Source organism: Blastopirellula sp. SH421 (assembly GCF_057808535.1).
Genome location: NZ_CM173712.1, coordinates 2191520 through 2306862, shown reverse-complemented (window position 1 = coordinate 2306862; position 115343 = coordinate 2191520). Strand labels below are relative to the sequence as shown.

Sequence of the window (115343 nt, the reverse complement as noted above, 5' to 3'; positions counted from 1 at the left end):
TTCTTTGATGATCGTTTCTTTTTTCTTCTTCAGCTTGTCGGCTTGATCACGCAGAGCGGCAGCTTTTTCGAAGTCTTGATCGGCGACCGCTTGTTCTTTTTTGCGGTTTAGCGTTTCGACTTCTTCGTCAATTTCTTTCAGATCCGGCGGTCGGGTCATCACGCGTAGACGGACGCGGGCGCCTGCCTCGTCGATCACATCGATCGCTTTGTCCGGCAAGCAACGTCCGGTGATGTAACGATCTGAGTACTCAGCGGCGGCCACAATCGCGTCGTCGGTGATTTGCACGTTATGGTGCTCTTCATACCGATCACGCAGCCCCTTGAGGATCTCAACCGTTTCGTCTTTCGAGGCCGGATCGACCTGAATCTCTTGGAAGCGGCGAGCCAAAGCGCTATCTTTTTCGATGTACTTGCGGTACTCGTCCAGCGTCGTGGCGCCGATGCACTGAATTTCGCCACGCGCTAAAGCAGGCTTCAATACATTCGCCGCGTCGATCGCGCCTTCTGCGCCACCGGCTCCGACCAACGTATGAAGTTCGTCGATGAACAAGATCGTGTTCTTGGCCCGACGGACTTCGTTCATGACCGCTTTAATGCGTTCTTCAAACTGACCGCGATACTTGGTGCCGGCGACCATCATCGCCAGGTCCAATACGACGATCCGCTTTTCGGCCAGTAGTTCGGGGATGTCGCCGTCGATGACGCGTTGGGCGAAACCTTCGACGATCGCCGTCTTACCGACGCCTGCTTCACCCAGCAAAACTGGGTTGTTTTTGGTGCGGCGGCAAAGAACCTGGATGGCGCGTTCGATTTCTCGTTCGCGACCGATCACCGGGTCAAGCTTGCCTTGCTTGGCGAGTTCGGTCAGATCGCGACCAAAGCTGTCCAATGCCGGCGTTTTCGATTTGCTGCCTTTGGCGGCAGCCGGGTCCGAGCTGCTCTCGGGTTGGCCGCGACCTTCACGTCCGCCGTCACCTTCCATGCCGTGACCCAGCAGGTTGAGGACTTCTTCGCGAACGTCTTCTAGTTTCAGACCCAGGTTCATCAAAACCTGAGCGGCGACTCCTTCTTGCTCACGCAGAAGGCCCAGCAAGATATGCTCGGTGCCGACGTAGTTGTGGTTCAGATTACGAGCCTCTTCCATCGAGTACTCGATTACCTTTTTGGCCCGCGGGGTCTGAGGAAGTTTCCCCATGGTGACCATGTCGGGTCCGCTTTGGACGAGTTTCTCGACTTCGAGTCGAATTTTGCGGAGATCGACTTCCAACGTCTTGAGTACGTTGGCGGCGACTCCGCTGCCTTCTTTGATCAGCCCCAGCAAGATATGCTCGGTGCCGATGTACTCGTGGTTGAACCGCTGCGCTTCCTGGTTCGCCAGCTGCATCACCTTGCGAGCGCGATCGGTAAATCTTTCGTACATGGAGTTCAACCTCGCGATGAGTAATAGCGGGTAGTCTGCTTCTCGTATTCTATCGCACTGGGCAAATTGGGCTATGCCGCCTTGGGTGACGTCGCCGCTTTGCTGTGCTCACTTACTTCTGCTTCTGTCTTGGATGCTGCTGGTGACTCGGTCGGTTCGTCACTAACTGCTTGCTCGTCGCTGTCGGCCATTCGATCGGCCAGCAGGCGACGTTCTCTTTGAATCTCTGACCACCAGCGTCCGGCTGCATCCAACTTGGTCAACTTGGCGATCGAATCGAGCGCCGCGTCATATTGTTGCGTATGTCGGTACAAGGTCGCCAGCATCAGACGTGCTTCTGCGTCGCGCGGATCCCGCGCCAGCAGACGAAGCAAAGTTGCTTCGGCCTGATGCCACTGCCCTTGTAAGTATTCGTTTTGGGCCGCGTGAAACAAGGCCTCGACCGACTCGTCGAGCGGTCGAAAACCGCCGCGAGCGACACGATAGATGCTCCATCCGGTCGAAGTCACCCATACAGCAGTGACCACATACCAAATACTGTTACGTATCGTTTCGCCCACGAGCTCTGGCCAAACGCCGTGCAGGATCAACGCTGTATTCAACAACAGCGCGAAACCGGCGGACCACACAAGCCCTTGCCAACGACCAAGCACCCACGTTTCCGTAAGACCTGGCCATAGACAATATATCCATGGCGAATTTAGCATCCCTACCTCTCCAGAAGCGATCGATCTCCACAAGGAGTGACCGGTTGGAATCGCCGTGGAATTCTAACTCGCAAATTAAGCACAAGCAAGGCAACTAAAGAAACGCCATGAACTTACGCACTCTAGGCGAGCCACATCGTTATCTCTCGTGGTGATGATGTTACCGATGCTTCTAGCCTGTGGCTGACCGCACATCACAGCAAACCATGACCCTGGCGCAGGTTACGCAAAATAGTAGCCCTGCTGATGCGATCGCTGGAAGACTTTACAATCGTGATAGCTAATACCCCAGGAAAAACCGATGCAGCACGAACAACAGCCAACCGATGCACATTCGATTGTCGCCGCTTGGCGAGCAATCGACGCCGCCGCCAACCGAGCGGCCGAAGGACTACGGGTTGTCGAAGATTTCGTCCGCTTTGGTTTGGATGATCGTCACTTAACCTCGATCGTGAAAAACCTGCGCCACGATCTAACAACCGCTCTGCACCAGTTTTCGCCCGAAACACTGCACAGCGCAAGAGATACGCAAGCCGATGTCGGCGTCTCCGTCAAAACCGATGCAGAGCTAGCTCGCACCAATCTTACCCAAATTGCCATTTCTAATCTCAAACGGGCGCAGCAGTCGCTGCGAACGCTGGAGGAGTTCAGCAAGCTGGTCCAACCAGCCGTCAGTCCCTCCTTCGAGCAACTCCGCTATCGCAGCTACACGCTAGAAAAAGCGATTACGACCACGCACCAAAACAGCGATCGCCTCGCCGCTGCGCGACTGTATGTGCTAATCGATGGCTGTCAAAACAGCGATATCTTTTCCCAACTTATCCCCCAATTGATCGCCGGCGGAGTCGATATCGTGCAGCTGCGCGACAAGCGACTCGACGATCGAACTTTACTATTGCGAGCACGACAGTTGCGCGAAATGACACGCGAAAGTTCCACTTTTTGCATTGTGAACGACCGTCCCGACATCGCTGCGCTCGCCGATGCCGACGGTGTCCACGTCGGCCAAGACGAGCTCTCGGTGAAAGAAGCCAGGATGATTGTCGGTGTTGGCAGACTGGTCGGCGTCTCAACCCACAGCATCGATCAGGCTCGCCGCGCGGTTCTCGACGGAGCAGATTACATCGGAGTTGGACCGACATTTCCCTCGCAGACCAAGTCGTTTGATCAGTTCCCAGGGCTCGATCTGGTTCGAGAAGTCGCCACAGAGATCCGCTTGCCAGCTTACGCGATCGGGGGAATCACGCTTGAAAATGTTGGACAAGTGGTAGAAGCAGGGCTGTCCCGGGTTGCGGTGAGCGGAGCGGTGGTTGGCTCCCAAGATCCACAAAAAACCGCCAAAGCGATACGCACTCAACTAATGACGACTGGCTAAATCGGTCCAGCTAGAGGACAAGAACGCCGAATGTGCCGCCTTCTAGAGGGCGGCACATTGGTGCAGTTTTCAATATTTTAACCGACGCTTACGGCAGCGCGATCGACTTCAGCGTCCAACTGTTATCAGCGCCTTGCATCACAACCACAGCATCTGCGTCGTTTAGCTTGGCTAGTTGGACCACGCCTTCCCAGTCGGCGATCGTTTCAAACGATTGGCCAGCGGTACCGCCCCCTTTTACCGGTTCAGTCAGACCTTCTTCACGTTCTAGATCTGCGGTGCTGATCTTCATCACGCCGCGCGCGGTGTTGGCCGATAGGAGGTAGGTTTTGCCCTCTTTTTCGTAGACGATCATGTCGATCGGCTGGTTATGGTTGCCCAGTTCTGCGACGGTCGTCCCTTTCACTTTTTCCTGCGATTGCAATTGCTTGACCGGGAATTTCACCAGCGGCGTGCAGGTAAAGCCGGCCAACACGTGAGGTTCGCCGCCGATGGTGAACGGCACGAACGTCCGGATCGCGGCGTAATCTTCGTCACGACCATGTGCGGCGTGGAAGATTTCGATCCGCGACAATTGATCGCCGGTAGTGAAGGGGAAGGGCACGCTGCGAACCGCCGAAGCCCCTTCGCCGGCAGCCAAACCGGTAACAATCACCTGACCATCGGCATAGGCCAGGTCGGTAATCGACTCGTTACGCAGGTTGCGACGACGGCGGCCTTCGCCGCTTAACTCGTCGGCCGGAGCGTCCGATAACTCGACTTGGGCGAACGCGACATCTTTCAATTTCAGTGGCGTAATATTTTGCTCGGCGTCGATTTTGACCAGTGCCGGCTTGTCGCCGGAGATGACCGACAGATAAACGGTACCGGTTTCTGGATTTACCGTGAGATCCGTGATATTCAGTTTATCCGGAGCTCCGCCGATCACTTTCGCCAATTTTTCACGCAACGAGGTGATCTCAAACTTCGCTTTTTCCGGAGCGCCAGGCTTTTCGCCTGTCGCGATGGCGAAAACCGCAGCCGACTTTGGATCACCTACCAACAACACCCCGTCTGGTGCAAAAGCTAGTGGTCCAGAAGATTTTATTTCCGGCGTTCCTTTTTTCAGGCCGTACATTTCGGTGTCGGCAGCATGTAAACCAGCTACCATCATGATGCTGAGCACCATGGCTCCGAGCGCTATTCGCATGTCGAGATCCTTGTTCGAGGCTGCAGGGGGAATTCAAAAAAGTGCCAACCGCGCATGGTTTTGATTATCCCGAATTTGCAGCCCGCTTCAAGGAATTCTAGAAATAGCGACAATGAAAGCCCCGAATTCACCAGTGGAGAACCTGCATGAAGGGCGATACGCATCGAGTTGTGATCATCGGTGGCGGCTTCGGCGGCCTGTATGCGGCGCGCAGTTTGGCGTCGTCACCGGTCAAAGTCCAGCTTGTCGACCGACGAAATTTTCACCTGTTTCAACCGTTGCTGTATCAGGTCGCGACCGGCGGTCTCTCTCCGGCCAATATCGCGGCGCCGCTGCGGCGCATCTTGGTCCGCCAACGCAACACCGAAGTCGTGATGGCCGATGTCGCCGACTTTGATCCCCAAAATCGCAAAGTAATCTTGCACGATGGCGAACTCGAATACGATTCGCTGATTGTCGCAGCCGGCGCCGAAACCGGCTACTTTGGTCATAGCCAATGGGCGAGGCTGGCGCCTGGGCTGAAGTCGATCGAAGACGCGACCGAAATCCGTCGCCGCGTCCTTAGCGCTTTTGAACTTGCCGAACGGACCACCGACCCCACCCTGCGCACCGAACTGTTGACGTTTGTAATCGTAGGCGGCGGACCGACCGGCGTCGAACTTGCGGGAGCGTTGGCTGAGATCTCGCGGCAAACGATGAAGTATGACTTTCGCAACATCAATCCTGCCGACGCAAAAATTATCTTGGTCGATGCCGGCGCACGCGTCCTCTCGCCGTTTCCTGAAGAGCTTTCGGCCAACGCGCTGAAAGAACTGACCAAGCTGGGCGTCGAAGTCCATAACCATCACATGGTGAAGCAGGTCGAAGCCGACGCGGTGATCGTCTCGCATGACGATCAGGACACGACGATCCGCGCCAAAACCATCATCTGGGCGGCAGGCGTTCAAGCATCTCCCCTTGGTCACAAACTAGCCGCACGAACCGGCGCCAAAACCGATCGCGGCGGACGCGTGATTGTGGAGCCTGACTGCACGCTGGCCGAGTATCCCGAGATCTTTGTGATCGGCGATATGGCCAACTTTCCCCACCAAGGCGAGCACCCGCTTCCCGGGGTTGCACCGGTCGCGATGCAACAAGGCAAACACGCCGCCAAAACAATTGTAAACCGCATTCAGGAAAAGCCGACCGATCCGTTTAAATACAGCGATCCCGGCAGCCTGGCGACGATCGGCCGCTCCAAAGCAGTCGCCGTGCTTGGCAAATGGAAATTCACCGGCTTCGTCGCGTGGGTCTTGTGGCTGCTTGTGCACTTGATGCAACTGATTCAATTCGAGAGTCGGCTGCTGGTGCTGATGCAATGGAGCTGGGCCTACTCAACGATGAATCGCTCGGCCCGGCTGATCACCGGAGAAGATTATCGCCAAGAAGAGCTGGACGATATTTTGGGGTCGTGATGCTTTAACAACGAGACAAGCTTCGATCGAAGCCTCACGAGCCCAATCAGTCGCGTCAGCGAATTGAACTCGATTCGAATGGGAGATCGGCGATGGAGAAACGAGAGGCAAATAGGAGATCGATTGCTTTTTTCAATGGCTGGATGCTCATCATCGCATCGCCGATATTCTTCATGATCGCAGCTGGCCGAGGCGCCGAAGAATATGGCGCCCTCGGCATGTTGCTCGGCGTGCCGCTTGGCCTGATTTTTCTCGTCAGCGGCTGGCTCGGCGTCGCCTGGTCGCGACGCTGGCGTCCTTTTCGATAACACGATGCTTGTTCAATTCCCATGCCGTCTCTGCCAGCACGCGATTCCGCTAGACCGGACTGGATCGTAGCGTTTCTCTGAGTGGTCGAGCGAACTGGGCGGCGACGCCTTTTACTGGAGACGCGATCCTAGTGAGTTCTCACAATACGGATGCGGGCTCCCTCCTCCGTATTAGATGAACGAGTGCGCCAGCGCACAGAGATTTCTCGTCTTGTGATTGCAGAGGAAGAAAAAAAAGGGGGGGCAAACCGCCAGCCGATGCCCTGAAGCTGCTAGTGACAAAAGAGAGGAGTGAACGCCGTCGCCTGAAGCAGATCGAACAAACCTGAACCTATTAGTATTTAAAAAGTCGACCAGTCAGGCAACAGGCAAGGCGTCGCAAGATAATCCCTCTGCACTGTGCCCCAGTCGTGATGGGGCCCCAGTCGTGATGGGCAGCAAAGCAGGGCTCTTGCTCGCACGAGATCCCTAGAACCGTCAGGTCATGACAGACTTTAGCGTGAGTCGCTCCGCCGTCTACATGCCTCATCACCGGAGCGATTGGCGATATGCCCTGCAATGCATATCAAGGAACAACCAAGAGGATCGATGAAAGAGTCGTTACCTCAACAAATTCTTAAGAGCATCCAATTTTTGTCAGCACCGGACGTCCTAACATAAATGTTGTGATTTCTAAAGTTGCAGGAATACAGGGATTTAAGATCTTCAAATCGTTGATAACGAAATCTCATTGCGACTTCTCGGCGAAATCTTGATCGAATTGAGCCAAGCGAAAGGCTCTCACATTCATCGATACCCGAATTCTGAAACAACTCCTCCTAGACATCTTGCCTAACAATGTTCGCTTTACGATCTCAAACCTAAAAGAGTCGCCTCCTCCGAAATCAACTTCGCTGCCTCCAGACTGGGCGAAGGACAGTATTAGCGGCGACCGTTGGCTTGAACGGATGCGAACGGTAGAGGCCGGCCTTGGCGCGTTCAAAGAACACTGGATCGAAGCGCTATGGGAGCAAAACAATTTGATACGGCAGCTTGAGATTCGGACTTGCCCCAAACCGGGACTAACAAACACCCCAAACATTACCACCTTATCTCATAAAAGAAGACTATCGCAATAAAGCCCATTTGTTACAATGACCATAAACAACTATACAACTATCTTCTACCCAAATAAGATTAACGTGATACGCTACAATTTAGTTGCCGGGGGAATATTTGGTCTTATCGCAATTCTGGCAGGGGCCATCTTTAGCGATCAAGTAAAACTGCAGCTGGATGAGGCGCTACAGGAGAAAGCGGTCGCGGCTCCGGCCCTATTCAATCCGGACGGAACGATGTCGCGCGACGCTTCGACCCAAATCAGCATTATCGACCGACGCGAAAGTGAAGAAGCCTGGCTGCGATATTTAACTGGCAATTTCTATTTGATGTTCAACGGCCTGGCGATGATCGCGATGGGATTAATCGGCGGACAGTCAAACGGCTCCAAAATCAACTTGGCTGGAGGCGCCTTTTTTACGGCGGGAAATATTCTTTTCGCTCTCTGTATGAGCGCCGCCGCAGCCTTGTCGCTGCCGATGCTCCGAATTCCGATGCCTGTGGGCGCCATTCTATTGGCGGCGGGCTGGGTTTGCCTGATCGTGGTCGCTGTAAAGGCCAAACTTCAGAAGTAGAAACAGCGGTAGGGGAAGCGATCGCAGAACCGCTTCCCCTGGCCACAATTACTTGCTTCGACGCTGGGGCTTTTCTGAAAGCTCGAAGTCAATGACGACGTTGTCGGCAGAGACGTTAACGGTTAAATCACTGTTGTCGATATAGCGCACCGGCACAGGCTTTTCCGCCGTCGCCATGCCGATGATCAGCACGCGCATCTCTCCACCGATACACTCCAGTGAATATTTCCCTTGCGAGACATCACCAAAGACCGTGTATTCTGGCGATGCATCAACCGGGATAAACGTAACATTCGCGGTTTCCACAGGTTTGCCATCTAAGGTAACCATTCCCGAGATCGCATAGACGTCCGGCCCACGCGAGCACCCCGATACTCCCGCGATGACAATCGCCAGTAACGCCAGCAAAACGGTTGATTTTTTCGTCAATTCTAACATGCAATTTATGCGGCATGATGCGAGATCGCACCCTTGGTCCGCCCTCTGAGTGAAAATGAAAGGTCATGTTTCCTGCAACGAAATCTGCTGCGAATCGCTCTTTTGCGGTGAAAACTACAGGGGAACAGCCTGGACAGGCTGCTCGCTAATCGTCAAAGCAACGATTCTAGAACTGCGTGATAACGTTTCCATCGCGGCGATTCGCCAAGTCTTGCAGGGTCGTGTTGCTGATGTTTTTTTGAATGAAAGAAACCGATGCGTCCGCTCGCGAGACCATGACGCCGCCTGGATGCATACTGCGTAGTACGAAGTACCCGCCGTACAGAGTACCGTTGCTACAAGGCTTGTCTTTCGTACTCACGCAATGCGCCGCGGCGTTGATATCTGGCTGATAAAGATTCCAGTTCCCACAGTGGAACATCCCTTCGGCGGCTTGCGAATTCCAATAGTTGGCGGTCGTGTCGTAGACCGTTGCGGTTGGGCCGTCAGGCTCTCCCTGAACGCATTCTCCCATCATGAGCGTATTGCTGGTTCCGTCCACAATATCGCGAAATTTAATCCCCGACTTCGTATAAAACAGCCCGGTTATTCCGCTGCCCACGTGGTTGTTAATCCCGGCGATAGAAGTGTTCGAATTCCCTAGATAATTTCCCTGAAAACCATCGTGACCAATCTTCCCACCGTTGGGATCGGACGGACAAACAAATCCGCTGACGACCGTGTTACGCACCGTCGCATCGATGCTGGTTGTCGGCATGCTCAGCATGTCAGTTTTGATCGCATCGTACATCGCCGATTGTTCGACAAAAGGCAAAATGCACTGGAACCAACTTGTTCCATTGGGATAGACGCCAGCGTCAGACAGTCCGTAGTAGGGAAAGTTGAAAATGCCATAGCTAAATTGTCCGTACGGCAACGACTGATGCGTGTCGTGATAGTTGTGCATCGCCAGACTAATCTGCTTTAGATTGTTGGTGCAGCTAATGCGACGAGCAGCTTCGCGAGCCTGCTGGACTGCAGGCAAAAGCAGGGCAATTAAAACGCCAATGATTGCGATCACCACCAACAACTCAACCAACGTAAAGGCGAAACGGCGGCGACCGCCGACACTACTGGTCTGCATAAGAGCTTGTCCCTGAGTACGTGAGGAAGAAATAGCTGAACGCCAAATGCGTACAGCGATAGCTGCGGAAACGTGGGGACATGATGGAGAATTGCACTGCTTCAGTGGGGCAGTTGCCAAGATACGAACGGGACCAATCAGCATCCATACCTCTGGCTGGGGTCCGACTGCAGCAATCACTGGAATAGCAAACTTTTATTTACTTGCAAATTATCTACTAAGTCGTGCGAGAACGATTTACTCTGACGTTATTTGTCAAAAAGACGCGGAGAATATCCGATTAATTCATCATTTTGCTAGGTACGGCGGTGTTCTGCGCGGCTTCAGCAAATTGAAATCGGCGCAAGATATTACGCGCAACATCGTCGCAACACCTGGAATTTGGCGACATATATTTTGACTTTTTCAATATCTGGGAAAAAGAAGAAGCCAGCGACCCAACTTTTCACGTCAGAACGTGTAATGGCCCCTTCAAGCGCACCAGGAAAAAAGAGAGTGCGATAGAGGACCGCCCCAAACGCCTTGTCACACCGCGCAACACCAGCTACTCGATCACCACATCCAACAGCGGCGCCAACTGCAACCAACCCGCCGCGTCGATCTTCAGCTTGCGGAGATCTTCCGCCGCGGCGCCGAGGTCGGTGAGATCGCAGCGGGCGATTTTGGTTTCGGTGAAGCGAGCGCCGTAGAAGCGGCTGCGGCGTAGGCGGCTGTCGGCCCACTCGACGGCCTCAAATTGAACCAGATCAAACTCGGCGTCGCTCAGTTCGCAATCCTCAAACCGGCAGTTCTTGAGCCGAGCGCCGCGCCAGGTGCAAAACGAGAGATTGCACTTGGTCAGCATCACGTTGCGCCAGGTCGATTCGCTAAAATCGACGCCGACTAGCTTAGCGCCGATCAGCTCGACTTGCTGAAAATCACTGCCTGGCATTCGGGCGTTGGAAAAATCACAAGTCGACGCTTTCACGTCGCGGAGCGCGAGCTCAGGCAACTTGGCCTGAGGCCAGCTGACTTGGTCGAGTCGTGATTCGGAAATCGTCAGCCGATCCAGCAGCGCAGCCGGGCGATCTCCGCGAATCCAGAGCCGGTCATGGTCTTGATCAGCCTGGATCGTAACGAGAGAGCAGGGGACTAGCTGGTCATCGTCAGGCAAATCAGGAGCGAGCAGCCCATTTCCACTGGTCCTGCTACGTATTTTCGCCACTATTCGTCTTCGTCGTTGGATGAAAAAGTCCCGATCAGATCACCTTTGACGACGGTGAACGACAAGTTCTTTTCGTCCAAGCTGACGGCTGGCAACAGCTCTTCGTCAATCTTGTGCAGCAACTTTTCGACACTGTCCGAGTCGGTCAGCGAGGGCTCGAGCAAAACCAGCGATCCAATCACGCTGCCGCTGGTCAAGAAATGAAGATCAAACATGCCGACTTCGGCATTGTCGACGCCCAACAATACAAACCGCTCGGAACTATCGGTACGCACCATGCGAACAAATTGAATATCCATGTTCTTTACCTAATCGTTGGTTTGCGTTTGTACGTTCTAGTTTTCTTTTTCGCAGGCTGACTGAAATCGATCAGCGACATCAACGTCTTGCCCGACTTTTGATAGCGAAATCCAGTCCCCGGCAGACCGGCCGAAATATATTTGCGACCGCTGGCGCTCATGCCGCCGCGAAACCCGGGGAATCCCAGCGAAAAACCGACGCCGCTTTTGCTGAAATTAATCCGCAGCGGCCCCAACGAGATGGATTTGCGATAGGACCAACCCAAGACAGATCTCCGCGCAAAGTGACGACGACCAATGTTTTACCGTCGTTTTCGCTTTGTCGCCAGCATTACTCCGGCGCCAATCCCCAAACTCGAAGCAATCACCGCGAATATCAGCACCCAGACGGCAATCGAATTCACCTCCGCCTCGGTGGCGCCCTCGATCTCGATCGGGCGATTGACCATCAGAAGTGGGCTGATTTGCCGACGATCAGGATCGTCCGTCGACATAAATGGAGTTCGATAGGCCCAGTCTTTGTAAAAGATGCAATCGGCCGTTAATTGCAGATGCAAATCGTCGCTCACGCTGGCGCCGACCGGCAACTCACGCGAACATAGGACGACCGGGTACGAGTCTCGAAATTCTTTTCGCGTTGTCGTGTCGGCATGAGCCTGCGAAACAATCGGCGCATCGAGCGGGACAAACAGATTGATCTCGTAATAGTGGTCAAAGCCGCGGCGGCGAGCCGTTTCTTCATCGACAACAATCTTGGTGATCCGCGGGACCGAGCCGGTTACTCGGACCGCTGCGCCGCGATACTTCTCAGGCTCCGTCAACAGTTGCGGCAACGAGATCGGAGTCACCGCTTGAGCGAGTTGCTCGGCTGGGATCGTCCCAATCGCAGCCATACATTGATAGAACGATTCGTTTTCGCGTCCGGTAAACGAGCTGCGATCGCGAACCGCGTCAAACTCCCCGATATCCACTCCTTGCGCGGCCAACAACACTTGACCGGCGTTGACGCCGAGCGCCGGATTCAGCTGATCGGGATGCCAGGAAACTCGCTGCGTCACTGCGGCAATCGTTACCTCGGGGGCATCGATCGGCGTGGTTCGTTTCAAAAAGTAAGCCGCCGCGCTGATCGGCTGATCAATCGAGCCGGCCGGCTTGTCGACTAAAGCTTGAAACCGCGCCGGAATCGTCAGCGAGTATAAGATCACTCGCTTCACGGCAAGCGTATCATTGCCGCTGGGAATCACCTCTAACGCATAAAAATCTTCCAGATCATAGGCGGCGCCCAATTCGGGCAGTAGCGGCCGACTCTCGATGCTGACGACTCGTCCGACCAGCAAAAAGCTATCCAACCGCGACTCAGCGGGCTGCTCGGCAAAGGCCTGCCAAGCAGGTTGGATCTGCAACCAGCCTTCGATCTGCTTTGGCTTGGGGCGACGAATCCGCGAAAGAAGACGAATCAGCGGCTCTTGCTCGGCGTCGTCAATCGGCTCGCCATCGTCAAACATTTTGTAATAGCTTTCGTCGAAACCGATTCCGGCCATGAACCCCTGCGGAGTCGACAAATCAATCTCGGCTACCTCCGGCACATCAGCGCGACTGTTGGCCGGCAGCGCACTCAACAGTGCCACAAGGATGAACAGGCTTGAGAAGATTCGAGCAGGGCTATTCATGATCTGTTCCCTCACTTTCGGACTTGCCTGACCGCTTCGCCAGATTTTCAGCGACGATCCGCAATTGATCGCGCACCGAGACCCCGGGATCTAACTCGTCTGCTTCGGCCCGAAACTTGTCAGCCTTGCGCTCGCGAATCTTTTGCTCGACCGCCGAATCCGAGTCGTTGCTTTTGCGAAAGATCAACGTCGCAATGATTAGCGCTGCAATCACGGACGCCGTCACGCCGAGCATCATATTCCCGATCGAAAAGGGACGAACCGGCGGGGGAGGAGTCCAAATGATCCCTTGGGTCAGCAGCAGTGGAGCCGTGAAAATGCCCCCTTTGCCGGCATACAACCAACGTTTGAAGAAGATGCCCACAATCGTGACACGCTCACTCACCTCCAGGTGGGTCGGAAACTGATCGGGCAATCCCAACGCATAGATGACCATCGGATTAGCGTCAGCTCCCGAGAAGAGCCAGATCTGCCAAAGGTGATCGACTCCCAAGTCTTTGACCTCGGCATCGACGCGGACAACGCGCTTCACAACGCCGGAGACCGCGACTAGCTTGCCCCGATACTCATCGGGCTGACGATACAACTGGGCAAACTGAACCGGTTCAGCCTGAGATGGCGTTAGCAACTCTGGGGGCGTTTTCCGCAGTGCGAAAAAGATATCGCGCCACGGTTCAAACTCTGTTTGACGAAAGAAAGTATCGTCTTGAATCTTGGCAAGCTGCTCTGCGCTGATCGCCGGCTTACTTGGATCAAGTTTTGCGCCGGTGCGATTCATCGTAAACGGCGTAGGGGGAACAACCCGAAACGCGTCTTCGTCTGGCTGATCCTCCACCGCTCTGCGGGGAACGCGCGTGTCGATCGGTTCGACTTCCACTGCCGCTTGTGGGACTCCGCCAAAAAATTTCCGCCAGGTTTCGGGTTGAGCCGCCTGATAAATCAGGGCAATCGTCAGCGTCAACGCCCCCGAGATCAAGAGGAGGCGCACCTGCTCTCGGCGAGCGAAATAATTGCGGGGAGGGCGTTTAGGGGGAGAATCCGAGTCGTTCATACTCTCTATCTTATCGTCCTCCACAGCGGGAAAAGCGACTTTGGCGTAAATTCAGCGGCAAAAAACCACCATTATGATATGATAAAGGTTTCCTTTCTGAACCATGGGCCGTCGGAGTTTTCCGCGTTGCCGATCTCCTCTGAGCAGTTTGAGCGACTCATTCACGAGCACAGCCCGGCGCTATATCGCGTCGCGTTTCGGATGCTTGGTGATCGCCAATTGGCGGAGGATGTCCTGCAGGATGCGTTTCGCTCAGTCTGGACCGGGCGCGCCAAACTTGATCCCGAGCGGAGCGAGCGTGCGTGGCTCGCTTCGATCTTACGCCGTCGAATCATCGATCGCTGGCGAAAAAAGAGTGAAGTCAAATGCGTCGGCGACTCCGAAACGCTTGATCGAGCCTCGTTTGATTCCGATCCCTTTGGAGACGAACTAAGCGTCGAAATGCAACTGGCCCTCGATCGTTTGCCGACGGAGCTTCGAGAAACGCTCCTGCTGGTGGTGGTTGGTGAGTTAACTCACCGCGAAGCGGCGGAGACGCTGGGAGTGCCGCTCGGAACCGTTCTTTCACGCGTGAATCGAGCTCGTGGGCGACTACGGGAATATCTTTCGGCTCGTCAATCGAAGTGACAGATAGCAAAACTTCTCCTTTAATGCGGAGCATTCCCCCCTGGTGGATACCCCGAATCCACAATTTGACGATTTTGACGACGTCCTCCGCCGTACGCCGACGCCGCCCGATTTGGCTGCGCGCATTCAGGCGGCGGCTCAGCTCCCGTTAAGCGATACCGAATTTGACGACGCACTGCGTGATGTGGCCGTTCCTCTGGGTCTGCAGCAGCGAATCTTGCAGGGTTCGCTGATTGACTTACAGGTTTCGCAGGTAGAGCGGGCCGATCGCGACCCCCAAAACCGGCCGGCCGGTTCACGTTCGGCTTGGCCCCGAGTCCTCGCTTGGGGAACTGCGGCTTGCTTGTTGCTATCGTTCTCGGTGGCGCGTTGGTATCCAGCGGACTTGTCGACGAGGAACTTTTCGACGGACCAGTCGCCGCAACTGACCTCGACCGTCCCGGACGGTTCTGGCGATTCGCGCCAACAGCTCGGTTGGCTCGGTCCGCAACCGCTCGAAATCGCCAAAGCAGAACTGCCGCTGGGGGAATGGCCTGATTCGTCTCTCGCAACCACCCAGATGATTGCGTCGAGGATTGATTTTCAGAGGCCGCCAGCTCCTCTGGATGAGAAACTGGTTCATTTAGCTTCGGACCTACCTGACAATTTAATGGCCGACGCGTTTCTGATGCGTTGGAAACCGCTTGGCGCCCGGCCGCTGATAGACGCTGCGCCGCGTGAAATTCATCGTGCCCCGTCTACCGATCAACAAGCCGAATATTTTTCGCTCGCAGCTGGCTTCGATCGTCAATTCCTATTGCGAGAAGAAGAACAGCCCTTCGTTTCGCTTCCCAATCCAAAACTTAATTCGATCACGCCTCCCCTGGTCGCAGCCGACAGCTGGCGCGAAGTGATCCATCGGGTGACCAGCGACAGCGGCGTGAGCCAACCAATTCGCTTGGAAGAGCTTGCCGCCCTGGGAGGTAGTCTATTTATCGAAGCGGATCGCAGTAAGATTGCGCTGCGCACCGCCGCTGGCCCGGCGGTGTTCGCCAATTCTAGCGTGCAAATGTTGCAAGTTGGCATGGTCGCCGGCAGCGCCGACATCGTCGATCGTCCGCCAAGCCATCTAACAATCGCAGTCGATTTGACTGCCGACATGCTGCACAGTGGGCGCTGGGAAAGTGTGAAAGAGGCGTTGGGCGAGTTGATTGAGCGCATGTCGCCGTACGATACGGTTTCGCTCGTCTGCATCGACGAATTTAGTCATACGCTGGTTGAAGATGCGACGGTGGTCGATGCAGACGCTTGGCGCGTGACGCTGCAGCAATTGAAACCGAATGATAGCGATTGCCTCGCGGAAGGAATTCGCTTTTCGTCGGCCGTTGCGCTGCGAACTTCGTCGTTTGGTGACATCCGCCGTCCTTTGATTGTGATCTCGGACCGGTTTGATCGTCTGGGTGAGGCTGACCGTAGCGAATTAAAACCGTTGATTGACGACGCCAACTCGCAACAAGTCGACTACCACTGGTTTGCGATTGACGCCAACGAACAATATCAACCGGTCGCGAAGTTCTGGAGCGAAAACGGCTCGTGCTTCACCGGCGACCACCAGCGCCCTATCCTGCACAAGCTAGAACAAGTCATCTACGGGCAGTCAACCTGCTTGGCCACTGACATTCGCTTGACGGTTCACTGGAATCCCAAGAGCGTTGCGTCGTACCGACTGGTTGGTTGCCAGGTCGAAGCGGCTGCGATGGGCGCAGGCCAGGCTCCTGTAGAACTGCATGGCGACGATGCGGCCGCCACCCTGTTTGAATTAGTTTTGACGCCGGAAGGTCCGAACGAAGTTGCTCGGATTGAAGCGACCTGGCGCGATCCAGCGACCAGCCAAGTCAAAACCGAGATCCAGGTCGTCAGCCGCTTACAATTTGCCCCCTCGTGGGAGGCGTCACCACTTTCGCTACAAGCGGCTCAACTAGCGGTTCAGGCTGGCGGGCTCATGCGTGAATCCTATTTTGTGCGTCAGCGAGGAGGTGATTCAGGAGAATTAGCTTCGCTGTTACAGCGGGCCAACCGTCAATTGGCCCGGCGTCCGGAGTTTGCTTACCTGGAACAATTGGTGCGAGCGACGGAAAGACGCCGAACAAATGGATTTTAGATGACAGATGCAGTTGAATGATCGGCTGCGCAGGTATAAGTTAAAAATAGACACCAAACTGGCCATGTTGCGGTACAGTTTTTGCCAATATCAGACGCTTTTCGCTTTTCACTGGTAAGTTAGACAAGCCTCGCGATCGAGTCGGTTCCTCCTCTTCGCTCGTTTCGCTTCGCATTTCGCGACCAGCAAGGATTCTATCAATGCCTCTGTGGGTTCAACGTTTTAGCTTGACGTTCGCGCTGGCGATGCTTTTTTTGGCTCCCTTATCCGCCGAAGAACAGCGTGAAGCGTTCTTGGATGGATTGATCGAGCGGGGATATTACGATCCAGCGATGTGGTACATCGAACAGCTTGAGCAATCACCCAAGACTCCAGCCGCGATGAAAGCAACGCTTTCTTATCGTAAAGCGACTGCTGAGTTGGAAGTGTCGCGAACGCATCGTAATCCCACGACGCGCAAACAGCTGCTTGATCAGGCCGACGCCAACTATGCGGCCTTCGTAAAAGCCCAGCCCAACCATGACAAGACGATCGACGCTCGGATGCAGCGCGGCGCCATCATGCTGGAACATGCGAAGCTGGATGAGCTATTGGCCGATCGTGAAAAAGAAGAGGCGGCGAAAAAACCACTGCTGGATGATGCGACCAAGCAATACGATGCCGCCCGCAAGGTCTATCAAGACGCGATCCAACAAATCAAAGACGCACTCGCCGCGATACCTAACACACTCGATCCGAAAAGTGACGCCAGCAAGATCGACCATCGCAATGATCTGCGCGCCGCTTACGTTCGCGCCCATCTGCTGGCGGCGACTTCGCTGTATGAAAAAGCGAAAGTTACGCCCGATGCGAAAAAGAAGAAAGAGATCCTGACAACCGCCGCCAAGGAATTTGACGAAATTTTTGGCAAGTATCGGCAGTTTCTCTCGGGTCTCTATGCTCGGCTGTATCAAGCCGAATCCGAATTGGCTTTGGGTGATTCTAAAAAAGCGGCGACGACAATTCAAAACGACTTGATGATCATCGGCGATCAACCTGCCGACATTCGCTTGCTTAAACTCAAATCGGTCAAGCTGCTGACCAAATGCTGGCTGACGGATAAACCGCCCAAATACGAGCAAATCATCAAAGTAACCGGTGAGTGGTACGACGCCCAGCAATTACGCATCAACGAAGACCGTGATCCAGAATGGATCGAATTGAAGCTAATGCTGGCTCAAACCTACCAGGGGGTCGCGCCGAAACTGGAGAAGAAAGAAGACAAAGCGGAAGCATTGAAGCGCGCCGTCAAACTGGCCGTTGACGCCAGCAAATATCCGAGCTCGTTCCAGAAAGACGCACTGGCGCTGCGGACCGAGTTGCAAGGCGCCGACGCCGCACTGGCCGTGAATGACAAGCCGCCGGAGACCTTCCAAGAAGCCAGCGAAGCTGGTCGTGCTGCGATGCAAGAAATCGCGGCGCAAAACTTTGTAATTACCAAACTGAAAGAGCAGCTCGCCGCCGCCAAAACGCCAGCCGAAAAAACAGACCTAACAGGACAAATCGAAACCGCCGAAGCGAGCCTTACCAAATCATTTGAAGCGGCAGGCAATTACTTTCGTATGGCCTTGGGCAAAGCGGATATTGATGCGTCCAGCGACGAGCTAAACGTGATTCGCTATAACTTGGCGTTTCTCGATTTCCAAAAGAAGGACTACTACCGCACTTTGGTTCAGGCCTCCTTTGTCGCCAAACGCTATCCGACCAGCGCCAGCGCCAAGGCCTGTTCTAAATTGGCGCTCGCATCAGCTTTGTTGAATTACCAGGAATCGAAGAGCGAAAAGAAAGATTTTGAAGTCTCTCAGGTTCAGAAGATTGTGAACTTTATCGCCAGCCAATGGGCCGGCGATCCAGAATCCAACGATGCGTTGGCGACGCTGGTCGGATTTGAAGTCACGCAAGGCCAAATTGACGCGGCCGAAAAAACGTTGGCCAAAATTCCGGAAGACGCGCCGGTTCGCTCTGAAGCTGAGCTGAAGCTGGGGCAAACCCTCTGGGCCAACTACCTACGCGGCATGAACGCACGACGCCAAGCGACTGCCGATGGAGACGCGAGCAACGCCCCATCCGAAGCCGAACTCAACACGCTGAAAGAGAAGGCGCAAAAAATCTTGTCCGACGGAGTTGCGAAGTTCGCCGGCAAAGCGGCCGACTACAGCTACGTGATCGCCGCGTTGTCACTGGCGCAAATATATACCGACATCGGCGAGCCAGCCAAGGCGTTTCCGCTGCTTGAAAAAAAGGACGTCGGCTTGCTGACTCTGGTGGAAGCAAACTCGGACGCTGTCTCACGTCCCGGTTTATCCGAACTCGTTTACAAAGCGGCTGTGCGGGCCTACATCTCGGCCTTACCGAATGTCAAAAGCCAAGCCGAAACCGATGCGTTGATGACCAAAGCAGAAGCAGCCATGACGCAGTTGAAGTCGCTGGTCGGCGAAGATGAAGCTGGCCAGAAGCGTCTTGTAGCGGTCTACATCTCGCTGGCTCGCGACCTGCAAACCCAGCTTGAGAATGCTCCGCCGGCGCAGAAGAAGGCGTTATCGAGCGGTTTCGAGGCCTTTTTGAATCGTGTTGGCGAGTCGACCAACGACCCCATGGTTTTGAACTGGGTCGGCGAAACCTTCTATGGCCTGGGCGCAAGCATGAAGGATGATCCCGCCGCAAAATCCGACGCCAATGGGTTCTTCAACAAAGCGATCACCATTTACGAACGCGTACTAAAAGAAGGCGCCTCGGCCAATCCGCAATTGCTACTGCAAGTCAAAGTCCGTCTGGCCGCCGCGCGAGCCGGCTTGGGCGAATTTGAACCTGCGCTGCAAACCTACGCCGAAGTCCTGCGTGAAAATCCAATGATGGTCAACGTGCAAGTCGATGCCGCGAAAATGCTGTACGACTGGGGGATCGCCAAAAATGAAGCACGTAAATTTGGCGAAGCAATCCAAGGCGCCGAACCCAACGACAAAAAACAAAACGTCATCTGGGGTTGGGGCCGCATCCAATCGGTACTGACCAAATACGCCTCGAAAGACGCCAACCAGCCAACCTATCGCGAAGCCTTCTTCGAGGCGCGATACAACATGGCTTTGGCTCGTTTTCAGTATGCGACACGGCAGACGACCGATGACGCCAAGCAAAAGTTCACTGCGATGGCCGAGAAAGACATTCTCGCCACCGAGTTCGCCTATCCTGACATGGGCGGCGACGCTTGGCGCCCTCGCTTTGACGCGCTGCTTAAGAAAATCCAAGCTGCTTTGAGAAAGCCCACGGTTGGTCTCGCCAAACAAGCAGCAGCCGATTCCTAAACTACTCTCATCACCTAATTCTCACCTACTAAGAGCCGAATTTCAGCTCAAAAATATCTGGAGCGACAAGATGCGAACTACCCGTCGATTCCTTTGCCTCACGCTGATTGCAGCGTTGACCGGCAGCCTGTTGACCAGCTTTGCTGCCGCCGATCAAATCCGTACCGAATCAGGCGGACAATCGGGCATGATTGTTAGCAGCACCAAAGACGCGTTGGTCATGAACAAGTCAGGTTCACCGGTGGAAGTCCCGGTTGAAACCATCGTATCCGTCTCGTTTGACGACGAGCCTTTCCCCCTGAAACAAGCACGGCAAGATGCGGCCAATGGACAATTGCAAGACGCCCTGGATCGCTTGAACAAACTCGAACCCTCAGGCACCGAACTGGTGAAACAAGAAAGCGAATTCTTGAAAGCCTATTGCACCGCTCGCTTGGCGCTAGCTGGCTCAGCCGATCAAAAAGAAGCGACCAATTTGTTGTTCAAGTTCGCGCAAAGCGCACCGAATAGCTGGCACTTTTATGAAACGGCCGAACTGCTTGGCGACTTGGCCGTCGCCCAACAACAGTATGACCGTGCGACCCAATACTACGGCAGTATCGCCAGCGCCAAATCGGCCGACTTTCGGGCTCGCGCTCGCGTGTTGGCCGCTCGGGCCTTGATCGCCCAAGGAAAGTTCGACGAAGCAAGCAAGATGTATGACGAAGTCCTCGCAATTCAAGCCCCATCGAGCGGCGTCGCTCGCCAAAAGGATTTCGCCATCGTCGGCAAAGCGATTTGCTTGGCCGAACTAGGCAAACCGGCGGAAGGCGTAAAGATGATTGAACCAGTCCTTGAGCGGGCCAACCCGAAAGACGTCGATCTTTTCTCGGCCGCATACAATGCTCTCGGCCGCTGCCACCAGAAAGCAGGGCAACCCAAGGACGCGTTGTTAGCCTATCTCCACACCGACATTCTGTTTTATGGCAATCCAGAGATGCATGCCGAGGCCCTCTATTACCTGAGCAAGCTTTGGAAAGAAGTGAACGACCCCGACAAAGGAGTCGCCGCCTACGATCTGCTCCGTTCGCGTTACGCTGGCAGTCGCTGGGCCAGCATGAATTAAGCCGGGAATAAATTTCCTCCAATTGCACGAAAACAACGTAACCACACTCACTGGACCTGATTGTCGGTCTGGCTCCAGTGATTAGACTGAGAAGTTCGCCGTCACGGCATTTGCCGACAAAGCATGACACCTATCGCTGGTCACCCTTTCGGCCGGCAGATTTCTTTTCGCCCACACATCCCACATATTCGATCTAACTCGAACGGAGCGTCCGATGATCGCAGGGTCGTCCCTAGTTTCTCGCTGGCTATTTCCTGTGATTGCGGCTTTGGCCGTAATTTGCGTGACGGCCGGTCCGCTGCTATCCACTTCGTGGGCCCAAGATGCAGCGGCTGAACCCGCTGCAGAACCTGCCGCCGCCGCTCCAGCGGCAGACGCGCCTGCCGCAGGTGCTCCCGCCGCCGAGCCGGCGCCTAAAAAGATGGACGCACTGACCTGGACCATGACCGCGCTCAGTTACTACTTCTTCATCTTCCTCGCGATCTCGGTGATCTTCGTTGCGTTGTTCGTGATGAACTTGCTGAATGCACGTCGCGACAATGTCGTGCCGTTGCATCTGGTCGAAAGCTTTGAAGCCTGCCTCGAAGAGAACAAAGTGCAAGAAGCCTACGACCTGGCCAAAGAAGATGACACGTTCCTGGGCAAAGTGCTCTCGGCCGGTCTCGAGAAAGTCTCGCTGGGCTATGACAAAGCGATCGAAGCGATGCAGGAAGTGGGCGAAGAAGAAAACATGAAACTCGATCATCGTCTCAGCTACTTGGCGCTGATTGGTTCGCTCAGCCCGATGATTGGCCTGTTTGGTACGGTCGACGGGATGATTCGCGCGTTTAGCGTGATCGCACTCGGCGGCTCTACCCCGGATCCGGCGGACTTGGCCAATGGTATTTCGACCGCGCTCATGACAACGCTGGTCGGTCTGGCGATCGCAATTCCGGCAATCGCCGCCTATAGCATTCTGCGCAATCGGGTTGATCGCTTGGCGCTAGAAGTTGGCATCACCAGCGAAGGTCTGATGAGCCGCTTTCAAACGGCTGGTCGCAAGTAAGTCCTGCTGAAACCGATCACCTCAAAAGCGGAGTCATTACATGCGAATCAAAAAGTCGCGTCGTGAGTTGGCCGAAGGGGATATGACCCCGATGATCGACATGACGTTTCAGTTGATCGCCTTTTTCATGGTGCTGATTAACTTCAGCCAGGCGGAACAAGATAAAGAAGTCAAGCTGCCCGATAGCGAACTTGCCCGCCCGCCTGATGCGCCGCTACTCGACGCACTGACGCTGCATGTTCGCGAGAGCGGGCTCGTGGTGATTTCCAACGATGAGCATGACATGGAGCAACTGCGCAAGCGGATGATCCTCGAAAAGCAATATGCGGAAGATCCCAAAAAGGTCACGATCGTGATTCGCGGCGACTATCGAGTTGCAACCGGCAAGGTGCAGGAGGTAATCCGGCTCTGCCAAGACGTCGGCTTTGAACTGTATGCCCTAAGAGCCAAAGAACGGTTAAATCGTTAGGAAATCCCGCACTCATGAAGTTACGAAATTCGGCCCGCCACGCCGGCGGGAACAAGATCGAATTGCAGATGACGCCGATGATCGACATCGTGTTTCAGCTGCTTGTCTTCTTCGTCATGACCTTTAAGGTCGCGGCGATGGAAGGAGATTTTGATATCAAAATGCCGGCCGCAGCGCAAGGTTCGCCCAGCTTTGATGACCTGCCGCTGAAGCTCACCTTGCGAGCTTCGCCGACCGGCATGCTGGACGAAGTCCGGCTAGGTGACCGTACGTTCAGCGGCTTGTCCTACAAAGAGAAGTTCAAAAAGCTGCAAGATCAAATCGTGGAGCAAATCGGAACTTCCGCTACCCCTAGTCCAGGGCGTGAAGCGGCCGAGATCGAAATCGACGCAGACTATAACTTGCAATATGAATTTGTCATCGAAGCAATGTCTGCCGTTACCGGTCGAGTTGATAAAGAGGGGAAGATCCAGCGACTGATCGAAAAGGTCAAATTCTCCCCTTCCTCCGGCGGCCGATAAAGAAGGGCAGCCTGCAAATGAGGGCAGGCCGACGCGAGACACGCAATCAAAAACTTCCCCCTGGAGCCATTGCATACGATTCCTATGCAATGGCTCCTTTTCTGTTGGATGTACGTGATTCGGCAGGCACGGCAAGTCCTACGCTCGCGGATGAAATTGTGCGTGCACTTTCTTCAACCGCGACTGATCGACATGCGTGTAGATTTGTGTTGTGGCGATGCTTGCGTGTCCCATCATCTCTTGCACATGCCGCAGGTCAGCGCCTCCGGCCAGCAAGTGGGTCGCAAAACTATGTCGCAGCGAGTGTGGACTAACGTCCGGATCGATCCCTGCTTTGGCGGCGTATTTTTTCACCAGTTCCCAGATTGCGATGCGTGACAATCGCTTGCCGCTTCGCGATAGAAAAAGAAACGCTGCGTCGCGGGGATTCTTTTTCGTAAGCCGCGGCCGCTCTTCGTCAAGATAAGTTCGCACTACGCGAGCCGCTTTCTGGGCCAGCGGTGCGATCCTTTGCTTCGACCCTTTTCCTTCGCACTTCACATAACCTTCGTCCAGATGAACGTCATCCAGACGCAAGCTGCTCACTTCCGAGGCGCGACAACCGGTGGCGTACAACACCTCTAAGATCGCACGATCGCGACGCCAGTATGGATCTTCGCTCCACGGCGCCGTCAGCAGACCATCAATCTTATTGGGCGCGATCACCGACGGAATGCGTCGCCAGATTTTCTGACTGCCGAGCAGCTCAACCAGGTTGTCTTGTAGGATCCCCTCTAGTTGGAGATAGCGAAAGAAGATCTTGAGCGACACGACCGCTCGGGCGATCGATGCAGGGGCCAACTCTTGCTTGTAGAGCCAAGCGACATAGTCGGCCAACTCGCCCACTCGTAGCGCACGGATCTCACGTGCGCCAAGCCATTTCTCAAATCGGACCAGATCGCGACGGTAGGCAGCCACCGTATTGGCGGCCAAGTGGCACTCGCTCTGCAGATAGTCGGCAAAGGCCGCCGACATGCGAGCCGCGACGTTCCCCCGCGATTGCGGTTGGGGGCGAACTAATTTTCGTCGTAATCTGGCCATGCCTGCCGATTTTCTCGCGGTATGTTGGAGTGCGTCATTATCCAATATCGGCGACAAACCGGGCTAGATTGAAACTAGCCTGTTTTTGCCGGGGTTAAAAACGTAACCTCAAGCTATGGTTATCTTTACCGGTCGTATTGATCCTAGCGACGATTTCGTCCAGAATCTTGGCGCTACAGCAAGCTCGCCTCACGAATGAACCCCTGCGACAAGGGAAGGCTCCCACTATGAATGTCCTAGTTTCTGGCGGCGCCGGCTATGTCGGCTCTCACACGGCCCGACATTTAAGTCGGCAGGGGCATAACGTCTGGATCTATGACAATCTCTCGCAAGGGCACCGCGGCGCGGTCCCGGCTGATCGCCTGATCGTGGGGGATCTGCACGAAGGGGAGCGTCTAACCGGCCTGATGCGTGAACTCAAGATCGACGCCGTGATGCATTTTGCGGCCAGCGCCCTGGTGGGTGAGTCGGTCACCGATCCGGCCAAGTACTATCGCAACAACATCGTCGCGACCCTCTCGCTGCTGGATGCGATGCGAGCCGCCGACGTGCGGCGGATCGTGTTCTCTAGCACCTGCGCCACCTATGGCGAACCCGATCAAATGCCGATCACCGAAGCGACAAAACAGGCGCCGGTTAATCCCTACGGCTTCACCAAGCTCTGTATCGAACACGCCCTGGCCGACTACAGCCACGCTTATGGATTTGGCTACGCGGCGCTGCGGTACTTTAACGCGTCAGGCGCTTCGCCGGATGGAGATATGGGCGAAGACCACGATCCTGAATCGCATCTCATTCCGATTGTGCTGCAAGTCGCCCTTGGACAGCGAGAAGCGATTTCGATCTTTGGCGATGATTACCCCACACCAGACGGCACCTGCGTTCGCGACTATATTCATGTCGACGACTTGGCCACCGCCCATTTAACGGCGATGCAAAAGCTTGAGCCCGGCGTAGCGCTGAAGCTAAACCTGGGCACCGGCGAAGGGGTCAGCGTGCGCGAGGTGATTCAAGCCTGTCGCGACATCACCGGACGAGAGATCCCCGAGAAGATCGCTCCCCGTCGACCAGGCGATCCACCAGAACTAGTCGCCGACGCATCACTAGCGGCTGAATTGCTAGGCTGGCGAGCGAAATATCTAGACATCCGAGAAACCGTGAAAACTGCTTGGAATTGGCACGTCGCTCATCCTCACGGCTACTCTGAATAAGCGAAAACTAGCGCATCCCATTATGCAGCAGATCGTTTTCGAAAAACCGTACAAGTTTATCCCGCCGCACCACGGAGATTGGTGGCCGGCGATGATACTTCGGTTTGACCTGTACGGCATGTACCTACGCAAGCAAGGAATCGAGAGTCATGAGCTGAGAAATCAGCATCTGCTCCGCGAATCGCTTGACGCTGGACACGGCGTGATGATGGCGCCCAACCATAGCCGCCCTTGCGATCCCTTGACGATTGGATATCTCGCGAAAGACGTCGGCTTTCATCTCTACGCGATGGCCAGTTGGCACCTGTTTAATCAAGGCTGGTTCAACGCGCTGGCGATTCATTTGATGGGCGGATTTAGCATCTATCGCGAAGGGATTGATCGTCAGGCGATACACACCGCAATCGACGCGCTGGCTAGCGCCCAGCGGCCCCTGCTGCTGTTTCCCGAAGGTTCGACCACGCGAACCAATGATCGCATTCACGCACTGATGGACGGAGTCGCGTTCATCGCTCGGGCAGCAGCTAAAAAGCGAGCCAAAGCCTGCGGCGGTAAAGTGGTGATTCACCCGATTGGGATCAAATATTTGTTCCGCGGCGATCTGCGTCGCGCCATCGATCCTGTGCTGACCGAAATCGAACATCGGCTCTCCTGGCGCCCGCAAACCGACCTTTCGATTTTCGATCGAATTGCCAAAGTCGGCAGAGCTTTGCTGGCTTTGAAAGAGATCGAGTTCTTCCAACAAATTCGGACCGGCAGCACGCGGCAGCGTCTTGATGATTTGATCAACGGCCTCCTGGGACCACTGGAGGCAGAATGGCGTTGCCAGGCCGAATCTAATGCCGTGGTTCCACGGGTCAAAGCGCTACGCATGAAAATCATGCCGGCCATGGTCAACGAAAAACTACCGGCTCAAGAGCGCGATCGCCGCTGGAATCAATTGGCCGACATCTACCTGGCGCAACAACTCTCGTGCTATCTGCCCGATTACTTGGCCGACTATCCGTCGGTCGACCGCTTGCTGGAAACGGTCGAGCGATATGAAGAAGATCTGACCGACAAGGTCCGCATCCATGGCAAACTGCACGTCATCGTCGACGTCGACCAAGCGATAGAAGTCTCGCCAGAGCGAGATCGAACTGCGAGCGTCGACCCGCTGATGGAAACGCTCCGCGAACGCTTGGCGACCAAACTAGCCAACTTGGCTCAGGAATCGCCGCTCTATGGCGACTAGGAGAAAAATCTCTTGAGAGGGATTCGCGTTCCGCTAAAATGGTGGACATGAACGACGACGCTCTTTCCATCTCGACTTCGCTTGGCGATCTACACCCGGGAGAACGCGGGGACATCTTTGTTCAATTGGTTGCACGAGAAGAAGCGATCACGCGCAGCGGTCGCCCTTACATGCGGCTCGAATTTCGGGATGCTCGCCGACGCGCCTCGGTGATGCTCTGGGATGATTCTCCCTGGCTCGAAGTAAGTCGGCTCGATTGGAAGCTGGGTGAGTACTTTAAGATCCGCGCGGTCTACACCGAATCAGCGCATGGACGTCAGCTTCGTCTGCAAAAAATTCGCCCGGTCAATGACGACGATCGACAGCAAGGCTTTGATCCAGTTCTCTGCCAACCGCGATCCGTAGAAGATCCTGCCGATCTGTTTGAAGCCGCGCTGGCGATTTGTCAGCATGAAATTAAGGACGCCTCCCTGCGTGAGTTGGTCACGACGATCTATACGCAACATCAAGCAGCGCTGTTGATTGCTCCGGCCGGCATGATCCATCATCATCGCTATCAGGGCGGACTGCTGGAGCATTCGGTAAGCGTCGCCCAGACCGTACTGCAATTGATTTTGCAATTCCGCCACCAATATTTGCCGCTGCGAGATCCGCTGACTTGCGACTTGGCGATCGCCGGAGCGTTGACGCATGACCTGGGAAAACTGATCGAGATCGATCTGCAGGGCGGGGGAGTATCCTCGACGCCAGATGGTCAAATTTTGGGGCATGTCCTCCTGGGACGCGATTTGGTTCGAGCAGTGGCGCTGACGATGGATCCTGTTCCCCCTTGGCTGCTCCGCTTGGAGCTGATCGTGCTCACACATCAGGACTATTACGCCGACGGCGATTATCGCCGCCCGCTTTCGCTGGAAGCGTTGCTTGTCCAACAAGCCGACCGGATCGACTCTGAACTACACCGGTTTACCGCAGCGTTGGCGACGCCGGGTGGAGAGCTGATTCTTTCTGCTGACAACCCATTTCGACGGGCGATCCTACGTAGTGAAACGGCAGCCGACTCAGCGGCAATCCCGGCTTCTTAACCGTCATAATCGGCAGAAGCAGACCACGAATCGCCCGAAGTTCAACTGCAATTATTCTCGCAACATTTTACTAACGTAGGCTTCAGTAATTGGTGGTCCGACAAGTCGTCGATCACATCAGCTACGAATTCATAGGGCAGTAGCGTGTTATTTGTATTTTTCAGCGGGATGATGCTGGCCAATCTGCTTGTCGGATTTGGGCTGGCAGTTTACCTGCGCAAACTAGCCGAGCACCAACAAGGCATGATCGCTCTTGATATCCATCAAGACGTCTCCGAGGTCGATGTGCATCGCGAACTTTCGTGTGAGAGCGCGAATGCGGCCCCCACCGCAACGGTTCGCGCCCGCGCTATCTCCTCGATCGACGCCATTCCGCCTGAGTATATCAGCATGCTGCAAGGCGAATCGCTTGTCGCCAATAGTCTGGTTGAAGCGTCGGCCGAAGTGCTGCGACTAGAAGTCGGCATCTATCGCGACGCACTGATCGAAATCGATAACCAATTACGCGCATTAGACGACGCGCCAGCAGCGGGACTACTAGAAGGGCTGTCGGTCGAACTAGAAGATCTCAATCGAGAATGGTTAAACAAACAAGCGGAAGCGGCGAGCACGCTTGACAGCAGCGGCGACTCACTGGGTGAGTATTCGGATATCGGCGGATCGCTCAGCACGGTGTTGATGGAACAAGCGGCCCAGATCGAAACGACCATCAGCAATATCGAACATCTTGATTTGGCGTCGGATCCTGCCGATGGACGAAAACGCTTGATGCAGGAGATTTGCCGCTTGATCGATCTCGCGCATGATCTGCGCGACAACATGCAAGGGACGCTGCTTACGATCTTGCGAGCAGAGCGGCGATTGGGAGAAGTCGACCGCAAAATGCAGTTTGACGGCCTCACAAAGCTTCACAATCGCAACGGCCTGGAAGTTGTGTTTTATGAATGGTGGCGAGCCGACATCCGCCGCGAGCGAATCGTCAGCGTCGCACTGCTGGACATCGATAACTTGCGAAAAATCAACGAGCGTTTTGGCGCCGAGGCAGGCGATCGCTTGTTGGCCGAGTTTGGGCGTCTGCTGGGCGAGTTGATTCGTAAGGATCGAGGATTTGACATCGTTTGCCGGTCGACCGGCCAACAGTTCGTCATTTTCTTTGGCGATACCGGCCCTCGCAATGCGACCAGTAGCATCGAACGCATTCGTCAAACGCTGGAAGCGACCACTTTCAGTCTCGATGGCGAAGGAGTCGAAATGAAGGTGAGCGTTGGCGTCGCGGAAGTGTGTGCGGACGACACGACGACCAAGGTGATCAAGCGATTAGAAAAAGCGATGCGTGTGGCGAAGAAGAATGGACGCAACTGCACCGTGATTGACGAGGGGAATGGTCCCACGCCGATTACAGCGCCTGAATACAAAGTGATCGGCCGCACTGTCAGCGTCGAAGAACGCTAATCGCCTGCCGCTAGTTCGCTTTCCGGCGAGCAATCAACACGCGCGGCAGTTTCGCCAAATCCTTCTCGACGATTGGCGTTTCAAACTCGCCACTAGCGGTCACAATCGCAACCGCGGCGTCGGCCACAACCGGACCAAATTCAATCAACAGCCAGCCGCCGGGCTTCAAATGCGCTGGCGACTGACGCACCAAATTACGAATCGCATCCAGTCCATCTTCGCCGCTAAAGAGCGCCATATGCGGCTCGAACTTCAGCACATCCTGAGGAAGCGTCGGCTTCTCGACGAGGCCGATGTAGGGAGGATTGCTGACGATCAAGTCAAAGCTTGCGTCCGCCGGTTGTCCCGCGAGCAAATCACCGACGACAAACTCAATCTGCGCCGAGACGCCTAGCATCTCGGCATTCTCTTGCGCAATTTTTAGCGCCGCAGCACTGATATCAATCGCCGTTACCTGCAGCTTCGGCAATTCTTTCGCTAGCGTGATCGCGATGCACCCGCTGCCGGTCCCGATGTCGCAAATGTGCGGAGCTTTGGTTTTCGCCAATTCTCGCAAGCGATCTAACGCGGCAATGACTAGATGCTCTGTCTCTGGACGAGGGATCAGCACATCTTGGGTGACGCGAAAGTCGCGAGAGTAGAATTCTCTGCGACCTAGCAGATATGCAACCGGCATGCCTGTGGCGCGCTGCTTGACCAGTTGACGAAACTTGCCGCGCGGCGCGTCGGCGACGACTTCGTCAAACCGGGTATACAGCTCAATCCGCTTGCAACCAAGCGACTGCGCCAAGAGAAGTTCGGCGTCGAGGCGCGGCGAGTCCGCCGCTTGTTGTTGCAGATAGTCGGCGGTCCATTTCAAGAGGCGCCCTACCGTCCATGGCTCTTCCGCCGACATAGCATCTCCTGCGGCTGCGCCTCTGCGGCGACATTGGATCGATTATTCTTCCAGGTCGCCCATGTCGCCACGCAACTGCTGGCGATCGTAGTCGACCAGACCATCGATCACCGGCTGCAATGCGCCAGCGATGATTTGATCCAGCTTGTAAAGCGTCAGATTGATGCGGTGATCGGTGACGCGATTCTCCGGAAAGTTATAGGTCCGAATACGTTGGCTGCGATCGCCAGACCCGACCAGCGATTTGCGATGATCGGCTCGCTGCTTTGCTTCTTCAGCCCGTTTAACTTCGTACAACTTGGTCTTGAGCAACCGCAGCGCCTTGGCCAGGTTTTTGTGCTGGCTCCGCTCTTCGCAGCACTGCACGATCACGCCATCTTTGTGGATCAAGCGGACGGCTGACGCCGTCTTGTTGACGTGCTGACCACCGGGACCACTGGAGGCCGCGTATCGCTCGACGTCGTAGTCTTCGGGATTGAGCTCAAACTCAACGTCTTCTGGTTCTGGCATTACTGCAACGGTCGCGGCCGAAGTGTGCACGCGTCCCTTGGCTTCTGTTTCAGGAACGCGCTGCACGCGATGACCGCCGCTTTCGTACTGCAGTTCGCGATAGACTCCTTCTCCTTCAACGCTAATGATGACTTCCTTAAATCCCCCTAGTTCGGTCGGATTGGATTCCATCACCTCATACTTCCACTTCTTCGCTTCGCTGTATCGCTTGTACATATCGTACAGGTCACGCGCAAACAAAGCCGCTTCATCCCCGCCGGCGCCGCCGCGGATTTCCAAGACAATTCGCGTGCGATTGGCGTCTTCGCCGCCGATCGTCATGTCCAGCAACTCTTGCCATAGCTTTTCACGACGAGCCTTTAACGTCACCAAGTCGGCTGCCGCCAACTCGCACATTTCATCGTCGTCGCTTTCTAGCAACTCTTTCGCTTCGCTCATCTCATCGATCGTATTCTTGAAAGATCGATATTTAGTCGCCAGCTTGGCCAGAGAGCCATGCTCGCGCGCAATCGTCGCCATCTGATGCGAATTTCCCATGACATCGGGATCGCTCATCTGCTTTTCGAGAAACTCGAAGCGGGACAGCTTTTCCTCCAACATCTCACGCATGGGAGAACCTTAAGTCAAAATGGCGAATCAGAAAGAAAGAAGTCAGTCAACGAAGAACGCGAGCCTTCTGTGGTGAGAAAGCTCGCGCTGGGCGGTGATCGTTGATGCCGTCGCTACTTCTTTTTCTTCTTCGGCTTCTCGAGGCTCGCATAACCGCTCTTGGCGATCTTGTTCTTGAACTTCTCGATGCGGCCGCCAGAGTCGACAAATTTCAATTTGCCGGTATAGAACGGATGGCAGGCGCTGCACACGTCAACGACGATTTCTTTACGCGTGCTACGGGTGGTAAAGCTATTACCACAACCGCATTTCACGGCCGCTTCCTCGTAGCGGGGGTGAATCTTTTCTTTCATGACGGCATCTTCCTGAGTGGTTGGTCGCGAGACGGTACTACCCTGTCTCGTTCACGTTAGATCGATAATCCAACTATCATATCGGCCTGCATGCAGAGGAACAAGGGGAAGCACAATGCGGCTAACCCGCAGATTCGTTGGACAAATTATCAAACAGATTTGCAGCCCACGCACCCCAAACAGCCTAGACATGCGTGAGATTGGCATTTTGCTGCCGCAAATGCCAATCTGCGACCCAAGTATCCATAAATAGCTGACTTACGTGATACGCGATCAACGGCAAAATCGCTAGCGGCTGCGCGGGGTAAAAGGTATTGGCCAGCCACAATCCGACCATCAGCGTCTTCTGGCTCCCCGAGATCCCGACCGCAATCTGGTCTGCAGACGTCATGCCCAGCCATTTTGCCGATTGATACCCAATCGCCAGTGCCGTCGCATGCACGCCGATGACCACTCCCAACGTCAATGTCAGCGTCTGGAGCGGAGGCGCCAACTCATGCAACGTGCGCAAATGAATTCCGGCGCTAACGCAGCCCAGAAAGACCATCGCCAAAATACCGAGTTGTGCGGCGGTGCTCATCGACGCTCGATGTGCAGTCGCCCATCGACCGATTGGACGCGGAATGCGGCATAACTGGCCTGCTATCATCGGAACGACGACCAGAATCAAGAGCTTTTGAACCATGTCGCCCGGATCGAGAGAGACCGAGTCCCCGGTCGTCAGTCTCAACCACATCGGCGTCACGGCAAAACAAAGGAGGTTGGTCACGATCGTCACCACCAGCGCCGCAACATCATTTCCGCCGGCTTTGCGCGTCCAAACCGCCGCCGAAGCGAGAGTGCAGGGGATCGCGGCGGCAATATTTACCCCGATTCGCAGGTCACCGACCACGAGCAGCGATGCGCCCCACGCCAGCAACGGCAGCAGCCCATAGTTGATCAAGGTTCCCAGCGCGGCAGGAGCGGGACGCTTCACCGCATTGTGCAAATCTCCAAACTCAAGGGGGAACGCCATCAAAAACAGGACGGTAACGACGATCGCATTCTGCAGATAGGGAATCTTGGTCACCGGCTCAAGCATCGGCGAAAACCCAAAGCCAACACCAATCGCCGCCGCCAAAAGTAGCAAAAACCAATAGCGGCTGACGAAACTTATCACAGGGATTCCAAAGGGAAGGAGAATCAAGGAGGAAGAATCAGCTTTCGAGATTTCCGCCCAGCAGTCTAACCCGTTTTGCCTAAAAAGTGTCTCCCCGCAGTTGTTTTCGAGTATTTCGGCTAATTCGAGCATTGCGATCGGCAAGCGACGGCATAAGATTACATAACGAACGCCTGCCAGGAGATCTTTGATGTCGACCTTGATTCCAGAGAATTTTGAGACAGTCTTCCCCAGCGATGCTGACGCAGCGCTGGCGCTCGAATCAAGCCGCCAATTAGCGGCGCACAAGCTGAACGCAAGCTCAAGCGTCCGGCTTCAGCTACTGGATGGTGAGCTTGACCAGACAATGACCGTCCCCACTTCAGCATTACGCCTCTTCGTTCACCTGCTGACGGAAATGTCCCAGGGAAATGCTGTCACGCTGATTCCAACTCATGCCGAACTGACGACGCAGCAAGCCGCCGACCTCTTGAACGTATCACGCCCCTACGTCGTCAAACTGCTTGACGAAGGGAAGATACCTTCTAGAACCGTCGGAAAATATCGCCGCGTGCGATTCGACGATTTGATGGCGTACAAACAGAAAGACGACGAGGCCCGCGAAAGAGTGCTCGATCAACTCTCTGCGGATGCCCAAGATCTCGGGATGGGTTACTGATGGAGCACCCCGTTACCGCTGTCTATGACGCGAACATCCTCTACCCAGCACCGTTACGCGATCTTTTCATTCGATTAGCACAAGCGGGGCTGGTCCAGGCAAAATGGACAGAAGCAATCCATGACGAATGGATGCGCAACCTGCTAAAAAACAAGCCCGAGTTGACACTCGCTCGATTGGCACGAACAAAGGGATTGATGAATGATGCGGTTCGTGACTGCCTTGTAAGTGGTTATGAATCATGGATTGATTCCTTGACTATGCCCGACCCAGACGACCGACATGTACTGGCGGCAGCGATTCAAGCTCACGCCAACGTGATTGTTACGTACAACCTCAGGGACTTTCCTCAAAGCATTCTTTCGCAACACAACGTGGAAGCGTTGCATCCGGATGACTTTCTCTGTGAACTTTTCGATGCAACAACTGCCTCCGTGCTCGCCGCAGTCAAGCGACAGCGTGAGGGGCTCCGCAATCCTCCTAAGAAGGTCGAAGAGCTTCTGGCCATTCTTGAAAATCAAGGTCTTACACAATTCGTCTTACGACTGCGTCCATTCGCCTCATTGCTTTGAAGCTAGCGGCAGATTTTCTCTACGCAGGCCGCGCCAACAAGCAATCTATCTTCAAGCTACGTCAACAGTTAGAATTGACCCACTGGGCGTCGCTCACTTGCGTCGATAGAAGCGACCAACACATCTAACCGCCAGCGAGGGACCTACCTGCGCGGCGGAGATTATCCGTAAGTCACTACAGAAGCACATGTTACGCTATAGCACCGCTGGCGAATCGCACGGTAAGACTCTATTGGCCCTGGTCGATGGCTTTCCCGCTGGCGTCGAGATTGAAACCGACGCGATCGACGCCGATCTTAAGTTACGCCAAGGGGGCTATGGTCGCGGCGGCCGCCAACGGATCGAAACTGACAAGGTCGAAGTCCTGACCGGCATCTGGAAAGGACTCTCGCTGGGCAGTCCGATCGCGCTGCAAGTAGTCAACAAAGACTACAAGTTAGAGCGACTCGAAGATCTCCCGCGACCTCGACCGGGCCACGGCGATTTGACCGGAGCTATTAAGTTTCTCGGCCCGGTCCGGGGGATTCTCGAACGTGCTAGCGCCCGAGAGACCGCGGTTCGCGTCGCCGCTGGCGGTTTGGCCAAGCTGCTGCTCAAGCAGTTTGGCATCACCGCGTTTGGCTATGTCGCCGAACTGGGCGGAGTGCAGATTAAACCGCAGGCTGGTAGCCTAGAGCAACTGCACAAACTGCGTAGCGATAGCATCATCTATTCGCTCAATCCTGACCAAGATGCTGAGATCAAGCAGTTGATTGATGCAACCGGTAAAAGCGGCGATACGCTAGGCGGCATTGTGGAAGTTCGGGTAGACGGAGTACCATTCGGCCTCGGCACGCATGCACAGTGGGATCGAAAACTCGACGGACGACTCGCACAAGCCGTGATGGCGGTTCAAGCGATCAAAGGAGTGGAGATTGGACTCGGGTTTGAAGCGGCTCGTCGCCCTGGCTCTCAGGTACACGATCCGATTCACTTTGATCCTGAGCAACGCGACCAACCGCACCTGGGATATACGCGACCGACCAACAACGCCGGCGGGCTGGAAGCAGGCATGACGAACGGGCAACCGATCATCATCCGCGCCGCCAAAAAACCGATCAGCACGTTGGCCAAGCCGCTCGACTCAATCAACTTAGATACCAAAGAAAAGCAGGGCGCCTCCTACGAACGCAGCGATGTCTGCGCCGTATCGGCGGCCGCCATCATTGTCGAAAATGTCGTCGCGTTTGAAATTGCGACGGCGCTGGTCGACAAGTTTGGCGGCGATAGCCTGGCCGAGATGAAAGCGCGGCACGAGCTGTTTATGCAGATGGCCCGCGAAAGATAAGCGTCGATTTACCATTTCATCGCGCGATACGAACAAGGAAGTTCTGTTGCACGAGGCGACTCACCGACTCCTTTGCCGCTTGGCCTTTTTGGCCATCTGCATCTTGCCGACGTTCACAACGTTCGGGTGGATCGGCTACCGCCGTAGCTCTTGGGCGCATACGGCGATCGAACGTCGCTTGTCGGATGAGCTAGGTCTGAAAGCGACATTCGCCAAAGCCTACAACCCGCGCCCCGGCAAGTATGTCCTACAAGACCTGAAACTGCACGTCGTCAATCAACCGGCGATCACCATTCCCCTAATCGAAGCGGAAGAGCAGGGGAGCGTCTGGCGGATTCGCGCTGCAAAGTGCGATCTCTCCTGGACGCATCGCCGCCGACTCTGGGAAACGCTGTGCGAACGTCTCGCGATCGCAGGCAACCAACCGATCTGGGTTCAGATCGACACGATCCAAATTGATGAACCTGCGATTCCGAACTTGACGCAATTTGCCTCGCATACGAAGGTCGACGCTGCCGGAGAGCGTCAGTCTGTCGCCAAGTTTTCCCTGGCCGGCATCAGCGCCTCGAAGCCAATGGTTGTGCAACTAGCAACTCCGGCTCATAGCGGTGAATTGAATATCACCCTTGATAGCGGCGACGCCAAAATCCCTATCGCCACTCTTGCTGCATTCGATCCCACCGTTCGCATTTTGGGGACAGACACAGTTTTCAGTGATCTCTATGTCCGCCGCGAGGGACTCCACGGAAATCGACTAACCCTCCGCGGCATCGCCAGTGAGATTGAGCTTGCCGGGCTGATTAAGCGCTCACCCAATCACACGCTTGTCGGCAAAGCGGATCTCACCTTGCAAGAGGTTTCGTTTGTTGACGGCAATCTGCAGTCAGCGGATGGTTGGTTAATAAGCCGCACCGGGGGACGCGTTAGCATGTCGCTGGTTCAAGACGCTTCCAGTCAGATGGGCTTTCTAATTTCCGATACATTGCCGACCAATCGGTCGCTCTCCACCGGCTTTGATCAATTAGGGATCCAGTTTCGCCTACGTCCCCCGCTGATCTCGATTCGCGGCTATTGCGAAAACGCGGAACCAGGAACCATCTTGGCAATTTCGCACGAACGTAAATCAATTCCGCTCGCGCTGCAGCCAGAGCCAGAATTTGTCCCTGCCGCCAGCTTGATCGCCGCGCTGAACGCACACGAACAATTCACTGTACCGGCCACCGCCGAAGCAGCGAAACTGCTGGAATATCTGGTTGTTCCCGCAGTCGCCGAAGAACCAAAGCATGAAGAGTTTCGGCGGTAGTAGACATTCGTCATTTTCCCTACGCCAGACCTTCTCCTTTGGCGCCGCGATGCGGGTCTAGCGAATCAACTTTTTTCAGAAGGATCTACTCCTCATCATCAAACAGCCGTGAAACGTCGTCGGTTTTGGGGGAACCTGGCTTGATGACGTTGGTGACTTGAAAGCGGACCGCAGCGACGCCGAGGAACAGCAAGTTCATCGCGACAAAACCGAGCACGTAACCTTGGCCCCCTTCGCCAAAGCCGTACGAGTGGAGCCCGACCGCCTGACCTCCGGAGAACATCGGCAGCAGGAAGTTTACGCCGTACCACGAGAAGACGATCATCGTGAAGCCGAGGATCGTACCGACGACCAAGCCAAAATTGGCGAACCAGCCGGCGAAGCGACCATGCAAGATCGCCAGGTAAACCAGCAGCGAAATGAGGGCCCAGACTTCTTTCGGGTCCCAGCCCCAAAAACGTCCCCACGAAACATCGGCCCATAGACCGCCAAGGATGGTGCCGGTCGCGAGCAACATCACCGCGACTTGAATAGAGCGGTAGCAATAACCGGCCAAGATCGCGCATTGCTCTGGCGGACGATAACCGAGCTCAGCTTGGGCTTCGTGCGCGGGACGATAACCTTCTGGAGCGCCAACCGGCGTCACCGGTGCGCGATACTTGCCAAACATATAGAAGAATAGCGCGATCACGCCCAGCGCCCACGCAAGCATGCCGGCCCCATAGCTGGCGACAATCGTCAACACGTGCACCGTCAACCACATGTTAGAACGCAGCACCGGCTGCAGCGGCGAGAAGTTCTCATCCAGCACCGGCGCGTTAGAAGCGACGCAGAAGAAGAACGTCGCAGCGCCTGACGCGGCCAAACCAAAATAAGAGCGATCCAGCACCGCTGGCAGATTCTTCCTCACGCCGTCATTCACCAACCAATCGCGCGGCACAAAATAGAGGGCGTACATCAGGCTGACGGCCAACCGCGGCAGAAAATAAACTGCGATGACGACCGTGATGACTTTCACCATCCAGACGCCAACTTCCATCGCCATATTCGACGAGAACGTAAATGCAGTTAGCGGATTCAGCCCGGTGATAATCGGTTGATTGCCGTCGCTATACATCGCGATCGCCAAAACCCAAAAGATGAACAACAGCAGCGGCACGCGTAACAGCGTCGCCAAAACTCCCATCGCAGTCCAGGCTCCAGCGCCTTGCGTGCTAAGTTGGCTCTCAGAAAGTGGAGTCGCTTCCCACGTCCCCGGCACTGCCGAAGCGCGCCAAGCTTCAAGTCGCCCACGATCATACAGCGGCAACATCAAGAAGATGGCGCCCATGACGGCGACAACCCACGGCACAAACACGACGGTCTCATACATATTGGTGACCGGCGCCCAACCGCTCACCAAGATACGCATGTAAAATCCGTATGTCGACCATACAATCGCCGCCAACAGCAGCAACGTCGCGCACCAGAACATCACTTTGCGAATCACGCCAAATGACAGACCGTAGCAGATCGTCGCTCCCAGGCAGATGATCCACGAAATCATAAAGGGATCAAGCGAGTTATAGCGAACTTCCGCCGCGATTCGCGGGCTGCCTTCGGCCGGATAGGCGGTGTAATCCAGGATGTCTTTGTCTTTTTGATCGGCCGCCAGCAACTCTCGGCGTGCTTGGTCGGTTTGCTCTCCCAGTGCGCGTAATGACTTGGCCAACGATGCTTGCGCTGCTTCGGTCGAAGATCCCGCAACGTAAGCGTCGGTCAACGCGTTCCAAGACTTGCGCACCGCGGCGAGTTTGTCTTGGGGATAGGCCTTCAGCAGATCACCGGAGCTGTACAAGATGGTGGTTAAACCCAGCCAGGGCTGGGCCATGTTTTCGGTGCCGCGTTCCTTTTTCAACGCTTCGGCGTTCAAAGCTGGCACAACATACAGCGTGCCGCTGAGACTACGGTCAAACTTTTTGACTAGGTCCGAGCCTTCGTACAGTCCCAGTTGCATCTCCAAACCGAGTCGATCCAATTCACTGGTTTTCACCAGCATCTCTTGGAACATCGGTTTGATCGTTTCGTACTGCGAACGGCTGAGCGCTTGCTGCGAATTGGCGCGATCCCGCTCGACCAGCAACAGTTCGGCTAACTCATGGGCGGAGGCTCGAAAATCAGCGACCAGCGGCTCGGCTTCCGCCAGCGTCGGCGCGTCATCGGGTTCTAGCGGCTGGGGATCTTCATTCTCTAGGAAGTCGTGCGCGTTTACCTGGGCTTCCACCAACAGCGAAAACAGTGCCCTGTACGAAGAAAGCAACCGATTGGCCGCTAGCGCCATCGGCGATTCGCCGCCGAGTTGCATCAAGATTTGATATTGGCTTTCTAACGTCTGATTCTTGACATTGGGTTCTTGCGACATGATCTTGGCGGCGGCCATCACGCTGTAAAACAGGCGATCTCGCCCGCCTGGCATCGGCAGCGCTTCGTTCAAATTGATCGACAACTGTGGGTCAAAGGTCACGTCACGATAAAGCGCGTACTTGGTCAGCACTTCATTCCAGACGCGCTCTTCCGCCGCGGTCATTTTGAAGTCTTTACCTTCCGCTTTGCGACGTGCGTCAACTTCCAACAAAAACTGGCGCAACGGTACCGAATGGGTGAGCTCATAGGGAGAGACAAACCGTAGACGTTTGCCGGTCGGACCTTCAATCGGCAATCCAAGAGTTTTGCGCAGCTCTTCGTGCTCGGCGATAATAAACGGAATCCGTTCCCACTTTTGCGGTTCGGCTAACCAGCTCAAAATCAATTCGGATGGTTGAAACTTTCGCTCTTCACCGGCCGGCAAAATCGACAGCGCATCGGCATACTCAGGCTTTGCCAACTCGTCAGGCGTGTAGTAGTCAACCAGGTTCACCTTGACCGACGTTTTGTCGTGGGAGGTGATCTCTTTGACCACCAAGTTGGCGAACGTATCCAACGGCTTCACCCGGCCGTTGTGATAGACCGGCAGCTGCTTCCAAACCGCAGCTTCAAATTTTTCACCGGCTGCTGCGGCCACGACAAACGTGGTGATCAGCGCCAGAGAAAGAGCGGAAAGTACGAGGCGAATCGACTTCATTGCATGTTCCTAATTCTTCCCCACGATGTTGGGAAGCTTGGTCTCTGCTGCAGTGGAACGGCGAGAATCAACCGGTGACTCTTCGCGCTTGCGCGGCTTGAAAAAATAAGCCCGCATGTAAAACATCGTGGCAATTCCAAGAATCACCAACAGACAACCCCAGTAGCGAAGCGCCGAACCGGGATCGTGATTGACGGTGAAAACCGACGCATAAATTTCTTCGTCATTGCGCTCGGTCGGGGCAAACTTGGCGTATTCGGGTGAGCCCGGCTGAAACGGCCCCTGGAAACTTTCCTGGAAGACATGCAAGTCGCGATGATAGGTCGGATCACGAAACGCATCCGGCGCGTTCATCGTAATCCAGACATTTTCTTTGATCACGGCGTTTTGCGTCCACATCAGCTTGCCGTCGATCACGGCGGCGCCGCGCGGAGCGCTGACCATCGTCGTTTCAACATCTGCATCTTTCTTTTCTCCGTCTACGCCAAACGGAATACGGCGGACGCGAGTCAAAACTTCACGCGGCTTCGAGCGATCAAACGTCGGATCGCTCAGATGCTTACGCGATGCGGGATCGCTGGGATTGGGCTCGATATCAGTCCAGTAGAGATAACCATCTCCCAGCGCCAATGAATTTGGCATTCCTTTACCGACCGGCCCGACAAACGGCGTCGAACTCAGCATTTTGCCTTCGCTGGTTGCGCCGCGGATCGCGTTCTTCGCTTGGTCAGTCCAGTAAACATTTCCCGTCATCGGGTCGACGATCACGTCGGTCGCGCGACCTTCAGGAATCGCGACCCAATCCGGCGTCAACTCGGTTCCATCACGATGCACGCGACCTACAAAGCCCGACGCGTCATTCGTAAAGTAGATCCAATCGCGTTCACTATCGATGGCGATGCCGTGGGGACGACCGGCGAAGGTGATCACGCTCGCCGGGGACGAGCCGTCAAAGTTAGCGCTGCGCAAATAGCCTTCGTCCCCTGACCGACCTTTGCGCCAATCAGTCCAGTAAATCTTGCCGGCTTCAACATCGCACGCCAATTGCTGCGGATTGGCCAATCCAAATGGCACGATCTGCTTGGCTTGCGTCCAATCTTCGCTGTTCAGCGCGGCGATCGGCATGCTCCAGATCGACGCCGGATCTGCGTCGTCGATCCAAAAAATCTGATCGCCGCAACTGGTAATGTCGCTGGGAGAGTTGCTATCGATCGAGAGCGGGAATTCGATTCGTCGAGTACTTTCGCTGGCCGGATCCCAAACCATGATCCAGCGATCTCGGACTCGATCAAGATAATGGACATCGCTGGAATAGTGAGACGGCTGGGCCGTGCCGGGATCTAAGCGACGCTCGAACTTTTCAAGAAAGACGCGAAAGCCAATGTCAAACGATTGAATTGGCATCGCCAACGTCAGCGTCGTGTCGCCCACCTTCATGATGTGCTGCGTGCTGTCATCAACATGTCCCGAATTTGGATCGCCAAAGTGGGCCTGGATCCAAAACTCGTCGGTCTTATCTCCCTTGGTCAAACGGACCAGCGCTGCTGGCGCTGGCATTTGTGACTTTGGATCAAAAGGATCGCGGACCGCGGTCGCTGTCGGCTTGTCGGCCGGGATGTAATTCTCGACGTACATCTGCAACTGTGCGATCGGCATTTTGAACGCGTCTACAGCGTTCGTCTGGTTGCCGTCGATCGGCAAATCTCGCGCGATGGCGACTTCTTTTCGATTCCAAAAGCGATAGTAAAGTCGTTTGGTTTTTCCGTCTTCGTCAATGCCTTGAATCACATCGATACGCGAACCGCCGGGGCTTCCCCCTTGCAACAATTCGGCTGCCTCTCTCTCGCCATGATCAAACCAATAGGAACCGTAGACTTTAGCGTCGAAGGCCTGAGCGTTGAAGTTCGGCATATCGGCCAGTAAGACCAGCTCGTCCACCGGTTGCCCAGCTTCGGTTAATACGATCCGGACGCCGGGGTTCTGCGGCGCCTCGTTCGGCTCGCCATCTCCCCAGGTGATGCCGCCATCGGGTTTTCGACTCGGAACGGCAGACGGCATGTAGGAGACAACTTGATACGAATAGTCCGTCCCCTCCAGCGGTCGCGCCTCTTTATCGAGCGCCTCAGCGACGTCAATCTGAAAGCGTTTGCCGTCAGCGTACAGCACCACTTGTCCCTGTTCGCCAATTTTCCCTTGGGGACCCCCTTCGAGAAAGGCGACCGTCGCCGCGCGATCGGGAGCCAGCGCCATGGTGAACGCTCCAGCGCCCATCGGTTGACGATCCCCCACGCCGTATTTGTATTGCGTATCGCCGTCGACCTTGTGGACGCCCAGCTTGACCGGGACCCACTGCATGTCTGCGGCGACCAGTCGACCGTCAGCCGCTTGTTGTCTGCCGGCTGGCATGCTCAGTCGCAACTCTACCGCGGGTACGCCATCTTCCCAGTGACTGTCGCCGTAATAGTCCAGCACTTCCAAGCGGATGTCGCCGTCGGAATATAGGAGGTCGCCGGCGCTATTTCGACCAGCCAGATAGAAGAGCGGCGAAAAGAGCTGGGCCACTTCCGGGCGAGCAACCCGAATGTTGCTGAATCCCTCTTGATAGTCGGCCCAACTAAAGGGCCCCGGTGCGAACGGGATATCAACTTCGGTACTTTCCGGTGGATCCAGCGGCGAAGCGCTCTGCTGATCGATCCGCAACGCAAAGCGATAGTGATCCGGCTCAAACGCGCGAATGTCGGAGATGTTGTTTTCCCACACGCTCACCTGCGAGTCGATGCGCCACACGCGGCTCACCACGCCGCTAAACAACAGCGTCAGCAGGCCGATATGGGTGATCACGAAACCGGTTTGATGTCGCTTCCAGGGAAAACGAATCGACGCGGCGCAGAAGATGTTGACCGCCAGCAAGAGATAGAGCAGCGAGAACCACCATGACTGGTAAACGTAAAACTGCACCACATTGGTGTTAAACGCCGCTTCCACCGCGGTCGCGACCCCCAACGTCAGCGCCATCCCGAACAGCAGGATCACCGCCAATTTGAGCGAGGCGGCGATTTCATACAGACGCAACGCTCCCCAGACAAAGAGAGATTGATCATTTGCGGCAAGTTTGGGTCGTGCCATGCTTTGGATCGGCCAGCGTGGGGATGAGTTGGCAATTACAGGGCGTGATGCGGTGGGACCAAGCTTTAGCAACATCAATGCTTGGCTGTCAAAACGCCGTCAGATACAGCACCAAGGGGACTATCGCCCCCTCAGCAAGCGGAAACAACATCCGCAGTTAGTTGATTATAGCGCGACCAGGGGGAAAAGATACCGCTGCCGCCGCACTCCCACCGGATTAAGGCGAACACCTGTAACGATTGCAACAGGCAACAGTTACGAAAAAAGCCGCGAGTTGTCTCGCGGCCCTGTGGGATTGATTTACGGCGATCTTCTTGAGGGGGGAGAAATCCTAGGCCCCCATCAAGCTGATAATCCCGTCCATGATCGAACTGTTGATCGCATACGGCTGGTCGAACGACCAAATGTTACGAATCAGGTCGGTTACCATGAGCCCGGCGAACAACACCAAAACTGCAGTCGCAGCCAAGCTGATGATGTTCAAGACGCTGTAGGGAGCTTCAACCGGCGCGGCGGCGGCCGGCACGCCAGCTGGCGTCACCTCCATCGTCCCGCCATCGTCAATGACTTCCAGTGCTGCGTCTTGTCCTCCAAAATCTCCGTCGTCGATGCCGGCGCCAAACAAGGCCGACTCCGATCCGATCGAGTCCGAGTCGAGCGCGATCACCTGCGAGCCGCTGTCGTCATCATCCAGTTCCCCTTCGACCGGGGTCAACAGGAAGTCGTCATCGACGCTGCTTTTGGCCGCCGAAATTCCAGAAGCGATGTCTTTATCCACGCTCATGCCAGAATCGCCGGCCAAGTCAAAAGCATCGACCTTCGAGCCAGAGAGATCCAGCGGTTCCATCCCGATATCAATCCCACTGTCAGCCGGATCAACCAGGCTGACGCCGCTATCGCCGGCGTCCAGCGTCAATTCGCCGCTATCGAGATCATCCAGCGCCGAGACCGCGCTTTCACCCAGATCGAGATCATCTTCGTGCAGCGCCAAGCTGACGCCCGAGCCGGTCCCTTCGGGATCGCGTTTTTCGGTCCCCAGCACCACATCGTCTTTGTCATCATTGTCAATCGGCGAGAGCAACAGCTCATCGTCATCGTCGTCCAGATCGGCGGAGCCGGGAGCATTGAGCGAAGCACTGCCCAATACGTCCGAACCTTCCATATCGAGATTCAATCCGCTGTTGGTGTCCGAGGCTGGGTCAAGGACGTTAGAACCGTCCTCAGCCCCCAGTTCGATATCGCTGTTGGCAAGCTTCAAATCGCTGCCGCCCATCGAAAGCTCTTCGCCGATCACCACGCCCGATTCTCCGGCGCGGCCTTGCTCCGGGATCAACAGCGAATCAATTTCTCCAGACGAACCGTCGTCTCCACCGAGCGACAACTCAAACTCGCTGTCATCGTCCGAATCGCTGGGAGATTCAATGATGTCTTCACCGCTGTCCCCGAAATTGGGGGAACTTGCGCCAGCAGCCAAGTCGGCTTTGACCCGTTCGATTTCGGTTTCTTTGAATTTCCAGCTCGCCCCATCGCGATAGCCGTGGATCTCATTGCGTGATCGCATTTCGACCAACTGCTCGTCGGATATACCCAGAATTTGAGCAGCTTCGCTAAGGGGGATTAATTTGGCCATGCCAGGCTCCGGTGATTCAAAACTTATAGGCCCGGCCGCCTGAGCAAATGCTTAGGGTCTGCCGAGCGATGCTTTTATTTCGCTAGGACTCGGATTCGTACTGTTGTGCGCTTCCAGCAACAAATCCCAGTGTAGATTGCGAACGCTCTTGAGAGAAATCTTTCCGGTCGTCCCATCCACGTGATAGACGCCCATCACTCTCGTTTGCGGATCAATCAATACAATCTGCTGCATTCCCGCCGCCGTATTGGTCGTATGGGAAATCAGCGAACCGCTTGGCGTCGCCGCATACGGTGCTTGTGCTTGCGCCGGAGAAGGAGGAGTTTCCAACCAAGCGACTGCAAAGATGAGGCTAACGACAAGGCTAAGGCCCAATACCGCATTACGCATAAACCACCTACTCTTCGTGGATTGCGGAATCGAACCTCTATCTATTCTAGAAGCCCGTTTCCTTGATGCAACTCTTTTCGTCCCCAAATGTTAGCAGCGAATCATTCCCCCTCCGGCTGTACTACCTGGAAGAGTTGAATTGCGAGCGGGCAATACCGTCGTAAGCATCTATCTGTAAAAGACTTACACCCAAAAACACCGCCGCTGTGCCGATTCTCTCGCACTGAGACCTGAGCATCGTAGCGGCACTTTAGAAATGCTGGCAATGTCAATCGCGCGCCAGCAAGCACAAATGGGGGGAGAGCAGAAAGAGGGTCAAGAAATAAAAGAAGTTCGGTGGAGTCAAGCGGACCCCAACCGAACTTTCATTCCCCCCCGGGATTTATTTAGGCAGCGCGTCGGCCAAAATAGTTGCAACCTATGCTGGCGTAGCGATTTGCGTCGAGTGTCATCATTTGCGACAAAGGAAGTTATCGGCAGTGTCCGCCGCCAACATTCATGTTCTTTTCGATAAAACCGGCAAATGTTGCTGAATTGGCTCCCCCCTTTTGCTAGCGAGGCAGAACTACTTCGCATTGACGCCATCTCTTGGGTTTTCTACTCATTGCGCCAACAAATGCTCAAACCCCAGCCGCGGTTGTTCCGATTATGACGATTGTGCGGACTTGTCTCCCCGCTCCGCTCGATCGCGCCGCGTAGGAAGGATACGAATCAGTGACTGCCCGAAACACCTCGAAGTTCTGGTACAACATCAGCGGTAAGCTAGGGTGGCCTGTCGCCCTCGGTTTAGCCGCGTCTGCCGGCTTTTTCGCTTTGATCAACCAAGGCGTCATCAGCAACCCGCTGATCGTCCGTTACTTTGCCGGTCACCCGGTCGAATACATCGAAACTGCGATGTTCTTCGTCGGCCTCGCGGCGATCCTGCTGAAATTGCAGGATGTGTTTCGTGAATTAAGCAGCGTCAGCAAAATCGAGTTGCCTGCGCCGCCTCGCGAGGGACAACTGATTGATGACGCGGCTGGATTGCTGGATCAACTAGAAGAGTACCCGCAGCGAATCCAGCGTCACGCACTTTGGCGGCGTTTGTTTCAAGGGATCGAACATGTGCACGTCAACGGCAGCGCCGCCGGCTTGCAGGAAGAACTGAAATACTTCGCCGATCAAGAAGCGGAACGCGCCTATCAAAGCTATTCGCTGGTGCGAATCGTGATCTGGGCGACTCCGATGCTCGGCTTTTTGGGTACCGTTATCGGCATTACGCTGGCCCTCGGCAATCTTTCGCCAGAAGCTTTGGTCAACGAACCGAAAGCGGCCATGGAAAGCCTGTTAGCCGGGCTAAGCATCGCGTTCGATACAACGGCATTGGCTTTGTCATTGTCGATCTTCCTGATGTTCGCCCAGTTTGTGGCGGACCGCATCGAAAACGAACTGCTGACCGTCGTTGATTCGACCGCATCCGCCCAATTAAGCGGACGTTTCCAGCAAGCTGGCGGCAAAAGCGATCCCAGCGTCGCCGCGATTCAGCGGATGGCCGAGCGGGTGATGCAAGCCACCGAGCAACTGGTCGAACGCCAAACGCAACTTTGGCGCAATACCATTGACGGCGCTCATCACCACTGGGAAGAGATCGTCGGCTCCAGCAAACAACAGTTAGAAGATTCACTCTCAGCGGCGCTGTCTGGTTCACTCGAGCGACATGCAATCGCACTCGCTGGAGCCGAAAAAGAGGTGATTCGCGAGATGCGGGTCGATTGGAAGCAGTTTCAAACGGCGCTCGGCGAAAATGCTCGCCTGATGCAGGATCAACAGCATCAACTTGCCCAACAAGGGGAAGTGATGCTGAAAGCAGTCGAAGCGGTTGGCGAAATTGCTTCGCTAGAACAAACGCTCAGCCGCAACCTCGATTCGCTCGCCGGCGCCGGTCACTTTGAAGAGACCGTATTGAGTCTCGCAGCGACGATTCATCTGCTGAACAATCGCATCGGCGACAATGGTGGCCGTCGATTTGAACTCGAGAAGAAGTCCTCGCAAGGTCACGCGGCATGAGCCGAGCCCACGCACGCCGTCAAAGCGTCGAAATCTCACTCTTCCCGTTCTTGGCGGTCCTGATCTGTACGGTCGGCGCACTAATTGTGCTGCTGGTCGTACTCGTGCAACAGGCCCGTGCTTCGGCCGATGCTGCGCCAGTCCCGATAGAAGCTCCGCCGGAGGCCGCGCCGATGGCTCCAGCGATCTCGCTGGCCGAAATCGAAGAATTGCGCAAGCTGCGAGCCGAACAGCATCAACAGTTAGCAGAAGAGCGTCTGCAGCTCAGCGGTATTGAAGATCACATTCGCCGTTTGGCGTCCCAAATCCGTGGCCTAGACGAACAGGTCAAGCTGCTCGAACAACAGCGCGATGCAAAGCAGTCGGATCAAGCCGACATTGAGCACAAATTGGCCGAAGTACGGCAGCAATTGGCCGACGCCAAACAGAAGCTGGCGGCAGAACAAGCCAATGCAGCGAAGAAAAAACCTTCGTACGCATTGATACCCTATGACGGTCCCAACGGTACCCGTCGGCAGCCGATTTATATCGAGTGCACCGCCGATCGGGTGATTCTACAGCCGGAAGGAATCGAATTATTTGGCGCCGATTTTCGACCGCCGCTTGGAGCTGGCAATCCATTGGACGCCGCATTGCGAGCAATTCGCGAATACCGCTTGAAACAAAATCCCAATTCGCCTGATCCCTATCCGCTGCTGGTCGTACGCCCCGCTGGAGCCGAATCGTACGCCGCGGCGCGTGACGCAATGCTCTCGTGGGATTCTGAATTTGGATATGAACTGATCGACGACGAACTAGAGCTGCAATTTCCTCCTGCAGATCCCTTTCTTGCGACAATGTTGATTCAAACGGTTGAAGTCGCGCGACGCCGCAAAGTGGCCGTGATGATGGCCGCCCCCAGAGAATATGGCCGTGTCGAAGAAACCGGCCTATTAACTGCAACCAGTCGCGGCGGGTTCGCCCCCAGCGGCGGCGGCGGTGGTTCTGGCGAAGAGGGCTCGCCGTTTGGCAAAAACAGCTTCCTCGAACAAGGAGCGCCGCTTGGTCGACAACCGGGCGGATCGACCATGACCGGTGGAAGTGTCGAAGGTCCACAACCTTACAACCGTCCCAGCAGCGACGGCGGAAAACCATTTGACGGTGGGACTCCCGGCGGTTCGCAGCAATTTGATCGCGCTTCCAGCGGCGGACAGGGGACAATGGCCGCATCGCTGCCCGGCGGATACCAAACGCAAGCCCAACGCAACGCTCAAGGGCCGCAACTCGCAGGCGCCGACGGCCAAAACGCGATGTCGCTGCCTGCCGGTTCGACAGATGGCAACCGCGGCAATCCCAACGGCGACAGCACCACCTCAGGTGGATCTGGAGCTCAACAGGGTCGATCGCCCGGCGGACAACAAGGGGGCAGTTCCAGCGGCGGATCGCCCGAACCGCCGCAATCGCTGGCCAACTCACGCGGTCGCAATTGGGCGCTGCCGGGACAATCGGCTCGCGCCACCGGCATCACGCGTCCCATTCACGTTGTTGTCGCCGCCGATCGCATTGTGATCGTGCCCGAAAAAGGGAGCGCCAAACAGCCGCAAGTTGTCTTGCTGCAGTCGGATGTGCGCGGTGGAATTGACGAGTTCGTCTCGCAAGTCTGGTCCCGAATCGAAGACTGGGGTATCGCCGGACGCGGTATTTACTGGAAGCCGACTCTCAAGGTCGACGTCCAACCCGGGGCCGAGAGACGATTTGAAGAAATGTCGGCCCTGCTCAACGGCAGCGGCCTGGAGGTAGAACGCAACGAATGAGACGCACCGTTCGATCTCGCGATTCGGCTGAACCGTCGCTCGACTCCTTCCTGGATGTGGTGACCAACCTGGTCGGCATTTTGATCATTTTGATCATGGTCGTCAGCATCACGGCTCACGAAGCGGTCACCGACGCCAAAGCATCCCCAACGACCACTCCGCCTGTTGCGCCACAGATCGCACCGCCCCCTGGCGGTTCGATGGAAGAAGCACTGGCCCTGCAAGCCGAGCTCGTCCAGATCACGCAGCAACGGACTGCCGTGCGCCAAGAGCTGCAGCAGAAGTTTAATGATCGCAGCCAAATGCAGTTTGTGTTGACGGCAGCCAACACCGCGATCGATAAGCGGCGAGCCGAACTGGGCGAAGTGCAACAGAGTGACTTTGATCGCAATCGCGAACTGTTGTCCGAGAAAGACAAGCTGAACGAGGTTTACTCGACGCTTGAAAGCCTCGAGAATTTCCAGCCCGAGTCGATCGTCCTCAAACATTACCCCACGCCGATGGCCAAAACCGTCTTCGGCCGAGAAGAGCACTTCCGTTTGCAAAACGGTCGAATTTCGTTTGTCCCCTTAAACACGTTGGTCGAAGAACTGAAAGCAGACGCTCAGCGTAGCGCCTCCCAACTGCGCGACACCAGTTCGCTGACTCGGACCGTCGGTCCAGTCAATGGATTTTATTGCCGCTATGTGCTGCGGCGATCGTCTTATTCAGTCGACACCAAGATGGGCGCCACGCGTCGGGATGTCGTCGAGCTCGATCATTTCATTTTGGTTCCGGTCTCCGAGAATATGGGAGAGCCGTTCCAAGACGCGCTGAAACCAAATTCTGATTTCATGCAGCGGATCGCAAGTTGTGATGCGCAGAGAACCACGATCACCTTGTGGGCCTATCCCGACAGCTTTGAAGAGTTTCGCCAGTTGAAGCTGCTGCTGGTCGAGCGCGGTTTCGCCACCGCGGGACGTCCTTTGCCGGCCGATCATCCCATCGGCGGCTCTCCCCAAGGTTCGCGATCTTCAGCAGAATAACCGCCGTTCACAGTTTACGCCCCTCTGATTCTAGAATTCAGCAGCGCCGAATTGACGGCGCATGCGGCGAGGTATAACGTTATTGAAGTCCACCTGAATTGCACCGGTATTGGGAATCGTCGCCATGGATCAGCCAGCGCATGATCTTTTCTCGCATGCAGTCGCCCAATTGGACAAAGCGTTTCAACACGCCGACATCGACCAGGAAGCAGTCCAGCGACTCAAACATCCCAAGCAAATACTGGAAGTCACGATTCCGGTCCGCATGGATGACGGCACGCTCCGGATCTTTACCGGTTATCGCGTTCGCCATGACGCGACGCGTGGGCCCACCAAAGGCGGCATTCGGTTTCATCCCAATGTCGACTTGGCCGAAGTCAAAGCGCTCGCCTTTTGGATGACCTTCAAATGTGCGGTCGCCAATCTTCCCTTTGGTGGAGGGAAGGGGGGCGTGATCGTCGATCCCAAAGAGCTTTCACGGCTTGAATTAGAGCGACTCTCCCGCGGGTACATCGAGCGCATCGCCGACTTTATCGGCCCTGAAGTCGATATCCCAGCCCCAGACGTTTACACCAACTCGATGATCATGGGCTGGATGATGGACGAATACTCCAAGATTCGTCGCCAGCACACGCCGGCGGTGATCACCGGCAAACCGATCCCGCTCGGCGGAAGTCTCGGTCGGGACGACGCCACTGGACGCGGCGCCTACCATTGCATCAAAGAGCTAGAGTCCAAACGCGGCTGGAAACCTGCTGAAAAACGAGTCGCCGTGCAAGGCTTTGGCAACGCCGGACAAGCCGTCGCGCGACTGCTGTACGCCGATGGATACAACATTGTCGCCGTCAGCGACTCGCGTGGAGGGATCTACAAAGAGTCTGGCTTTGACGTCCCCAGTCTGGCGCATGTGAAAAACGAATCGCGGCGCCTGCAAGCGGTTTACTGTGAAGGATCGCTGTGCGAAGCCGTCTCCGCCGACACTATCACCAATGCCGAACTGCTAGAGTTGGATGTTGATATCCTTATTCCGGCTGCCCTAGAAAGCCAAATCACCGGCGAAAACGGGGCCCGCATCAAAGCCGAGGTAATCATCGAAGCAGCCAACGGGCCTGTGACCAGCGAAGCGGACGAGATCCTCAACCAAAAAGGAACGTTGGTCGTTCCCGATATTCTGGCCAACGCCGGCGGCGTAACGGTTAGCTATTTTGAGTGGACGCAAAACCGCGCCGGCTTTTACTGGCCGCTCGAATTAGTCCATCAGCGACTGCACGAAACGATGTCCCGCGAGTTTAACACCGTCTTTAATTTGGCTGAGCAAAAAAAGATCGACATGCGTACCGCCGCCTACGTCGTGGCCCTCAATCGCATCGGAGAAGCGATCGCCTCGCAAGGAACGGCCCGCTATTTCACGGCCCAAGAGGACTAAGAGCCTATCCGGAATGATCGCCCGGACGAACAAATGGCGCCATTTTTTTCTTAGCCCGCTAGCAGGGGCCAATCGGCAGCTATTGCGTTAATCTTGAGCTTTTCCTACCATCCCTGCCCGGAAACATCGGTTTTTCAGCGCGGCGGCGAAGGTTAGGTAATGAATTTTCGAAGTACGAACCGCAGATTTGCGTATAGCCTCCTGATCTTGCTTGCGACCAACATCGGTTGCGTGCCAGGTTTGTACACGCATAGTTCTGGTGAAACATCGCTTGCCGGCATCACCGGCAGCGTGCCTGCTGGTTCGCGCCACAAGCGACATGTACTTGATGAAGAGGAAGTTGTCGCATCAGCATCGCGCGAAACCGACGTCTCACCGCAGCACGAACAACTGCCTCCCGATTTTCTAGCGCGAGTCCAAGCGCTCACTCTGCCAGAATCCGAGAAAACCTCGATCCGTCGCCAGTTCAACGGCAGTTCGCCCGAAGAATTGGATCGCGTGATCGGCATCCTCGAATCGCAATTCGCTCCCGCCAAATCGTTGGAAGAGCAGCCAGCGAGCGAGCCGCAACTTGCCAAACAAACAGCCGATCCCCCAGCAGCCCCCGCTCAGACCGGCGCTTCATCAGACCAACTGGCTGACTTGCTGGCGCAGATGAAACAACGTGTTGGAGAGTCCCGCGGCGATTTGCCGCAACGGTTGCCAGCAGCCCAAACAGTTCCAGCATCCAGCCTGCCGACTGCCGAACAAATCGCTCAGTATGCTCGCACCGGCAATCCCAATTTTACGCAGTACGAATTCACGCGTCGTGACCAACCGGCGCAAGCGGCGCCTGCCGTGGCGCCGGTCTTTCCGGTGCAACAAGTGTCGCATGTCGAGCAGGTACCTAATGCTGAAGAAGTAGCGCTCAATGGCGCAACGCACCCGGATCAGATGGCCGATCAGCGCAGCGGGGTCAGCAACCTTCCGCCGACTGCGATTCCCCCGACTGCCAATCAAGCGCGCGGAGACGTCGCTCAGACTCCGGCAGCGACTCCAGCGGCGCTTTCAGCCGACGAACAATTGGTGATGGAAGCGATTTGGAATCGTGGACACGTCTCGCTCGAAGACATCTACAACCAGCTAAACAAACACGCGCTGCCGGTCGCATCCAACGATTCGGCGGACGGGGGGCGCTCGGCAAACAAGGCCGCGGCACCGCCGGCGATGACGCTGGATGAACTTCAGACGATCATCTTTGACCTGGAAGACGCCGGCTGGCTTGCGCATCGTCGCGACGACAAACGAATCCTGTATTGGTCCGAACGAGATCAGCCGACGGGAGGAGCGCAAGACTGGGATACCGTACTGCGTCAAACGATCGTCGCCATGGAGCAAGCGCTTCGCAATTCACAACTAACCGACTCCGAACGCCAAAAGAAGGAAATCCACCTGCGAATGCTCTATCTGATCGCTGAGCGCAAAGGGGACGCGATGCGTAAGATCGAGACTTTGCCGGCAGCCGAGCAAGAGTTTTGGTCCAACTTGTTGTTTGCGGCCAGTGATTTTGCGCATAGCAGTGAGATCCCTGTCGATCGTCGCAGTTTGCTGGCGCTGCGTTCGCTGCAGCATGCCAGCGCAAGTCTAAGTGAACTGAGCCCGCTCGACCTGCGGAATGTAGCCTTCGTCCGTAATGTCAAAGGGTTTGGAGACTTCACACCATTTGAGAAAACGTCGTTTACCGCTGGCGAAGAATTGCTAATTTACGTCGAGATCGAAAACCTTTCGTCCAAAGAAGTCGACGGTCAGTTCGAGTCGACCTGGGGCGCAAGCTACGAAATCTTCAACGACACCGGACGCCGTGTGGATACGCGGAACTTTCCGGAGTACAAAGATCGCTGCGCCAACCGGCGCCGCGACCTGTCATTTACTTATCGTCTGTACCTGCCCGAGAACATTCCGCCTGGCAGATATCGCCTAGAACTATCGGTGCGTGACAAAGAGATCGACAAGTTCGGTCAAGCGTCGCTCGACTTCGAGATCAAGCCGCAGTAAGTTTTGAACGTGGCGCTAACTAGCGACGTCAAGAATAAGACGCGGACGCCACGGAAAGAAAGAAGCGTCGGGATTGAAAAAGGCCTGGATTCGGCAAGCTTCCAATCCAAGCCAGAGTGGATAGTTGAACGCTTATAGAGATGAATTTCTTACCGATTTCCCCGTGATTTGCCCGCGTCCTCCGCTTTCTTTCTATGCTTCTCTTCCGTGACTAGCGCCACGTTAATAGGAGGAACCCGTCATGCCGATAGCCTCGTACGACGTGCTGGTGATCGGCGCCGGGGGAGTTGGTTCGGCCGCGCTTTATCAGTTAGCCAAACGCGGCATACGAGCCGCGGCGATAGATCGCTTTCGACCTCCTCACGTTCATGGCAGCTCGCATGGGGAAACGCGAATTATTCGTCAAGCCTATTTTGAGCATCCCAGCTATGTGCCGCTGCTACAGCGCAGTTATCAACTTTGGCGAGAGATCGAAGCCGCGTCGCAGCGATCTCTCTACCACGAAGTAGGATTGATCGAGATTGGTCCGCTGGATGGGATCGTGCTGCCAGGCGTGATTCGCGCGGCTCAGCAGTTCGACTTACAGATCGATCGTTTCACACCTGCCGAAGCGGCCCGTCTGTTTCCGCAGTTTCTGTTTCCGGCCGAGCATGCCGTCGTCTTCGAGCGTCATGCTGGCTACCTACGCGTCGAGGATTGCGTCTCGGCTTATCTCGACATGGCCCAGCAGCATGGCGTTGACCTGATCGCCGATACCGAAGTCTTTCAGTGGCGCGCTGACGGTGACGGGATTTGCGTCTGCACTGCTAACGGCGAGTACCGCGCGGCCAAGTTGATCATCGCTGGCGGTCCTGGCGCTGCGACGCTGTTAAGCGATCTACCTATCCCGCTACAAATCTTGCGCAAACATCTTCACTGGTACCAGATTAACGATCCTCGGCTGCAAGCGTCGAACGGTGCTCCGTGCTATTTTTATGAGTCGTCGCAAGGCTACTTTTATGGCTTCCCCGAGCTCGCTGCCGGCGAAGGCTTAAAAGTCGCCGAGCATGGAGGAGGGGAGCCGCTCACTTCTCCTTGGAACTATGATCATGCGGTCGATCCTGCCGACCAGCGCCGCAACGAGGCCTTTTTGCGACGCTCGATCCCCGGCGTATCAATGCGGTCGGTTCGTCACGAAACCTGTCTTTATACGATGACCCCGGATGAGCACTTTTTGCTCGGGCTTTATCCCGGCGATGACCGAATTGCGATTGCAGCGGGGCTTTCGGGGCACGGCTTTAAATTTACGGCGGTGCTGGGAGAAGCGTTGGCCGATTTGATCGAGCAGGGAAACAGCCCATTACCGCTCGATTTTCTGTCGCCTGGCCGATTCACCACTTAAATCAGCCAACTCTTGCGGCGATCATTTCTGCAGAGCAGCCCACAAACGCGACCTATACTTCTGCGCGCACGCTGACGCCCTGTCGGCACAATCGTCAAAATCGATCCGATCCGCTTACCCTGCATTGCACGCATCATGAACGGTTTGCTAGACTCCGCCCAACTGCAGTATTGGCGTAAAACAGTTATCGAAAAAAAATGGCTGATCCTCGTTCCGATGATCGCCTGCGGTCTGCTTTCGATCGGCTACTCTTTGGCGATGACCCGACTCTGGAGCGCCTCGCAAACGCTGGTCGTGCGCGATGCGGCGATCGGTCATCTCGACCAACAAGGCCGCTTTAGCACCATTGACGATATGCGGACCGCGCAAGAGACGATCGTCCAGGTAGCGCGTAGCACCGCGGTCGTGAAGAAGGCGCTCGTCGCTGTTGGGCCCACCAAAACTTCGCCAGATTTCCCTTCGCTCGATGATATTGATACGCTCCGCGGTCGCATCGGCGTCTCGCCACCCAATGGTGCCGAGTTTGGTACGACCGAAGTCTTAATTTTGTCTGTCGAAGGAACCAGCCGTGAGCGAGCCGCCGAGTTGGCGACTGCGCTGTGTGACGAATTGCAGTTGGCCCTCCAGCGGGTTCGAAACGGCAAAGCGGCCAGCGTCATCTCAGAGCTGGAACGCGCAGTCGAATTGGCGCAAGGAGATCTCAATGCGTCGACCAGCAAGCTGGAGATCTTTGAACGATCGGTCGGTAGCGACTTAGGAGAACTCCGCAGTCTGAACGAAACCAGTTCGGCCGATGGCAAATTGCAGGCAACGCACCGCCAAATCACCGACGAGCTGCGTCAAGCCGAATCGCAACGAGACATGTTGAGTGAGCTGCTCCAACTGCTTAGCGACACCAAGAACGAGCCCGAGAAACTGCTCGCTGCCCCCAATCAACTGTTGGCGGCGCAGCCGGCTCTTCAGCGATTGAAAGATGGCCTGGTCGACGCCCAATTGAACAAATCCCAGCTCCTAGGACGCATGAGCGTCAATCATCCGCAAGTGCTCGCCGCAATAGCCGCCGAAGCAGAAGTCCGCGAAAACCTGCTGGCCGAGTTGGCCAGCGCTCATATCGCCGTCGCCAACCAAATGCGTGTCAATCAAGCATTGATTGTGTCGCTGGGCAAACAAGAAAAAGAGGTGCAAGCGAAGCTCGGAAACCTTGCCGGCATGCGAGCCCAGTATGACAATCTCGCCTCCAATGTGCGCGAGCGTCTCGAGCAATTAGCTGGAACGCAAAAGCAATTGAGCGACGCCAAAGCCAACTTGCTCGGCGCCGAATCGACCAGCTTGATTTCGCGAGTCGACTCCCCGGTCGTCGGAACCTATCCCGTGGGGCCTGGCCGTACGATATTGATTCTAGCAGGCATCGCCGGAGGGCTAGTGATTGGCATTGGCTTACTCGTACTCACCTCACCGGGACCGGTGCAATTTGGACGGCGTTTGAGCGATCGGCTTTGGGGGAAGCGAGCGAGTGATCATCCAGACGGACCCTCCGCGAGTATTCAGCCGGGGGGACGTAGATCGGTCGATCCGCCAGCGCTCCCTGTGCAGCCCGCCGATCAAACCACCGGCGGAGATCGCCGCCAACGTCGAGACCGACGCGCCACCGATACTGCAGAAAATCAACGCCAAGCTCGCGGCGGCGCAGCGCCGTTGGTTCCGCCGCTCGCCGAGGGTGACAGCGCAGCGACATCAATTTCTGAACAGACGCCGACGAATTAACGTCATTTTCACGTACCGCAGTTGACTACTAAAGCTGCGCCCCAAATTTGGCGCCAAACAGCCCGGATGTCAAAAATGCGGCCAAAGCGCCGAAGGTCACGGGAGCTTGCACATGATATTGCCAAAGCGCCGCCGTCGAAACATCATCCGCAGCCAGGTAGAACGCTAATATCGCTCCAATCGGTGCGGTCAGCACAGCCGTCAACAGGCCATACGTTACTGCATTAGTAAGATTGAATTGGGGATCGTCCGATTTCTTTGACGTCCGTGCGATATTTGTGTTCATAGTAAATTCGGCGATGCAGAAACCGCCGCCTCGCTAGCAGATGAGTGGTGTGACGGTGCTTCCATGACCGCCAGTAATAGAAAGTACGGCAGAACAACTTCGGCGGTTCGCACTTTCCTTAGCAATTTGCAATGTTCCTTGTGGCGCGTCTGCGCGGCGCCACCTGCTGATCGCATCTTCAGTACGATTGGCAGATTACACAAAGATCGTGTGTACCGGAGATGAATTTTTTGAATTTAGCGGCGATCTGCAGATTGCTGACGCGGATCCAACTCGGCGGTGAAGCCGACCAACATTTTTTCGAGCGCCAATCTGCCGCGCGAATCGTGCGAATGGGTCCCTTTGAGCGAAAGATCCAGCCGCAGTAGCTGCTGAAACAGCCGTCCTGCCCGGATGCTGCCCAGCCGCTTCAGCCGCTCTTGCGCCTCGTCCAGCGCTTTGGGCCAGTTTGGGAAACCAGCGTCCGCCAGCGCATTGCGTAGTGACTTTGACTCTCCGGTCCGTTGCGCACGCTGATAAATCCTGGCAGCCGCCGCATACCGCCGCAACGACCAAGCGATCTGGCCAAACAGCTTTTGCGGCCGCTCACCCATCTGAAATAGCCGATCCAAGTCTTCTAACACGCCGGCGGTACGCCCTTCGACCGCCGCGTCCACCAAGTCCCAGATCGCTTTCATTCGCAATCCGCCCACCACGTCGCGCACCAGGTCGGCGCCAACTTTGCCACCCGGCTCTACAAACAAAGACAAGCGAGCCAGATCCTGGTCGATCAGTCCCAGTTCGGGCCCGATCAGCTCGACCAGCATCTCAGCAGCGTCACGCTCTAGCTTGATCTGGTGCGTCTGTTTGGCCCATTGGATCATCCAGTCGTGCAGCGCTTTCGCGTCAGGGACGTTGCGTTTGCCCACCTTCTTCTCAGGTAGATTGCAATCCACCTGCAAACCGGTTTGATCCAGTTTTTTGAACAGCTTGGTGATTTTGGGCCAGCTTTCGACCACCAGTACGAGTACGCCGCTACGTTTTGGCTTGTCGGCGTACTTTTCTAGCTCAATCCGATAGCGGGTAACAAAATCGTCCGCTCCATCCAAGATCACCAACCGCCGGCTACCACCACCAAACAGGCTGACCGTGCCGACTTCGTCAATCACATCGCGCCACGCCGCGGTCTTGCCGTCAAGCCGCGCGATCGGCACATCTTCTTCGCCGGCGCCGACCACCGCATGACGAATCTGCAGCAGCGCCAACCGAGAGAGCAACGCCTCGCGGCCGTAGACGACCACCATGCCCGGCACTTCACCGGCGACGGTCTGGAGAAAATCAAAGCAATGAACGGTTTGCGACATGCCGAAGATCGGTCAGGCAGAGTGTGACTTCGCCCAGCCGCAGATCGATCGATTGCGGCGAACAGCAGATACATAACTGCTGTAGCCTAACGGCCCGTTAGCGGATTGTCACGGGTAGAGAGGCCTGGCCGGGGGAAACCGAAGTGGGCCGGATTGACTTGATTTTTCCTTGCGGCGTTAGTCCGTCGTTGGCGATTGGTCGCGAAATCTTCGATTCGTGACGGTTGCCGGCCGCGTCGATCGCGATGATTTTCAGGTAAATGTCGGCGGGAACGTCCGGCGTGATTCGCCAGGCAAAGTGGCGATCATTGGGCAGATTTTCGGCAACCGGTTTCCAGGGCCCTTCCGGCGAGCCAGCATAATAGATCGAAATCCCTTTCTCTCCCAAAAAGCGATCTTCCGCTTCCCATTCGATATCAAGCTGGCCGACTCGTGCGCCTTGGCCATACACTACATTGGCAATCTGGGCCGTGGGAGGCGTTTCGTCCACCACAATCCAAATATCGGCCAGCGAACCGGCTTGCGGACGACGACCAGTCAGGCCGTTGCCTCCTTCGACCACCACGCGAAAGCCGTAGGTTCCTTCGGTTTGAACTTCGACTTCAATCGGGCTCGTTCGATCAGGATCGATCCCGCCTGGCTCCCAGGTCCGTCCTCCGTCGCGAGTAATCCAAAGCTCCACTTGGCCAATCCCGGACGGGCCGACCGCGTCAACGCTATAGTTCAACTCAAACTTCTTGAAGTTGACATACTCGGGCGTTACGCCGGGGGGAACTCCAAGATTTGGCTCTGGCGCCTTGGGGCCGGCAACCGCCGGTTCAATCGCGCTGCTGACCGGGGACTCAACATTCGGCCCTGCCGAATAGCTCGAATAACGTGATGGGTTCGCCGCGCTGCCGCCGGCTTGCGCCGATCCAGGCATCGCCCCCATTCTCCCCGTCCCCGGCAGCGCCGGTCCCGGCGAAGTGGGAGCGGGATTCTCGGCCAAGGGGCCAGCCGCCGGTGCAGCCGGCGAACCTGGCGGGCGATTGTCCGTCGGCCAGGGGACTGATGCCGGTTGTTGATTGTCACGACGTCGGAACGGGTCTTCCGGTCCACCGCCGCTGGGCGTTCCGCGATAGATGTCGCCGTCCGGAACCGGACGCTGAGCATCGACGCTGCCCCATTGAGGTCGCGTTGCGACCAAGGGAACGGTGGTCGTTTGCTGAGCACTAGCGACATTGCCGGCACGATCATGCGCTTCAAAGCGAACCATCAGATAGCGGCTCGACGCATGTGGGAACCAGCGGGTCTCGCCGGCGATCACGTTGTCTTGGTTGTAGGCTTTCGTCCCATCGACGGTCACGTTAGTAAACGGCGAATCGGGAGAGGTCTGATACGACAAATAAACATGCGCGGGATCACAAAGCGCATCGCTGACCATCCAACGGGCGATGACTTCGCCGCTCGGCAGCGGATTGAGCTCTAACTTGACCGTCGGCAATTCGGTGTCGACCCGCACTTTTAGCTCTGGCTTTTGGACGGTGTTAGACACTTTTCCGTCACGTGTCATCGTCCGGACTGCAAACCAATATTCGCCGTCATTGTTGGTCTGAAAGACAAACCGATTGGCGCTGGGCGACTCGCTGCGATACTGCGTCCAATTGGTTCCCTGATCGTTAGAAACCATCAGATGAACTTCGACCGGCGGATTGGCGCCATCCTGATTTACCTGAAAGGGAATCGCAAATTCACGCTGCCGGGTTTCCATCACTGCCGCGGTCGCCGTTGGGTCGCTGGGACGAGCCTGTTGCGCAAGCAAGCCGAGCGGGCCAACGATTAGCCCAACTAGCCCCAGCGATATTTGGCGAACGATAGTAGTCAATGGATGTAGCTGCCCTGACGACGTCTGCAACAAAGTGAACGATGATTCTTCGTTACTATCGGACGCCAAGGAAATGTCGCTGGAGATAGCAGCCCTGATTGGTCCTGTTAGCGAACCATGGGAAACTTTGCCGACCACGAAGACTCACCCGGTCGCCAAGGAGCTGCCGGTTGTGCCGGCAGAGAACCGACCCCAGCACCGCTCACAAATATCCCAAGCAAAAAACAACCCTCAGACCACCCAGTCCCCTAGGCAAACCCAAGCTAGTCTCCGCGCTGCCTAATACTGCATTTCGTTCAACTGCAGTTGCAGATCGTCACGGACCTCCTCTTCGCCGCTGCGTGTCGCCATATCATGCATCAGCGTTTGCTGAATCACATCGGGAAGCAGATAGGTGTCGCCATTGGCCATGACAACATTTCCCGACAGACTATTGCTCAGGGTCGCCGCGTTGTCGGGGTCATTATCAATCAGCAGCGAATCACGATTTAGGTTGAGATCTTCTGGCTGAGTCCAGGTGATGCCGGGGCCATTTTTTTCGACGACCAGCAAAGTCGACTCTGATTCATCCTTACAGTCTTCTTTTTTGACGCCTCCTCCATCGGGAAACAGCGTTTCCTTCCCTTTGATGACGACAAACCGCGTGTCGTAGAAAAAATTGGAGTCTTCATCAAAACTCTTATAAACGCTCGGCATTTCGCTCAGGATCTGCATGTTCTCTGGGTCATCCCAGGCGAGATTCAAGTTGTAGCGGTCATAGATATCCTGGTGCCCCAAAAACGGCAGCAGCAAAACGCGCCACGAATGCTGAGGCTTCCCTTTGGCGTCGGTCGTAAAAGCCGGCGGATAGGCGCCATACGTCGCATAGTAAGAGCTCATCCCCTCGGCGATCCGTTTCAGATTGTCCCGAGAAGCGTCATTTTGCGTCTGCTGTCTCGCTTGCTTGATCGCCGGCACCGCAACGCTGGCGACGCCACCGCCACAGATTGCCAGCAGAGCAATCCCGGCAAAACTAACTCCCAGGATCAGCATGATGCTTGACAACGGCATCCGCGGCTGATCGACCTGCGCTAAGCGTTTATTCACCACAGCCGGGGAACTGCCTAACGGCGCGCCGGAAGTACCTAGCTGCGGAATCGTAATCGACTTGGCGCAAATGGCGCACGGCCCAGATTGACCGGCGTAGCTTTCGTCAATTTCCATTTGCGTCCCACAGTGGGGACAGTGAAATGAAATCGGCATAAGATCAGAGCTTCTCTGGGAGAGGGCGAAGGACACCGCCGATTATAGGCGGCCCCATCAGCAATCGCTAATGACTTGCGCGGAAGTCTCGCACAATCTGGACATACTGAGCCGCCAGATCCGCGATCCGCTGCATATCGCCGCTGGCGACCGCATCCTTTTCAATCAACGAACCGCCCACCCCCAACGCACAAGCTCCCGCTTTCAAAAAGTCGACCGCCGTCGTCAGATTTACTCCGCCGGTTGGCATCAGTTTGACATGCGGCAGGGGACCATGCAGCGCCTTCAGATACTGCGGTCCGGTGATTTCCGACGGAAAAATCTTGACCACGTCGGCGCCTGCCTGCCAAGCGGTGATCACCTCGGTCGGGGTCAGCGCCCCCGGCAGGATCGCTTTGGAGTAGCGCCGGCACAGTTCAATCGTCTCTAGATTGATCGCCGGCGAGACCACAAACTCGGCGCCCGCCAAAATGGCCAGTCGAGCCGTTTCGGGATCCAAAACGGTTCCGGCGCCCAGAACGATCTTCCCCCCCAAGCGGTCCGCAACCGCTTCCAGCACCTGATGCGCCTTGGGAACGGTAAACGTGACTTCGATCGCGTTGACCCCGCCGGCTAGCAGCGCTTCGGCGATATCAATGACTTGTTCCGCTCGATCGGCCCGCAAAACAGCGACAATTCCGGATGCGGTGATTCTATCGACAATGGTCGGCTGGGACATGATTTCAGGGCTTCCCAAATTGAAGAGGTGCGTCGTGTGGTGGCAAGCGGCCGATGCAGCGGAGCCCGGCGATCCGAAAAAAAAGGTAAACTCTCTCGAGACCGTATTTTACGGATTGCTTTGTCAAATCGGCCAAACGTGAGATAATAACAAAAACAGACGCCGCTCGGGCCGCGCGGTCGTCGCTCGCCTTACTTCGCGCAGCTGGTCACGTATGGACGCAGAATCGTTTTGGAACCTAGGACAGGGAATAGTGCTACTAGTGCTTTCACTCGTAGCATTGACACTAGCGTTCCAAATTATGAGAAGGTTTCGGGATCGCGCCGATGACGACCTGCCAGAGCAAGAAACACTGCTATCAAACTTCCGGGATTTGCATTCACGGGGTGCTCTGAGCGACGAGGAATTCCGAAAGATAAAGACGGACATTTCGACGCAAATCCGTAAGACGGTTGGAGATTCAACAGATGATCCACCGTCAGGCTCGCAAAGTGATGTCTAAGTTTTTTGCGGTTAACTTCCGCACAAACGTAACGATGCGTTCGTACAGCGAGGAGTTCAAGCCTGGGAGGCTACTGGGTCGAAATCACACGGTGTGTGGTCTCGAGCCCTGACTGTACGGAAGCTTGAGATAGATTTGATTTAGAGAATTGATAGCTCGACTCTCTGCGGACAAGGATGCCCCCCGGGCCCACGGCTTCACCGCCAACGGCCAATCGAGCGACACCTGGGAGTTTGGAACCGAGTAGGCGATCGTCGCCCTCTCGCCCATGACGCGCCGTAAAAAGCGCGCTCGGTTCAACTTTGAGAAGCCGTAAAGGAGTAGTGAATGCCCGCGGGAAAAGATATCACTGGTGGTCGTCGCAGTTCAACCAACAAAAAGAACGCTTTCTGTTCGTTCTGCCGTAAAAGCTACCGTGAAGTGGGTCCCTTGGTCGAAGGCCCTGGCGACGTATACATCTGCGGAGAATGTATTGATCTCTGCAAGTCGATTCTCGAACAAGAGAATCGACGTCGCGGCGCCAGCGGCAAATTGTTCAATCACGTGCCTAGCCCGCGTGAGATCATGACGCACCTCAACGAGTACGTCATTGGTCAAGGGAATGCCAAAAAGGTGCTTTCTGTAGCTGTCCACAATCACTACAAGCGATTGATGATGGGCGCCGAAGGCACTGGCGTAGAAATTGAAAAATCAAACATCATGCTCGCCGGTCCGACCGGTAGCGGCAAAACATTGCTGGCTCGCACACTAGCTCGCATGCTCAACGTGCCGTTCGCCATCGGCGACGCGACCACGCTGACCGAAGCCGGCTATGTGGGCGAAGACGTCGAAAACCTGCTGCTGAAGTTGCTGCATGCGGCTGACTTTGATGTCGAAGCGGCTCAACGCGGCGTCCTGTACATCGACGAAATCGACAAGATTGGCAAGACGTCCAACAACGTCTCGATCACTCGTGACGTTTCCGGCGAAGGCGTTCAGCAAGCGTTGCTGAAGATGCTGGAAGGGACCGTCGCCAACGTTCCGCCGCAAGGGGGACGCAAGCATCCCGAGCAACAGTACATCCAGATCGACACCAGCAACATTCTCTTTATCTGCGGCGGCACGTTCGTCGGGATCGAAGAGATCGTTCGCAAGCGTCTCGGACGCAAGTCGATCGGCTTCGGCCAACAGACCGGATACAAGAGCGAAGCCGACTCGGCCGAATGCTTGCGTCAGGTTAACAGCGACGACATCCTAGAATTCGGTTTGATTCCGGAACTCGTCGGACGCCTGCCGGTTGTCTGCTCGCTCGAACCGCTGGATGTCAGCGGACTGAAGAGCGTGTTGACCGAACCCAAGAACGCGTTGATCAAACAGTATCAACAACTGTTCGAGATGGAAAATGCACAACTTGATTTCTCGGATGACGCTCTAGAAGCGATCGCTCAACGTGCTTTGAACAAAGGCACCGGCGCCCGCGGTCTCCGTTCGATCATCGAAGAAGTGATGCTCGACATCATGTTCGATCTTCCAGAACAAGAACCCGGCAGCAGCTTCTCGATCACTCGCGAAGTGATCGAAGGTCGCGAGAATCTCTACAAGATGCCAGAAACCAAAAGTGCGTAAGAAAACTCTCCCTCCTGCTGTTTGACGTAGCAACTCTGAATCCGCAACTGATGTGAAACCGAAGCTCCGACCGTCTCTCCAACGGTCGGAGCTTTTTTTATGCGCATCAACTTAAAAGCGAACTGACCTGACCTCGATCCAAGCAAGAGAATGGTCGACTCATGACAAAGCGAGACCGCACAGAGTAATCGTCAATAAAATGCCTCTGAGCAAAATCGCCAAGCGATTTCCCTACCGCATCCCACGCCAGCTTACGGGTGAACTTTTCCTTTGCGAGGAAAAAGTCTCTTCGATCAACCATCTAGGTTGTTGATCTAGCCAACTATTGTGGCTATTCTAGGGGGTCGGCCATTTATTGATACTGGCTTTCAATATCAACTTACCTCCGGCGCCGCAGCCAGCCCTAACCACTCCCTGACATCACCATCAACCTGCGAATGAGCCCCTCCCCGGGGTTTTCTGGCCAGGACTCACCCGCCTGACACCAATCTTGGCGACCGCGAGCCTTCTGGCTTACGCGCCAAATCAAGCAGCTTTCCAAAACCAGTGGGAACCGATTCAATGCATTTTCAAACGCGCGTAGCCCGTAAGCCAAATACAGGTTTCACGCTGGTAGAGCTCTTGGTGGTTATCGCCATCATTGGAGTCTTAATTAGTTTATTGCTTCCAGCGGTTCAGCAAGCTCGTGAGGCTGCGCGACGCATGCAGTGCAAAAACAATTTGCGCCAGGCGACTCTGGGGATGATTAACTGGGAACACACCTACGGCTATTTCCCCTATTCGCGAACCGGATCGCTCTGGCGGATACTCGCATTTGTTGAACAGCCGACTTTGGCGGAAGCTTTTAACGCCGCCCAGCATCCAACGCAGAACTATGGCTACAACGGTCAAATGAATCCGAACTCGGCTGCAACCTGGCCTGCAGAATTAAAAGAATTGATGAACGTTTCGGTGCCGACATTCGTCTGTCCGAGTACTCCCGGCGATCGGACTGTCACGGTCAGTGACAGCGGCGGCAACTTTCCGGTTCAAGCGACCGACTATACAACTCCTCGAATTCCGGCATTGCGACCGGTGAATCATCCGCTCTGGTACCAATCCGGAGAGCCGCAAATGCCCATGAATACGGCAATGAGCCCGAGCGATTCACGCAGTACCGATCCAACCCGTCGCGGGGCCAAAGCTGGTCAAATCACGGATGGTTTCAGCAATACGTTGATGTACTACGAATGCGGAGGCTCGCCGCAGCTCTACGTCAATCGCAAAGTCGTCACCGGGAACGTTTCGATGGCATGGGCTGGTGCTGGCGACGGAGTCAAGATGCGGGCCTATCGCGCTGACAATCTTACGGCGTCGACTTCTGGATCGAGCAGCGGAAAAGGAGATCCTAGCAACCCAAGCGTTCCACTTGCTCCCACCGACACAAATTCGGGAAGCGCCTGGGAAGCGGCAATCGATATTGAGCCCGGCACTTTTCGATTTCTTAACCACACCAATTCTGGGCAGCCTTACTCGTTTCACCCTGGCACAGTGAATATTTCGCTCTGTGATGGCTCGGGGCAAACGCTAAAAGAATCAGTCGATCTCTCCGTCTTTCTAAACCTGATGCTTCGCGATGATGGAGAAGTGCTGGGCGAATACTGATCGCCCCTCCTCGACTGGATGCAGCAACGAATCTAATTTTGTCAGCCCCGACTGCTTCTCCAACCGTCGGGGCTTTTCTATGCGCGTCAGCGCCCAGTGCAAAGCTGGGCAGCCACGTTTAAACAGAACCTGTTCTCGGAAGTCCCAAATACTGCTCCAAAGTCAGATACAAAACGATCTCCACTCCTACCCGCAAGCTCACATCGTTAGCCTGAAAACCAAGCTGGGCCGCCAGACGGTTGAAGTCCGTGACAAATTGCTGCGACGTTGTGGCATCCAACCGCAAAAAATCTCGTGCATAGATCTCGACCAACTCCTCTACATTGCCCGAGTAGATTGGCTCGTCTTCCATGTCATCATCCTCATCGTCCCCGTCGTCGTCCTCGCCATCCGGAACCGTGGTGTCGGGAGGTGAAAGGTACTGAGGCGGCGTTGTCGTGTACTGCGGTGGAATTGTTGTGTACTGCGGTGGCGTCGTGGTGTATTGCGGCGGAGTGGTGGTATACCGGGGATCTTGCGTCGTAAAATCTTGCGCCGCCACCGGCAGCGTGATCCACAACATCAAGACCAGCGCGAGTGCGAGAGTAGGGTATTTCATGTCAGCGATCTCCTGGGGGGCGCACTGAGACCTATCGGCAAGATCTGTTTGGATCTGCTGGAGGCCGTTTCTCAGATAGCCTGACTGCTTCGAACAAGGGCCTGCAGAGTGACAGTGCAAATCGCGTGCGGAACCGAGAGATTGGAAGCATCCATTCGGTAGACTTGCCAGGAATTGGCGTTCAGGCCTCGGAAGATGCCTTGGTTATCGAGGATGCATAGGTAGCGAGCGATCTAAAGAGAGAACACGGCTGCTGCGGGTGTACTCTAGGCGTGCTGGATGAGCGTTAAGCGATCAAATCTCAATGCATAGATCGGCTCAAGCTTCTGGCCAAGTTCGGCGCAGTGCCTTTCATTTTAGCTGTTCATCGATAGCAGCCGTTCGATTGGTAAAAAACTATCAACGTGTCAACGCATCATCCAATAGATAGGGAACGCACCTTGCCGACAGCCGCCGCGTTGCGACTCGTAGAGTCGCCTCCTTCAATAAAAGGACGGTCGCCAGCCTCGAGACGACCCAGGTTGGCGGCGCGACTTTGATCCGAGCGCTCGGCGTTGCAATTCCGCGGAGCAGACAAAAGTCGGTTTGAAATTCGTTCGCAGGGCTTCGCGGCCAAATTGGGATCGCCGACTGAGCAACCTCATGTTTCGCACAAGTTTTCCCGGGAAAAATCTCTTGGGCATGTTGCCAGGCTTCCCCCGCGATGCGTGCGATCGAAAAGCTGGTCGCCGCAATCGGTTCGTACTCCAGTCCCGTAATACCGACTTGCTCAAAAATGGCGTGCAGCCGATTTGAGATCAGGAACTCGATTCCCCAGCGCCAGGGGCGATGGATCTCGATGAACTCATGCTTACGATTTTTAGGTGGCCTAAACGACGCTCCTTGGATCAAATCAACGTCGATGAAGCATTGGTCGCACGTTCGCGATGAAAGATCGAAGCCGAACTGACCATAGTCCAATGCGGCTGGAGAAATCGTGAAGTATTCAAATTTTGTGAGCGAATCTTCGGTGACTTCCCGATGGTGCGAGCGGACATATCGATGCGATGATCGCACCTGAAAATGGCTGTCCAGGAACGCGACCACTTCTTCGTCACTCGCCTCCACAGAGACCATGCCCTGAAACAAGACAGGCGAATCGATCAGACGATCACGGATCTTCGCCGGAAGCGAATTGCGCATCGCGTCCAGAGATTCCGTCAGCGAGGTGCTGAAATAGGAGTACCATTCCACTAGCATATTTGCCGCTTCGTTGGGTGAAACGAGTCAGTTCGTACTACAGTACCCATGCTGCGACCGATTCAAAACATGGGCGCATAAAAAAAACGCCGACCAAACGGCCGGCGTTCTTGATTCGATTCCATCCATTCGCCGCACTAGCGGAACAGCGAAGTTCCACCCGGCAAGTAATAGGTTGGTGCGCTGCGGCTGGTTCGTTCCCATTCTAGCAAGACCTTGTCTTGGGTCGGCGGGCTCGGTTGGGCCGGAGGCAAGGGGGTTGGCGCCGAGCCGATTTGACGCGACGCCTGATCGGCTGCGATGTTCATTGCGGCGTCGTTGCGTGCCGGATCGCTGCCGCCGCGATGATAAAAGCCTTCACTTGTGGCGGTGGCGCTCACTTGCATGAACGGCTGTTTTTGCTGGCCGCTTTGCAGCGAAGCCATCGAGCCGTTAGCAGTCGCCGCAGCTACGTTGTTAATCGGCGGTTCAGGGCTTTGACCTCGCATGACGAACGGTTCCGTTTCGTTCTGGGCGATCGGATCTTGCGGGCCGCGAACATTCGCGATCGAGCTTCCGTCACGGACCCAGTCGAGCCACGCGACTTGCAGATCGCTTAGGCTGCGATAGCCGTAGAATTTGTGCGTCGTACGGGTCCAGTTATTGGACCGCATCCCTTCGCCGACGTACTCGACATACTTCGGCTTGCCGCCTTGGACGATCAAAAAGCGAGCCAGCGAGTAGCCTTGCGCGTACAACGGCAATACGTCGGAAGGATATTCTTCCATCGCAAACATCCGATTGAACGCGATGCCGCGATCGGTCGTCAGACATTCGTACAACAGTTTGGTGTTCTTGTTTTTCTCCGAGTCATGCTCGACCGTCGTGCAAGCGCCTTCGTCAGCCCAGCGGGGTAGGGGACGACCAAAGTGGGTTGCGAAAACGGTGTGCAAAATTTCGTGCGGCAAGACAGAGTCAAGAATCCGTTCTCGCGAACCTTGGATCTCCATCGTCCAACTGAACGGCACTCCGCGATTGAAGGCAAACTGGGTGAAACCGCCGGCGCCGCCGCCCACTTTGACCAAGATCGGGCACGGCTGCGACCACGGGGGAAGCTCGCGTCCGAGCCATTCCAATGCTAGTTGGCGACGAAATCCTTCGGCCGCTTCACAGGTTTGTTGGGCCATTTGCTTGTCGGGAGCAGTGACCACAAAGTTTTCGGTACGGTGATTAGCGCCAAGCGATAGTGCGGCGCCAAAGATGACTGCCGCGAAGCAGATACGAGCTTCCATGCTCTTGGAATCTCCAAGTTTTCTGGGATCGTGCAAAACGAGTCGCCTCCTGCAACTCGTCATTAATCGCCGCAGCTGTTCCGGGGGAGAACGTTAGCGGCTCCAACGACGCTGATTCCGATCGAGCGTCGCATTTTTGTCAGTGATTCGCAGTGCAGTGCGATTCCAGTCTCTTTGCTCAGCGATGGCTCCCTGGGGAGCCGCCGACCGTCCTTGCCGTAGTCGCCGTTTGTAAAGATTACAGAAAACGTAATCCAGATGGCCGCGATCACAAAGAGCAGTTTTCGCCAGTTCCGGTGATCCGCAATTCATGCTGCTAGCAGAGCACCAGCCCAAGCCTGCGTCCGATACGCACCGCAGGCCCAATTCGTTCACGTTTTTGGGCGTCGCTTTTTCTTTTTCGCCGGCGTCGGTTTTTGACTCAGCAGAAATCGCTTTTCGGAATTCACCAAAAATCTACCTGCCAGCGCTGTTCGTCCCAGCAGCATCCGGCAGAGCATCGTCTTGCGGCAAACCAAGCCCAGCTCAATCACAGCTTGGTGCGGGCCAATCTGAATCGTCGTCTCGACGATGAGTCGATCGTGGACGCTGCCGTTGCTTGACTTAATCCGCGTACGGCGCTTGATGGGCGCTTCGATGGTCACCAGGTTGTCGCGGTTGACCTTGGAGAGTGCGACATGAAACAGAACGCGATCGCCGGGCAACTCTTCAAAATCGATCACATCGATTGCGCTAGAACGTGCGCCGCTGTCTGACTTTGCCCGAATCGGCGGGACGCTCCACTCAGGCAGGCCGATGTATTCTTGCCAGCCGATTACGGCGATTTCACGGATCTCGTCTGTCACTTCACCCTCGCACATATTTCCTCGTGCTCAGGCAAAATTATAGTCGATTTTAGCCGATCGCGGGCAGCCCAATCAAAGCGAAGTGAGATACGATCATCCCCTTCGCCACGCGCCAGCCGTCCAGGGCTTAATCAACCGGGGACTGATCGACATCCAGGATCGCACTGAAATACATCACAAACTTGCCGTTGCGGCGACCTTTGATGGTATCCACCAATTTAACCGCCGCATTTAAAACGTCGCGGCGACTGATCTGCCCTACCAACTTGCCGCCGCGTAACACCGGCAAGCGGCGATACTCGGTATTCTTAAAGACCTGAATGCACTGCAACAAGTCGGTTTCTTCTTCAATCGTCCGATTGGGGTCGGTGTTCATGAAGGCCCGTACTTCGTTTGACGGCAACTGTTCGTACATCGCATCCAGCAAAAAGCTCATCGATGTCTTTTCTGAAAAAACGCCCAAGTACTGACCTGCCGCGTCAATCACCGGAGCACCCGAAATCCGATAGTAGAGCAGCTTGCGAACCGCCTCCAGTGCGTCATCTTCGGGACGCAATGTAATCAGTTTCGTCGCCATGAAGTCGCGCGCCACAGGCGCCCGATTTTCGGTAGTTTGTAGAGGCATCGTAAAATCCCCTTTCCCTAAGACCTAGGTAATGATTGGATGAGCGGGGAGCTGCTTCGATTATCAGGGGCGTCATCATTTTAAACTTGCCTGCGCCAAGGGTGCAAACACTTTCTGCAAACTTTGCGGCATATAAAAACCCAATACATAAGCGTTAAAGGATGTCAGACATCCACAAGCGGGTACATGCAGTTTCGCCAAACTATCCCAAAGAAATCTGGGGGCACAGGACACATCGACAACAATTTGACGGGAAAGGGTAATCCAAGTAATCTAACAGTGGCGCGCAAATTTTGTCCTGCTTTATGTATGGAAAGGAGACCACTATGTTTAAGCCGGGCGATCCCGTGGTTTATCGCAAAACCAAACACACCACGCATCCCGGCCCTCGCGCACATGACATTGACCCGGAGCCGCGAGGCGAGTTTTATACGTACGCTGTCGATAAGTACTGGGTGATCGAGCAAATCGATCAAGATGCGATCGTGGTCCGCACACGACGCGGCAAAACCCATGCGATCCGGCGCGATGATCCTCGCCTACGTCCCGCCAAATGGTGGGAACGTTTTTTCCTTCGCGGTCGATTTCCAGGCGCTGAAGCTGGACAAGTGAACTCGACCGAACACTCGACTGAACAGTCGTAGTTTTCGACCACCTCTTTAGAATCAAAAACGCCGAGCCGGGGATCAAACAACTCCCCTGGCTCGGCGTTCTTTAGTTTCTGGCTGATCGCTGCGGCAAACTTGCTGCGGCAAACTTAAACCTTGCGCCCTAGCTCTTCAGCTTTTCCTTCATCTCTTTCACCAGATCCAGCATCCGCCCCGGAGTCCCCATCTGGTTGTAACCGCCGTCCACATGCAAGATCTCGGCCGTCACTCCCTTGGACATGTCCGATAGCAAATAGCAACCGGCTCGCCCCACTTGCTCGTGCGTGATGCCGTCATTGGTCGGTGCGATCGCCGCGTACATCTCCAGCATCTCTTTGGCGCCTACCGCGCTGCTGGCCAATGTCTTCAGCGGGCCCGCACTGATTGCGTTGACGCGAACGCCGTCGGCGCCCAGATCATAAGCCAAGTACTTAACGATCGAATCCAGCGCCGCTTTGCAGACGCCCATCATGTTGTAGCCCGGCACGATCCGCTCGCCGCCAAAGTAGGTCATGGCGCAGACCGAGCTGTTTTTGCTCAAAATCGGGCGTGCGGCGTTGGTCAGCGCGATCATGCTGTAGGCGCTGATATCCATCGCCAACTTGAAGCCTTCGCGACTGCACTCGACCGTCGGCACGCGCAAATCATCCAGCGATGCGAACGCGACCGAATGCAGCAGGAAATCGATCTCGCCAAATTCCTGCTTGGTCGTTTCGATCACCTCGGCCAGGTTTGCGTCCGATTGCACATCCAACGGAACCAAAAACTTGGCGTTCGGGTTCCCTTCGATCAGCTTGGCGACCTTGCCCCGATTCTTCTTGCGCTGATCTTCTGGCTTATCCGGCAGGTGCGTAAACCCACACTGGCCGCCAGCAGCCATGATTTGCTCTGCAATCGCCCATGCGATCGAACGATCATTGGCCACGCCGACGATCAGCCCTTTTTTGCCTTCGAATAATTGCACTGCGAGATCTCCCTCCGCGTAGCGCCAAAGTCTTGCGACTCGTAAACCGTGAGCTGACTGTTGATTCTCTCAACGGCCGGCCAAGTAATAATCGCCCAGAATACCCGTTTCCGCGTCCCTTCAAAAGCGGACTTCCTGATACGCCCAAGGCCGATACCAAATCATTTTGATAACATACAGTCGTTATCCATTGACGACACCGGCGGAGTTTGGCATGGGCGGAGCCCTTTACGACGAAATCGAATCGGCCCTCTTGTTGGGCGAACAACGCGATCTGATCAGCGCCCCGCATCTGCGAGTCGTGGCCCTGGCTACCTCCGAAGATCGGCTCGACAAATACCTGCACGCTGCGCTAGACGCCATCTTTCAGCGCGGTACGGCCGACTATCTGGCCGTCGCCGTCCGCAACAACCTGGGCCAATGGTCCCCCATCGCCGAGGCGGGCCGCCGCTACCCGTTGCCAACCGCTGCGCTGGTCGCCGCCGTGGACGCCGCCGAGCCGGTCCTGGCCGAGGGTTGGCTCGCCGTTGCGCTGCACGGCGACAAGTCGCTGTCGCTGGTTCTGGCCGTTCGCAGCACGCCCGATCTGGTCAAAGCGCTGCAAGTTCGCGCTGCGCTCACGGCCCATCTGCTGGGCTACGGCGTCGGCCTGATCCGCGAACGCATCGCTCGCCTGGCCCGTTTGAAGCGGCTCGAACAAATGCTGGCGATCATCGAATCGTGGCAAAAAACCCGCGATATGCATACGCTGCTGACCGAAATGGCCGAAGCCGCCGCCGAACTGTTTGGCGCCGAGCGGGCCAGCATCTTCCTCTGGGATCGCCCCAAAAAAACCTTGGTCGGCCGCCCAGCCCTCGGCATCGCCAGCGGCGAACTGCGCGTGCCCGACGATCGCGGCGTTGTCGGGCACGTCGTCCAAACCGGCCAGTCGCGCCGCGTTGACGAGCTCGAGCAAGACGAAATCAATCGTGACGTCGATCAATCACTCGCTTTTCATACGCGCAACTTGTTATGCGTTCCGCTGGCAGGGCGTCGCGGGCGAATCTTTGGCGCGTTCGAGCTGATCAACAAGCGCCTCGGCAACTTTACGGCCGAAGACGAGCTGGGCCTGACCGAGCTGGCCGCCCATGCCTCTTCCGCGCTCGAAAACACCCAAGAAACCGAACGCATCCTGGCCAGTCGCAATCGCCTGGCCGACGCCGCCGCGGCCGAAGCCGAGCTGATCGGCGATTGCCCAGCGATCGCTACGCTGCGCGGCACGATCCGCCGCGTCGCCGAATCCAATTTGCCGGTCTTGGTTCTCGGCCCCAACGGCTCTGGCAAAGAAGTGGTCAGCCAATCGATCCACTATCGCAGCGATCGCCGCGCCCAGCCGCTGGTCGCCGTCAACTGCGCCGCAGTCCCCGACAGTTTGCTCGAGAGCGAGCTGTTCGGAAGAGAGCAGGGCGCCTTTACCGGGGCCGACGAAACCCGACCCGGCAAATTTGAACTGGCCGACGGCGGCACCTTGTTCCTGGACGAGATCGGCGATCTCAGCCTGGCCGGCCAATCCAAGCTGCTCCGCGTCCTCGAAGACCAACTGATCCTGCGGGTAGGCGGCACCACCGAGATCCAGGTCGACGTCCGGATCATCGCCGCCACCAATCGCGACCTGGGCGAACTGGTTCGCGCCAAGAAATTCCGCGAGGATCTCTTCTTTCGCCTGCACGTAGTGACGATCGAGCTGCCGCCGCTCGGCGAACGGGGCAACGACATCATCACGCTGTCCAACCACTTTTTGCACCATTTTTCTCTCAAAACGGGCCGCCAAACGCCTACTTTGTCCGATGCGGCTCAGCGGCGCTTGCTCGCCCACCATTGGCCCGGCAATGTGCGGGAACTGCGTAACACCATGGAGCGGGTTATCTTTCTGCACAGCGATGACATCATCCAGCCTGAGCAGCTGCAATTTCACTCGCTAGACTCCCCCGACGATTCCGCGATGAACATCCCACTAAATGACGCAACCGCAGAATTTCAAAGACGTTATATCCAGCGGCACGTCGACGCCGCCCAAGGCAACATCAGCGCCGCGGCCGAAAAAATCGGAATGCACCGCTCGAACCTCTACCGGAAGATGAAACAGCTAGAAATGCTGGGCGAAAGCACCCCCAGCGAAGCCGACGAATAAAAAACGAAGCGGAAAACTTGGAGCCCGCCTTGGTAACGACCGATGTTAGCGTTACATTATGGAACTTCAGGGAGACGCGAACCTGCCCATCAGCAATTGCGTCTCCTCAGATAACGCTCCTTTAGCTCAATCGGCAGAGCAACTGACTCTTAATCAGTAGGTTGTTGGTTCGACTCCAACAGGGAGCACTTGTAAACAGCATTTGATCAGCTGGCCCTCACGGGTCAGCTTTTTTTATGCGCCAATGGCTCATCTACCGCGTGCCACTGCCTGGCTTGCCCAGCAGTGCTGTCCTGCCCAAAGAGCCTGAATTCAAATAACCAGCCGCGTAGGCTGGGTTATTGAAGCAGCCAAGTCCTACGAAAACCGAGGTTTCAAGAAATAGCAGCTTCCGGATAGGCTCTTAGTGTGCGCCTACCCCCGCCACGTAACATATATCGGATGCTAAGCGATCTTGTGCGTCCACAATACGGGCAAGCTTTATCTGGATCTGGCACGCTTGGTCGGCCTGAACTTCCCAGGCATGAATGTGATCGGTTGGAAACAAGCTACTGCTTACCTTCTCGTTTCTGCTGCACATACTTTGCCAACGTGGTGTTCTCTTTCAGTTCGCGACGGACTACCACTTCTCCCGATTTATTCCATTCTTGATACTGGAGTTCGACGCCAAATTCATACTCGACAACTGACTTTATTGAGCCATTGTCGTGCCACTCTTTAAATTCTCCATTGGCTTGACCTCGCTTCGCAAACCACTCTTTTTCCAGTATTCCGTTCGGGAACCACTCTCGGACAATGCCTTCTTCAAAACCGTTTACGAAAGTCGCTTCACGTTCGAGTGTTCCATCTGGATACGCAAGAAACGCCACTCCCGAATACGGTGAGCCATCAAGGATGAGTACGTCTTCATCCCATTCCAGTTCTTCTTCATTGATTCTTTGTTGAAAATCCATCATTTCCTACCTCACTTCAAGAATTCCGCCCCTTGCAACAGATGGTCGCAGCCGCGTAGGCGTTCATGAGTGATGAGCGTAGTGAAAAAAACTTGCCCAATCTGAGAGCGAGTGTAACGTCGCATGCAGATATTAAGATGGCTTTCTCGCCGTATTCCAACACAAAAATTGCTGGGTTACGCCTATCGGCTAACCCAGCCTACGCCACTCTCAACGTGCAACGCAGCTTCTAACCGCGCATGCCCAAGGCCAAGCGTCAGGCGTGTTGACTCTGGCCTACTTGATTCTAAGCAGCATGCGTCAGACATCGCAGCACCATGCAAGTCGAGCGGCTGCCACGCCCACCGCTGAGCATGCCCGAATCAATCGGCAACGACCGGGCGACAGTTGACCGACAGAACCCCGACAACCGGCAAGGAGGGGTCAAATCGCCCAGCCTGACCAAAACGGGCAACCGGCATAAGTGGCAGCCCTTCCGACTGAATTTGTGGTTGCGAAAATCTTGGGCTACGCGTCAATCATTGCGACAGGAACATTCACACAAGGGCAGAGCGAATCCATTCACAATTTCACAAGAGGATCACTACGGCTGGACGATCGGATAATTCGACAGCAAACCAACAGGCAGGTACACCCCGTCTGACTCGGTCTCTAGCAGATCCTCAATGCGATCAATTGCCAGGTCAAGTTGCTCCAGGTCTGATGCCAGCAATACAGCCCCGCCATTTTGAATAATAATTACATGACCTGGAATACCTGGACTTGGCTTCCAATTGGTTAGCTCTACCCAGAATGCACAAACGGGATTTCCCTTCTCGTGATACTGAACTTCGAAACTATTGTGTAAAATCGTTTTCAGTTTTTCTAGTCGCAACGTCAATTCTTTGCTCGCTTTTGAACTTGCAACTGGCAAAACCCATTTTACTTTGCGTGGTTCACTGCCGTGGCCATAGCTTGCATTGCAAAATATAAATACAGCACTGAAGAGATGTATTGCGAGCATCTTCGCATATGTTTTGCTCAAATTATTGGTCATCTAGAGCGCCTTTCTTTTTTGTGATCGCAGTCTCGTAGGCTGGGTTAGCCGACAGGCGTAACCCAGTTTTCATTCTGGCAAAATCTCACGGCGTTGATGAGTGATGAGCGTAAAGAAAAAAACTTGACCAATCTGAGAGCGAATGTAACGTCGCGTGCAGATATAACAAGGCTTTCTCGCCGTATTTCCACACAAAAATGCTGGGTTACGCCTGTCGGCTAACCCAGCCTACGCCACTGCGATCCATTTTCGTCAAGCGCAGGTAAGCACCCCACATCGAAATAGGCCAACGGCTGCGACAGCGCACAAAGATAAACCGGCCGGCTACTGTGCGGAGTAAAAAAAGTGAGCCAACCGCCGATCAATTCCATGGAGCCGCCGGCGACAAAAAGTAAGAGATCAGCACGTCCCCACGTACTGCAAAACACAACAGAAAACCCCTGAGATCAAAGGCGGTTGCGGCGCAAATCACGAACGATTATGCCTGTACATATTTATACCCAAAACCAACCCGAAAGGCAATCGATAAATCGTCGAAAAACTTCTCGTATCCAATTTCCATGGGATCAGGTAACAATCGCTCAGTCTGTGGATTGTGTCCCTCATTGGAAGATTGGTGCCGTTTTCCCTGTTGACGAATTCGGTTATCTCCCGGAGTTGAACAATTCGAGACTCGGCATCGGCCTGCGCCTTCTTGAACTGCTCTTCGGTGGTGACCGGCTTAGGTAGAAGAATCGTCACCTGCTTTTCGGCGTGTGGCTTGGTTTCGGTTGGTGCGTCGGTTTTCATCGGCCGCCAGTTCGTCACTGAGAAACGAAACTCCCGGCGTACTGGTTACCGTCGCCAATGGTTGCTCTGTCTCCGGCTGGCCAACTGGACCAACGAGAAGGACCGTTGCGACAATGGCCGCAATGCCCAGAATGACCGCGCCGGCTATTGCGTAAGGGAATAGGTTTTCTTTTATGGCGTGCTATCCATGTCGTCTTGCCATATTTCGCTTCGCACTGAGTGACCAATCTCTTGCTTAACGTCGTCCAATACTTGACGAAATTTTCCTGGTAGCGATGCGAGCGTGCGATTGCAGTGCCCACAAAAAAGCTGGGTAGAGTCAGGCTCATAAATCGATCCAGACTCGCTATATTTCACGACACGATCGCAATGCGGACAAAACCCGACAATGTCGTGAACGCGATTTTTTGTCCACGTCCATCGCCAGACCACACCCCATCGGTCGAACTTTGTGAATTGATAATATGGCGGACCCTTCTCAAGTTGCACTGATAGCCAAAGCCATCCGACAAATAGAACGACCATCGCGGCAAAAATGGCAAGAGCCCAAAATAGCCAATTAGATGCATGTGAGTCACTTCCAAGCCAAGACCAGATGCTCCACCCTGTATTTGGAATGGTGACGGAAACGAATCCCGCCACCTGCGCCCAGAACCACCAAAACAAAGCTAGCGCAACCGCCGTGACAACAGCGGTGATCGTTTTTGATGTGACATCCTTAAACATGTGAAAGCCTTGGCGCTGTCGCTAGGGGATCGGCGGCTGAATAACGATTCGCTGGAACATAATCGATCTCGCCCAATTCTCCCGCGCCGAACGCATCAAAGCTAGACATTGATTACCGCTTTCGGGCGGGTTATCCTTTCCCTTGCTGGGGCGGTCGCTCCTACTCAGAGTTTCACGCATTAACACGACGCGACAAGGACCGACCCGGCCTTCTTTCTCCCGAATCAACTTAGGGGTTCTGTCATGAGTGGTCTCAATATCGTTGGTTCCGAAAAGATTAAAGATCCGGCAATCAAAAAGGCAGTTGAAAAACTGCAAGCCGAGAACGGGAAGCTTCGGGAGGAGGTTTCGCAGTTGCGGGAACAGATTAGCAAAATTCAGTCGCACCTAATTAAAAATCACGGATACGTCGAAGGCCTGAATGCGTGACCGAACCAGCCCTGACCGTCGGCGATCAGCTTCAACAGCTCGAGCAACTCGGCCCCGATGATCCCGTCGTCGGTCCATTGCTTGAACGTCTCGATACGCTGGAATATGAGATAGGGATCCTGCAACGTGGTGAACAGTAAGTCGGTCTGGAAGCGTCAACGCAAGCTGCTTCAGCGGATTGCCATAAAGGCTTGCTATCGAACTGATTCAAACGTCGCGTTTTCTGAATTGAGTGGCGATACCGATCTGGTAAGATACGATTTTTTTGCGCTCGGCGAAGATGGGCTAATTGATTACAGGGATGACAATTTTTCGTGCAACATGGATGTTATTCGCCCCGTTGCTTTCTCTTGTTTTTTGACGCGTGCTGGACTTGCTGAATTGACGGAGTTTGAGAAGCCGATTATCGAAAGAGTCTGGGAAAAACAGCCAGCAACGGTTGTCTCGATAGCCATAGTCGTTATTCAAATTGCATGGACGCTCGCATTTGCCGCTTGGCTTTACTTTCAAAACAGAGGCGATGTTAGCCCGTGAAACGCGACATGGAACTAGTGCGAGAGATTCTCGTTTGGATGGAGAGTCAAGCGAATGGCTACATCACGGGCCCCATCGAGATCGAGGGTCAAACCAAAGAGGGAATTTACTACCACTGCTACTTAATGAAACAGGCGGGTCTTATAGATGGTAGCGATCAGGGAATGGCGAACTATAAAAGCCCTGGAACGCGACCTACCTCAATCACTTGGCAAGGGTATGAGTTTCTTGAAAACGCGAAACAAGAAACTCTCTGGAGTGGAGCCAAGCGTCAAATTGGCTCGTCATTTAAGGAAGTATCGTTCGCCGTTCTCAATGGGGTTCTGACGCAGCTCGCGATGAAACAAGCTGGACTCAGTCCGTAGGCGACTTGGTCATGTCTGCGGCGGGTGGTAGTCCATGAATTGGAAGATATTAACCACGCGGTAGAGTCAATGAAAAGAAGCCAAAGTCGCTCTGTTGCTTCTGAGTTGTGCAGTGGTAGAAACAGAAGACTTTGTCTTTGGCCAGTGAGAACCGACGCCATGCCCTTATCACGTCTTCGCGGGAAGAGCATGTCTTGGGTGTTGTGATAGTGATCGATTGGTTCAAACGCTCTGCGACCGACCTCTCCTGAGCCAAAACTGGCTCAGCCTGTTGCATCGGATCGTGCACTGGCGAAGTGGCCGAAACTCTCGCCTGTCTGATTCATCTATGCCACATCGACACCACAACTTGCATGCCCCATTATGGCCGGATATCTTTATCCACAAGAGGGGGCGTTGGTTCGTCGCAGGAGACTGCAGGTGGATGGAACGCTGTTTCGCGCCGATTCCCCTATCACTTCTGCACACTCTTGAAATCGATGGGGTTGCTCGGCGTATGGCAACTTGATTGCGCCGCACTGTTTTACTGACTCGCTGGCTTGCTCCCGTCTGAGATGGGCAAATGATTGAAGTCGCTTCCATTTATTCGTAGTGACAGCCTTAGCCCTGCTTGGCGTCCTGCGAGTTCAAACACGAGTAGAGAATCTCATGAACCGCAAACGTACGATCTTCACTTCTCTGGCTTTCTGTTTCCTGGTGGGGAGCAGTTGGATCTCGATGGTCGTTGCCCAAAAACCGACCGGATTAATTCCTACGCCTGATGACCAGCTTGCGGCGCTCGAGACCTACAATCCTGGCGAGGTTACCGTCCAAAGGATGGTCAACGGCAACCTTGCCCAAGAGGTTCGAACCGTTCCGCTTCCGGCGTTGCCCTCCAAATATGACCTAACCGACTTTCTCCCGAAACCAGGCCGACAGGTGTTTAATGACTGTGTCGGCTGGGCCGTCGCGAGAGGCGCCTATTCTTACCAATTCGGCCGATCTCGGCGACGCAAGCCTACGGAAGACTATGACGTTTTCAGTCCTCGCTTTATCTATTCGCAGATCAATCAAGGCAATGATGCGGGTTCGTATATTTATCACACTTCAGAGCCCAATGCGGTCGACCTGGTGCTGAATCAGGGCTGCGCATCGCAGAAAAGTTGTCCTTACGACTCCACGAATAATGGCTGGGCGAACGCGCCTTCCGCCCAGGCACTCACCGAAGCGAACAACTTTCCGGCTCTCCAACATCTGCTGTTGCGTGATCTGGAATCGATCAAAAGGGGATTGAGCCAGAATGTACCGATCGTCCTCTCTATTCGGACAGATGATCCCTTCTACAGTGACTCTGATACTTCTATCTACCGCTGGACTGGCGATGCAAACTCTGGCTATCACGCGATTGTTGCAGTCGGTTATGACGACTCGAAGTCAGCCGTCAAATTGATGAACTCTTGGGGCGATACCTGGAAGAACGATGGCTTTTGCTGGGTTCATTATGACCAATTTAGTCAGCTTGGTCCGACTCGATGGCTGCGTTCTGCGCACATGATCCGGCTGCTGAATGAAAACGCCCCCAAGTACGCGTTCACGAAAAACCGAGCGTTTCTGTTAAACGTGGATGGTGCTATCTATGAAAATGGGACAGCGATCACCAACACGGACTTTGCGATGGAAATTGCCGCCACCGATGAGTGGCTGTATGCGCTGGATCCTCAACGGCGCGTGTTCGCCTATGTGCTTGTCAGCGGTCCAGGTGGGCCGCACAACGAGTTCGAGGACATCTCCTCGGGCAATTCTCCCCAGGGTCTGGGCGGACAACGAGTATCGATGCTGGCTGCGAAGTCCGACTATTTGTATGTTTTGACCGACTCTGGCAGAGTCTACGCTCGCGTGCCGGGAAACGGGAACGCAAGACACTGGAAGCGACTCAAGCTGCCAAATGACGAGCTGGCGATTGACCTGCGTGAGCGACAGCGAGTTATTTTCGCGACCAGCGAGACCGGCAAAGTTTGGAAACGCGTACCAGGCGCTTGGGTAGCTCCCTGAGACTGCAGGGTATGCCGCGAGGTCGCATTCCTTCCGCTGTTGCCAGATTTGTGATTTGGCCACGGCCTTGCGTGGCGATCGGCGGCACTTCAACCCGCAGTTTCGTTTGGTTCAATCGAGCTCGATCTCGCGATCTCCGCGGCGTCCGATGATTAGGTAGATGAGTGCTCCGACTCCCTGCGTGACCGAGATGACGATCACCCACATGATCCGTTGGATATCGGTCAGCGTAGGATTGCGGATCGCATGCACCAGCATTACGACCCAAAGGATAAATTGCACCAGGCTAAACACGATCGCGCCAGAGACGATCAGGCCCTGATTTTGCGTGGCGAAGCGCATGCCTGAGGGCATTAGCTCTGGCAGGGGTTGAGCGAATAAAATCCAAGCGTCCATGGTGCGTGCTTTCGATGCGAGCTGGAGGGTGGTTTTGATCTGCCCAATATTAAGTAGTTCGTCACGGTCACGCTATTCTTTTTTTGAAGCGATTGCGCAAGCAGCGCGGCACTTCGCCCATTGGATCGCTGGTCACCGCCGAGTCCCTTGCCGGCCGATCGCCAGATAGATCACGGCGCCTAACATATGGGTGAGCAAGATCACGATGATCCAGATGATCCGCTCGTTGTCGCTGAGGCTCGGGTTGCGGATCGCGTCGACCAGGGCCCAGATCCAGACGACCGAGAGCAAGAGAATGAAGGCGAAAATGCAGATCATGCCCAGCCCAAGGCTAATGCCAACCGCAGGGACATTCGCGCCGCGCTGGGCCAATTGGATCCAATCGATCATCAATTTTGCTTTCTGGTCGAGATGCTGAAATTTTCAAAGGGATGGCGTTTTCGACTGACGAGTTGTTCGTCGCCGCCGAGGCAATCTTAACCTCTGCTGCGACGCTCGGCGATTTCGCTTGGATCGACAAGCGAAGCGATGCTCTTTCGGTAGAGCAGTTGGATGGACGATTTGCCGCCGCGACGGTGAAAGCCGCAAAGCAGCCCCGGCGAAAAAAGCTGAAAAACGCCAGGCGGCGCCTCGCAACACCGAATGCTAAAGATGTCCGCATTGAGGGGGTTTCTTTGGGGCCGATTGTCGCTTGAGACAAGGCTAAATTGCGTTGCGGCTGCGTCGCCTGATCGCAGTCACGGCAGTCGCGCCCATAGACTTTTCCCTTTGATGGCCTATCCTAAGATGTGAATTGGCCTAGACTTTCGGGCGACAGTCTAGGCCTAGCAGTCGGTGACAGACTAGACGCCCCAGCGCGGCGTCTACTGGTAAATCCATTCAAATCCACATTGAAGAGCGGCGAAAAACGACCGACATGGAACTCGAGCCCGCGGATTCAATGCCGAAACAAGCCGATGGCAGCAATTTTTCCGTCAACCGGCGTCGATGGGACTTCTTACTGATTGGGTTTGGCGTCACGTTGGCCGTGCTGCTGGCCGGGGCGTTGCTCGGCTATCTGAATACGGTTCGGCTGATCGAGAACAATCGCCGGGTCTTTGCGACGCAAGAAGTAATCAGCGAACTCAACCATCTGCTCTCGCTGTTGAGAGACGCCGAAACTGGCCAACGTGGGTTTCTGCTGACCGACGATCAAAAGTACTTGGCCCCCTACCAAGCTGCGGTCGGCAAGGTGCAATCCCAGATTGCTCAGATCGAATCGCTGACCCAAGCGGACACCGAGCATCTAAATGAGCTGCCCGAGCTGAAAAAAGCGGTCGCCGCCAAGCTGGCGGAGCTTCAAGAGACCATCGATTTGGTCGAGTCGGGAGATCGCCCCGCGGCGCTGAAAATTGTTGAAAGCGATCTGGGCCTGGTGTTAATGGACGCGGTTCGCAGATCGATCTCGGTGATGCAACAGTCAGAGCAAGCGTCGCTGCGACGCCGGGCTGATCAGTCTGAAGGGAGTTATCAGACGACGATCGCCACGATTTTGCTTTCAGCGCTGCTGGGGACGACGCTGGTCTGCGCCGTATTTTATCTGTCTCAACGGAATATTCGGCAGAAATCCAGAGCAGCAGCGATCTTGTCTGAGCAAAAAGAACGGTTGCGAATCACCCTAGAGAGCATCGGCGATGCGGTCATCAGCACCGACGCTCTCGGCAATGTGACCTACCTGAATCCGATCGCGGAAGAACTGACCCAATGGAAACAGGCCGAAGCGATCGGTCAGGCGCTGACGACGGTCTTTCACATCGTCAACGAAACAACGCGGCAAAAGGTTGACAATCCGGCGCTGAGGGCGCTGCGTGAAGGGGTGATCGTCGGGCTGGCCAACCATACGATCTTGATCGCGAAAGATGGCGCAGAGCATGCGATTGACGATAGCGCCGCGCCAATCCGCGATCGCTACGGCAATGTCGCCGGCAGCGTCTTGATCTTTCGCGACATCACTGAACGCCGCCAAACAGAGCTGGCGCTCGAACAAAAACGGAAGCTGCTGCGATTGGGCGCCGAGGTCGGATCGGTCCTGACCACCGGCGTCAATCTGCCATCGATGCTGCAAGCGTGTACGGAATCGATGGTCAACAATCTGGACGCCGCGTTGGCCCGCATCTGGACGCTGAACGCATCGGAGAATGTCTTAGAATTGCAAGCCAGCGCCGGGATGCAGACGCAGCTTGATGAAGAACATGCTCGCGTGCCGGTCGGGCAATCTCGCGTGGGTCAGATCGCCGCCGAGAAGCTCGCCTATCTGACCAACGGGGTCCTCGGCGACCCGCTAGTTCCGGAGCAAGATTGGGCCCAGCGAGAAGGGATCGTCGCGTTCGCCGGTTATCCGTTGATCGTCGCCGATCGGCTAGTCGGCGTGATGGGCATTTTCGCCAAACATGAACTCAACCAACGAACGCTGACCGCGATGGAATCGATCTCGAGAGAGATCGCATTAGGTTTGCTCAATCGGCAAATCATGCAGGAAGAGCGCGATCATAGCGAACTGCTGCGAATCACGCTGGCAAGCATCGGCGATGCGGTCATCAGCACGGACGCCCATGGAAATGTGACGTTTCTCAATCCTGTCGCCGAGTCACTGACCGGCTGGAGCCAAGCAGAAGCATTCGGCCATTCGCTGACCGAGGTGTTTCGGATTGTCAATGAAACAACCCGCAACACCGTGGAGAACCCGGCCGAACGCGCCCTGCGCGAAGGGACCATCGTCGGCTTGGCGAACCATACCATCCTGATCGCCAAGGATGGCTCGGAGTGTTTTATTGACGATAGCGCGGCGCCGATTCGGGACGCCCAAAACGAGATTGTCGGCGCGGTTTTGGTGTTTCGAGATATCTCGGATCGCAAAGCGATCGAAAACGAATCGCGCTTGCATGAAGAACGCTATCGAACTCTCTTCAACACGATCGACGAAGGCTTCTGCGTCATTGAAATGCTGTTTGATGATGCTGGCGTCGCCGTCGATTATCGTTTTGAAGAAGTCAATCCTGCTTTTGAAAAGCAGACGGGACTGGTCAACGCAGCCGGAAAAAGCATGCGCGATTTTGCGCCGAATCACGAGAACATTTGGTTTGAAAAGTATGGCGAAGTTGCGACCAGCGGCGAGTCGATCCGCTTTTCGCATGAGGCGCAATCTTTGGAGAATCGCTGGTTTGACGTCTATGCGTTTCGGATTGGCGGGCCTACAAGCCGACGCGTCGCCGTTCTGTTTACGGATATCACCCAGCGTCGCCAAATCGAACAAGATCGCCACGAGAGCGAAGAGCGGTTTCGCAACCTGGTCGAACAGATCCAAGATTACGCAATCTTTATGACCGATCCCGAAGGCAAAGCGACCAGCTGGAATGAAGGAGTCGAACGCGTGCTGGGGTTTGATGAATCTGAATTTATCAACCAAGACATCGTCTCGATGATCTTTACTCCGGAAGACGTCGAGAGCGGCATCGCCCAAGCCGAGCTGGATCAAGCCGCAGCGGTAGGCCGCGCCAGCGATGACCGGTGGATGATGCGCAAAGATGGCGCTCGGTTTTGGGCTGCCGGCGTGACGACCGGGCTGCATGACGAGCATGGCAATCTGCTTGGCTTTATGAAAGTCATGCGCGATCAAACGGAACGCAAGCGACTAGAGGATGAACTGCGTCAGATCGCGGCGGACCTGTCTGAATCGGATCGCCGCAAAACTGAATTTCTGGCCACATTAGGACACGAGCTCCGCAATCCGCTTGCGCCGATCCGTACCGGATTGGAAGTCTTAAAAATGGCGAAGCACGATCCTGAAATGGTCGAAAACGTCCGCGGCACCATGGAACGCCAAACGCAACAGATGGTCCGTTTGATTGACGACCTGTTGGACGTGTCCCGCATCACCAGCGGTAAACTAGAACTGCGAACTTGCGAGATCACCTTGGGCGAAATCATTCGCAGCGCAGTCGAAGCGACGCAGCCCTTTATCGATCAGGCGTCGCACACGCTGCAAGTGACCTTGCCTGAGTCGCCGATCACCTTGGACGCCGATCCCAATCGTCTGGCGCAAGTTTTCTCAAACTTGCTTAACAATGCCGCCAAATATACGCCTGACGGAGGTCACATCTGGCTGACCGCTCAGTGCGAAGCAGAGGAAGTGATTGTCACGATCAAAGATGACGGCCTGGGCATTCCGCTCAACCAACAGTCCAAAATCTTTGAAATGTTTGCTCAAATCGATCGACCAGTCGAAAAGGAATACACTGGCCTTGGGATCGGGCTGACGCTGGTCCAACAATTGGTCGAACTGCACCACGGCACGATTGAAGTGCAGAGCGACGGCGCCAACCAGGGAAGTGAGTTTATTGTCCGGCTGCCGATCACGCAGCATGCTGAGCGAGCAACGCCGGCCGAACTGTGCGCGACGCCAAAATCACGCCAGCTGCGGATCTTGATCGTGGACGACAACAAAGCGGCTGCGACCATGTTAAAAATGGTGGTAAAAATGCTCGGCAACGAAGTAATGACAGCCGAAGACGGCGAACAGGCGATCACCACAGCGGCCGAATTTTTGCCCGATATTGTGCTGATGGACCTCGGCATGCCTAAAATGAATGGCTACGAGGCCGCCCGGCAAATTCGCCTTCAGCCGTGGGGACAAACGATGGTCTTGGTGGCGCTTACCGGCTGGGGGCAAGACGAAGATCGCCAACGCACCGCCGACGCCGGGTTCAATCATCATTTGGTCAAGCCGGCCGAACCAAGCGAGCTACAGCAACTGTTCGCCAGCATTCAGCCCGGCAATCACTAAAGCGACGCTTACCAACCACAGGGCTTTTGTATGACCGCAGACGACAGCGCAACTCCCTCAACCGCCGCCGCTCGCCGCGAACAATTGCGCCAACTGGGCCATGACATCAAGTCGTACCTAGGCGTGGTGACGATGGGATTTGTGGCGCTCGATGGCGCAAAGCACGATCCCGCAGAATTCGCCGAGCTGTACGGCATCATCCAAGCAGATGGCATCCAACCACTCAAGCAGACCGTGCTGGAAATGGTCGAACTAGCCTGCGAAGAGGATGCAGAATAGCACACGGCCAGACCTCGGCCGAAGATTTTTCTTACCCAAAGCTATTCTAGGACGGTCGTTGAACCTTTTGGGGCAGGATGCAAACTCATCGTCTCCGTTTCCGCGGTCTTGCCCTGCGTTTTCTTGACTTGGGCGCGGTAGGGACTGGACTCGGCGGTTCTGTTTTTTTCAGCTCGGCGAGGGCGGCGCTGAGTTTGGCTATCGAAAGTTCGGAGATCGCTGGGATGACTGGACTCGGCTGCGAAATTTTTTCGAGTGGACTCGAGAGTGAAATTTTTTCGAGTGGACTCTCGTCGGAAATTTTTTCTGGCGGCTGGGGCTGAGCCTGGGGCGATGCGGATTTTGCTGTTTCGCTGGGCTCGCGACGGGGTTGGCCGGTCAACTTGTCAGCCAGTGGGTCGGTTGGCTGGACTGGACTCGGCGGCGTTTCTTTTTTGGCTCGGCCTAATAGCTCGGCCGTTGTCAGGGTGATGAAGCTGGTTTCAAGCGGGTCATACTTGGGCGCGTTGGGATCGTTCAGTTCCTCCAAGCTGACCAAGCGATACCGGGGCTCCCGCCTTGGCTGGTGCGGATTGCTGTTGGCGGCGAGGCGGATTTGGCCGGTGCTGACCATATATTCCCAGGCCAAGCCGAACTTGGTTCCGCTCATCCCGCTTTGCTCGCGGATCTTCAGCTTGGTCGCGTGAGCCGGATCGATTTGCGACATCACGCCGCGCAGCTTCATCCGCAAATGCTCCAGCTGCGATTTGGCCGCTTGTTGGGCCACTTCTTCGGCGATTGACGGCACGTCGCGCAGCGTTACTTCCCACTTGCCGCCGGCTAGATCGGTGGTTCGCTCATTAGTTGGGCCTTCATTAATATCGACGCCCCACAGGTCGCTTTGCCCGGTGCCGCCGCCCAGGGTGAGCCACAGTTGATGTCGCCCTGTGCCCGGTTTGAACGCTTGCCGGCGATTGACCAAAAGCCATTGCCGGGCCACGGCGCCGCATCCGGCGCTGGCCAAGTCGGCGGCGGTCAGTGCCCGCGGCGGCAGTTGCTTGCGGGTAGGGCAACAAAGAATCGGCGTGGCGCCGGCCTTCTGGCAGCAACGAATCAGTTCGCGCTGCTGCTTGGCTTGGGCCCGCGGCGTCATGTTTAAGAAATCCGCCGTATCGATCAGCACAACTTCTAGTTGGTGTCGCTCGATCCAAGCGGTCAGCCGCTGCAAATGGGCCGGATCGCTGGGATCGGTGATGTTCAGCTCCCAGACAAGTCGATCGAGCTGCGACAAATCGACCCCGGCCGCCGCACTCCAGCGCGGCGCCAAATCGGTCACCATCTGCTCGGCCTCTTCGCCGCCGACATAACCAACGCGAAACGCTCGCTCGGCCGCGAACTCCCCCAAAAACTTGCCCCCGCTGGCTAGCGCCGCACACAGATCAATCGCCAGCGAGCTCTTCATACATTTACTGGGCCCCAAAATCACCGCCGCCTGATGCCGCAACAAGATCCCCGGCAACAACCAATCCCGCGGCTTTTGACGAGCCAATAGTTGAGCGGTGGTCAGCCCTTCCCAAGGTTTTTCCGGCTTGCCAAACTCCGCCGGCTCCGCTTCTCGGCCAAAAGCCCCCAACGCCCCCGCTTCACGATCCAAAACCAGCGGATTCGCAAAATCCGAATCCAACAGCGGCGTAAACGCCTCGCCCCAATCGACCTGGCCAGTCCGATTAGAAGCAGGTGCACTCACAACGATCGACATGGCAATTCCCCCTGATCGTTCACCGCAGCGCAGCAGAAAACGTCCCGCCCCACCGGCAATGACCAACCCCCGACGTTCAGCCCAATCCCCAAGCCAAACGCCTCACATAAATAGCCCCCCACGAATCCCGCAGGCGCCCAAAACAAGCTAAACAGCAGAGCCAAGCCGAAGCCTGGTTGCCTGTACAAATTTATACCAGCAATGCAGCGGCAAGTCAACCTCAAGCGGGGGAGATTTTTGCGGGGCAATCTGCGGCAACGGGAACGCCGGCGCCATGGCCACGGCCTTGCGGTCAAGACCCGCGAGTGATCAAAGTTAAGTTTCCGCGACGTGCAGCCTGGTGGTAGTCTGAGCAGAAAACACTGGCCAAAAAGGGCCGGGTGCCACGCAAATTTAAGAGAGTTTCGCCACGGCCACGCTGGCGCATGTCTTGCCTCGAATTCTGATACGGACTAGAGAAAAATGACAAGTGAAGCAGCGATGTATGGAGCGATCGTCCGTGGAGACACTGAAGCAGTGAAGGAATTGCTGGGGAACGACCCGTCGGTATTGAAAGTATCAAAAGTTGGAAAGAATTGGCTGCACTGGGCGGCACAGCGGGGATACACCGACATTGCTAAAGTGTTGGTTGAAGCTGGATTAGACGTCGATGGGTTGACGGATGATGGTACAAGCACTGCACTGGACATTGCGGCAGGACAGGGAAGAAAGGATGCCTGTATGTGGCTCATTGAGCAGAACGCAGATATCAATCGAGGATTCGGACAATCAGCGACACCGATTTTCAGTGCCATATATGGAAAGTCCCTTGAGGTGGTAAAGCTGTTTGTCAATAAAGGGGCACGCTTGGACGCAGAGTTCGGGAACCCCGCCATCGGTGTCCTCAGCCATGCAAACCAGTATGGCACTCCTGAAATCGTTAAGTTCCTCCAGCAGGAAATGCCATAATATCATTTATACATTACGATCTTCGCAGGCTGTGCCGGTTTGAAGGGTTGCAGCTTGGCAGGCTGGGTGGCACTGTCCAACGGTGTTTTTCTTCGCCGGGTTGGCACTGGCGAAAAGGCATCTTTTCGAGTGCCACTGGCCCTTTTCAGCCAGTGTCTTCACTCCGAGAGCGACGGGTGGTCGTCCATGAATTGGAAGTTTAATCAACCACGCGGTAGAGTCAAAGAACAGAAGCCGGAGCCGCTCTGTTGCTTCTGAGTTGTGCGGTGGTAGAAAGAGAAGTCACTGGCTTTGGCCAGTGGCACTCGAAAAAAAACTTCCGACTGTGCCACCCCGCCGTAAGACATGCTCTTTCCGCGAAGACGCGGCAAGAGCATGGCACCGGGAAAACACAACTATGACTGCAACTACGAAAGGAAACTTATTCCATGTGTCAAAACAAGATAGCTAACGTAGTCGCGGTGGTTATGTCATGTTCGATTCTTGCTGGATGCAGCGGCAAGCATGAGTCAATGCAAAGTTTTCCCAGTCGGTCCGCAGTTTCTTGCAATGCTACGCACGATGGCGTAATGTGGCAAGGAATCGCAACGTACGCACATACGGCAGATGGAAAAGGATACGTAGAAGAGGTGATAGTGGTCTACAAAAGCGTTGAGGGGGAGATTCAAAAATCTCCAAGTGTTTCCATACGATCGAACAAGGTGGAATTGCAAACACGTGAATATCATGCAACATATCCTATGGGATCGATAGTCGTGTATGATCGCGCAGATGGATTTCGTTTGCTTGCCGACAGATGGCGATTAGCAAATAACATCACTCCCGAAGAGTCAATCCAAAAGGAATTTACTAAGATTATTTCAGGGCTTCAGTAGCCCGGGTGCCATGCTCTTACGGTGTCTTCACCGAAAGAGCATGTCTGCATCAATGCGTTTAAACAAATCGATCACCATCGCAACGCTCCCAAGACATGCTCTTCTCGCGAAGACGCGATAAGAGCATGAAACCCTGGCGGCGTCATCACCTGCACGAATCCACCCTATCGAAGGCAATATCCGCAGCGGCCCGTCGAGCGAATATCACGAAACGAGTGACGGCTAATACGTTCCGTCACTCGTTCGCAACCCATCGGATCGAGGCGGGCTATGACATCCGCAAGGTACAGGAACTCCTTGGTCACAGTGACGTTAGGACGACGATGATCTATACTCATGTTTTGAACCAGGAAGGCCGTGGAGTCCGCAGCCCGGCTGATTTCGATAGCCTGGATTCCGAATAACGTGCGCACGTTATTCGGAAAGGCTCTGAATAAACACTAGTTATCCGATTAGGCAATATGGCATCATTCTTTGAGATCGATAGGAATGAGATCCTATTCAATAATCACTCCTACGTGGACTACTTCAATCTTTACCCGGAGCTTCGGTATTCGTCAGCATTAACTCATCTAGAGAGTCTGGATGAAATGACGGTACTCGCTTCATCCCAGAACGACGAGGGCTGGCAAATTGCGGTAACGTTCGACGGTTCAGATTTTCTGCTGGATACACATTACCACGGTACTTCCACGCTGTTCTGCGTCTCAAAAGGGACTGCTGACGATTCACGCATGTTGGCATTCCTCGGTTGCTTCATTCCACTGCTGCGGGACAATTGGCGATGACGAACTAAAAGGATAACGATGCGGTCAACCGGAGCCGCCGCCCAGAGCGTTTTGGCGTCATAAAACTTTTCACGGCGGCCCGGTTACCGCTGATGTTACCCCACTGAATTGCCATCCTCGTTTGACTCCATGAAAGTTATCGAAAGCTATCCAGTCAAATTCCGACGCACTGGGAAACCGCTAACTGAATCGGACGTTTCAGCTTGCTCGGCCAAACTCGAACTGACGTTCCCTCAGCCTTACATTGACTTCTTGGTTAATCACAACGGCGGATCGCCTTCGCCCGCCTTTCTTCCACACCCCGGTTTCGCAACGAAGGTTCAACGTTTCCTCTCGATCGCCAATGGTGGTCTCGTGGATACGTGTCAACGGCAACGTGCGGATTACGGGCTGCCTAATCATTTCGTTTCGATAGCGGAACTTGACGATTCAGACTCGTTCTTGATGCTTGACTGTTCCCCAGCAAATCAGGGTAGTCTTTTCTTTTGGTTCGAGTTGGACGAAGGGTTTCGACACAGAGATGCGGAGTACAGCAACGCCATTGACCTGTATTTTGCGGTAGACCAGCTTTTCTCGAAATTTGGCCCCGCGAAGAATCGAGAAGACCGAGACGGCATGTTCTGTCGACTGTACTACTCATCCTCCGATCCACGGAATGGCCCAACGATTGCGAACGTACTCGTTGAGGCGGGCTACGACATTAATTTCGTGCTACCAACATTTCGACATCCCATATTTGTATCCATCGATTCTGAGGCATTTGGTGTTGCTGAAATACTACTCAAGCTGGGCACTGCATCGAGTCACGTTGACCCGCTGCACGATAACGCAAGTATCGTCGAACGCCTGTCTGATGCGCTTACGCATTGGTCCGGGATGCTGGAAGCAACGACGCAAAACAAGTATCCGCCCGGCCAGAAGATGGCAAAGCGGAATATTTCGAAGATCGAATCTGCTATACTGACCTTCGAGCAATCAGCCACATAACGGGGGTAACCATCGCGTGCACCGGAGAACGCGAACCGAGCGATTTGGCCGTTAGAAACATTTACGCGCGTCCCCGGTGACGCGTGACGTTATGTCGCTTGAATGAACATCAAACCAACACCAGAAACGATTTGGACGCGACCAGCCTACTTGCCGTACGTCCAACCTCCACTGACTGATGCGTTGGTTCAGCAGACAGAGTCCCAATTAGGTCACACTCTTCCGCAGCTCTTCTTAGATATTCTCCGCGTGCAGAATGGCGGGCCGATTAGGTTTTCGATCCCAGATTCGGTTGGTGACCAAATTGCTGGAATTGGACCTTCGTATCCCTCGATCACTGATGACACGTTTCGCGATCATCAAGAATACGTCGACTACTCACTGGATGGTCTCGTCCCATTTGATGGGGACGGGCATTGGTACCACTGTTTCGACTATCGCGACAACTCAGTGGAACCTGCCGTTTCGTACATCGACGTCGAATGCAACAGTGAAAACAGAATTGCCGACTCGTTCTCCGACTTCCTGCAACTCATGGAACTCACACTTGAGAATGAATTAGTACTTCAGAACGTTCTTGACTTTGACGACGCTCAACGACAACTGGAAGCGATATTCGGATCGAAATTCAAACACGACATCTCGAACATCGGTGTATCGAACGCAACTCTCAAGACTGGGAAAAAATGGGATGAATGCTTTTGGATTTCACCCAACAAGGTTGCGCACGGCTATTCCGGCGACGACCCGGAAACATTTGAATTTCAGGGTGACGCCCTCTTGTTTCCTGAACTCCCACCAACCACGGTGATTTTCGAGGCTCCAAAGGAATACATTGATTTATACCGGTCGCGTCTCGTGGATGCAGGATTGGCACTGGTTGACGTTCACACCGCCGCGAACGAGACATAACAATCCGTTGCACACGGAGCCGCGGGCCGCGCGGGTTCTGAAAACCAAAGTCGTTCGCCGCGGCCCGGTGAACGCCGCCGTTATCCGACTAAACATTGACTGCCAGAGCTGAACCCGTGCATGAAATCACGAACTCTGCACTCAATCAATATCTGGATTGCACGGATTGCATGGGAACAACTCGCGTTTCTGACGCGTTCGATGTCGCTTTCCGGTCGTGGCCACAACAGATGTGGATCGCGTACCGCTGCCCGACATGCGATGCTGTCAACCATATCGCCCTGAGACGGTACACAATTACGCAGGGATATCTCGACGGTGCTCCCGGGCCTTGTTTCGTACCGACGCGAACTATCGACATCCAAAAACTATCGGTTACCAGTACACATAATGGAATCCAAATCAAAACGCTAAATCTGTCCTGGAATGTCCCAGCGTCAACATGAATGGTAAAATACAATCGCAGTTCAAGCGAAGCGTGGGATAACAAAGCGGTGAACGGGAGCCGCCGATGAAGCGTGACTTGAAATAATAGTTTTTGGGTGGCCGCCCCGTTACCAGCGTTGAGTGGCACACGAAGGATTGACCGTTGGTCAGGGCCAACCCGGCGCTTCGCACTATCCTTATCTAAGCAGCATCCCGGCAAGCAAAGCCTAGTGACGAAACGTCGCCAGTGCGGCTGGAGTCCGGACTTCCTGAAGGAAGTGCTTGTGGGGGAAGTGAGTTAGTTTGCGATGGACGTGGGTTCTCCACCTGGATTTACAAAAACAGCTTATCCCCGCTGAATCCAACCGCCAAAATACCGGCAAGCGACGAAACTACCAATACTAGCAAGAATGACACTATTGCGCTACCACGACCAAACACTGCCATCACGAGAGTAAGGTAAATCAGCACAAGCCCGCAATGGATTGCCATTGCCACAAACAATGATCCAGAAAACCAATACCAAGGTATCCCGATTATCGCGGAGAGTATCACTTCAAGTCGCCAAGACTCTTGAGAACCTGAATTGGACATCTTTCCCTCCTGAAACTCTTGTTGATAAGACCAAGTTGCTGCTGGAGGGATCGCAATAATCCCCCATCCAATTGTTTCTAACGCTGGGTGATCGTCCATGAATTGGAAGTTAAATCAACCACGCGGTAGAGTCAAACAACAGAAGCCGGAGCCGCTCTGTTGCTTCTGAGTTGTGCGGTGGTAGAAAGAGAAGTCACTGGCTTTGGCCAGTGGCGCCCGAAAAAAAACTTCCGACTCTGCCACCTCGCCGTTGCACACGGAGTCGCGGGCCGCACGGGTTCTGAAATCAAAGTCAACTCCCGCTACCCGGTGATGGCGGTCGTTCGTCGAAAGAAATGCATGTCCCAACTCCGCTTGCTCATGGAAAAGATTCGATCCCTATCGGATGAGTACTGCGAGTGCCAAATGTACTCATGGCCTGGCTTTGATCCCATGCACCCGAATCCGGCGAAGTTCTTTCGTAAGCTTGGGCTTGAGTTTGACGGCGAACTATTCGTCCGATACCCCGTTAAACGAACCTTTGCCCCGATGGGCTCGAATTTGATTGAAGATCAGGAAAACCAAGTCGGGGTCGCGCTTCCAATCGACTACAAAACACTTCTCGCAGAGTTCGGTGGAGTCCACCTGCCTGGCAACGCAAACATTGCAATCAAAACTCCGCTCGAAGCACTAAGGACCACTCGCGGTGCTTGGTGTTACGAAGGAAAACCACTTTCTGCGCTGGCAATCTCGGCGTACAACAACGATTCAGATGGCAATAGCATCGGCTTTGTTCGAACAGGTGACGAATTCTCTCCTGTCGTGTACGAATTCGACCACGAATTACTGTATCATGGAGATAATCCGTCGCTATGGACGAGACAGATAGCGGGGTCCCTATCTGAATTTCTGCTGACTTACCTGCACGCAGAGTAGCGACAAACAAAGCATTGGACCGAAGTGCTCGATCGACGCAGTCTGACATGGCAACATTTTCTGCTCGCACTCGGTCAATGCGAGCGTTAGGCGATAAAGCCCATGTGCTTCTCGACACTATTCATTAAAGAACCACAAGACTGGGCAACCATCTCCAATGCGGTGAAAGCGCTTACACAAAACCGTGCCAGCGATATTCGGTACGTCGGCGATGTCGAGAACCTTTCGGATGAAAAATCGGTTGTTGACGTGGTCGTAATGCAACTTACAGGTAAAGCTGACTATGCTCTTGAGATCTACTGTAAGGGAATGATTACACTCGCTGATGATGCGTTCGGTATGTATCTCGCCAACGCCCTGGGAACCACTGTGATAGTTTCGGATGATAGCCCGCCTCCGTACTCGTGGCTCAGACTTTCGCCCAATGGTATCATTGAAAACATCGATCTTGACATCGAGCAGCTAGACGAACACTCCATCGTTAGTTACAAGATCGCATAACAATGCGTTGGACGCGGAGCCGCCGATCGCGTCGTTCTTACGGTCAATGTTGGCTGGCGGCGGCCCGGTGACGCTGGTCGTTATGCCCTTTCCACGACTCGACGGCCGATGTGACTCAAATGACGGGAGTTTGAGATTTGAGCGAATTGTCCAAGACACTTAAGCTGCTGGAAGCCTACGACCTCACTCTTGTTGTCGTTGGCCTGGGGGTGCTGGCACTAGCGGCGCTGCTGCACAGGTTTAAGAGCCTCCCGTTTTCCTTTCCGATCTTGTTACTCGCATTGGGATACGCGGCCTTTGCTCTGCCGCTGGGGCTGACTCCGCCCGATCCTCGACAACACGGATCGCTTGTAGTTCATCTGACTGAGATCGGCGTGATCCTCTCACTGATGGGCGTGGGGCTGAAAATCGACCGATTGCCGCACTTGCGCACCTGGAGCACGACTTGGAGGATGCTGGGAATCTGCATGCCTCTGACGATCGTCGCTGTGGCCGTGTTGGGGTGGTGGATGCTCGGCTTGGCGCCGGCGGCTGCCGTCTTATTGGCCGCAGCCCTCGCTCCGACCGACCCCGTATTGGCCTCCGACGTGCAAGTCGGTGAGCCAGAACCGGAAGTCCCTGATGACGCCAACTCCGCGACAGAAGATGATGAAACCTCGCCGGACGAAGCGCCGACGGAGAGAGAGGACGAACTTCGGTTCACTCTCACGTCCGAGGCGGGGTTGAACGATTCATTAGCCTTTCCGTTTACCTATCTCGCCCTGCTCATGTTGACCGAAGGCCCCTCGCCGACGAACTGGATCGGCCAATGGTTGCTGATTGACGTTCTCTACCGTATCGTCGTGGGCATTGCAGTCGGCGGTGCAATCGGCTGGGGTTTATCGCATGTTCTGCTGCGGCTACCTGTTAACACGGAGCAGGAGAAAATGAGGATCGGCGTGGGAGCGCTGGCCGCCACGTTGCTATTGTACGGCGTCACCGAGTGCATGGGCGGCTACGGCTTTCTCGCCGTGTTCATCGGTGGCCTGACCATCCGCCACAAAGAGCGCACACAGCAGGAGCACCGGTCGCTGCACGCCTTCGCGGAGCAGGCGGAGCAACTGCTCATGACGGGCATCTTGATCGCGCTGGGCGGTGCAATCGCCGGCGGGCTGCTGGCTGCTTTGACATGGCAGGCGGTGCTGCTAGGCGTACTGCTTGTATTCATCGTGCGCCCCGCGGCGGGGATGGTGGCGCTGGTGGGAGAGCAGCGTCTTTCGGCTCTGGATCGCGTGATCGCCAGCTTCTTTGGTATTCGCGGAATTGGCTGTCTTTACTATCTGGCCTACGGATTGCAGGAAGGGAACTTTGCGGAAGAAAGTCTATTGTGGGCCACCTGTGCATTCGCGGTTACGCTGTCGATTATCGTCCACGGCGTGACGGCCTCCCCGGTGATTCGGTTCCGAGACCGACGCACTCAACATCGAGACAAAGGAGCCACCGCGGCATAACAAGACGCTCATCCTGACACCGGCCCGGTCGCCGGTTTTGGTTACGTCACGCTAACTTTACGGGCCGGTGTAGCTTGGTCGTTCGCCTACACTGAAGCGACTGATGCTGGGTGCTTTATGGATTGCCTAAGATGACGTTTTCGGTATGCCCGCTATGCGGTGAGGGAATGCATGGCCTCACCAATTCGGATAACTTAAGTGAATGGTTTAGAAAGTATCATCCAGACCTGCCAGTTGGTTCCGTAATTCCTGATATATGCTCTGACTGCTCTCACGCCTACCATGAAGGAGAGTTTGTCGTTTCTCGAGACCGAAACGACACTGTGATTTACTCAGTCAAGTCACTTCTTTGCCGTCAACACCAACCGGCACTAATTCAAGTAATTGCTCCTAACGGATACGTTCGCTACTTCGCTGTCACGCAGATAAGACCATATAATGTGCTGGGCACAACCATCGATGTCGGTAGTATGCCAAAGCCTGGGTACTTTTGACTTGGAAGCTTCTTCGCTGCAAAAGGCGTCGAACAACCGCATGCACCGGACCGGCGGGGTGGAACAGGCGGGAGTTTTTGTCGGGTGCTACTGGCCCAAGCCAGCGGCCCGGGTGCCATACTGCCGTTAACGATTTCGTCGAATCTCGCGCGGGTTTCCAAGCATACAAAGAAGCCTCGGAAACGTCGCGATGTAAACACCAAGCCCGTACCGAAAGCGTGCTCTTCGCGTGAGCAGAAATCAACTCCCGCCAAACTCGCTCCTTCGAAACATCCCGCCGTGGTCCCTTCGCCATGCCGGTTCCTCCCCTTGGACCATAGAACGCCAGTGATGAAGCCCAGGCTATCATGGGTGGGAAGATGCGGTTGGGCGGACGGTTACGTTGACCGTGCGCTCACGGAATAACTACCGGCGTGTGAGACGTCGGCCGGGCCAATTACCAGATTGCCACCCAGCATACAATTCTTCGACTTGTTCTTGGGTGATTTCATTTGAGCATTCATCGAACTCGCCAAACACAAGCTCGTTGCAGATTGTCACATCGTCAGGATAAAAAGCCCACTTACCATCAGGCTGGAGCCATTCTGGGTACTTTGACCAGTCCTGATGGTCGAGGCCTTGCCCATTGTCGGGAAATCGGCATATCTCAAATACCTTCGGGGCACCCGCTGTACGGCCAAAGTACCTCCAGTTTTGCGAATTTGGCATGTTGGTCACTCCTTTCGTCACCTCACATCTTGCATGCATGGTGGATTCGAAATGACGGACGCGTTTGCTTTCATCTTGTTGTTCAATTCTGCCCATCGAGGATCCGTTCTTGGTAACAATCTCATTTCTTCATACAACTCACGATGAAGTGCACTCTGCTTAAATTGATAACTTGTCGGTGTGTGAAACTGAAGTTCAAACAACTGTCCGTCTGGTGACCTGAATGTCGAGTTGACCCGCGCAACAGAGCGATTCCGGCTTCTTTTCTTTGACTCTGCCGCGTGGTTGATTTATCTTCCAATTCATGGACTACCACCAGCCGCACGCGGAGTGAAGACACTGGCTGAAAAGGGCCTGTGACACCTTGCGATCGCAGCAACGGTCGGTGGAAAGCATTCTGGGTAGATTTGAGCAGTTGGCTGCGGGTGATTAGGTGATGCGGAAGTCCGTCAGTTCCAAAAACTCATCTTCCCGACGTTGTGACGTCGCAAGTTCACTTTCGCTTTTGCGTAACTTTGGCCGATTCCATCGCAACGACTCGATCTTGGTGAGACAAAAGTCGCTCCAGCATCCGATCAGCGTCCTCGCTACGAATATATTCCAGCGACTCCGCCACATTGGCCATCGGGCTCGGAACGACGCGGTCATCGGTCCAGAACTGAGGGATCAGTCCCCAAGCCGTTTCCGGCGACCAGCGGGCAATCACCGGCAAGAGCTGGCTCGCCAAGTAGTTTCTTCCCGATTGTGCCGCTCGATGCAAGGCCTGTTCTACACTGGGGAGAAGTTGGGGATAATCAACGTCTTTGAGAGCCCACTTTAGATGAGACTCGAAACTGTATTCTCCATAGAGGGCCAGCAGTTTCTCGAAAATCCGAACCTGATCGTCGATACGTCTTGGCGCCTCTCGCAAGTCCCCGAACAAATAGACGGCGTAGGCAATTACATCGTAAACGTTATTGTACCCGTACAGCCGGTGAGGATAGTCGACCTCATATTGATCGACGCGCAGGTCGATCAACGCTTCCAAATTGTTCAAACCTAAATCGTCGCCCCATGCCGCTAAAACCATAGCGGCCCGCAAACGCATTTCGAGATCGGAATCATTCAGGGCTGACCGGAGCAATAAAATACGTTCAGGCGACGGATCTTCGAGAAGTTGGACTTCGTCGAGACCAATAACTTCACCTGAATTGTCAGTGTAAAGCGCCAGCTCAAGCGGCGTCATCGATTCGTCTGCAGACATAATTTTATTTCTAGATCTATGGACACCCGGGAGTTATGTCAAGATATTTCGCTGGCCGGATGCCATGCTCTTACGGTGTCTTCACCGAAAGAGCATGTCTGAATCAATGCGTTTAAACAAATCGATCACCATCGCAACTCTCCCAAGACATGCTCTTCTCGCGAAGACGCGATAAGAGCATGGAACCCTGGCTCTGGATACTGAAAATTCGACGGACGCCCCCGACGCAAAGAGTATGTAGAGATTGACAAGATAAAACCCAATTGCAGCGGCCTGGCTGATCTCTGAAAACGGATTCGAATTCGTAATAGCCTGGGAGTTTTTCTTCACTCGCTGCTCTACTTTGCTCGGTAAACAAGATCAGACATTGTGGGACGAATGATCGGTCATCGCAGCATGTCCCTCTGTTATTTCTGAAATCGTCGCCCTCTTGCTGCGCTGCCTGCGTCTCGGCCCTGGGTCGATGCTTCAGATGCCGCGCGAGGCCCAAAGCAGAGCAGGGGGCATGATTCCCCACCATAACGAACTGCCGCAGCCAAAGAAATGGAGTTCAAACCCCGGCTGTCTCTGTTTTACTTAAGTCCAGCCGCCGCAATTTGACTCTGGCCAGATTCCTGTAACAATTTCGACCCAAGTCGGAATAGCCGCAACAAGTGGCTGATCGCGGCATCCAACCCAGCTTGAGCAGAGTTTCGCGGACTTATCCCCTGAATCCCATGTTAGCCTGCCCCCAGTCCGCGGGTGTTTTTTGCCGTGTTGGCGAAGCTCAGATGACGGCTCGGCAACTTGACAGCAGTCGCCCAGCCCGGTATCCTGACCGGATTGCGACGGACACTAAGTTGTGTGCTTGAAACAGTTTTCGCCCCTTTCACGCAGAAAAAGGGGTGAAAATGACCGGGGAAGTTGCAGGCTGACTCAGCGTGAAACGGCATGGCCGAAGTTAGCTTGAAACGCGTAAGCAAGTCTTACGCCAGCAATCATCCGGCGGTTCGCGACTTGGATTTGGAGATCGCCGACGGCGAGTTCCTAGTTTTGGTGGGTCCCAGCGGGTGCGGTAAAAGCACCACGCTACGGATGATCGCCGGGCTAGAGGACGTGTCGTCCGGAGTGATCCAGATCGGCGGCAAAGACGTCACGCATGTGGCGCCCAAAAACCGTGACGTCGCAATGGTGTTTCAGAACTACGCTTTGTACCCGCACATGACGGCGTACAAGAACATGGCGTTTGGTCTGGAGCTGCGATACGGCGGGAATTGGCTTGAGCGATTGCTACGACGACTTGTGCGTCCGCAAGCGGCCGCCGAGTTAGAGACGCGTCGTCAGCAGATACCTCAGCGAATCGAGCAGACGGCCCAGACTTTGGGCATTGCTCCTTTGCTGCAGCGTCTGCCGAAAGAACTGTCTGGAGGCGAGCGGCAACGTGTCGCCTTGGGGCGAGCGATCGTACGCGATCCGCAGCTGTTTTTGTTTGATGAGCCGTTGTCAAACTTGGACGCCAAGCTGCGGGTAGAGATGCGGCGAGAGCTTAAGCAACTGCATCGCCAGTTGTCGGCCACCATGGTCTATGTGACCCACGATCAAGTGGAAGCATTGACCTTGGGGGATCGCATCGCGGTGATGAAAGATGGAGTGATTCAACAAGCGGCGGCTCCGATGGAAGCCTACCGTAACCCGGCGAATCGCTTTGTCGCGAGTTTCCTCGGCTCTCCGCCGATGAACCTGATCCCGGGTCGAGTCGAAAGACTTGACTCGCAGATCCGATTTGTCGGCGGCGGGCTGTCGATTGATTTAACGCAAGCGGGTTTTGACCCGGCGACGTTGAACCAAACCGAAGTCGAACTGGGCGTGCGACCTGAAGATGTCGCCTTGTTCGCAGATAAGGCGCCTGAGCGATTGGCCGATCTCGGCCTGGTCGCCGCAGGAGAAGCCGAAATCAGTTTGGTCGAGTCGCTGGGAGACGCCGAGCTGTTGCATTGTCGATTGACTGGCTCAACGCAAGATTTGGTTGTGAAGGCGGATGCCCGGATCGGGACCCCACGGGGAACGATCCAGATAGCGGTTCCGCCGGAACAACTCCATTTGTTCGCTGCGGATGATGGTCGCAACTTGCGATGTGCCGTGACGAATTGAACCCGATTTTTTCCAGAAACCGGGGCTCATCGATTTTGCTGGCTCTTTGTCGAGTCGGTGGAGCGGGGGGTGTCGGTTATTTGGTTTTTGGTCGGAAGTCTCCAACGAGTCGAGACCGACTGAACGCCAATTTTCGGTGAAAGTGAAGGAAGCATGAATCCGACCGAGGTATTGCGGATCGTTGACGCGATTCACCGCGATAAAAATATCGACAAAGAAGTCGTATTTCAAGCAATTGAATCGGCCCTGGTTTCTGCTACGCGCAAATACCACTCGGAAGACTCGGAAGTTATTGTCCAAATCGACCGTGAAGATGGTTCGATCTCGGGTCAAATTGATGGTGAGCCGGTAGATCCCGAAGAAATGGTCGGCCGCATCGGTGCGCAAACCGCCAAACAAGTGATCATCCAGAAGATTCGCGAAGCTGAACGGGACTCGCTCCACGACGAATATGACGAGATGGTTGGCCAGATGGTCAACGGCACCGTCCATCGCGCCGAAGGGGGCGCGGCGATCGTTGCACTGGGCAATGTCGAAGCGATTTTGCCTCGTTCCGAACAGATCCCCGGCGAATCGTTTCACGCGAATGACCGCGTTCGCGCGATCGTGTTGGAAGTGCGTAAGCAAGGGAGCCGCGTGAAAGTGGTTCTGAGCCGCGCTAACAAACGCTTTGTGCAACGCTTGTTTGAGCAAGAGATTCCTGAAATCACCGATCAAGTGATCGAAATCAAAAACATCAGCCGCGAACCGGGCTATCGCAGCAAAGTTGCGGTGGATAGCAGCGATCAGCGTGTTGACTGCGTCGGCGCCTGCGTCGGCGTGCGTGGCAATCGGATCAAGAACATCGTTGACGAATTGTCGGGCGAGCGGATCGACATCGTCCGTTGGACCGATGATCCGGTTTCGTTGATCCCGAACGCGTTGCAGCCGGCCGAAGTGGAAGAAGTGATTCTCTGCAAGATGATGGGGCGCGCGATCGTCCTGGTGCGAGAAGATCAACTTTCGCTGGCGATTGGTCGCCGCGGCCAAAACGTCCGCCTAGCGAGCAAGCTGTGCGGATGGGATATTGAGATTATGCTCCGCGAAGAACTCGAAGAGCAGATTGAACGTGCGGTGACCGGATTCACAGGAATCGCAGGCATCACCGACAGCGTCGCCGAACAACTGGTCGGCGAAGGCTTTTTGTCGTACGACGACCTTTCGGTGATTGAGTCTGACGCGTTGATGGCGATGGGCGAGTTCACCGAAGAAGAAATCGAACGCATCCGCGATGAAGCGGAAAATCGCGGGATGGAAGCGGAACGAGCGTTAGAATCCGAGCGTCGCCGCAACCGATCCGAACAACAAAATCCTAGCCCAGCGCCACCCAGCGCTCCGCCAGAGACCCCACCTCCCAGCGATGCTGCGACTCCTCCCGAAGGGGAAGTGTCGTAACCGTGCCGGGAAAAACGACAAACAAACAGACAATGACCGTCGCCTTGTCGGCTGGCGGAAGCGTAACGCCACGGCTCTTTGAAGGTTGCCCAAAGAGCTACTCCATTAGCGGAGAATTAGGGATGACATAAGCGGTAACCGGAAAGCCCGGGGCGAAATCGTTCGACCGGCAATGACAGGAAGGCCAAAGTGCCCATACGTATTTACGCGTTAGCGAAAGAGCTTGATCTTGACAGCAAAGAGCTAGTCGAAATCTGCAATCGCGCCGGCGTCACTGGCAAGGGCTCTGCTCTCGCCAGCTTGACCGACGACGAGCTCGACAAAGTGAAGTCTTACATCTCTGGTGGCGGTAAGAAGCAAGACCGCAAAGCCAAGGCGAGCAGCGACCCGAAAGAGGCGGTCATCGACCAGCCAATTCGCGAGGAACGCCCCGTCCAAGCCGGCCGCCCGAAAGAAATCCGCACCATTCGAACCGGCAACGCTCCGCTGGCCGTCCATGGGCGCACCGCGCGTCCCTCCGACGCTAGCGTTGAAGAGGCGCCGGAAGCGCAGGAAACTGCCGCCGAAACTGCCCCCGCAGCGGAAGTTGAAGCGCCAACCCCCGAGGCTCCCGTCACGAAGACGGTGAAAACCCCAGCGCCGCCCGAAGTGGAGACCGTACAACCGGTCAAAGCGGAAGCTGAGCAGCCGGTTGAGGTTGAAGCGACGACCAAGGATGTCGCGTCGACTGAGGCTCCGCCCGAGGAGGCTCCGGTCGAGATCAACGCGATGCGACGCGCCGACTACATTGCTCCCGGCGGCGGCCAACGCGGCAAGGTCCGAGTGCTAGGAACCACCCGTGCTCCGGATGGTCCCGGCGACGCCAGCAAACGCGAAGCGGCGAACACGAACAAGCCCAAGCGGGGCGGCATGACGGTGAAGATGGCCAAGATGCCGACTCCGGCTGCGCCAGCTCAACCGACCAAGAAGCCCGGCGAACCCGCTCCGCAAAAGCCGATCATGCAATTGCCGAAGGCCGCCATTCAAGGCGCCAAAGCAGGGCAGAAGGCGCCGCTGGAAGAGTTCACTAAGCAGCACGAGAAAAAGCGAAAAGACAAAGAGCGTCGGCCGACCGATCCGCCGGTGGTGGATAAAGAAGAAGCCGCCGACACCGGCGATCGTCGCAAAAAGTCGAAAGGCTTGGCCGCGATGGCAGGCGGACGCGAAGCTCGCGCTGCTGGTCGACGGACCAAAAAGCCCGGCGAAGGGGATGACTCGAGTGATCGGATGCGTCGTCGTTCGCGGTCGCGAACTCCTCGCAAGGGAGTCAACACCGCCGCGCCGCGTAAGACCAACGTCGCACTGGAGTTGCCTTGTTCGATTCGCGACTTCTCTGAAGCGACCGGGATCGCGACGATTAAGATTTTGCGGACGTTGATGACGCTCGGGACGATGGCCAACATCAATACGATCATTGACACTGAAACCGCCGAATACTTGGCGACTGAACACGGTGTCGATATCAACCTGAGCGAAGCTCAATCGGTGGAAGACAAAGTGATCACCACGATTGATGAGCTGGTCGATGCGGCGGAATCGCTCCGCGAGCGTCCGCCGGTCGTCACCTTCCTGGGTCACGTCGATCACGGCAAGACGTCGTTGATGGACAAGATCATCGGTCACGACGTCGCGTCAGGCGAAGCCGGCGGCATCACGCAGCACATTCGCGCTTACATCGTCGACAAGGGCGACAAGCAGATCGCATTTGTCGATACGCCGGGTCACGAAGCGTTTACCGAAATGCGTGCTCGCGGCGCCAATGTCACCGACATCGCGGTGTTGATCATCGCAGCCGATGACGGCATCATGCCGCAAACCGAAGAAGCGATCAGCCATGCGAAAGCGGCCGAAGTGCCGATCATCGTCGCGCTGAACAAGATCGACTTGCCGGGCGCCAATCCCGACAAGGCGATGCAGCAACTTTCGCAGCATGGCTTGTTGCCCACCGAGTGGGGCGGCGACGTCGAAGTGGTCAAAACCAGCGCCGTGACCGGCGAAGGTATCGACGCTCTGCTAGAAACGATTTTGCTGACGGCGGAACTTCGCGAATATCGAGCCAACCCAGATCGCCCTGCGGTCGGCGTTTGCTTGGAATCTGAGCAAGAATCCGATCGCGGCGTGCTGGCTAAGGTCATCGTCAAGAACGGGACGTTGCGAGTCGGTGATATCATCGTCTGCGGCGCCGCTCATGGCCGCGTTAAAGCGATGTACGATACGCAAAACAGACGCAAACGCTTGACCGAGGCTCCGACTTCGACGCCGGTGAACATCACCGGTCTTGATCAAGCGCCCGGCGCCGGCGACAAGTTTTACGTGCTGAGCGACATCGCTCAGGCTCGTGAGATCGCTGAACTGCGAGCCAATCGCAGCCGCAGCGAATCGCTGGGCGTTCACAAGGTCAAAGTTTCGTTTGACGAATTCCAGGAACGGCTCGAAGCGGGCACCCTGGGAGGCGACAAAACAGTTTCGACCCTCAACGTCATCATCCGAGCCGACACGCGTGGTTCGATCGAAGCTCTGCAGAAAGAAATGCAAAAGCTGGATCACCCCGAAGTCAAAGTTCGCGTGCTGCATGCAGCCGTTGGCGCCGTATCCGTCGCCGACGTTACGCTGGCTTCGGCTTCTGAAGCGGTCGTGATCGCGTTCAACGTGATTCCGGACGAAGCGGCTCGCTCACTAGCGGATGACAAGGGTATCGAGATTCGTCGCTACAACATCATCTACAAGGTGACCGAAGAACTCAAACTGCTGCTCGAAGGTCAATTGCGACCAGAAGAGCGGGTCAATGAGTTGGGTCGCGCTCTTGTACAGCGGGTCTTTGTGGTCAGCCGACTTGGTTCGATCGCCGGTTGTCGCGTCTTGGGAGGTATCATCGAACGAGGTTGCCGCATCCGCGTGAATCGCGACGGCCGCACGATCGGCGAATATCCGCTTGATTCGCTCAAACGCGAAAAAGATGACGCCAAAGAAGTTCGCGAAGGGTACGAATGCGGTATCCGCCTGCACGGCTTTAACGACATCAAGGATGGCGACATCCTGGAAGCGTACAAGATCGAGCAGTTCGCCCGCACGCTTGATTAACGAGACTTACTAACTAATCTGTCGAGAAGCGCCGTCGTGGCGCTTCTCGATTTTGTTTACACCGGAGCCAAGACTCCGCACGGCCTGCGAACTGAAGAAGTATTAACTTCGCTTCGCCGTCGCTTGACTGCAACGCCCAGCCGCGTGTTGGAATCGCCGATATGAGTTCACGTCGTTTACTAAAAGCCGCCTCGGCAATTCGCGAAGTCGTCAGCATGGCGATCATTACCGAGATCCGAGATCCGCGCGTCACCGGCGTAACGGTCACCGCCGTCGAAATGTCTCCGGACATGCGTCAAGCCAAGGTCCATGTCTCGATTATGGGACATGAGAAAAAGCAGGCCGATTGCCTGGAAGGGCTGAAACGTTCAGCCGGCTTTCTGCAAGCGAAGATCAATGATCGCATCGATACGCGCTATACGCCGAAGCTTGAATTTGTCATCGACAAAGGGGTCAAGCACTCGATCGAAGTGGCGCGCATCTTGAAGGACGTACTGCCCAAAGATGACGAGCCTGCAGCAGAGGACGATGACGATCCGGCGCCTCGCGACGAGCCGCTAGATCCTCAAACATAAGCGACCACTTCGACCACAGGCGTTCGCCTAAGAAACACACCTCGGGAGCATACGACGAAATCACCATGGCCGCTACCAACCGCGCCGGTCTCATCACCGCCAGCCACAAAGTCGTAAAGAAACATTACACCTCGGCCGAAACCGACTCGCGTCCCTTGCTGGAGCAATTAGCGTTTGCAGCGCTGCTGGAGAATTCTCCGCGAGCCGCCGCCGAGCAATGCTTTACCGTACTTTCCACTAACTACTTCGACTGGAATGAGGTCCGTGTCACCTCGCTGGTCGAACTGTCGGAAGTCTGCGCAAAGCTGCCGCAACCGCAAGCTTCGGCCCAGAAGCTGAAAGCGATCCTGCAGAACGTCTTCGAGACGCTCTACACGTACGATCTAGAAAGCCTGAAGAAGCTGAACCAGGGGAAAGCGATCAAGCAGATCGAGCGGTTCACCGGCATCACGCAGTTCATCGTCGGCTATGTCACGCAGAACGCGCTGGGGGGGCACTCCGTTCCGACCGATGACGCGTTGGTCGAACTGATGCGAGTTCTCGGCATCATCACCGACGCCGAAGCGAAAAAGAAAAGCGTCCCCGGCGTCGAGCGTGCGATCCCCAAAACCAAAGGGGTCGAGTACAGCTCACTGATACATGAACTTGCGGTCGACTTTCTGGTGAATCCGTATTCCAAGAAGGTGCGCGACTACATTTTAGAAATTGCGCCCGACGCTAAATCGCGTCTGCCCAAGCGTCCAACCGCCAAAGAAGAAGCGGCCGCCGAAGCCGCCGCCGAAGAAGTTCGCGTGACCAAAGCTCGCCGCCGGGCCGCGGCGATCAAAAAGGCGAACGAAAAACCAGTCAAACCGGCCGCTGGCCGACCTTCCAAAAAAGCGGCCAAGAAAAAAGCGGCTCTTCCTGAGAAGAAAGCGCCAGAGAAGAAGCCGGTAGAAAAACCGGCGCCCAAAGTCGCCGAAGAAAAGAAGAGCGTCGAAAAGAAACCGGCAGCCAAGAAAAAAGTGGTTAAAAAATCATCTGGCACGATCGCCAAAAGAAAGCCGAAGTAAACGCAATTGGTCGGCTGCGGCCCCGTAATCTAGAATAGAGCGCAAGGCGACCTTTCCCTTCCTCGATGATTCAATCCGCGGCGGTACGCATGAAACGGACCCTTCTATCTGGCCTAGTGATGCTGGGGAGCAGTTCTCTGACATTACTGGGGACCAGCTTGTTGACACCGTTCACGAGCCTCTCCAATTTGTCGGCCCAAACGCTCTCCACCGAATTGCCCCCGGTCTTGGTTCCGCGCACACCGCCGACCGAAGCGGACGCCAATCGAACGGCGACCGAGGCCTTGCTGATTGAGGGCCGCATGTTGCAGCAGCGGGATAAGCTGGCCGCAGCCCAGCGCCGATTTCAAAGGGCGCATCGCTTGGCTCCGGACTCTCAGGCGCTGCTGCAATCGATCGTGGAAGTCACCTTCTCCCAAAAGCGAATGGAAGAAGGGTCGCGATACGCTTTACTGTTAGCTGATCTTCAGGAGGACGCGTCCGCCGATTTTTTGCTGCTGATGGGCGCCTATGCCGTAGAGACCGGCGATCTAGAGCGCGCCGCCAGGCTTTATGCACGCGGCGCCTCGGCGCTGGCAGCGCGAAAAGCGAACTCGCAATTGTTAGCGACGCGGCTCCGGTTGCTTGACATCTACACCAAGTTGGCGGACGCCCCCAGCGCGGCGCAACAAGCGACCGAAATTGTCCAGCTGATCGAAGCCGGACTGCCTGAGGTTGAAACGATCATGCAGTCCGACGAAGGCCGCGGCGGAATCACCGTGCGCCGTGCGCTGGGCGAAGCCTTTGTCAACAACGGCGATTATGAAGCCGCCGAAGCGCAGTTTCGCGCCGCGATCGGCGACTCCGATCCAACACAACTCAATCTGCAACTTGCCCGCATCGATCTAGCGGCCGGTCGTTTGGACTCCGCCGAGCAACGTGTGCAGCAGGTGATTTCCGCCAAGCGGAACATCGCGACCGGTGAGTTGCCTTTTGAACTACTGCGTGATGTTTGGATCCAACAAGGCGCAGACGCCGGCGAAGTTCGCCAGCGTCTGTTGAACGAACTGACTCCCCGGTACGAAACCAATCAACAAGACGCGGCGCTCGCTTATTTTCTGGCGGAGCAACAGCTAGCCGAAGAACAGTGGGACAAAGCGATTGCGCTCGCAGAAGCTCACGTAGAAAAATTCCCCCGCCGCGAGGCGCTGCAGACGCTGACCCACGCTTATTGGAAAACCGAAGACTGGACAGCGCTGCTCGATACGCTGAGCATGGTCGCCCAGCGCAATCGGAACCTCTCGATGCTGCATGATCAACTGACGCAAATCGCGGAGGACGACATGGCGGTCGACGCACTGATCGCTGCTGCCGAAACACAATCAGAGTCTGCGACCGGAATGTCCGTCTTCACTGCTCAGGCAATCGCTCAACTTTGCCAACTTCGTCAGCAGTCGGCCGACGCTTGGAAGTGGCTCGAAATCGCTCACCAGATCGATCCGCTCGCCACGGCGCCAGCTCTGATCGACTTTGGCTTGGCCTGCATGGTCGCCAAAGAGTACGACCTGGGAGAAAAAGCGTTGCGAACTGCGGCGACCGCCAAGCTGCCCAAAACAGGTCGTGCGGCGACCTATGATTATTTAGCCGCACTGTTGGCGATGAGTGATCGCTATGACGAAGCCTTGGCGACCGCGAGGAAAGCGATTGCCCTGGATCCCGAATCGGCGGCGCTGGCTAGTCGCGTGCCGTGGATTCTGTTTTACGCCGATCGCAAAGCGGATGCGGATCGCAATTATCGTCGTCTATTGGCGCAATTCGATAACCGGCGTGAAGACGCACCGACCCGACAAGTGCTACGCCAAGCTCGGCTGATGCTGTCGGCGTTGGCTGAGCAGGATCAGGAACGCGAGGAATGGCTTGAGCAAATCTTGGATGAGTTCCCCGAAGATGTCGGCGCGATGAATGACTTGGCTTATCTGTGGGCCGACGCGGGCCGCAATCTGGGGCGAGCAACCAAGATGCTAGAAACCGCCGTCGTCGCCGAACCGAACAACGCCGCCTATCGCGACAGCCTGGGCTGGGCCTATTTCCGCCAAGGCCGCTATGATCTTGCGGTGGGGCAATTGCAACAAGCGGTCGACAAGATCGACGAGCCTGACCCGGTGCTGCTGGAACATCTGGGAGACGCGCTCTCCGCCGCCGGACAACCTAGCGAAGCGCTCGCAGCCTGGCAAGCAGCCGTCGCCCTGCTGAGTGAAACAGAGTCTGATAAACGGGCCGCCCTGGAGGCCAAGATCACAGCAGCGCCGGGCAAAAAAGAGTGAGGTCCGTGTCGCGAAGGGAATTAAATCGAGAACGGTGACGCTAACCGTTGCGCCCGACTTGAAGTTGCGCTATCTAGCAATTCATCCTTACCGTGTTCTCCGTGCTTCGTCCGTGTCCTACTTTTTGCAGTCCTGCTAATTAGCACAACTGCAAAACTAGCGATGCAGACCCGTTTCCAATCGGATTGCATAGGTGCTGCTTCGCAATTTGAAACGCAAAGAGATCTCGCGAACTAATCGGCTGGCGGTTTCTCTTCGGTTGCCGGCCCTGCCGGGGGCTCTTCGGTCTGCGGCTCTTCTGCGGCTGGCTTCTCTGGCGTTTCGGCTGGCTTGGCTGATTCTTCGGTCGCGGGCTTCATCGGTTCCATCGGCTTCGCCGCTGCCTCGGTCGCCGGTTGGGCCGGTTCTGTGACTGGCTCCTCCGCCGCAGGCTTGGTCGCTGGTTGCATCGATTGGACCGGCGGTTGTTGTACTTGGGGTCGCGGCTGCAACATTAACGGGATGCCGGTGGCGGTACCCGGTCCAGGCGAAGCCCCGGGAGGCGAATCAATCAGCGTGTTCTGCGTCAGCAGGATCTTTTTGTACTGCTCATTCGAGATCACATAGTACCAATCGGCGAAGCGAGAATTCATCTCAAAGACCTTCGCCAACGCATTGTTCCGCTTTTCGCGATAGGCGTCGACGGCGCGTTCGTTGGAGAGTTTGATCGCGGCGATTTCTTCGGCCAATTTCTTCACGTCCACGCCATCCCCTTCTTTCAATTCGGGGACGGGAATCGTTTCTAGCGGCGGAATCGCAGCGTTGTCGAGTTCGACTTGGATCATCAAAAAGCGTCGCGATCCTTCTTCGCCGCCATCTTCTTCTTTGCCGAACAGCAAGCGATACTTCACCGCGTCTTTGGTATGAATGTTGATTTCGCCGCTATCGCCGATCAAGGTCATCGGCGCCGTTCCGTACGGCAAAAACCCGTTGACGATCAACGTGTCGAGCCCTTCGTTGTTGAACTGACCATCGGCCTTCAGGTTTTCGGCCAGACCGGCCGGCTTTTTCACGACATCGACCAATTGCAACTCGTCGAGCGCTGTGCGGGCCGCGGTCAGCGCGGTATCGTTCAGTTTTTGTCCTGGTCCCAATTCGGCTGGCGCCAACCGTTCGTTTTGCAGCAATTTGAGCGAATTGAGGATCCATTTGTTATCGATATCGCTATAGTCGACGACCGCTTCCATCTTGTCTGCGCGGTCGATGCGAGCTCCGCCGCCAGCCTGAATCAAAGCGGCGTTGTAGTCACGAAAGGTCATCTGCGTGACGTCAAACGGATTTAGTTCTAGCAAATCGCTGTCGATCCACTTTTTGAATTCCATTGGAAACGCGTTGGCGTCTAACTGCACCACATAAATCCGATCACGGCTGGGAATGCGAACGTAGCGTATCCCCGGCTGTTTGTCGTCTTGCTTGCCGATAATCAATTCGGCGAGCGGCTTTTTGTCAGCGGCGGAGATCACCACCAGTTGCCCCACGCCGCTGTCTGTAATGTTGAGCGTTTCAGCGTCTGGTTTCACCAGATTAAATTCGGCCAACTGGCTGGGCAACGCGTCGAACGCGCCGATCACTTTCAAACCAATCAGCGCCGTCGCTGCATTGCGAACCTGCTCTTCGGCATCCGCCGGATAGCCTCCTTCGGACGAGACAATCCAGCCGGTTGGGCTATCTTCGAGGGTCAGCGTGTTGAGCGTGACCAGTTCGCTGTCGTATTTGGTGATCGACAGCACTGCGGCCTGATCCGGATTGTTGAAGTCGGGGAAGAGCGGCTGGCCGACTTCGTCCTCTGGATTGCTAGGGGCCAAGACCGGGCGCGAAACGACCGCTCCGATCGTAAACAGGGCGGCGACCCCAACAAAAATCGACGTTTTGACTAATTCGTTCATCGCTATTGGCTCCCCTGGCGGGATTTTGTCATCGGTAGATGAAATATCGGATTCAATCGATTCGCAGCAACTCGGTTGCTTCGCATATTTAAGGCGTCGTTTATTTGACGATGCGATCCTTCGACAAGCCTTCGCGTTCTTTGATGCGACGGATGAGGAAGACAATCAAGCCGACCAGGATCGGCGGAATTGGGGGCAGGATGACGGCGAACATTTTGAAGGTGTTCTGCGTTTTCAGCACCTGACGATCAAGATCGCGCTGGATGTGCTGTTGGGTTTCTTGCAAGTCTTTCGAGATCCGCTCAGCTTCGACCTGCAGCTTGCGATTGGCGACCGCTTCTTGCTCACGCACGCGAGCGGCCAGTTTGGTCAGTTCAATCTGATCCTCTGCAGTCATCTGCTGTCGAGCCTGTTTCTGCTTGAGCTTGGCGATCAACTCTTGCAGTTCCTCAACCGGCTTGTTGATCTCTTCCTCTTTCGTTTTGCGTTCGGCTTCAAATTGATTCTTGGCCTCTTCTTCTTCTTTGGTGCTTGCTTCGACTGCCCGCTTGGTCATCGTATCGACCATCGTCAAACGCGCCAAACGAGGAGACTTGCCGCGAATCGCCGTAAAACGATCGTCTCCGGCCAGGTTATCCAATAGATTCAAAACGAACGTCGTGTTGTCGAGATTCAGCTCGATTTGGTCATTCTTTTCAGCTTGAAGACCGACGAATGCGCTGTGCAACAAGTCAATGTCGGCGACCATCGCCACGCGGATCGGAGTAGGCTTGGCCTGGTCCGACGCTTCATTCTTTGGATCGGCCAGCTTGTCGATGGCGCTGGCCGGCGTCCCTTCGATCAGCGCGGCTAACGTATATTGCTCTCCGGTCAAAGCCCGTTGCCCGGCCGGATCATTCGCGCGTCCCGAGAGTCCTTCTAAGGTTGCGGTGCCGGTTAACGTACCGGTCCGAATGAGCGGCGTGAAAGTCATCGTCTGCGGGAAGTCTTTGCTACGCACAATCGCGCCGGGATAGACCAACAGAACTTCGGACAGGTTCTGCGTGATGTCGATATCGGGATTGAGCGGAGCAAGTGAGCCCTCGCCGCTAGGCGTGTTGCGATCCACAAACACCCATTCCGGCGTGATTCCACCGCCGCCGCCGATTCGCAGTTTGGGATGCGGGTTGTAGTTTTGCCAGATGACATTGGCGTTGTAGTATTGGTCGGTCACCAACTGACGACCGCTAAAGCTGACCCCCAGCAGGTTCCAGAGTTGGCGAATATCTCCCTTGGCTGGAGGCGCTTCTTGGCGGCCGAACATCGCGCTCCCTTGCGGCAATTTGGGCGCCGAAATCGGCGGCGCCTGATTCATCGTAAGCGGAACCGGGTCATCAAAGATCGCGGTCGGCACGCCGGCTTTGATCGCCGCCAGCAGGTTGTCGAGCTGCGGTTGCGTCAAGCTTGAAGGCTGAACGGCGACCAATACGTCAAACTTGGTCGGATCGATGGGTGCGTTGGGATCGACCTCTTGAACGTCGTATTGTTTTTCGAGCTCGTCGACGATTCGTTGCCGTTGCACATTTTGGAAACCGCCAAACGGATTCGTCGGATCAGGACGAACCCCGCCGAACAACATCGCGTCGGTCTGCAGCAGGCCGATTGATTTTCGCTGTTGATCGGTGACGGTGCTGATTGAGCGGACCAGTTCATACTCAACCGGAATTCGATTCCCAAAGAAGGGAATCACCACTTTTTGCAAGCCGCGCTGAATGGCGGCGCCCAAGATGATCTCTTTGGCTTGCATGATGCCGCGGGTTTCGCCGACCACTTGCACCGGCACGATCCCATATTGGTCGCGGGCCTTTTCGGCCAGTTCGCTGAACGGCTCCAGATCGTTGTAGATAAAGACGTCCATCTTGGCGCCGCTGGCGCCCCGGAATTCGTTGAGGTAGCTAATCAGATCGCTCTTCACTTCCGCGTACGACTCAGGAACATCGGCGCTGATAAACGCTTCGATCCGCACCGGCTCATCGGATTTCAGGTTTCGGATCAGTTTCATCGTTTGGGGCGAAATCGAACTGGTCTGACCGGCGGTCGCGTCTAATCGCGAGTCATGCAGCACAAAGAAGAGAGTCGCCGAACTGGCGATCACCACCAGCGAAATCGTCCGTAACAAGTAGTGCCCTAGGCGTGATTCTCCATCTTTCCCCCCCAACCAATGTCGTCGTCCGATCAGCACCATGCTGAGATAAACGCCAAACACGGTCAGCATGATGAAGTAGACCAGCGAAGAAAGGCTGACCACGCCGCGGCCAAAGTCTTCAAACTGACGACCAATACTCGCTTGACTAAAAAACTGAATCCAACCGGCGCCGGTCACAAACGCGTCCGCATATTGCAGCATGACGAACGGCGCGTTGATCAGCACCCCCATCACAAAGCCGAGCGTCAAATTGTTGGTCAAAAACGATGCAACCATGCCGAGCGAAATCATCGCTAGGCCGATAAACCAATAGCCGATATAGGTCGTCAGAAACAAACCGATATCCATGTCACCTTCCGACAGCGCGTTAAGCACTAGGAAGTTGCAGAACTGCGAAAACAACAGCGACACGCTAAAGACCGCAACCGCGGCCAAGTACTTGCCCATGACGATGTCAAAGTCGGTCGCCGGCAACGTCAGCAGCAATTCGTCGGTTCCTTGTCGTCGCTCATCCGCCCACAATCCCATCGTGATCGCGGGAATGAAGATCAGCATAATCAGCCCGATGTTCTCGTTTAGCTGATTGAGATTCGCCAGGTTGGCGTTGAAGAACTCGTGCGGCCAGAACGCCGCCATCGAGGTCAGCAACACAAAGATCGCGAGAAAGACATAACCCGTAGGGTTGCTAAAGTAAGATTTGAAATTTCGCTTCATCACCGCATAGGCGGCTTGTTTGGCCAACAACAGCGGAATCATCGCGACGAAAAAGGCGCCTGCGAAAATCAAATCGAAGCAGATCAGCGTGATTGCGTTTATCCAAGCCATGATAGCGTCAGTGCTTTCGGGAAAGTCTTCAACTTTGCCAAGTGGATGCGGGGAGGAGTCAACTAGGAAGTCGCCGGAGTGAGCGCGTTCACTCCTTTGGTCATCCGATAGAAAGCGTCGTCCAGCGTTTCGCCGGGCTCTTTCATCGCGGCGATACCGCCGTCATAGATCAAACGACCTTCGTTGATCACAATCGCGCGAGTCGCGAGTGCGTCAACTTCCTGAAAAATATGGGTCGAGAGCAAAATCGTCTTTTGCTCACCCAAGCGGCGAATCATCTCACGGACGCCGCGTATTTGATTGGGATCCAAGCCAGAGGTCGGCTCATCCAGGATCAACACTTCCGGCTCATGCAAAATTGCCTGGGCCATGCCGACCCGTTGCTTGTAACCTTTGGACAACTTGCTGATCGGCTTGTGCAGCACCGTGTGCAAATTGCAAAGATCGACGACCGCTTCAATCCGTTCTTTACGCTGGGCGGGATTCATACCGCGGGCTTCGCCAAAAAACATCAGCAAGCTATGCGGCGTCGCATCAGGATAAAGCGGACCATTTTCAGGCAAATAGCCAAGCATTGCTGATCCGGCCAAACGGTCGGTCATCATATTGTGGCCTGCGATCCGCGCGACCCCTTCGCTGGGCGCCAGATACCCGGTCAACAGCTTCATGGTGGTGCTTTTGCCGGCGCCGTTGGGGCCGAGAAAAGCGACGACCTCGCCGCGTCGCACTTTGAAAGAAACGTCGCGCGAAGCGGCGAAAATTCCATAGAACTTTGAGAGGCGATCGGCCTCGATCATCGGGGTTCCGCTCGATTCTGCCATACTTGTCAACCGTCGATCTTTGAATCGATGAAGAATAGGTGAGGATTTAGAGCGCTAACGGCAAGACCCGTTCTGCACTTCTAGCTGCAGGACAAGTCGAGCTTAATCGG

94 protein-coding genes, 1 tRNA gene and 1 pseudogene (1 of these 96 cut by a window edge) are annotated in these 115343 nt (G+C 55.4%); 52 read left to right on the top strand and 44 right to left on the bottom strand.

Annotated elements, in window-relative coordinates; translation table 11 throughout:
- Together SH421x_RS09500 and SH421x_RS09495 are read right to left on the bottom strand one after the other, a co-directional pair.
- Nucleotides 1-1422, bottom strand: partial view of an ATP-dependent Clp protease ATP-binding subunit gene (locus SH421x_RS09500; protein WP_488855221.1) — the 5' portion only. 1128 nt of this gene lie to the left of the window's left edge; the window shows 1422 of its 2550 coding nt (coding positions 1-1422); its start codon is at nt 1420-1422; its stop codon lies off the left edge, out of view.
- A 71-nt stretch (nt 1423-1493) separates the two neighbouring features.
- Nucleotides 1494-2075 carry a tetratricopeptide repeat protein gene (locus SH421x_RS09495; protein WP_488855219.1) on the bottom strand — a complete coding sequence of 194 codons (582 nt, stop codon included), beginning with the start codon at nt 2073-2075 and terminating at the stop codon, nt 1494-1496.
- Between the two features lie 355 nt (nt 2076-2430).
- Between SH421x_RS09495 and SH421x_RS09490 the strand changes: the two genes are divergently transcribed.
- Nucleotides 2431-3504, top strand: coding sequence for a thiamine phosphate synthase (locus SH421x_RS09490; RefSeq protein ID WP_488855217.1), 1074 nt, complete (start codon nt 2431-2433; stop codon nt 3502-3504).
- An 88-nt stretch (nt 3505-3592) separates the two neighbouring features.
- On the opposite strand, the gene SH421x_RS09485 is transcribed toward SH421x_RS09490, so the two are convergent.
- Nucleotides 3593-4693, bottom strand: coding sequence for a hypothetical protein (locus tag SH421x_RS09485; protein WP_488855216.1), 1101 nt, complete (start codon nt 4691-4693; stop codon nt 3593-3595).
- Nucleotides 4694-4839: 146 nt separating this feature from the next.
- On the opposite strand from SH421x_RS09485, the gene SH421x_RS09480 reads away from it, so the two are divergent.
- The 3 genes from SH421x_RS09480 to SH421x_RS09470 all read left to right on the top strand — a co-directional run bounded on the left by SH421x_RS09480 (nt 4840) and on the right by SH421x_RS09470 (nt 8128).
- Nucleotides 4840-6147, top strand: a complete 1308-nt coding sequence (locus SH421x_RS09480) for an NAD(P)/FAD-dependent oxidoreductase (RefSeq protein WP_488855214.1) — start codon at nt 4840-4842, stop codon at nt 6145-6147.
- 173 nt (nt 6148-6320) lie between these two features.
- Nucleotides 6321-6455: a hypothetical protein gene (locus SH421x_RS09475; protein ID WP_488855213.1), complete on the top strand. Its 135-nt coding sequence runs from the start codon at nt 6321-6323 to the stop codon at nt 6453-6455.
- Nucleotides 6456-7588: 1133 nt separating this feature from the next.
- Complete coding sequence (locus SH421x_RS09470) at nt 7589-8128, top strand: DUF423 domain-containing protein (RefSeq protein ID WP_488855211.1); 540 nt, start codon at nt 7589-7591, stop codon at nt 8126-8128.
- Nucleotides 8129-8176: 48 nt separating this feature from the next.
- Here the strand turns inward: SH421x_RS09470 and SH421x_RS09465 are convergent, their stop codons facing one another.
- The 7 genes from SH421x_RS09465 to SH421x_RS09435 form a co-directional block, all read right to left on the bottom strand.
- On the bottom strand, nt 8177-8566 hold the full coding sequence (locus SH421x_RS09465; protein WP_488855210.1) for a hypothetical protein: 390 nt from the start codon (nt 8564-8566) through the stop codon (nt 8177-8179).
- 166 nt (nt 8567-8732) lie between these two features.
- A complete protein-coding gene (locus SH421x_RS09460; protein WP_488855208.1) occupies nt 8733-9689 on the bottom strand; it encodes a DUF1559 family PulG-like putative transporter in 957 nt (318 codons plus the stop codon).
- A gap of 544 nt (nt 9690-10233) precedes the next feature.
- Nucleotides 10234-10893, bottom strand: a complete 660-nt coding sequence (locus SH421x_RS09455; protein ID WP_488855207.1) for a pentapeptide repeat-containing protein — start codon at nt 10891-10893, stop codon at nt 10234-10236.
- Nucleotides 10893-11192, bottom strand: coding sequence for a hypothetical protein (locus tag SH421x_RS09450; protein ID WP_488855205.1), 300 nt, complete (start codon nt 11190-11192; stop codon nt 10893-10895). The genes SH421x_RS09455 and SH421x_RS09450 overlap by 1 nt, the downstream gene beginning before the upstream one ends.
- Nucleotides 11193-11197: 5 nt before the next feature.
- Complete coding sequence (locus SH421x_RS09445; protein WP_488855203.1) at nt 11198-11458, bottom strand: DUF4236 domain-containing protein; 261 nt, start codon at nt 11456-11458, stop codon at nt 11198-11200.
- Nucleotides 11459-11494: 36 nt separating this feature from the next.
- Entirely contained in the window at nt 11495-12862 is a 1368-nt protein-coding gene (locus tag SH421x_RS09440) for a hypothetical protein (protein ID WP_488855202.1), read from the bottom strand.
- Nucleotides 12855-13913: a hypothetical protein gene (locus tag SH421x_RS09435; protein WP_488855200.1), complete on the bottom strand. Its 1059-nt coding sequence runs from the start codon at nt 13911-13913 to the stop codon at nt 12855-12857. The genes SH421x_RS09440 and SH421x_RS09435 overlap by 8 nt, the downstream gene beginning before the upstream one ends.
- 126 nt (nt 13914-14039) lie before the next feature.
- Between SH421x_RS09435 and SH421x_RS09430 the strand changes: the two genes are divergently transcribed.
- The 7 genes from SH421x_RS09430 (at nt 14040) to SH421x_RS09400 (ending at nt 23161) form a co-directional block, all read left to right on the top strand.
- Nucleotides 14040-14540, top strand: a complete 501-nt coding sequence (locus tag SH421x_RS09430) for an RNA polymerase sigma factor (protein WP_488855199.1) — start codon at nt 14040-14042, stop codon at nt 14538-14540.
- Nucleotides 14541-14583: 43 nt separating this feature from the next.
- Complete coding sequence (locus SH421x_RS09425) at nt 14584-16680, top strand: vWA domain-containing protein (protein WP_488855197.1); 2097 nt, start codon at nt 14584-14586, stop codon at nt 16678-16680.
- 200 nt (nt 16681-16880) lie between these two features.
- Complete coding sequence (locus tag SH421x_RS09420; RefSeq protein WP_488855196.1) at nt 16881-20021, top strand: hypothetical protein; 3141 nt, start codon at nt 16881-16883, stop codon at nt 20019-20021.
- A 70-nt stretch (nt 20022-20091) separates the two neighbouring features.
- On the top strand, nt 20092-21126 hold the full coding sequence (locus SH421x_RS09415; protein WP_488855195.1) for a tetratricopeptide repeat protein: 1035 nt from the start codon (nt 20092-20094) through the stop codon (nt 21124-21126).
- 214 nt (nt 21127-21340) lie between these two features.
- Nucleotides 21341-22171 carry a MotA/TolQ/ExbB proton channel family protein gene (locus SH421x_RS09410; protein WP_488855193.1) on the top strand — a complete coding sequence of 277 codons (831 nt, stop codon included), beginning with the start codon at nt 21341-21343 and terminating at the stop codon, nt 22169-22171.
- 40 nt (nt 22172-22211) lie between these two features.
- Nucleotides 22212-22640, top strand: a complete 429-nt coding sequence (locus tag SH421x_RS09405; RefSeq protein WP_488855192.1) for an ExbD/TolR family protein — start codon at nt 22212-22214, stop codon at nt 22638-22640.
- A gap of 14 nt (nt 22641-22654) precedes the next feature.
- A complete protein-coding gene (locus SH421x_RS09400) occupies nt 22655-23161 on the top strand; it encodes an ExbD/TolR family protein (protein ID WP_488855191.1) in 507 nt (168 codons plus the stop codon).
- A 138-nt stretch (nt 23162-23299) separates the two neighbouring features.
- On the opposite strand, the gene xerD is transcribed toward SH421x_RS09400, so the two are convergent.
- Nucleotides 23300-24241, bottom strand: a complete 942-nt coding sequence (gene xerD / locus SH421x_RS09395) for a site-specific tyrosine recombinase XerD (protein ID WP_488855190.1) — start codon at nt 24239-24241, stop codon at nt 23300-23302.
- Between the two features lie 227 nt (nt 24242-24468).
- Between xerD and galE the strand changes: the two genes are divergently transcribed.
- The 4 genes from galE (at nt 24469) to SH421x_RS09375 (ending at nt 29220) form a co-directional block, all read left to right on the top strand.
- A complete protein-coding gene (galE, locus tag SH421x_RS09390; protein ID WP_488855189.1) occupies nt 24469-25452 on the top strand; it encodes a UDP-glucose 4-epimerase GalE in 984 nt (327 codons plus the stop codon).
- A 91-nt stretch (nt 25453-25543) separates the two neighbouring features.
- Complete coding sequence (locus tag SH421x_RS09385) at nt 25544-26686, top strand: 1-acyl-sn-glycerol-3-phosphate acyltransferase (RefSeq protein ID WP_488855188.1); 1143 nt, start codon at nt 25544-25546, stop codon at nt 26684-26686.
- A gap of 47 nt (nt 26687-26733) precedes the next feature.
- A complete protein-coding gene (locus tag SH421x_RS09380; protein WP_488855187.1) occupies nt 26734-27768 on the top strand; it encodes an HD domain-containing protein in 1035 nt (344 codons plus the stop codon).
- A 144-nt stretch (nt 27769-27912) separates the two neighbouring features.
- Nucleotides 27913-29220, top strand: a complete 1308-nt coding sequence (locus SH421x_RS09375; RefSeq protein ID WP_488855186.1) for a GGDEF domain-containing protein — start codon at nt 27913-27915, stop codon at nt 29218-29220.
- 10 nt (nt 29221-29230) lie between these two features.
- On the opposite strand, the gene prmC is transcribed toward SH421x_RS09375, so the two are convergent.
- The 4 genes from prmC to SH421x_RS09355 form a co-directional block, all read right to left on the bottom strand.
- Nucleotides 29231-30115, bottom strand: coding sequence for a peptide chain release factor N(5)-glutamine methyltransferase (gene prmC, locus SH421x_RS09370; protein WP_488855185.1), 885 nt, complete (start codon nt 30113-30115; stop codon nt 29231-29233).
- A gap of 42 nt (nt 30116-30157) precedes the next feature.
- Nucleotides 30158-31234 (bottom strand): peptide chain release factor 1, encoded by a 1077-nt coding sequence (prfA, locus tag SH421x_RS09365; protein ID WP_488855184.1) that lies wholly within the window; start codon nt 31232-31234, stop codon nt 30158-30160.
- 113 nt (nt 31235-31347) lie between these two features.
- Nucleotides 31348-31587 (bottom strand): 50S ribosomal protein L31, encoded by a 240-nt coding sequence (gene rpmE / locus SH421x_RS09360; protein ID WP_002652272.1) that lies wholly within the window; start codon nt 31585-31587, stop codon nt 31348-31350.
- Nucleotides 31588-31771: 184 nt separating this feature from the next.
- Entirely contained in the window at nt 31772-32746 is a 975-nt protein-coding gene (locus tag SH421x_RS09355) for a bile acid:sodium symporter family protein (RefSeq protein ID WP_488855182.1), read from the bottom strand.
- 190 nt (nt 32747-32936) lie between these two features.
- On the opposite strand from SH421x_RS09355, the gene SH421x_RS09350 reads away from it, so the two are divergent.
- The 4 genes from SH421x_RS09350 (at nt 32937) to SH421x_RS09335 (ending at nt 36606) form a co-directional block, all read left to right on the top strand.
- Nucleotides 32937-33404, top strand: a complete 468-nt coding sequence (locus SH421x_RS09350) for a helix-turn-helix domain-containing protein (RefSeq protein WP_488855181.1) — start codon at nt 32937-32939, stop codon at nt 33402-33404.
- Nucleotides 33404-33976, top strand: a complete 573-nt coding sequence (locus SH421x_RS09345; protein WP_488855180.1) for a PIN domain-containing protein — start codon at nt 33404-33406, stop codon at nt 33974-33976. The genes SH421x_RS09350 and SH421x_RS09345 overlap by 1 nt, the downstream gene beginning before the upstream one ends.
- Before the next feature lie 187 nt (nt 33977-34163).
- A complete protein-coding gene (aroC, locus tag SH421x_RS09340) occupies nt 34164-35303 on the top strand; it encodes a chorismate synthase (protein WP_488855179.1) in 1140 nt (379 codons plus the stop codon).
- A 46-nt stretch (nt 35304-35349) separates the two neighbouring features.
- Nucleotides 35350-36606 carry a hypothetical protein gene (locus SH421x_RS09335; protein WP_488855178.1) on the top strand — a complete coding sequence of 419 codons (1257 nt, stop codon included), beginning with the start codon at nt 35350-35352 and terminating at the stop codon, nt 36604-36606.
- A gap of 85 nt (nt 36607-36691) precedes the next feature.
- Here the strand turns inward: SH421x_RS09335 and SH421x_RS09330 are convergent, their stop codons facing one another.
- From SH421x_RS09330 to SH421x_RS09315, 4 genes are all read right to left on the bottom strand, one after another.
- Entirely contained in the window at nt 36692-39706 is a 3015-nt protein-coding gene (locus SH421x_RS09330) for a cytochrome c biogenesis protein (RefSeq protein ID WP_488855177.1), read from the bottom strand.
- A gap of 9 nt (nt 39707-39715) precedes the next feature.
- Complete coding sequence (locus tag SH421x_RS09325; protein ID WP_488855176.1) at nt 39716-42832, bottom strand: cytochrome c biogenesis ResB family protein; 3117 nt, start codon at nt 42830-42832, stop codon at nt 39716-39718.
- A 331-nt stretch (nt 42833-43163) separates the two neighbouring features.
- On the bottom strand, nt 43164-44462 hold the full coding sequence (locus SH421x_RS09320; RefSeq protein ID WP_488855175.1) for a helix-turn-helix domain-containing protein: 1299 nt from the start codon (nt 44460-44462) through the stop codon (nt 43164-43166).
- A gap of 51 nt (nt 44463-44513) precedes the next feature.
- A complete protein-coding gene (locus tag SH421x_RS09315) occupies nt 44514-44852 on the bottom strand; it encodes a hypothetical protein (RefSeq protein ID WP_488855174.1) in 339 nt (112 codons plus the stop codon).
- A 714-nt stretch (nt 44853-45566) separates the two neighbouring features.
- Here SH421x_RS09315 and SH421x_RS09310 point away from each other — a divergent pair.
- The 7 genes from SH421x_RS09310 (at nt 45567) to SH421x_RS09280 (ending at nt 56321) form a co-directional block, all read left to right on the top strand.
- Nucleotides 45567-46898 carry a MotA/TolQ/ExbB proton channel family protein gene (locus tag SH421x_RS09310; protein WP_488855173.1) on the top strand — a complete coding sequence of 444 codons (1332 nt, stop codon included), beginning with the start codon at nt 45567-45569 and terminating at the stop codon, nt 46896-46898.
- A complete protein-coding gene (locus SH421x_RS09305; protein ID WP_488855172.1) occupies nt 46895-48691 on the top strand; it encodes a hypothetical protein in 1797 nt (598 codons plus the stop codon). The genes SH421x_RS09310 and SH421x_RS09305 overlap by 4 nt, the downstream gene beginning before the upstream one ends.
- A complete protein-coding gene (locus tag SH421x_RS09300) occupies nt 48688-49716 on the top strand; it encodes a hypothetical protein (RefSeq protein ID WP_488855170.1) in 1029 nt (342 codons plus the stop codon). The genes SH421x_RS09305 and SH421x_RS09300 overlap by 4 nt, the downstream gene beginning before the upstream one ends.
- Nucleotides 49717-49840: 124 nt before the next feature.
- Nucleotides 49841-51142, top strand: coding sequence for a Glu/Leu/Phe/Val family dehydrogenase (locus SH421x_RS09295; RefSeq protein ID WP_488855168.1), 1302 nt, complete (start codon nt 49841-49843; stop codon nt 51140-51142).
- Between the two features lie 159 nt (nt 51143-51301).
- The gene (locus tag SH421x_RS09290) at nt 51302-53176 is read left to right on the top strand and encodes a hypothetical protein (RefSeq protein WP_488855167.1); all 1875 of its coding nucleotides are present in this window, start codon (nt 51302-51304) and stop codon (nt 53174-53176) included.
- 241 nt (nt 53177-53417) lie between these two features.
- The gene (gene solA, locus SH421x_RS09285; protein ID WP_488855166.1) at nt 53418-54557 is read left to right on the top strand and encodes an N-methyl-L-tryptophan oxidase; all 1140 of its coding nucleotides are present in this window, start codon (nt 53418-53420) and stop codon (nt 54555-54557) included.
- A gap of 135 nt (nt 54558-54692) precedes the next feature.
- Nucleotides 54693-56321, top strand: a complete 1629-nt coding sequence (locus SH421x_RS09280) for a GumC family protein (protein ID WP_488855165.1) — start codon at nt 54693-54695, stop codon at nt 56319-56321.
- A 28-nt stretch (nt 56322-56349) separates the two neighbouring features.
- Here the strand turns inward: SH421x_RS09280 and SH421x_RS09275 are convergent, their stop codons facing one another.
- From SH421x_RS09275 to SH421x_RS09255, 5 genes are all read right to left on the bottom strand, one after another.
- Nucleotides 56350-56607: a hypothetical protein gene (locus tag SH421x_RS09275; RefSeq protein ID WP_488855164.1), complete on the bottom strand. Its 258-nt coding sequence runs from the start codon at nt 56605-56607 to the stop codon at nt 56350-56352.
- 236 nt (nt 56608-56843) lie between these two features.
- A complete protein-coding gene (gene holA, locus SH421x_RS09270) occupies nt 56844-57950 on the bottom strand; it encodes a DNA polymerase III subunit delta (protein ID WP_488855163.1) in 1107 nt (368 codons plus the stop codon).
- 97 nt (nt 57951-58047) lie between these two features.
- Nucleotides 58048-59814: a hypothetical protein gene (locus tag SH421x_RS09265; RefSeq protein ID WP_488855161.1), complete on the bottom strand. Its 1767-nt coding sequence runs from the start codon at nt 59812-59814 to the stop codon at nt 58048-58050.
- A 279-nt stretch (nt 59815-60093) separates the two neighbouring features.
- A complete protein-coding gene (locus SH421x_RS09260; protein WP_488855160.1) occupies nt 60094-61056 on the bottom strand; it encodes a DUF1559 family PulG-like putative transporter in 963 nt (320 codons plus the stop codon).
- A gap of 67 nt (nt 61057-61123) precedes the next feature.
- Complete coding sequence (locus SH421x_RS09255) at nt 61124-61774, bottom strand: bifunctional 4-hydroxy-2-oxoglutarate aldolase/2-dehydro-3-deoxy-phosphogluconate aldolase (protein WP_488855159.1); 651 nt, start codon at nt 61772-61774, stop codon at nt 61124-61126.
- A gap of 829 nt (nt 61775-62603) precedes the next feature.
- Here SH421x_RS09255 and clpX point away from each other — a divergent pair.
- Together clpX and SH421x_RS09245 are read left to right on the top strand one after the other, a co-directional pair.
- Nucleotides 62604-63881 (top strand): ATP-dependent Clp protease ATP-binding subunit ClpX, encoded by a 1278-nt coding sequence (clpX, locus tag SH421x_RS09250; protein ID WP_488855158.1) that lies wholly within the window; start codon nt 62604-62606, stop codon nt 63879-63881.
- Between the two features lie 561 nt (nt 63882-64442).
- The gene (locus SH421x_RS09245) at nt 64443-65525 is read left to right on the top strand and encodes a DUF1559 family PulG-like putative transporter (protein WP_488855157.1); all 1083 of its coding nucleotides are present in this window, start codon (nt 64443-64445) and stop codon (nt 65523-65525) included.
- A 118-nt stretch (nt 65526-65643) separates the two neighbouring features.
- Here the strand turns inward: SH421x_RS09245 and SH421x_RS09240 are convergent, their stop codons facing one another.
- The 5 genes from SH421x_RS09240 to SH421x_RS09220 form a co-directional block, all read right to left on the bottom strand.
- A complete protein-coding gene (locus SH421x_RS09240) occupies nt 65644-66123 on the bottom strand; it encodes a hypothetical protein (protein ID WP_488855156.1) in 480 nt (159 codons plus the stop codon).
- 399 nt (nt 66124-66522) lie between these two features.
- Nucleotides 66523-67362: a hypothetical protein gene (locus SH421x_RS09235; protein ID WP_488855155.1), complete on the bottom strand. Its 840-nt coding sequence runs from the start codon at nt 67360-67362 to the stop codon at nt 66523-66525.
- Nucleotides 67363-67499: 137 nt separating this feature from the next.
- Entirely contained in the window at nt 67500-68633 is a 1134-nt protein-coding gene (locus SH421x_RS09230; protein ID WP_488855153.1) for a hypothetical protein, read from the bottom strand.
- A gap of 371 nt (nt 68634-69004) precedes the next feature.
- Nucleotides 69005-69493, bottom strand: coding sequence for an ATP-dependent zinc protease family protein (locus SH421x_RS09225; protein ID WP_488855151.1), 489 nt, complete (start codon nt 69491-69493; stop codon nt 69005-69007).
- 112 nt (nt 69494-69605) lie between these two features.
- On the bottom strand, nt 69606-70103 hold the full coding sequence (locus SH421x_RS09220) for a CBS domain-containing protein (protein WP_488855150.1): 498 nt from the start codon (nt 70101-70103) through the stop codon (nt 69606-69608).
- Between the two features lie 326 nt (nt 70104-70429).
- On the opposite strand from SH421x_RS09220, the gene SH421x_RS09215 reads away from it, so the two are divergent.
- The gene (locus tag SH421x_RS09215) at nt 70430-70747 is read left to right on the top strand and encodes a hypothetical protein (protein WP_488855149.1); all 318 of its coding nucleotides are present in this window, start codon (nt 70430-70432) and stop codon (nt 70745-70747) included.
- Between the two features lie 127 nt (nt 70748-70874).
- Here the strand turns inward: SH421x_RS09215 and SH421x_RS09210 are convergent, their stop codons facing one another.
- Entirely contained in the window at nt 70875-71714 is an 840-nt protein-coding gene (locus SH421x_RS09210) for an enoyl-ACP reductase FabI (RefSeq protein ID WP_488855148.1), read from the bottom strand.
- Nucleotides 71715-71928: 214 nt separating this feature from the next.
- On the opposite strand from SH421x_RS09210, the gene SH421x_RS09205 reads away from it, so the two are divergent.
- A complete protein-coding gene (locus SH421x_RS09205; RefSeq protein ID WP_488855146.1) occupies nt 71929-73884 on the top strand; it encodes a sigma-54-dependent Fis family transcriptional regulator in 1956 nt (651 codons plus the stop codon).
- Between the two features lie 115 nt (nt 73885-73999).
- A tRNA-Lys gene (locus SH421x_RS09200) sits at nt 74000-74072 on the top strand.
- A gap of 360 nt (nt 74073-74432) precedes the next feature.
- Here the strand turns inward: SH421x_RS09200 and SH421x_RS09195 are convergent.
- The 4 genes from SH421x_RS09195 to SH421x_RS09180 form a co-directional block, all read right to left on the bottom strand.
- The gene (locus SH421x_RS09195) at nt 74433-74840 is read right to left on the bottom strand and encodes a toxin-antitoxin system YwqK family antitoxin (RefSeq protein WP_488855145.1); all 408 of its coding nucleotides are present in this window, start codon (nt 74838-74840) and stop codon (nt 74433-74435) included.
- Nucleotides 74841-75420: 580 nt separating this feature from the next.
- Nucleotides 75421-75873: a hypothetical protein gene (locus SH421x_RS09190; RefSeq protein ID WP_488855143.1), complete on the bottom strand. Its 453-nt coding sequence runs from the start codon at nt 75871-75873 to the stop codon at nt 75421-75423.
- Between the two features lie 468 nt (nt 75874-76341).
- Nucleotides 76342-76662, bottom strand: a complete 321-nt coding sequence (locus SH421x_RS09185) for a hypothetical protein (RefSeq protein WP_488855142.1) — start codon at nt 76660-76662, stop codon at nt 76342-76344.
- Nucleotides 76663-76833: 171 nt separating this feature from the next.
- Nucleotides 76834-77388, bottom strand: a complete 555-nt coding sequence (locus SH421x_RS09180) for a hypothetical protein (RefSeq protein WP_488855140.1) — start codon at nt 77386-77388, stop codon at nt 76834-76836.
- Between the two features lie 425 nt (nt 77389-77813).
- On the opposite strand from SH421x_RS09180, the gene SH421x_RS09175 reads away from it, so the two are divergent.
- The 4 genes from SH421x_RS09175 to SH421x_RS09160 all read left to right on the top strand — a co-directional run bounded on the left by SH421x_RS09175 (nt 77814) and on the right by SH421x_RS09160 (nt 80747).
- Nucleotides 77814-77957: a hypothetical protein gene (locus tag SH421x_RS09175; protein WP_488855138.1), complete on the top strand. Its 144-nt coding sequence runs from the start codon at nt 77814-77816 to the stop codon at nt 77955-77957.
- Entirely contained in the window at nt 77947-78351 is a 405-nt protein-coding gene (locus SH421x_RS09170; protein ID WP_488855137.1) for a hypothetical protein, read from the top strand. The genes SH421x_RS09175 and SH421x_RS09170 overlap by 11 nt, the downstream gene beginning before the upstream one ends.
- Nucleotides 78348-78716 carry a DUF2513 domain-containing protein gene (locus SH421x_RS09165; RefSeq protein ID WP_488855136.1) on the top strand — a complete coding sequence of 123 codons (369 nt, stop codon included), beginning with the start codon at nt 78348-78350 and terminating at the stop codon, nt 78714-78716. The genes SH421x_RS09170 and SH421x_RS09165 overlap by 4 nt, the downstream gene beginning before the upstream one ends.
- A gap of 648 nt (nt 78717-79364) precedes the next feature.
- The gene (locus SH421x_RS09160; protein ID WP_488855134.1) at nt 79365-80747 is read left to right on the top strand and encodes a C1 family peptidase; all 1383 of its coding nucleotides are present in this window, start codon (nt 79365-79367) and stop codon (nt 80745-80747) included.
- A 111-nt stretch (nt 80748-80858) separates the two neighbouring features.
- Here SH421x_RS09160 and SH421x_RS09155 read toward each other — a convergent pair whose 3' ends face one another.
- Complete coding sequence (locus SH421x_RS09155; protein WP_488855132.1) at nt 80859-81143, bottom strand: PLDc N-terminal domain-containing protein; 285 nt, start codon at nt 81141-81143, stop codon at nt 80859-80861.
- 132 nt (nt 81144-81275) lie between these two features.
- Nucleotides 81276-81533 (bottom strand): PLDc N-terminal domain-containing protein, encoded by a 258-nt coding sequence (locus SH421x_RS09150; RefSeq protein WP_488855130.1) that lies wholly within the window; start codon nt 81531-81533, stop codon nt 81276-81278.
- A 41-nt stretch (nt 81534-81574) separates the two neighbouring features.
- On the opposite strand from SH421x_RS09150, the gene SH421x_RS09145 reads away from it, so the two are divergent.
- The 3 genes from SH421x_RS09145 (at nt 81575) to SH421x_RS09135 (ending at nt 86244) form a co-directional block, all read left to right on the top strand.
- Nucleotides 81575-81838 (top strand): hypothetical protein, encoded by a 264-nt coding sequence (locus tag SH421x_RS09145; RefSeq protein ID WP_488855129.1) that lies wholly within the window; start codon nt 81575-81577, stop codon nt 81836-81838.
- Between the two features lie 221 nt (nt 81839-82059).
- Entirely contained in the window at nt 82060-85965 is a 3906-nt protein-coding gene (locus SH421x_RS09140) for a PAS domain S-box protein (RefSeq protein WP_488855128.1), read from the top strand.
- Between the two features lie 30 nt (nt 85966-85995).
- Complete coding sequence (locus tag SH421x_RS09135) at nt 85996-86244, top strand: hypothetical protein (protein ID WP_488855126.1); 249 nt, start codon at nt 85996-85998, stop codon at nt 86242-86244.
- Nucleotides 86245-86329: 85 nt separating this feature from the next.
- Here SH421x_RS09135 and SH421x_RS09130 read toward each other — a convergent pair whose 3' ends face one another.
- Nucleotides 86330-87982 (bottom strand): AAA family ATPase, encoded by a 1653-nt coding sequence (locus tag SH421x_RS09130; protein ID WP_488855124.1) that lies wholly within the window; start codon nt 87980-87982, stop codon nt 86330-86332.
- Between the two features lie 462 nt (nt 87983-88444).
- On the opposite strand from SH421x_RS09130, the gene SH421x_RS09125 reads away from it, so the two are divergent.
- The 4 genes and pseudogenes from SH421x_RS09125 (at nt 88445) to SH421x_RS09110 (ending at nt 92492) form a co-directional block, all read left to right on the top strand.
- A complete protein-coding gene (locus tag SH421x_RS09125; protein ID WP_488855123.1) occupies nt 88445-88930 on the top strand; it encodes an ankyrin repeat domain-containing protein in 486 nt (161 codons plus the stop codon).
- 964 nt (nt 88931-89894) lie between these two features.
- Nucleotides 89895-90209 (top strand): annotated as a pseudogene (locus SH421x_RS09120) (tyrosine-type recombinase/integrase); the annotation flags it as partial.
- 513 nt (nt 90210-90722) lie between these two features.
- The gene (locus SH421x_RS09115; RefSeq protein ID WP_488855122.1) at nt 90723-91580 is read left to right on the top strand and encodes an SMI1/KNR4 family protein; all 858 of its coding nucleotides are present in this window, start codon (nt 90723-90725) and stop codon (nt 91578-91580) included.
- Between the two features lie 102 nt (nt 91581-91682).
- Complete coding sequence (locus SH421x_RS09110; RefSeq protein ID WP_488855121.1) at nt 91683-92492, top strand: SMI1/KNR4 family protein; 810 nt, start codon at nt 91683-91685, stop codon at nt 92490-92492.
- Between the two features lie 759 nt (nt 92493-93251).
- Here SH421x_RS09110 and SH421x_RS09105 read toward each other — a convergent pair.
- Complete coding sequence (locus tag SH421x_RS09105; RefSeq protein ID WP_488855120.1) at nt 93252-93611, bottom strand: hypothetical protein; 360 nt, start codon at nt 93609-93611, stop codon at nt 93252-93254.
- A 78-nt stretch (nt 93612-93689) separates the two neighbouring features.
- Here SH421x_RS09105 and SH421x_RS09100 point away from each other — a divergent pair, with 78 nt between their 5' ends.
- The 3 genes from SH421x_RS09100 (at nt 93690) to SH421x_RS09090 (ending at nt 96418) form a co-directional block, all read left to right on the top strand.
- Nucleotides 93690-94427, top strand: coding sequence for an SMI1/KNR4 family protein (locus tag SH421x_RS09100; RefSeq protein ID WP_488855119.1), 738 nt, complete (start codon nt 93690-93692; stop codon nt 94425-94427).
- Nucleotides 94428-94529: 102 nt separating this feature from the next.
- A complete protein-coding gene (locus tag SH421x_RS09095; protein ID WP_488855118.1) occupies nt 94530-94928 on the top strand; it encodes a hypothetical protein in 399 nt (132 codons plus the stop codon).
- Between the two features lie 137 nt (nt 94929-95065).
- The gene (locus tag SH421x_RS09090; RefSeq protein ID WP_488855117.1) at nt 95066-96418 is read left to right on the top strand and encodes a cation:proton antiporter; all 1353 of its coding nucleotides are present in this window, start codon (nt 95066-95068) and stop codon (nt 96416-96418) included.
- Between the two features lie 417 nt (nt 96419-96835).
- On the opposite strand, the gene tnpA is transcribed toward SH421x_RS09090, so the two are convergent.
- The 3 genes from tnpA to SH421x_RS09075 all read right to left on the bottom strand — a co-directional run bounded on the left by tnpA (nt 96836) and on the right by SH421x_RS09075 (nt 98863).
- The gene (gene tnpA, locus SH421x_RS09085) at nt 96836-97207 is read right to left on the bottom strand and encodes an IS66 family insertion sequence element accessory protein TnpA (protein ID WP_488855116.1); all 372 of its coding nucleotides are present in this window, start codon (nt 97205-97207) and stop codon (nt 96836-96838) included.
- Nucleotides 97208-97317: 110 nt separating this feature from the next.
- Nucleotides 97318-97716 (bottom strand): hypothetical protein, encoded by a 399-nt coding sequence (locus SH421x_RS09080; RefSeq protein WP_488855115.1) that lies wholly within the window; start codon nt 97714-97716, stop codon nt 97318-97320.
- Nucleotides 97717-98113: 397 nt separating this feature from the next.
- The gene (locus tag SH421x_RS09075; RefSeq protein ID WP_488855114.1) at nt 98114-98863 is read right to left on the bottom strand and encodes a hypothetical protein; all 750 of its coding nucleotides are present in this window, start codon (nt 98861-98863) and stop codon (nt 98114-98116) included.
- A gap of 930 nt (nt 98864-99793) precedes the next feature.
- On the opposite strand from SH421x_RS09075, the gene SH421x_RS09070 reads away from it, so the two are divergent.
- From SH421x_RS09070 to SH421x_RS09040, 7 genes are all read left to right on the top strand, one after another.
- A complete protein-coding gene (locus SH421x_RS09070; protein ID WP_488855113.1) occupies nt 99794-100993 on the top strand; it encodes an ABC transporter ATP-binding protein in 1200 nt (399 codons plus the stop codon).
- A 153-nt stretch (nt 100994-101146) separates the two neighbouring features.
- Nucleotides 101147-102427 carry a transcription termination factor NusA gene (nusA, locus tag SH421x_RS09065; RefSeq protein WP_488855112.1) on the top strand — a complete coding sequence of 427 codons (1281 nt, stop codon included), beginning with the start codon at nt 101147-101149 and terminating at the stop codon, nt 102425-102427.
- Nucleotides 102428-102616: 189 nt separating this feature from the next.
- Nucleotides 102617-105547, top strand: a complete 2931-nt coding sequence (infB, locus tag SH421x_RS09060; protein ID WP_488855111.1) for a translation initiation factor IF-2 — start codon at nt 102617-102619, stop codon at nt 105545-105547.
- A 36-nt stretch (nt 105548-105583) separates the two neighbouring features.
- Nucleotides 105584-105712: a hypothetical protein gene (locus tag SH421x_RS09055; RefSeq protein ID WP_488855110.1), complete on the top strand. Its 129-nt coding sequence runs from the start codon at nt 105584-105586 to the stop codon at nt 105710-105712.
- A complete protein-coding gene (rbfA, locus tag SH421x_RS09050; protein WP_488855109.1) occupies nt 105709-106122 on the top strand; it encodes a 30S ribosome-binding factor RbfA in 414 nt (137 codons plus the stop codon). Before SH421x_RS09055 ends, rbfA begins: the two co-directional genes overlap by 4 nt.
- 65 nt (nt 106123-106187) lie before the next feature.
- On the top strand, nt 106188-107174 hold the full coding sequence (locus SH421x_RS09045; protein WP_488855108.1) for a hypothetical protein: 987 nt from the start codon (nt 106188-106190) through the stop codon (nt 107172-107174).
- Between the two features lie 89 nt (nt 107175-107263).
- Nucleotides 107264-109477 (top strand): tetratricopeptide repeat protein, encoded by a 2214-nt coding sequence (locus tag SH421x_RS09040; RefSeq protein WP_488855107.1) that lies wholly within the window; start codon nt 107264-107266, stop codon nt 109475-109477.
- 233 nt (nt 109478-109710) lie between these two features.
- On the opposite strand, the gene SH421x_RS09035 is transcribed toward SH421x_RS09040, so the two are convergent.
- The 3 genes from SH421x_RS09035 to SH421x_RS09025 all read right to left on the bottom strand — a co-directional run bounded on the left by SH421x_RS09035 (nt 109711) and on the right by SH421x_RS09025 (nt 115233).
- A complete protein-coding gene (locus tag SH421x_RS09035) occupies nt 109711-111402 on the bottom strand; it encodes a DUF4340 domain-containing protein (RefSeq protein ID WP_488855106.1) in 1692 nt (563 codons plus the stop codon).
- A gap of 100 nt (nt 111403-111502) precedes the next feature.
- Nucleotides 111503-114412 (bottom strand): Gldg family protein, encoded by a 2910-nt coding sequence (locus SH421x_RS09030; RefSeq protein WP_488855105.1) that lies wholly within the window; start codon nt 114410-114412, stop codon nt 111503-111505.
- Between the two features lie 62 nt (nt 114413-114474).
- Complete coding sequence (locus SH421x_RS09025) at nt 114475-115233, bottom strand: ABC transporter ATP-binding protein (RefSeq protein WP_488855104.1); 759 nt, start codon at nt 115231-115233, stop codon at nt 114475-114477.
- Between the last annotated feature and the right edge of the window lie 110 nt (nt 115234-115343).

Bases quoted from the DNA above. Each gene is read 5' to 3' on its own strand.
- SH421x_RS09290 (WP_488855167.1), top strand. From the start codon at position 51,302: ATGAATTTTCGAAGTACGAACCGCAGATTTGCGTATAGCCTCCTGATC.
- SH421x_RS09420 (WP_488855196.1), top strand. From the start codon at position 16,881: ATGCCTCTGTGGGTTCAACGTTTTAGCTTGACGTTCGCGCTGGCGATG.
- SH421x_RS09230 (WP_488855153.1), bottom strand. From the start codon at position 68,633: ATGGAAGCTCGTATCTGCTTCGCGGCAGTCATCTTTGGCGCCGCACTA.
- SH421x_RS09405 (WP_488855192.1), top strand. From the start codon at position 22,212: ATGCGAATCAAAAAGTCGCGTCGTGAGTTGGCCGAAGGGGATATGACC.
- SH421x_RS09125 (WP_488855123.1), top strand. From the start codon at position 88,445: ATGACAAGTGAAGCAGCGATGTATGGAGCGATCGTCCGTGGAGACACT.
- SH421x_RS09025 (WP_488855104.1), bottom strand. From the start codon at position 115,233: ATGGCAGAATCGAGCGGAACCCCGATGATCGAGGCCGATCGCCTCTCA.
- SH421x_RS09325 (WP_488855176.1), bottom strand. From the start codon at position 42,832: ATGGCACGACCCAAACTTGCCGCAAATGATCAATCTCTCTTTGTCTGG.
- SH421x_RS09185 (WP_488855142.1), bottom strand. From the start codon at position 76,662: ATGAAAACCGACGCACCAACCGAAACCAAGCCACACGCCGAAAAGCAG.
- holA (WP_488855163.1), bottom strand. From the start codon at position 57,950: ATGTCGCAAACCGTTCATTGCTTTGATTTTCTCCAGACCGTCGCCGGT.
- SH421x_RS09045 (WP_488855108.1), top strand. From the start codon at position 106,188: ATGGCCGCTACCAACCGCGCCGGTCTCATCACCGCCAGCCACAAAGTC.
- SH421x_RS09160 (WP_488855134.1), top strand. From the start codon at position 79,365: ATGAACCGCAAACGTACGATCTTCACTTCTCTGGCTTTCTGTTTCCTG.
- SH421x_RS09035 (WP_488855106.1), bottom strand. From the start codon at position 111,402: ATGAACGAATTAGTCAAAACGTCGATTTTTGTTGGGGTCGCCGCCCTG.
- SH421x_RS09130 (WP_488855124.1), bottom strand. From the start codon at position 87,982: ATGTCGATCGTTGTGAGTGCACCTGCTTCTAATCGGACTGGCCAGGTC.
- nusA (WP_488855112.1), top strand. From the start codon at position 101,147: ATGAATCCGACCGAGGTATTGCGGATCGTTGACGCGATTCACCGCGAT.
- SH421x_RS09040 (WP_488855107.1), top strand. From the start codon at position 107,264: ATGAAACGGACCCTTCTATCTGGCCTAGTGATGCTGGGGAGCAGTTCT.
- SH421x_RS09275 (WP_488855164.1), bottom strand. From the start codon at position 56,607: ATGAACACAAATATCGCACGGACGTCAAAGAAATCGGACGATCCCCAA.
- SH421x_RS09215 (WP_488855149.1), top strand. From the start codon at position 70,430: ATGTTTAAGCCGGGCGATCCCGTGGTTTATCGCAAAACCAAACACACC.
- tnpA (WP_488855116.1), bottom strand. From the start codon at position 97,207: ATGGCGAAGGGACCACGGCGGGATGTTTCGAAGGAGCGAGTTTGGCGG.
- SH421x_RS09460 (WP_488855208.1), bottom strand. From the start codon at position 9,689: ATGCAGACCAGTAGTGTCGGCGGTCGCCGCCGTTTCGCCTTTACGTTG.
- SH421x_RS09350 (WP_488855181.1), top strand. From the start codon at position 32,937: ATGTCGACCTTGATTCCAGAGAATTTTGAGACAGTCTTCCCCAGCGAT.
- SH421x_RS09280 (WP_488855165.1), top strand. From the start codon at position 54,693: ATGAACGGTTTGCTAGACTCCGCCCAACTGCAGTATTGGCGTAAAACA.
- SH421x_RS09195 (WP_488855145.1), bottom strand. From the start codon at position 74,840: ATGATGGATTTTCAACAAAGAATCAATGAAGAAGAACTGGAATGGGAT.
- SH421x_RS09480 (WP_488855214.1), top strand. From the start codon at position 4,840: ATGAAGGGCGATACGCATCGAGTTGTGATCATCGGTGGCGGCTTCGGC.
- SH421x_RS09260 (WP_488855160.1), bottom strand. From the start codon at position 61,056: ATGCCGATTTCATTTCACTGTCCCCACTGTGGGACGCAAATGGAAATT.
- SH421x_RS09205 (WP_488855146.1), top strand. From the start codon at position 71,929: ATGGGCGGAGCCCTTTACGACGAAATCGAATCGGCCCTCTTGTTGGGC.
- SH421x_RS09440 (WP_488855202.1), bottom strand. From the start codon at position 12,862: ATGAATAGCCCTGCTCGAATCTTCTCAAGCCTGTTCATCCTTGTGGCA.
- SH421x_RS09410 (WP_488855193.1), top strand. From the start codon at position 21,341: ATGATCGCAGGGTCGTCCCTAGTTTCTCGCTGGCTATTTCCTGTGATT.
- SH421x_RS09240 (WP_488855156.1), bottom strand. From the start codon at position 66,123: ATGAAATACCCTACTCTCGCACTCGCGCTGGTCTTGATGTTGTGGATC.
- SH421x_RS09115 (WP_488855122.1), top strand. From the start codon at position 90,723: ATGAAAGTTATCGAAAGCTATCCAGTCAAATTCCGACGCACTGGGAAA.
- clpX (WP_488855158.1), top strand. From the start codon at position 62,604: ATGCCCGCGGGAAAAGATATCACTGGTGGTCGTCGCAGTTCAACCAAC.
- SH421x_RS09300 (WP_488855170.1), top strand. From the start codon at position 48,688: ATGAGACGCACCGTTCGATCTCGCGATTCGGCTGAACCGTCGCTCGAC.
- SH421x_RS09380 (WP_488855187.1), top strand. From the start codon at position 26,734: ATGAACGACGACGCTCTTTCCATCTCGACTTCGCTTGGCGATCTACAC.
- SH421x_RS09485 (WP_488855216.1), bottom strand. From the start codon at position 4,693: ATGCGAATAGCGCTCGGAGCCATGGTGCTCAGCATCATGATGGTAGCT.
- SH421x_RS09095 (WP_488855118.1), top strand. From the start codon at position 94,530: ATGTGCTTCTCGACACTATTCATTAAAGAACCACAAGACTGGGCAACC.
- SH421x_RS09110 (WP_488855121.1), top strand. From the start codon at position 91,683: ATGAACATCAAACCAACACCAGAAACGATTTGGACGCGACCAGCCTAC.
- SH421x_RS09435 (WP_488855200.1), bottom strand. From the start codon at position 13,913: ATGAACGACTCGGATTCTCCCCCTAAACGCCCTCCCCGCAATTATTTC.
- SH421x_RS09070 (WP_488855113.1), top strand. From the start codon at position 99,794: ATGGCCGAAGTTAGCTTGAAACGCGTAAGCAAGTCTTACGCCAGCAAT.
- SH421x_RS09475 (WP_488855213.1), top strand. From the start codon at position 6,321: ATGATCGCAGCTGGCCGAGGCGCCGAAGAATATGGCGCCCTCGGCATG.
- SH421x_RS09470 (WP_488855211.1), top strand. From the start codon at position 7,589: ATGACCATAAACAACTATACAACTATCTTCTACCCAAATAAGATTAAC.
- SH421x_RS09140 (WP_488855128.1), top strand. From the start codon at position 82,060: ATGGAACTCGAGCCCGCGGATTCAATGCCGAAACAAGCCGATGGCAGC.
- SH421x_RS09385 (WP_488855188.1), top strand. From the start codon at position 25,544: ATGATACTTCGGTTTGACCTGTACGGCATGTACCTACGCAAGCAAGGA.
- SH421x_RS09345 (WP_488855180.1), top strand. From the start codon at position 33,404: ATGGAGCACCCCGTTACCGCTGTCTATGACGCGAACATCCTCTACCCA.
- SH421x_RS09295 (WP_488855168.1), top strand. From the start codon at position 49,841: ATGGATCAGCCAGCGCATGATCTTTTCTCGCATGCAGTCGCCCAATTG.
- SH421x_RS09180 (WP_488855140.1), bottom strand. From the start codon at position 77,388: ATGTTTAAGGATGTCACATCAAAAACGATCACCGCTGTTGTCACGGCG.
- rbfA (WP_488855109.1), top strand. From the start codon at position 105,709: ATGAGTTCACGTCGTTTACTAAAAGCCGCCTCGGCAATTCGCGAAGTC.
- prfA (WP_488855184.1), bottom strand. From the start codon at position 31,234: ATGCGTGAGATGTTGGAGGAAAAGCTGTCCCGCTTCGAGTTTCTCGAA.
- SH421x_RS09415 (WP_488855195.1), top strand. From the start codon at position 20,092: ATGCGAACTACCCGTCGATTCCTTTGCCTCACGCTGATTGCAGCGTTG.
- solA (WP_488855166.1), top strand. From the start codon at position 53,418: ATGCCGATAGCCTCGTACGACGTGCTGGTGATCGGCGCCGGGGGAGTT.
- SH421x_RS09030 (WP_488855105.1), bottom strand. From the start codon at position 114,412: ATGGCTTGGATAAACGCAATCACGCTGATCTGCTTCGATTTGATTTTC.
- galE (WP_488855189.1), top strand. From the start codon at position 24,469: ATGAATGTCCTAGTTTCTGGCGGCGCCGGCTATGTCGGCTCTCACACG.
- SH421x_RS09190 (WP_488855143.1), bottom strand. From the start codon at position 75,873: ATGACCAATAATTTGAGCAAAACATATGCGAAGATGCTCGCAATACAT.
- SH421x_RS09245 (WP_488855157.1), top strand. From the start codon at position 64,443: ATGCATTTTCAAACGCGCGTAGCCCGTAAGCCAAATACAGGTTTCACG.
- SH421x_RS09465 (WP_488855210.1), bottom strand. From the start codon at position 8,566: ATGTTAGAATTGACGAAAAAATCAACCGTTTTGCTGGCGTTACTGGCG.
- SH421x_RS09105 (WP_488855120.1), bottom strand. From the start codon at position 93,611: ATGGACGATCACCCAGCGTTAGAAACAATTGGATGGGGGATTATTGCG.
- SH421x_RS09155 (WP_488855132.1), bottom strand. From the start codon at position 81,143: ATGGACGCTTGGATTTTATTCGCTCAACCCCTGCCAGAGCTAATGCCC.
- SH421x_RS09075 (WP_488855114.1), bottom strand. From the start codon at position 98,863: ATGTCTGCAGACGAATCGATGACGCCGCTTGAGCTGGCGCTTTACACT.
- SH421x_RS09080 (WP_488855115.1), bottom strand. From the start codon at position 97,716: ATGGGCAGAATTGAACAACAAGATGAAAGCAAACGCGTCCGTCATTTC.
- SH421x_RS09220 (WP_488855150.1), bottom strand. From the start codon at position 70,103: ATGCCTCTACAAACTACCGAAAATCGGGCGCCTGTGGCGCGCGACTTC.
- rpmE (WP_002652272.1), bottom strand. From the start codon at position 31,587: ATGAAAGAAAAGATTCACCCCCGCTACGAGGAAGCGGCCGTGAAATGC.
- SH421x_RS09330 (WP_488855177.1), bottom strand. From the start codon at position 39,706: ATGAAGTCGATTCGCCTCGTACTTTCCGCTCTTTCTCTGGCGCTGATC.
- SH421x_RS09315 (WP_488855174.1), bottom strand. From the start codon at position 44,852: ATGCGTAATGCGGTATTGGGCCTTAGCCTTGTCGTTAGCCTCATCTTT.
- SH421x_RS09225 (WP_488855151.1), bottom strand. From the start codon at position 69,493: ATGTGCGAGGGTGAAGTGACAGACGAGATCCGTGAAATCGCCGTAATC.
- aroC (WP_488855179.1), top strand. From the start codon at position 34,164: ATGTTACGCTATAGCACCGCTGGCGAATCGCACGGTAAGACTCTATTG.
- SH421x_RS09150 (WP_488855130.1), bottom strand. From the start codon at position 81,533: ATGATCGATTGGATCCAATTGGCCCAGCGCGGCGCGAATGTCCCTGCG.
- SH421x_RS09450 (WP_488855205.1), bottom strand. From the start codon at position 11,192: ATGGATATTCAATTTGTTCGCATGGTGCGTACCGATAGTTCCGAGCGG.
- SH421x_RS09235 (WP_488855155.1), bottom strand. From the start codon at position 67,362: ATGCTAGTGGAATGGTACTCCTATTTCAGCACCTCGCTGACGGAATCT.
- SH421x_RS09145 (WP_488855129.1), top strand. From the start codon at position 81,575: ATGGCGTTTTCGACTGACGAGTTGTTCGTCGCCGCCGAGGCAATCTTA.
- SH421x_RS09320 (WP_488855175.1), bottom strand. From the start codon at position 44,462: ATGGCCAAATTAATCCCCCTTAGCGAAGCTGCTCAAATTCTGGGTATA.
- SH421x_RS09490 (WP_488855217.1), top strand. From the start codon at position 2,431: ATGCAGCACGAACAACAGCCAACCGATGCACATTCGATTGTCGCCGCT.
- SH421x_RS09135 (WP_488855126.1), top strand. From the start codon at position 85,996: ATGACCGCAGACGACAGCGCAACTCCCTCAACCGCCGCCGCTCGCCGC.
- SH421x_RS09255 (WP_488855159.1), bottom strand. From the start codon at position 61,774: ATGTCCCAGCCGACCATTGTCGATAGAATCACCGCATCCGGAATTGTC.
- xerD (WP_488855190.1), bottom strand. From the start codon at position 24,241: ATGGCCAGATTACGACGAAAATTAGTTCGCCCCCAACCGCAATCGCGG.
- prmC (WP_488855185.1), bottom strand. From the start codon at position 30,115: ATGTCGGCGGAAGAGCCATGGACGGTAGGGCGCCTCTTGAAATGGACC.
- SH421x_RS09305 (WP_488855172.1), top strand. From the start codon at position 46,895: ATGAGCCGAGCCCACGCACGCCGTCAAAGCGTCGAAATCTCACTCTTC.
- SH421x_RS09400 (WP_488855191.1), top strand. From the start codon at position 22,655: ATGAAGTTACGAAATTCGGCCCGCCACGCCGGCGGGAACAAGATCGAA.